General features: G+C 48.9%; 120 protein-coding genes, 2 tRNA genes and 2 riboswitches (1 of these 124 only partly in view). Of the genes, 38 read left to right on the top strand and 84 right to left on the bottom strand.

Going from position 1 to position 115343, the window contains the following annotated elements:
* The 6 genes from fabK to LX24_RS02970 form a co-directional block, all read right to left on the bottom strand.
* Nucleotides 1–143 carry the 5' end (the start) of an enoyl-[acyl-carrier-protein] reductase FabK gene (gene fabK / locus LX24_RS02995; protein WP_166510712.1) on the bottom strand. The gene continues 802 nt to the left of window position 1, outside the view, so the window shows 143 of its 945 coding nt (coding positions 1–143); it begins with the start codon at nt 141–143; its stop codon lies beyond the left edge, outside the window.
* Nucleotides 144–155: 12 nt separating this feature from the next.
* Entirely contained in the window at nt 156–1169 is a 1014-nt protein-coding gene (locus tag LX24_RS02990) for a beta-ketoacyl-ACP synthase III (RefSeq protein ID WP_279233169.1), read from the bottom strand.
* Nucleotides 1159–2181 carry a phosphate acyltransferase PlsX gene (plsX, locus tag LX24_RS02985; protein ID WP_166510649.1) on the bottom strand — a complete coding sequence of 341 codons (1023 nt, stop codon included), beginning with the start codon at nt 2179–2181 and terminating at the stop codon, nt 1159–1161. Before plsX ends, LX24_RS02990 begins: the two co-directional genes overlap by 11 nt.
* Entirely contained in the window at nt 2165–2740 is a 576-nt protein-coding gene (fapR, locus tag LX24_RS02980; RefSeq protein ID WP_243131589.1) for a transcription factor FapR, read from the bottom strand. Before fapR ends, plsX begins: the two co-directional genes overlap by 17 nt.
* A gap of 155 nt (nt 2741–2895) precedes the next feature.
* Nucleotides 2896–3072, bottom strand: a complete 177-nt coding sequence (gene rpmF, locus LX24_RS02975) for a 50S ribosomal protein L32 (protein WP_166510647.1) — start codon at nt 3070–3072, stop codon at nt 2896–2898.
* Nucleotides 3073–3093: 21 nt separating this feature from the next.
* Nucleotides 3094–3609, bottom strand: coding sequence for a YceD family protein (locus LX24_RS02970; protein WP_166510646.1), 516 nt, complete (start codon nt 3607–3609; stop codon nt 3094–3096).
* Between the two features lie 180 nt (nt 3610–3789).
* Here LX24_RS02970 and ylbJ point away from each other — a divergent pair, with 180 nt between their 5' ends.
* Nucleotides 3790–5031 carry a sporulation integral membrane protein YlbJ gene (gene ylbJ / locus LX24_RS02965; protein WP_166510645.1) on the top strand — a complete coding sequence of 414 codons (1242 nt, stop codon included), beginning with the start codon at nt 3790–3792 and terminating at the stop codon, nt 5029–5031.
* Between the two features lie 77 nt (nt 5032–5108).
* On the opposite strand, the gene LX24_RS02960 is transcribed toward ylbJ, so the two are convergent.
* Genes LX24_RS02960 through rsmD form a run of 3 tightly spaced genes read right to left on the bottom strand, consistent with a single transcriptional unit; the run spans nt 5109 to nt 6645 of the window.
* Nucleotides 5109–5561: an ATPase gene (locus LX24_RS02960; protein WP_166510644.1), complete on the bottom strand. Its 453-nt coding sequence runs from the start codon at nt 5559–5561 to the stop codon at nt 5109–5111.
* 21 nt (nt 5562–5582) lie between these two features.
* Complete coding sequence (coaD, locus tag LX24_RS02955) at nt 5583–6059, bottom strand: pantetheine-phosphate adenylyltransferase (RefSeq protein ID WP_166510643.1); 477 nt, start codon at nt 6057–6059, stop codon at nt 5583–5585.
* Between the two features lie 28 nt (nt 6060–6087).
* A complete protein-coding gene (gene rsmD / locus LX24_RS02950; RefSeq protein WP_243131588.1) occupies nt 6088–6645 on the bottom strand; it encodes a 16S rRNA (guanine(966)-N(2))-methyltransferase RsmD in 558 nt (185 codons plus the stop codon).
* Between the two features lie 186 nt (nt 6646–6831).
* Here rsmD and gpr point away from each other — a divergent pair, with 186 nt between their 5' ends.
* The gene (gene gpr / locus LX24_RS02945; protein WP_166510641.1) at nt 6832–7782 is read left to right on the top strand and encodes a GPR endopeptidase; all 951 of its coding nucleotides are present in this window, start codon (nt 6832–6834) and stop codon (nt 7780–7782) included.
* Between the two features lie 126 nt (nt 7783–7908).
* On the opposite strand, the gene LX24_RS02940 is transcribed toward gpr, so the two are convergent.
* Together LX24_RS02940 and recG are read right to left on the bottom strand one after the other, a co-directional pair.
* Nucleotides 7909–8166, bottom strand: a complete 258-nt coding sequence (locus LX24_RS02940; protein ID WP_166510640.1) for an alpha/beta-type small acid-soluble spore protein — start codon at nt 8164–8166, stop codon at nt 7909–7911.
* A gap of 104 nt (nt 8167–8270) precedes the next feature.
* Nucleotides 8271–10520 carry an ATP-dependent DNA helicase RecG gene (recG, locus tag LX24_RS02935; RefSeq protein ID WP_279233168.1) on the bottom strand — a complete coding sequence of 750 codons (2250 nt, stop codon included), beginning with the start codon at nt 10518–10520 and terminating at the stop codon, nt 8271–8273.
* On the opposite strand from recG, the gene rpmB reads away from it, so the two are divergent.
* Nucleotides 10461–10652 (top strand): 50S ribosomal protein L28, encoded by a 192-nt coding sequence (gene rpmB, locus LX24_RS02930; protein ID WP_166510639.1) that lies wholly within the window; start codon nt 10461–10463, stop codon nt 10650–10652. The two genes, recG and rpmB, sit on opposite strands and share 60 nt — an antisense overlap.
* 176 nt (nt 10653–10828) lie before the next feature.
* Here the strand turns inward: rpmB and LX24_RS02925 are convergent, their stop codons facing one another.
* From LX24_RS02925 to ribD, 5 genes are read right to left on the bottom strand one after another with little or no spacing between them, the layout of a single operon-like run.
* Nucleotides 10829–11869 (bottom strand): nicotinate phosphoribosyltransferase, encoded by a 1041-nt coding sequence (locus tag LX24_RS02925; RefSeq protein WP_166510638.1) that lies wholly within the window; start codon nt 11867–11869, stop codon nt 10829–10831.
* An 8-nt stretch (nt 11870–11877) separates the two neighbouring features.
* Nucleotides 11878–12348 carry a 6,7-dimethyl-8-ribityllumazine synthase gene (gene ribH, locus LX24_RS02920; protein WP_166510637.1) on the bottom strand — a complete coding sequence of 157 codons (471 nt, stop codon included), beginning with the start codon at nt 12346–12348 and terminating at the stop codon, nt 11878–11880.
* 39 nt (nt 12349–12387) lie between these two features.
* Nucleotides 12388–13608, bottom strand: a complete 1221-nt coding sequence (locus LX24_RS02915) for a bifunctional 3,4-dihydroxy-2-butanone-4-phosphate synthase/GTP cyclohydrolase II (RefSeq protein WP_166510636.1) — start codon at nt 13606–13608, stop codon at nt 12388–12390.
* 45 nt (nt 13609–13653) lie between these two features.
* Complete coding sequence (locus LX24_RS02910; protein ID WP_166510635.1) at nt 13654–14322, bottom strand: riboflavin synthase; 669 nt, start codon at nt 14320–14322, stop codon at nt 13654–13656.
* A 1-nt stretch (nt 14323) separates the two neighbouring features.
* Nucleotides 14324–15436 (bottom strand): bifunctional diaminohydroxyphosphoribosylaminopyrimidine deaminase/5-amino-6-(5-phosphoribosylamino)uracil reductase RibD, encoded by a 1113-nt coding sequence (gene ribD, locus LX24_RS02905; RefSeq protein WP_243131586.1) that lies wholly within the window; start codon nt 15434–15436, stop codon nt 14324–14326.
* Nucleotides 15437–15613: 177 nt separating this feature from the next.
* A riboswitch (FMN riboswitch) is annotated at nt 15614–15743 on the bottom strand.
* A gap of 324 nt (nt 15744–16067) precedes the next feature.
* Here ribD and LX24_RS02900 point away from each other — a divergent pair.
* Genes LX24_RS02900 through LX24_RS02890 form a run of 3 tightly spaced genes read left to right on the top strand, consistent with a single transcriptional unit; the run spans nt 16068 to nt 19030 of the window.
* Entirely contained in the window at nt 16068–17270 is a 1203-nt protein-coding gene (locus tag LX24_RS02900; RefSeq protein WP_207706505.1) for a quaternary amine ABC transporter ATP-binding protein, read from the top strand.
* Nucleotides 17260–18090, top strand: a complete 831-nt coding sequence (locus tag LX24_RS02895) for an ABC transporter permease (RefSeq protein WP_166510632.1) — start codon at nt 17260–17262, stop codon at nt 18088–18090. Before LX24_RS02900 ends, LX24_RS02895 begins: the two co-directional genes overlap by 11 nt.
* A 58-nt stretch (nt 18091–18148) precedes the next feature.
* Nucleotides 18149–19030, top strand: a complete 882-nt coding sequence (locus LX24_RS02890; protein WP_166510631.1) for a glycine betaine ABC transporter substrate-binding protein — start codon at nt 18149–18151, stop codon at nt 19028–19030.
* Between the two features lie 112 nt (nt 19031–19142).
* Here LX24_RS02890 and LX24_RS02885 read toward each other — a convergent pair whose 3' ends face one another.
* The 22 genes from LX24_RS02885 to cysK all read right to left on the bottom strand — a co-directional run bounded on the left by LX24_RS02885 (nt 19143) and on the right by cysK (nt 40987).
* On the bottom strand, nt 19143–19847 hold the full coding sequence (locus LX24_RS02885) for a hypothetical protein (protein ID WP_166510630.1): 705 nt from the start codon (nt 19845–19847) through the stop codon (nt 19143–19145).
* Between the two features lie 316 nt (nt 19848–20163).
* On the bottom strand, nt 20164–22110 hold the full coding sequence (locus LX24_RS02880) for an acetate--CoA ligase (RefSeq protein ID WP_166510629.1): 1947 nt from the start codon (nt 22108–22110) through the stop codon (nt 20164–20166).
* Between the two features lie 265 nt (nt 22111–22375).
* Nucleotides 22376–22498, bottom strand: coding sequence for a hypothetical protein (locus tag LX24_RS15095; RefSeq protein ID WP_279233167.1), 123 nt, complete (start codon nt 22496–22498; stop codon nt 22376–22378).
* A gap of 54 nt (nt 22499–22552) precedes the next feature.
* Entirely contained in the window at nt 22553–23242 is a 690-nt protein-coding gene (locus tag LX24_RS02875) for a GntR family transcriptional regulator (RefSeq protein ID WP_166510628.1), read from the bottom strand.
* A 77-nt stretch (nt 23243–23319) separates the two neighbouring features.
* The gene (locus tag LX24_RS02870) at nt 23320–23952 is read right to left on the bottom strand and encodes a CBS domain-containing protein (protein ID WP_166510627.1); all 633 of its coding nucleotides are present in this window, start codon (nt 23950–23952) and stop codon (nt 23320–23322) included.
* Nucleotides 23953–24013: 61 nt separating this feature from the next.
* A complete protein-coding gene (locus LX24_RS02865) occupies nt 24014–24427 on the bottom strand; it encodes a chemotaxis protein CheW (protein ID WP_166510626.1) in 414 nt (137 codons plus the stop codon).
* Nucleotides 24428–24521: 94 nt separating this feature from the next.
* Nucleotides 24522–25187 carry a ribulose-phosphate 3-epimerase gene (gene rpe / locus LX24_RS02860; protein WP_166510625.1) on the bottom strand — a complete coding sequence of 222 codons (666 nt, stop codon included), beginning with the start codon at nt 25185–25187 and terminating at the stop codon, nt 24522–24524.
* Between the two features lies 1 nt (nt 25188).
* The gene (gene rsgA / locus LX24_RS02855) at nt 25189–26058 is read right to left on the bottom strand and encodes a ribosome small subunit-dependent GTPase A (RefSeq protein ID WP_166510624.1); all 870 of its coding nucleotides are present in this window, start codon (nt 26056–26058) and stop codon (nt 25189–25191) included.
* A gap of 10 nt (nt 26059–26068) precedes the next feature.
* A complete protein-coding gene (pknB, locus tag LX24_RS02850) occupies nt 26069–27943 on the bottom strand; it encodes a Stk1 family PASTA domain-containing Ser/Thr kinase (RefSeq protein WP_166510623.1) in 1875 nt (624 codons plus the stop codon).
* A gap of 39 nt (nt 27944–27982) precedes the next feature.
* Complete coding sequence (locus LX24_RS02845) at nt 27983–29371, bottom strand: peptidoglycan D,D-transpeptidase FtsI family protein (RefSeq protein WP_166510622.1); 1389 nt, start codon at nt 29369–29371, stop codon at nt 27983–27985.
* Nucleotides 29368–30621 (bottom strand): FtsW/RodA/SpoVE family cell cycle protein, encoded by a 1254-nt coding sequence (locus LX24_RS02840; protein WP_166510621.1) that lies wholly within the window; start codon nt 30619–30621, stop codon nt 29368–29370. The genes LX24_RS02845 and LX24_RS02840 overlap by 4 nt, the downstream gene beginning before the upstream one ends.
* A gap of 1 nt (nt 30622) precedes the next feature.
* Nucleotides 30623–31339, bottom strand: a complete 717-nt coding sequence (locus LX24_RS02835; protein ID WP_166510620.1) for a Stp1/IreP family PP2C-type Ser/Thr phosphatase — start codon at nt 31337–31339, stop codon at nt 30623–30625.
* A complete protein-coding gene (locus tag LX24_RS02830) occupies nt 31290–31829 on the bottom strand; it encodes an FHA domain-containing protein (protein WP_166510619.1) in 540 nt (179 codons plus the stop codon). Before LX24_RS02830 ends, LX24_RS02835 begins: the two co-directional genes overlap by 50 nt.
* A 5-nt stretch (nt 31830–31834) precedes the next feature.
* A complete protein-coding gene (locus LX24_RS02825; protein WP_166510618.1) occupies nt 31835–32575 on the bottom strand; it encodes an FhaA domain-containing protein in 741 nt (246 codons plus the stop codon).
* A 6-nt stretch (nt 32576–32581) separates the two neighbouring features.
* Complete coding sequence (gene rlmN / locus LX24_RS02820; RefSeq protein WP_166510617.1) at nt 32582–33637, bottom strand: dual-specificity RNA methyltransferase RlmN; 1056 nt, start codon at nt 33635–33637, stop codon at nt 32582–32584.
* A gap of 56 nt (nt 33638–33693) precedes the next feature.
* On the bottom strand, nt 33694–35055 hold the full coding sequence (rsmB, locus tag LX24_RS02815) for a 16S rRNA (cytosine(967)-C(5))-methyltransferase RsmB (protein ID WP_166510616.1): 1362 nt from the start codon (nt 35053–35055) through the stop codon (nt 33694–33696).
* Nucleotides 35052–35846 carry a DUF116 domain-containing protein gene (locus LX24_RS02810; protein ID WP_166510615.1) on the bottom strand — a complete coding sequence of 265 codons (795 nt, stop codon included), beginning with the start codon at nt 35844–35846 and terminating at the stop codon, nt 35052–35054. Before LX24_RS02810 ends, rsmB begins: the two co-directional genes overlap by 4 nt.
* Nucleotides 35830–36801: a methionyl-tRNA formyltransferase gene (fmt, locus tag LX24_RS02805; RefSeq protein ID WP_166510614.1), complete on the bottom strand. Its 972-nt coding sequence runs from the start codon at nt 36799–36801 to the stop codon at nt 35830–35832. The genes LX24_RS02810 and fmt overlap by 17 nt, the downstream gene beginning before the upstream one ends.
* A gap of 33 nt (nt 36802–36834) precedes the next feature.
* Nucleotides 36835–37290, bottom strand: coding sequence for a peptide deformylase (def, locus tag LX24_RS02800; RefSeq protein ID WP_166510613.1), 456 nt, complete (start codon nt 37288–37290; stop codon nt 36835–36837).
* A gap of 39 nt (nt 37291–37329) precedes the next feature.
* Nucleotides 37330–39570 carry a primosomal protein N' gene (gene priA, locus LX24_RS02795; protein WP_166510612.1) on the bottom strand — a complete coding sequence of 747 codons (2241 nt, stop codon included), beginning with the start codon at nt 39568–39570 and terminating at the stop codon, nt 37330–37332.
* A gap of 79 nt (nt 39571–39649) precedes the next feature.
* Nucleotides 39650–39943 carry a hypothetical protein gene (locus LX24_RS02790; protein WP_166510611.1) on the bottom strand — a complete coding sequence of 98 codons (294 nt, stop codon included), beginning with the start codon at nt 39941–39943 and terminating at the stop codon, nt 39650–39652.
* Between the two features lie 126 nt (nt 39944–40069).
* Complete coding sequence (gene cysK / locus LX24_RS02785; RefSeq protein WP_207706513.1) at nt 40070–40987, bottom strand: cysteine synthase A; 918 nt, start codon at nt 40985–40987, stop codon at nt 40070–40072.
* 84 nt (nt 40988–41071) lie between these two features.
* Between cysK and LX24_RS02780 the strand changes: the two genes are divergently transcribed.
* Nucleotides 41072–41527: a MarR family winged helix-turn-helix transcriptional regulator gene (locus tag LX24_RS02780; protein WP_166510609.1), complete on the top strand. Its 456-nt coding sequence runs from the start codon at nt 41072–41074 to the stop codon at nt 41525–41527.
* Nucleotides 41528–41555: 28 nt separating this feature from the next.
* Here LX24_RS02780 and coaBC read toward each other — a convergent pair whose 3' ends face one another.
* From coaBC to LX24_RS02735, 9 genes are all read right to left on the bottom strand, one after another.
* Nucleotides 41556–42758 (bottom strand): bifunctional phosphopantothenoylcysteine decarboxylase/phosphopantothenate--cysteine ligase CoaBC, encoded by a 1203-nt coding sequence (gene coaBC / locus LX24_RS02775; RefSeq protein WP_166510608.1) that lies wholly within the window; start codon nt 42756–42758, stop codon nt 41556–41558.
* 12 nt (nt 42759–42770) lie between these two features.
* Complete coding sequence (rpoZ, locus tag LX24_RS02770; protein WP_166510709.1) at nt 42771–42989, bottom strand: DNA-directed RNA polymerase subunit omega; 219 nt, start codon at nt 42987–42989, stop codon at nt 42771–42773.
* Between the two features lie 81 nt (nt 42990–43070).
* A complete protein-coding gene (gene gmk, locus LX24_RS02765) occupies nt 43071–43676 on the bottom strand; it encodes a guanylate kinase (protein ID WP_166510607.1) in 606 nt (201 codons plus the stop codon).
* A 15-nt stretch (nt 43677–43691) separates the two neighbouring features.
* Nucleotides 43692–43961, bottom strand: a complete 270-nt coding sequence (remA, locus tag LX24_RS02760; protein ID WP_166510606.1) for an extracellular matrix/biofilm regulator RemA — start codon at nt 43959–43961, stop codon at nt 43692–43694.
* A 14-nt stretch (nt 43962–43975) separates the two neighbouring features.
* Nucleotides 43976–44854, bottom strand: coding sequence for a YicC/YloC family endoribonuclease (locus tag LX24_RS02755; RefSeq protein WP_166510605.1), 879 nt, complete (start codon nt 44852–44854; stop codon nt 43976–43978).
* A 289-nt stretch (nt 44855–45143) separates the two neighbouring features.
* Nucleotides 45144–46337 carry a pyridoxal phosphate-dependent aminotransferase gene (locus LX24_RS02750; RefSeq protein ID WP_166510604.1) on the bottom strand — a complete coding sequence of 398 codons (1194 nt, stop codon included), beginning with the start codon at nt 46335–46337 and terminating at the stop codon, nt 45144–45146.
* A 120-nt stretch (nt 46338–46457) separates the two neighbouring features.
* Entirely contained in the window at nt 46458–47636 is a 1179-nt protein-coding gene (locus tag LX24_RS02745) for an LL-diaminopimelate aminotransferase (RefSeq protein WP_166510708.1), read from the bottom strand.
* A gap of 68 nt (nt 47637–47704) precedes the next feature.
* On the bottom strand, nt 47705–48544 hold the full coding sequence (gene dapF / locus LX24_RS02740; protein ID WP_166510603.1) for a diaminopimelate epimerase: 840 nt from the start codon (nt 48542–48544) through the stop codon (nt 47705–47707).
* A 478-nt stretch (nt 48545–49022) separates the two neighbouring features.
* Nucleotides 49023–49253 (bottom strand): YkuS family protein, encoded by a 231-nt coding sequence (locus tag LX24_RS02735; RefSeq protein ID WP_166510602.1) that lies wholly within the window; start codon nt 49251–49253, stop codon nt 49023–49025.
* A gap of 508 nt (nt 49254–49761) precedes the next feature.
* Here LX24_RS02735 and LX24_RS02730 point away from each other — a divergent pair.
* Nucleotides 49762–51609: a methyl-accepting chemotaxis protein gene (locus LX24_RS02730; protein WP_166510601.1), complete on the top strand. Its 1848-nt coding sequence runs from the start codon at nt 49762–49764 to the stop codon at nt 51607–51609.
* An 81-nt stretch (nt 51610–51690) separates the two neighbouring features.
* Here the strand turns inward: LX24_RS02730 and LX24_RS02725 are convergent, their stop codons facing one another.
* The 3 genes from LX24_RS02725 to LX24_RS02715 all read right to left on the bottom strand — a co-directional run bounded on the left by LX24_RS02725 (nt 51691) and on the right by LX24_RS02715 (nt 56469).
* Nucleotides 51691–53010 carry an FMN-binding glutamate synthase family protein gene (locus tag LX24_RS02725; protein WP_243131585.1) on the bottom strand — a complete coding sequence of 440 codons (1320 nt, stop codon included), beginning with the start codon at nt 53008–53010 and terminating at the stop codon, nt 51691–51693.
* A gap of 193 nt (nt 53011–53203) precedes the next feature.
* The gene (locus LX24_RS02720) at nt 53204–54955 is read right to left on the bottom strand and encodes a sigma 54-interacting transcriptional regulator (RefSeq protein ID WP_166510599.1); all 1752 of its coding nucleotides are present in this window, start codon (nt 54953–54955) and stop codon (nt 53204–53206) included.
* 143 nt (nt 54956–55098) lie between these two features.
* Nucleotides 55099–56469, bottom strand: coding sequence for an acetyl-CoA hydrolase/transferase family protein (locus LX24_RS02715; protein ID WP_166510598.1), 1371 nt, complete (start codon nt 56467–56469; stop codon nt 55099–55101).
* Nucleotides 56470–56856: 387 nt separating this feature from the next.
* Between LX24_RS02715 and LX24_RS02710 the strand changes: the two genes are divergently transcribed.
* The 3 genes from LX24_RS02710 (at nt 56857) to LX24_RS02700 (ending at nt 58645) form a co-directional block, all read left to right on the top strand.
* Nucleotides 56857–57729: a Rossmann-like and DUF2520 domain-containing protein gene (locus LX24_RS02710; protein ID WP_166510597.1), complete on the top strand. Its 873-nt coding sequence runs from the start codon at nt 56857–56859 to the stop codon at nt 57727–57729.
* A 197-nt stretch (nt 57730–57926) separates the two neighbouring features.
* A complete protein-coding gene (locus LX24_RS02705) occupies nt 57927–58259 on the top strand; it encodes a carboxymuconolactone decarboxylase family protein (protein ID WP_243131584.1) in 333 nt (110 codons plus the stop codon).
* A gap of 17 nt (nt 58260–58276) precedes the next feature.
* On the top strand, nt 58277–58645 hold the full coding sequence (locus LX24_RS02700) for a hypothetical protein (protein ID WP_166510596.1): 369 nt from the start codon (nt 58277–58279) through the stop codon (nt 58643–58645).
* 297 nt (nt 58646–58942) lie between these two features.
* Here LX24_RS02700 and LX24_RS02695 read toward each other — a convergent pair whose 3' ends face one another.
* Nucleotides 58943–59110 (bottom strand): DUF362 domain-containing protein, encoded by a 168-nt coding sequence (locus LX24_RS02695; protein WP_166510595.1) that lies wholly within the window; start codon nt 59108–59110, stop codon nt 58943–58945.
* Between the two features lie 179 nt (nt 59111–59289).
* On the opposite strand from LX24_RS02695, the gene LX24_RS02690 reads away from it, so the two are divergent.
* Nucleotides 59290–59472, top strand: coding sequence for a hypothetical protein (locus tag LX24_RS02690; protein WP_166510594.1), 183 nt, complete (start codon nt 59290–59292; stop codon nt 59470–59472).
* A 1-nt stretch (nt 59473) separates the two neighbouring features.
* Nucleotides 59474–60952, top strand: a complete 1479-nt coding sequence (locus LX24_RS02685) for a sodium:solute symporter family protein (RefSeq protein ID WP_166510593.1) — start codon at nt 59474–59476, stop codon at nt 60950–60952.
* A 280-nt stretch (nt 60953–61232) separates the two neighbouring features.
* On the opposite strand, the gene LX24_RS02680 is transcribed toward LX24_RS02685, so the two are convergent.
* From LX24_RS02680 to LX24_RS02670, 3 genes are all read right to left on the bottom strand, one after another.
* Nucleotides 61233–63155 carry an aconitate hydratase gene (locus LX24_RS02680; protein WP_166510592.1) on the bottom strand — a complete coding sequence of 641 codons (1923 nt, stop codon included), beginning with the start codon at nt 63153–63155 and terminating at the stop codon, nt 61233–61235.
* Nucleotides 63156–63595: 440 nt separating this feature from the next.
* Nucleotides 63596–64129, bottom strand: coding sequence for a stage V sporulation protein T (spoVT, locus tag LX24_RS02675; RefSeq protein ID WP_166510591.1), 534 nt, complete (start codon nt 64127–64129; stop codon nt 63596–63598).
* A 145-nt stretch (nt 64130–64274) separates the two neighbouring features.
* Nucleotides 64275–65933, bottom strand: coding sequence for a diguanylate cyclase domain-containing protein (locus tag LX24_RS02670; RefSeq protein WP_243131597.1), 1659 nt, complete (start codon nt 65931–65933; stop codon nt 64275–64277).
* Between the two features lie 353 nt (nt 65934–66286).
* Here LX24_RS02670 and LX24_RS02665 point away from each other — a divergent pair, with 353 nt between their 5' ends.
* The 8 genes from LX24_RS02665 to LX24_RS02630 all read left to right on the top strand — a co-directional run bounded on the left by LX24_RS02665 (nt 66287) and on the right by LX24_RS02630 (nt 73910).
* Entirely contained in the window at nt 66287–66901 is a 615-nt protein-coding gene (locus LX24_RS02665; protein WP_166510589.1) for a DUF47 domain-containing protein, read from the top strand.
* An 11-nt stretch (nt 66902–66912) separates the two neighbouring features.
* A complete protein-coding gene (locus LX24_RS02660; RefSeq protein WP_166510588.1) occupies nt 66913–67917 on the top strand; it encodes an inorganic phosphate transporter in 1005 nt (334 codons plus the stop codon).
* 220 nt (nt 67918–68137) lie between these two features.
* On the top strand, nt 68138–68836 hold the full coding sequence (locus tag LX24_RS02655; protein WP_166510587.1) for a hypothetical protein: 699 nt from the start codon (nt 68138–68140) through the stop codon (nt 68834–68836).
* Between the two features lie 491 nt (nt 68837–69327).
* The gene (locus LX24_RS02650; RefSeq protein ID WP_166510586.1) at nt 69328–70491 is read left to right on the top strand and encodes an ABC transporter substrate-binding protein; all 1164 of its coding nucleotides are present in this window, start codon (nt 69328–69330) and stop codon (nt 70489–70491) included.
* Nucleotides 70492–70550: 59 nt separating this feature from the next.
* The gene (locus LX24_RS02645) at nt 70551–71435 is read left to right on the top strand and encodes a branched-chain amino acid ABC transporter permease (RefSeq protein WP_166510585.1); all 885 of its coding nucleotides are present in this window, start codon (nt 70551–70553) and stop codon (nt 71433–71435) included.
* Between the two features lie 15 nt (nt 71436–71450).
* Nucleotides 71451–72455: a branched-chain amino acid ABC transporter permease gene (locus LX24_RS02640; protein WP_166510584.1), complete on the top strand. Its 1005-nt coding sequence runs from the start codon at nt 71451–71453 to the stop codon at nt 72453–72455.
* Nucleotides 72436–73206, top strand: a complete 771-nt coding sequence (locus LX24_RS02635; protein WP_166510583.1) for an ABC transporter ATP-binding protein — start codon at nt 72436–72438, stop codon at nt 73204–73206. The genes LX24_RS02640 and LX24_RS02635 overlap by 20 nt, the downstream gene beginning before the upstream one ends.
* Nucleotides 73206–73910 (top strand): ABC transporter ATP-binding protein, encoded by a 705-nt coding sequence (locus tag LX24_RS02630; protein WP_166510582.1) that lies wholly within the window; start codon nt 73206–73208, stop codon nt 73908–73910. Before LX24_RS02635 ends, LX24_RS02630 begins: the two co-directional genes overlap by 1 nt.
* A gap of 599 nt (nt 73911–74509) precedes the next feature.
* Here LX24_RS02630 and LX24_RS02625 read toward each other — a convergent pair.
* Nucleotides 74510–74598, bottom strand: a tRNA-Leu gene (locus LX24_RS02625).
* A gap of 166 nt (nt 74599–74764) precedes the next feature.
* Between LX24_RS02625 and LX24_RS02620 the strand changes: the two genes are divergently transcribed.
* Complete coding sequence (locus LX24_RS02620; protein ID WP_166510581.1) at nt 74765–74947, top strand: hypothetical protein; 183 nt, start codon at nt 74765–74767, stop codon at nt 74945–74947.
* 81 nt (nt 74948–75028) lie between these two features.
* Nucleotides 75029–75826, top strand: a complete 798-nt coding sequence (murI, locus tag LX24_RS02615) for a glutamate racemase (RefSeq protein WP_166510580.1) — start codon at nt 75029–75031, stop codon at nt 75824–75826.
* 37 nt (nt 75827–75863) lie between these two features.
* Here murI and LX24_RS02610 read toward each other — a convergent pair whose 3' ends face one another.
* On the bottom strand, nt 75864–76490 hold the full coding sequence (locus LX24_RS02610) for an EcsC family protein (protein WP_166510579.1): 627 nt from the start codon (nt 76488–76490) through the stop codon (nt 75864–75866).
* 139 nt (nt 76491–76629) lie between these two features.
* Between LX24_RS02610 and LX24_RS02605 the strand changes: the two genes are divergently transcribed.
* The 3 genes from LX24_RS02605 to LX24_RS02595 all read left to right on the top strand — a co-directional run bounded on the left by LX24_RS02605 (nt 76630) and on the right by LX24_RS02595 (nt 78541).
* A complete protein-coding gene (locus LX24_RS02605) occupies nt 76630–77487 on the top strand; it encodes a serine hydrolase (protein ID WP_166510578.1) in 858 nt (285 codons plus the stop codon).
* Between the two features lie 86 nt (nt 77488–77573).
* Nucleotides 77574–77648 (top strand) — tRNA-Ala (locus tag LX24_RS02600).
* A gap of 347 nt (nt 77649–77995) precedes the next feature.
* Entirely contained in the window at nt 77996–78541 is a 546-nt protein-coding gene (locus LX24_RS02595; RefSeq protein WP_166510577.1) for a pyruvate kinase alpha/beta domain-containing protein, read from the top strand.
* Between the two features lie 3 nt (nt 78542–78544).
* Here LX24_RS02595 and cobT read toward each other — a convergent pair whose 3' ends face one another.
* The 8 genes from cobT to LX24_RS02555 all read right to left on the bottom strand — a co-directional run bounded on the left by cobT (nt 78545) and on the right by LX24_RS02555 (nt 85138).
* Nucleotides 78545–79621: a nicotinate-nucleotide--dimethylbenzimidazole phosphoribosyltransferase gene (gene cobT, locus LX24_RS02590; RefSeq protein ID WP_166510576.1), complete on the bottom strand. Its 1077-nt coding sequence runs from the start codon at nt 79619–79621 to the stop codon at nt 78545–78547.
* Between the two features lie 114 nt (nt 79622–79735).
* Nucleotides 79736–79926, bottom strand: a riboswitch (cobalamin riboswitch).
* Between the two features lie 104 nt (nt 79927–80030).
* The gene (gene fni / locus LX24_RS02585) at nt 80031–81080 is read right to left on the bottom strand and encodes a type 2 isopentenyl-diphosphate Delta-isomerase (RefSeq protein WP_166510706.1); all 1050 of its coding nucleotides are present in this window, start codon (nt 81078–81080) and stop codon (nt 80031–80033) included.
* Between the two features lie 18 nt (nt 81081–81098).
* Nucleotides 81099–81623 (bottom strand): ferredoxin domain-containing protein, encoded by a 525-nt coding sequence (locus LX24_RS02580; protein ID WP_243131581.1) that lies wholly within the window; start codon nt 81621–81623, stop codon nt 81099–81101.
* A gap of 132 nt (nt 81624–81755) precedes the next feature.
* Nucleotides 81756–82001 carry a hypothetical protein gene (locus LX24_RS02575; protein ID WP_166510575.1) on the bottom strand — a complete coding sequence of 82 codons (246 nt, stop codon included), beginning with the start codon at nt 81999–82001 and terminating at the stop codon, nt 81756–81758.
* A 172-nt stretch (nt 82002–82173) separates the two neighbouring features.
* Complete coding sequence (locus tag LX24_RS02570) at nt 82174–82716, bottom strand: CBS domain-containing protein (protein ID WP_166510574.1); 543 nt, start codon at nt 82714–82716, stop codon at nt 82174–82176.
* A 135-nt stretch (nt 82717–82851) separates the two neighbouring features.
* A complete protein-coding gene (locus LX24_RS02565) occupies nt 82852–83526 on the bottom strand; it encodes a hypothetical protein (protein WP_166510573.1) in 675 nt (224 codons plus the stop codon).
* A gap of 174 nt (nt 83527–83700) precedes the next feature.
* Complete coding sequence (locus LX24_RS02560; RefSeq protein ID WP_166510572.1) at nt 83701–84183, bottom strand: DUF1634 domain-containing protein; 483 nt, start codon at nt 84181–84183, stop codon at nt 83701–83703.
* Nucleotides 84184–84199: 16 nt separating this feature from the next.
* Nucleotides 84200–85138, bottom strand: coding sequence for a sulfite exporter TauE/SafE family protein (locus tag LX24_RS02555; RefSeq protein WP_243131580.1), 939 nt, complete (start codon nt 85136–85138; stop codon nt 84200–84202).
* A gap of 511 nt (nt 85139–85649) precedes the next feature.
* On the opposite strand from LX24_RS02555, the gene LX24_RS02550 reads away from it, so the two are divergent.
* The 3 genes from LX24_RS02550 (at nt 85650) to LX24_RS02540 (ending at nt 89382) form a co-directional block, all read left to right on the top strand.
* A complete protein-coding gene (locus LX24_RS02550) occupies nt 85650–87206 on the top strand; it encodes an ATP-binding protein (protein ID WP_166510571.1) in 1557 nt (518 codons plus the stop codon).
* Nucleotides 87207–87231: 25 nt separating this feature from the next.
* The gene (locus tag LX24_RS02545) at nt 87232–88578 is read left to right on the top strand and encodes a sigma-54-dependent transcriptional regulator (protein ID WP_166510570.1); all 1347 of its coding nucleotides are present in this window, start codon (nt 87232–87234) and stop codon (nt 88576–88578) included.
* Nucleotides 88579–88776: 198 nt separating this feature from the next.
* Nucleotides 88777–89382 carry a GNAT family N-acetyltransferase gene (locus LX24_RS02540; RefSeq protein ID WP_166510569.1) on the top strand — a complete coding sequence of 202 codons (606 nt, stop codon included), beginning with the start codon at nt 88777–88779 and terminating at the stop codon, nt 89380–89382.
* A 51-nt stretch (nt 89383–89433) separates the two neighbouring features.
* Here the strand turns inward: LX24_RS02540 and LX24_RS02535 are convergent, their stop codons facing one another.
* Complete coding sequence (locus tag LX24_RS02535) at nt 89434–91425, bottom strand: oxidoreductase (RefSeq protein WP_166510703.1); 1992 nt, start codon at nt 91423–91425, stop codon at nt 89434–89436.
* 144 nt (nt 91426–91569) lie between these two features.
* Nucleotides 91570–92193, bottom strand: coding sequence for an AAA family ATPase (locus LX24_RS02530; protein WP_166510568.1), 624 nt, complete (start codon nt 92191–92193; stop codon nt 91570–91572).
* 272 nt (nt 92194–92465) lie between these two features.
* Between LX24_RS02530 and LX24_RS02525 the strand changes: the two genes are divergently transcribed.
* The 3 genes from LX24_RS02525 to LX24_RS02515 all read left to right on the top strand — a co-directional run bounded on the left by LX24_RS02525 (nt 92466) and on the right by LX24_RS02515 (nt 94802).
* Nucleotides 92466–93626 carry a (Fe-S)-binding protein gene (locus tag LX24_RS02525; RefSeq protein WP_166510567.1) on the top strand — a complete coding sequence of 387 codons (1161 nt, stop codon included), beginning with the start codon at nt 92466–92468 and terminating at the stop codon, nt 93624–93626.
* A 127-nt stretch (nt 93627–93753) separates the two neighbouring features.
* A complete protein-coding gene (locus tag LX24_RS02520; RefSeq protein WP_166510566.1) occupies nt 93754–94029 on the top strand; it encodes a transcriptional regulator in 276 nt (91 codons plus the stop codon).
* Nucleotides 94030–94121: 92 nt separating this feature from the next.
* Nucleotides 94122–94802 (top strand): Crp/Fnr family transcriptional regulator, encoded by a 681-nt coding sequence (locus LX24_RS02515; RefSeq protein WP_166510565.1) that lies wholly within the window; start codon nt 94122–94124, stop codon nt 94800–94802.
* On the opposite strand, the gene LX24_RS02510 is transcribed toward LX24_RS02515, so the two are convergent.
* The 5 genes from LX24_RS02510 to LX24_RS02490 form a co-directional block, all read right to left on the bottom strand.
* Entirely contained in the window at nt 94799–95425 is a 627-nt protein-coding gene (locus LX24_RS02510; protein ID WP_166510564.1) for an NUDIX hydrolase, read from the bottom strand. The genes LX24_RS02515 and LX24_RS02510 overlap by 4 nt on opposite strands.
* Before the next feature lie 115 nt (nt 95426–95540).
* Complete coding sequence (locus tag LX24_RS02505; RefSeq protein WP_166510563.1) at nt 95541–96572, bottom strand: uroporphyrinogen decarboxylase/cobalamine-independent methonine synthase family protein; 1032 nt, start codon at nt 96570–96572, stop codon at nt 95541–95543.
* A gap of 132 nt (nt 96573–96704) precedes the next feature.
* Nucleotides 96705–97592, bottom strand: coding sequence for an MBL fold metallo-hydrolase (locus tag LX24_RS02500; protein ID WP_166510562.1), 888 nt, complete (start codon nt 97590–97592; stop codon nt 96705–96707).
* 98 nt (nt 97593–97690) lie between these two features.
* Nucleotides 97691–98842: a Nif3-like dinuclear metal center hexameric protein gene (locus LX24_RS02495; protein ID WP_166510561.1), complete on the bottom strand. Its 1152-nt coding sequence runs from the start codon at nt 98840–98842 to the stop codon at nt 97691–97693.
* Complete coding sequence (locus tag LX24_RS02490; RefSeq protein WP_166510560.1) at nt 98836–99525, bottom strand: tRNA (adenine(22)-N(1))-methyltransferase; 690 nt, start codon at nt 99523–99525, stop codon at nt 98836–98838. The genes LX24_RS02495 and LX24_RS02490 overlap by 7 nt, the downstream gene beginning before the upstream one ends.
* Before the next feature lie 406 nt (nt 99526–99931).
* Here LX24_RS02490 and LX24_RS02485 point away from each other — a divergent pair, with 406 nt between their 5' ends.
* Entirely contained in the window at nt 99932–100372 is a 441-nt protein-coding gene (locus LX24_RS02485; protein ID WP_166510559.1) for a universal stress protein, read from the top strand.
* Between the two features lie 47 nt (nt 100373–100419).
* Here the strand turns inward: LX24_RS02485 and LX24_RS02480 are convergent, their stop codons facing one another.
* The 5 genes from LX24_RS02480 to LX24_RS02455 form a co-directional block, all read right to left on the bottom strand.
* The gene (locus LX24_RS02480; protein ID WP_166510558.1) at nt 100420–100902 is read right to left on the bottom strand and encodes a hydrogenase maturation protease; all 483 of its coding nucleotides are present in this window, start codon (nt 100900–100902) and stop codon (nt 100420–100422) included.
* A gap of 122 nt (nt 100903–101024) precedes the next feature.
* A complete protein-coding gene (locus tag LX24_RS02470) occupies nt 101025–101645 on the bottom strand; it encodes a cytochrome b/b6 domain-containing protein (RefSeq protein WP_166510556.1) in 621 nt (206 codons plus the stop codon).
* Between the two features lie 56 nt (nt 101646–101701).
* Nucleotides 101702–102145, bottom strand: a complete 444-nt coding sequence (locus LX24_RS02465) for a demethoxyubiquinone hydroxylase family protein (protein WP_166510702.1) — start codon at nt 102143–102145, stop codon at nt 101702–101704.
* A 223-nt stretch (nt 102146–102368) separates the two neighbouring features.
* A complete protein-coding gene (locus LX24_RS02460) occupies nt 102369–103817 on the bottom strand; it encodes a nickel-dependent hydrogenase large subunit (protein WP_166510555.1) in 1449 nt (482 codons plus the stop codon).
* Nucleotides 103818–103905: 88 nt separating this feature from the next.
* Nucleotides 103906–105036, bottom strand: a complete 1131-nt coding sequence (locus LX24_RS02455) for a hydrogenase small subunit (protein WP_166510701.1) — start codon at nt 105034–105036, stop codon at nt 103906–103908.
* 253 nt (nt 105037–105289) lie between these two features.
* On the opposite strand from LX24_RS02455, the gene LX24_RS02450 reads away from it, so the two are divergent.
* The 5 genes from LX24_RS02450 (at nt 105290) to LX24_RS02430 (ending at nt 110383) form a co-directional block, all read left to right on the top strand.
* Nucleotides 105290–106921, top strand: coding sequence for a spore germination protein (locus tag LX24_RS02450; RefSeq protein WP_166510554.1), 1632 nt, complete (start codon nt 105290–105292; stop codon nt 106919–106921).
* 12 nt (nt 106922–106933) lie between these two features.
* A complete protein-coding gene (locus LX24_RS02445) occupies nt 106934–108031 on the top strand; it encodes a GerAB/ArcD/ProY family transporter (RefSeq protein ID WP_166510553.1) in 1098 nt (365 codons plus the stop codon).
* Nucleotides 108028–109257 (top strand): Ger(x)C family spore germination protein, encoded by a 1230-nt coding sequence (locus tag LX24_RS02440; RefSeq protein WP_166510552.1) that lies wholly within the window; start codon nt 108028–108030, stop codon nt 109255–109257. The genes LX24_RS02445 and LX24_RS02440 overlap by 4 nt, the downstream gene beginning before the upstream one ends.
* 22 nt (nt 109258–109279) lie before the next feature.
* A complete protein-coding gene (locus LX24_RS02435; RefSeq protein WP_166510551.1) occupies nt 109280–109498 on the top strand; it encodes a hypothetical protein in 219 nt (72 codons plus the stop codon).
* A 258-nt stretch (nt 109499–109756) separates the two neighbouring features.
* The gene (locus LX24_RS02430) at nt 109757–110383 is read left to right on the top strand and encodes a flavodoxin family protein (RefSeq protein ID WP_166510550.1); all 627 of its coding nucleotides are present in this window, start codon (nt 109757–109759) and stop codon (nt 110381–110383) included.
* A gap of 60 nt (nt 110384–110443) precedes the next feature.
* Here the strand turns inward: LX24_RS02430 and LX24_RS02425 are convergent, their stop codons facing one another.
* From LX24_RS02425 to LX24_RS02390, 8 genes are all read right to left on the bottom strand, one after another.
* Complete coding sequence (locus LX24_RS02425) at nt 110444–110914, bottom strand: YhcN/YlaJ family sporulation lipoprotein (protein WP_166510549.1); 471 nt, start codon at nt 110912–110914, stop codon at nt 110444–110446.
* Between the two features lie 99 nt (nt 110915–111013).
* Nucleotides 111014–111367: a stage V sporulation protein AE gene (spoVAE, locus tag LX24_RS02420; protein ID WP_166510548.1), complete on the bottom strand. Its 354-nt coding sequence runs from the start codon at nt 111365–111367 to the stop codon at nt 111014–111016.
* 15 nt (nt 111368–111382) lie between these two features.
* Nucleotides 111383–112396 (bottom strand): stage V sporulation protein AD, encoded by a 1014-nt coding sequence (spoVAD, locus tag LX24_RS02415; RefSeq protein WP_166510547.1) that lies wholly within the window; start codon nt 112394–112396, stop codon nt 111383–111385.
* Between the two features lie 4 nt (nt 112397–112400).
* A complete protein-coding gene (gene spoVAC / locus LX24_RS02410) occupies nt 112401–112880 on the bottom strand; it encodes a stage V sporulation protein AC (RefSeq protein ID WP_166510546.1) in 480 nt (159 codons plus the stop codon).
* Nucleotides 112881–112907: 27 nt separating this feature from the next.
* Nucleotides 112908–113768 (bottom strand): DUF421 domain-containing protein, encoded by an 861-nt coding sequence (locus tag LX24_RS02405; protein WP_166510545.1) that lies wholly within the window; start codon nt 113766–113768, stop codon nt 112908–112910.
* 48 nt (nt 113769–113816) lie between these two features.
* Nucleotides 113817–114023, bottom strand: coding sequence for a DUF1657 domain-containing protein (locus tag LX24_RS02400; RefSeq protein ID WP_166510544.1), 207 nt, complete (start codon nt 114021–114023; stop codon nt 113817–113819).
* A 110-nt stretch (nt 114024–114133) separates the two neighbouring features.
* Entirely contained in the window at nt 114134–114340 is a 207-nt protein-coding gene (locus LX24_RS02395; protein ID WP_166510543.1) for a DUF1657 domain-containing protein, read from the bottom strand.
* A gap of 103 nt (nt 114341–114443) precedes the next feature.
* Nucleotides 114444–115157, bottom strand: coding sequence for a YetF domain-containing protein (locus tag LX24_RS02390; RefSeq protein ID WP_166510542.1), 714 nt, complete (start codon nt 115155–115157; stop codon nt 114444–114446).
* Between the last annotated feature and the right edge of the window lie 186 nt (nt 115158–115343).

Raw genomic sequence — 115343 nt, 5'->3', positions numbered from 1 at the left:
GGCGGGGCCTGGCCCGAGCCAATGATACCCAACCCACCGGCCTCGCTCACAGCAGCAACCAGCTCAGCGGTGGACACCCAAGCCATTCCCCCCTGCAGCACCGGATAATCTATACCCAGCAAATCGCATATGCGTGTTCTAATGCCTTTTCCCTCCTACCCCTGCTTTTTATAATCGTACCACTTAATCATCAGGCCGGCCCAGGTCAATCCGGCACCAAAACCAATCATAATTACATTATCCCCGTCTTTTATCTTACCGCTTGTTAATGATTCTTCCAAGGCCAGCGGCACCGATGCTGTGGAAGTATTGCCATAACGATCCACGTTAACGGCCACCCTTTCCATGGGCAGCTTCATTCTTTTGGCGGCGTGTTCTATGATACGAATATTGGCCTGGTGAGGTATTAAAAAATCCACCTCGTCACCGGTCATCCCGGCCCGGCGCAGCACCTCTTGAGCACCTTCCTCCATGGCCCGCACCGCAAATTTAAAAACTTCCCGGCCATTCATATGCAAATAATGTAAATTTTGTGCCACAGTCTCGGCACTGGCCGGGTTGCGGGATCCGCCCGCGGGCTGATAAAGAAAGCGACCCCCGCTGCCGTCGGAGCCCAGTACCGTGGATATAATACCCCGGTCGTCCGGCACCCGGCGCAGCACCACAGCCCCGGCACCATCGCCAAAAAGCACACAAGTATTGCGATCTTCCCAGTCAAGCACCCGTGATAGTGTTTCCGCACCGGTTACCAAAACGGTATTGGCCGTACCGGCCGAAATAAACTGCGCCCCCACGATGACACCATATATAAACCCGGTACAGCCCGCCAGCAAATCAAAAGCTCCGGCCCGGGACGCACCCAGCCGGTCCTGCAGCAGGCAGCCCGTAGCAGGGAAAATCATATCCGGGGTATTGGTGGCCGTTATGATAAGATCCAGCTCCTCCGGATGCACACCGGCGTCCTCCAATGCCCTGCGGGAAGCAATCAGTGCCTGGTCTGAAGTAGCCTCACCCTCGGCCACCACCCGCCTTTCGCGGATACCTGTCCGGGAAAATATCCATTCATCACTTGTGTCCAGTGTTTGTTCCAATTCCTTATTGGTTATTACCCGCTCGGGCGCATAAGTACCTACACCTACAATACCAGCGCGGATTTTTTCAATTGCCATCGGCACATCCCACCTTGTGCAGAGAAGTATTTTTAAGGCTGTCGCTGATGGCGCTGATCAGCCCGTTTTCCACGGATTCCCGGGCACGATAAACCGCATTTTTAATAGCCAGCGCTTTGGAACTACCATGGCAAACAATGGCCACCCCGTTAATACCAAGCAACGGCGCACCACCGTATTCGGAGTAATTTAATTTTTTACCTAACTTTTTTAACGCGGGTAAAGTCAAGGTAGCCCCAATTTTAGCCAGACTACTTTGTTGTATGGCCTGGCCAATCATGTTCATTAAAACGTCAGCCAGTCCCTCGCCGGTTTTTAAAACCACATTGCCTGTAAATCCATCGCATACTACCACATCAACGGTACCTTTAAAAATATCCCGTCCTTCTACATTACCGTAAAAATGCACCGGCGCCTTTTGCAGTAGTGGATAAGTTTCCTGGGTCAACTCATTACCCTTGGTACTTTCCTCGCCCACGTTCAACAAACCCACCCGGGGGCACTGGATACCTAAAATCTTATTGGCATATAAGGATCCCATAATGGCGAATTGCACCAAATGCCTGGGTTTGCAATCCACATTAGCCCCTACGTCCAACAATATGGTAACACCGCGCTCCGTGGGCAACACTCCAGCCACAGCCGGCCGGGCAATGCCGGGTATGCGCCCCCACCGCAGCAGTGCAGCAGCCATGGTGGCACCGGTACTGCCGGCGGCAACCAGGGCACCTGCATGGCCATCCCGAACCAACTCTGCGGCCAGTACCAGCGAGGAGTTTTTTTTGCGCCGCACGGCCACGGCCGGTGCCTCATCCATGGCAATAACCTCTTCAGCGTGCGCTATTTCCAAACCGGCATGGTTTCCACCCAGTTGATCCAGTTCGTTTTCCAGAATGTTGCGGTTGCCCACCAGAATAACCTGCTGCCCTGTTTCCCGGCAAGCTTCCCAGGCACCCCGCACTATCTCCTTTGGCGCGTAATCGCCACCCATAGCATCAATAGCTATTTTCAAGCCGGTTTACCTCCTCGGATAGGTCAAACACTAGAAATTTCCCCTGAAATACCAATTCATCCTGAACATGGGAACTAACCCTTACCATATATTTATTGCCTTTTTTTCGTGTGATAACCGCCCGGGCCACCACTTTTTCACCCCGGAAAACCGGCCTTTTAAAACTGACTTTAGAGGTGCCGGTAAGGGCCACTTCGGTATCAATAAGGGCTAATGCCAGTGAATTAGCCTGGGCGAATAGATATTGTCCGTCCAGCACTCTGGTTTTGCGCAGTGTCATTTCCTCATTAACCAGTAATATTGACAAACCCTGATGCCCTATATCCAAATTGACCAGTTCACCAACTACCTCATGGTCTTCAATAGCCCTCAGGTTCTGGTAGGCTCCCCGGGCCATTTTTTTTACGCGTTCCCTCATTTCGGGAATAGCAAGTTCCGCCCTGTCCAGCCTGACGGTTTGAATGCTTACCCCCAGCAACTGCGCTAAATCATCATCTGTTAAAAAGGGGTTACCGTTTATATATCTTGTCAGTAATTCGTGCCTGTCTGACTTTACCATATTGTTTCTGCCCATCATCGACACCTTTTTAATAAATACCTGACGAATTTAGTACCAGGTACTAAATCTGAGTATATCCCAATTGGGAAAAAAAAGCAACCATTATCACATAAAAAAATAAGCCCTGATTAGAGCTTATTTTTGGTAATGCCCCATTATTTTACCGCCACCGCTTCTCTTCCCTTGTAATAGCCACAGTCGGGACAAACCCGGTGCGGTACAACCAGCTCGTGGCATTGCGGGCATTTGATCAGCTCGGGGGCTTCAATTTTCCAGTTTGCCCTGCGCTGCCGCTTTCTTTGCTTGGAACTTTTCCTCTTAGGTACACCCATGCTTCATCCACCCCCTTTAATTTATGACTTCAAGAATTCTTTCAGTTTAGCCAGGCGCGGGTCAACATCATCCTGCACGCAGTCGCATTGCTGCGCATTCAAATCCATACCGCATACAGGACATAAACCACGGCACTGTTCATGACAAATAAAACGCATCGGCAGGTTTATTAAAACCGAACCCAAAACTTCAGGTGTGATATCTATGCAATCACCTGAATAGGCGATCCATTCCTCATTTTTATCGCCCGGTTGGGGCTGGTTTTTTTCATAATAGGTTTCATTAAAATCTGAGTTTAACTTAAGAACAAAATCATGCAAACAACGACTGCATGGAACTTTCAGAGCGGTTTGTATTTGTCCCTCTATATTTATAGTGCTGTTACCCACATTGGTCAGCATAAGATCAAAATGCGCGGGTTCCACGAATACAAAGGTACTTTCTTCCACCTGCAGTGCCGGCAACGTGCCGGTAAAAACGGTTCTCCGGCGTTCACCGTTAACCTTTTTTAATTGTTCTACATCCAAAAAGGGCATAGGCACCCCTCCATAGTTCAACAGGTAAAATTATATAAAATATGGCGGTAATTTGTCAAGGGCAAACACTATGTCATTGTTTTGTCCAGCTACGGTAAAAAAATCCCCATCACTAATATTGCGTTATTGCCGTTATATTTTTACATCATTTGTAATATGGTACCATAGGAGTGATATCTTTTGCCAACCCGTTATTACCCCAAAATACCAATCAAAAGGAGCGAACTGCCCGGCCTTTTCTGGACGGTACTGGCAATTTGCTTTGTGCTGGCCATGGTCACCCAGCCCAAAATAACCTTTCAAGGTGCCACCATGGGACTGAAGACCTGGTGGGAGATAGTATTCCCCTCTTTATTGCCTTTTTTTATCGCCTCGGAAATTTTAATGAAGCTGGGGCTGGTACGATTTATCGGTGTTTTGCTGGAACCGGTGATGCGGCCACTTTTCAACGTGCCCGGCGCCGGAGGGTTTGTGATGGTAATAGGCTTCACTTCCGGTTATCCCATTGGCAGCATGGTCACCGCCCAGTTGAGACGCCAGGGACTGTGCACCCGGCTGGAGGCAGAGCGGTTAATGTGCTTTACCAACAACTCATCCCCTTTGTTTATGCTGACTGCCGTGGCGGTGGGCATGTTTGGCAAGCCCGAGCTGGGTGTGGTTATTGCAGGTTCGCACTACCTGGCCAGTATTATGCTGGGGTTGGGGTTACGTTTCTATAGTCGTGGTGAACAAGCTCGTACCCTCTCAACAAGTATCCAACCCTGGTCAGTACGCGGCGCTTTCAGAGCAATGCTACAGCACCAGCGCAATGAGCGTGAGCCCCTGGGCAAGCTATTGGGAGAAGCGGTGACTTCCTCCATCACCAAGCTCATCAATATTGGCGGCTTCATCATATTGTTTGCCGTAATTATTCGTATATTGAACGAGGCCGGTGTAATCAACAAGATTGCTGCGATCATGGGCGTATTGCTGGTTCCTCTGGGATTTGCCCCGGACATACTAAACGCACTGGCCAGTGGTTTTTTTGAAATGACCATTGGCACTAAAATGGCATCCGAGGCAGCGGCAACAGAACTGCAACAGTTAATGGCCGTAGGCATGATTCTAGGCTGGAGCGGTCTCTCCATCCATGCCCAAGTAGCCAGTATGATCGCCCAAACTGACCTTCGTATGGGACTTTTTTTAACCGTCCGCATAGCCCATGCTTTTCTGGCGGCATGTTTTACCTGGTTGCTTTATAAACCCGTAAGCACAGCAAACCCTCTAACCATGCCCGTAACAGCACATCTTTCCAGTTGTTCCTATCCGGCACTGACTGTTACGGTTTATTCAATATTATCCATGGTGGTCATGCTGATGCTTTTAATTTTACTGGCTGTTTTTTATCGCATTGTTTTATTTATATTCATAAATAAAAGGTAAAACTTTATAAAATAAAAGCGCCGAAACCAGATACAGTTGGTTCGGCGTTTTAATCAATATTATATGTAGCTAATCGATCAGTCTTTTTTCATACCTTTTAATTCGGCCCTGTTTTCTTGTACTTGTTCCAATATGCTGTTTAGCTTTTCTTCCAACTGGCCCAACATTTCATCGGCATAATCCATGGCACCTTGTTTGATTTGCCTGGCGATTTCCTCGCTGCGCAAACGAATTTCCTCGCTCATCTCGTGGGCTTTGCGGGTAATTTCCGAATCTATGGCTTTCTTCTCCAGCTGCTTTTCTGCATCTTCAATTATACGTACAGCTTCGCGCTTTGAATCGGTGATTACTTTATCCCTTTCCTGAAGTATCCACTTGGCCTGGCGAAGTTCTTCAGGCAATGTTGCTCTGATACGATCTAAATAATCAAGCAACTTGTCTTCATCCACCAAAACCCGTTTGGTCATGGGAACTTTGGGGCTGCTTTCTATTAGTTCCTCCATTTCATTGATAACATTAAACAACTCCAAAACAGGCACCTCCCCCACCCGTTATTTGAATTTGCTCCGCAGCCGCTCCTGGATCACCGGCGGCACCAAATCCTTTACGCAACCACCAAATGATGCCACTTCCTTAACAGCACTGGAACTGATAAATGAAAACTCGGCCCTGGTCATTAAAAAAACAGTTTCCACCGCAGTCTGCAGCTTCTTATTGGTCAGCGCCATCATAAATTCATTTTCAAAATCAGATATGGCCCTTAAGCCCCTGATAATAACCTGAGCATCCTTTTCCTTGGCATAATTAACGGTTAGGCCGTCAAAGGTGTCTACCACCACATTATAAAAAGGTTGGGTCACTATTTTAAGCATGTCCAATCTTTCTTCGATTGAAAAAAGTGGCTTTTTACCCGGATTTAATGACACTGCTACAATTAATCTATCAAACAAAATGGCCGCGCGTTCTATTATATCCAGATGTCCGTTGGTTACTGGATCAAAACTTCCCGGGTAAACTGCTATTCGCAAAAACATTTCCTCCTCACGTAGGTTTGTATTATTTTGATTGTAATTGATAAAAAACCAACGCTGTATCGCCATATTTTACCCGGCGCCACAGCCGGTACATACCGGCCTGGTCCGGCATCTCCTCATCCGCCCCAACTTCCAAAACAACAATACCATTTACATGCAAAACGGGACATTTATTTAAAATATTCAACACGCCCGCCGCCAGTCCCTGCCTGTATGGCGGATCAGCAAATATAATATTAAAGGTCTTTTGTTTATGCATTGCCATCGCCAGCGCCCTTTCCGCATCACCCAGAAAAACTTCGGCACCGGCACCAAGTCCGGTAATAGCTATATTATCCTGTAATATACGCATTACCCTGGCGTCCTTTTCCACAAATAAAACCCGGGCGGCTCCGCGACTGAGTGCCTCTATACCAACCCCGCCGGTGCCGGCATATAGATCAGCAAAATAACTGTCCGGCAACAGGCCGCCGATGATATTAAACAAAGATTCTTTCACCCGGTCCGCCGTAGGCCTGACCGGAAGTTTACCGGGGGATTTCAGTCGCCTTTTTTTGGCCTTTCCGGCAATTACCCGCAAAACTATCCTACCTTTCGTTGCAATCTTTTTAATTATACCACAAAAAGACTTTAGCATGTAACAATTGCGGCTGTATACAAAAAAATACGCATATAATTAATGAAACCGGTAAATATATTTTCCAAGAGCCCGGTTATATACTATATACGCAATAATAGTCAAGCTGGTAAAGGTGAGTGAAATTATATGGACAGTAAATTTTTACAATCAATGAATATATCACTGGATCTGGCCCTGGAAGCCAGGGAAATCATCCGGGGGGAAACCGGCCAGGAGGTACCCGGAGTACGGGTTGATAAAGAAACCTATGATTACGCCACGGTGACCACAGTTCATATAGAAGACAACAACGCCCAGGTAATCATGGGTAAACCAGTGGGTAAATACATAACCATTGAAGCACCGGTGATCAAGGAAAACAACCAGCAGGCCCACCGGGAAATAGCTCAAATTCTGGCTGAGCAACTTAAAAAGCTGTTTAACTTACCCATGGAGTTAAATGTTCTGGTGGTTGGGCTGGGGAACTGGAACGCCACACCGGATGCTTTGGGACCCAGGGTAGTGGAACAATGTTTGGTGACAAGGCACTTATATAACTATGCCCCCCAGGAATTACAAGGAGGCATGCGACCGGTAAGTGCCTTGGCTCCGGGTGTATTGGGGATCACCGGTATAGAAACAGCCGAAATAATCCGGGGTGTAGTGGAGAAAACACGTCCTTCGTTAATCATCGCCATTGACTCTTTAGCTGCACGCAGCGCCGATCGTATTGCCACCACCATACAACTAGCTGATACCGGCATCAACCCGGGGTCAGGTATCGGTAACAAAAGGGCCGGCATTAACCAGGAAACCATGGGGGTAAGGGTCATTGCCATTGGAGTACCCACCGTCACCCATGCCGCCATCATAGCCCAGGATGCCATTGAAAAATATATTCAAAGCACCGGCGGCGAGCCCAAGGATACCAGCACCATCATCAAAAACCTGCTGGAACCGTTGGGCGGTAACCTTACCGTCACACCCAAAGAGATTGACACTTTAATTGATGACACGGCTCAGATTATTGCCGGTGCCATCAACATGGTCATGCATCCCGGCATCAGTCCGGAAGATTATGCTTATTACCTGCACTAGACCAATAAATACAAAACAAGCAGGTTACCGCTTGTTGCAAAGCCCTCTGTCAAGTGGCCTTACCATGATTAAGCTTTGACCAACCACCTGACAGAGGCTTTATTAAGATCTATAATCCATTAACCATTAGGGAGTAGGATTCTGGTTGGTAACCTGCGGAGTAGCAGGCTGCTGACCCTGGGCCAAACTTTGTTCGTAAGCAGCGATCATCTTCTTGACCATGTTACCACCAATGGCCCCGTTTACCCGTGAAGGAAGATCCCCCATATACCCGCCCTGGGGAATCTGGACACCCAGTTCACCGGCAGTTTCCCACTTAAATTGTTCCATGGCCTGGGCAGCTTGCGGTATTAACTTGCGGTTTGTTTTTTGGCCTTGTGCCATTTTACTGTCACCTCCTTCGCTGTTGTTAAATCTAGTATGTGACTTTTTAAATCATTTATAAGCGGTACATTTTGCCCGCTTTGGTTTGGATATATTTAATAATTTCAACCTATATGGTAATAGCCGCCTCCCCTTTGGCTATAGCGTTCCAGGGCAAGCCTCAGATAATGGTACTCCCCTGCTCGCAGTTCCGGGTCGGCATTGACCAAGGCCATGGCCTGGCGGCGGGCGGCCTGAAGCAGATCCCGGTCTCTAATTAAATTGGCCAGTCTGAACTCGGGCATACCGGATTGCCTGACACCTGCAATATCCCCCGGTCCGCGAATTTGCAAGTCCTTTTCCGCCAGGTAAAAACCGTCCTGGCTAAACTTCATGGCTTTGATACGTTCCGCCGCTTCACGGGAACGCAACCGGGCCGATAAAATACAGTGGGCCTGGTCACCGCCCCGGCCTACCCGTCCCCTTAATTGATGCAATTGGGCTAAACCGAAACGGTCGGCATCGACAATCACCATCACACTGGCATTGGGTACATCCACTCCCACTTCAATAACTGTGGTACTGACCAGCACATCCACCTGCCCGGACCGGAATTGCTGCATCACCTGCTCCTTATCCGCCCTTTTCATACGCCCGTGCAGCAAAGCTACCCGGTAGCCGCGCAATTCATTTTCAATTAATTTTTGATACAAATTCTCCGCCGCCTGCAGGTCCAAATGTTCCGACTCCTCCACCAGCGGGCAAACTACATATGCCTGGCGGCCTTCAGCAACCTGCCGGGCTACGAATGAAAACACCCGGGGCAATTCCCCGGGAGCAACATAATAGGTACGCACGGGTTGTCGACCTGGGGGCAGGGCATCAATTACGGACATATCCAGATCACCGTAAGCTGTCATGGACAAGGTGCGCGGTATGGGGGTGGCAGTCATGATCAGTAAATCGGGGCAAACACCTTTTTTTTGCAAACTACCCCGCTGTCTTACCCCAAAACGATGCTGCTCGTCAATTACCACCACCGCCAACTTATTAAATACCACGTCATCCTGAAGCAAGGCCTGGGTGCCTACAACAATAGACAGCTCACCCATGGCTATTTTCTCCAACATTGACCGGCGGTCTTTCACCGGCATGCCACCGCTTAACAGGGCCACCCGCACGCCCAGAGGGGCCAATGAACGGTTAAGGGACAGGTAATGCTGCTCAGCCAACACCTCGGTGGGTGCCATAAGTGCCCCCTGCAACCCGCTTTCCACCGCCTTCAGCAACGTCAATATCGCCACCACCGTTTTGCCCGAACCTACATCACCCTGAAGCAGCCTGTGCATCGGGTGGGGACTTTCCATATCCTCCATAATCTCTCGTACCACACGACGCTGGGCGCTAGTTAGGTTAAAACCAAGACCGGCAATATATTTTTTGATTAATTCATTTGACGGCCTGTAACGATAAGGCTTTTCTACCCGCACTATATTACGCCGCAGGAGGGCTAATTGCAATTGAAATAAAAAGAGCTCCTCAAAAACAAAGCGTCGCCTGGCCCGCTCGGCCAGGGCGTGGCTGTCCGGAAAATGCACTTGTTTCAGCGCCTCGGACAGTATCATCAAGTCTTCTCCATCCAACACCCGGCGGGGTAAAAACTCCCGGTAGTTTTGAAGCCATTCTTCCAATGCCCCGTGGATAAAGGTTCGCAGCATACGCTGGGTAACACCGCCGGTGGCCGGATACACCGGCACGATCCGCCCGGCATGTAAAGAATCACCGCCGGTGGTGATTATTTCAAAATCATGCACCTGCACCTCAAGATTACCAAAACCCTTGACCAGTTTTCCACTTATATACATACGGGTACCGGGTTTTAACATCTTTTTAATATGTACTCGATTAAACCATACTGCATAAAATAATCCCCGGTCACCTTCCATGGCCGCTTTGGTGACCGTTAATTTGGGACGGGGACGGTTTTCCTGGCAGCTTATCACCCGGCCTACCACCGTTACCATATCACCGGGTTTTCTTTCGTAAAGGGAAATCAACCGGCTGCGATCAATATATTCTCTGGGAAAATGGTATAGCAAGTCATGCACGGTATACACGTTGAGCCGGGCCAGTTGCTCGGCCCGGCGGGGGCCAATCATTTTCACATGTTTTACCTGAGTTACATAGGGATCTCCGTTAATCATATCATTCACCACATTCTTTTCAGCATGATGAGCTGCCGTGTAAGCTTTTCTTGCACAGCTAGCCGATATCTGATAAAATGAAAAGGTGTTGTAAAGGAGGAGGTGTTGACTATGGCCAGGAAATGCGCAATTTGTGGTAAAGGTGTTGTTGTAGGCATGAAAATAAGCCACTCCCACATCCGCACCAAAAAAACCTGGGCACCCAATCTACAAAGGGTTAAAGCCATTGTTAATGGCTCACCACGTAGAATAATGGTATGTACCAGGTGCCTCCGCAGCGGAAAGGTTCAACGGGCCATATAACTTTAAGCAACTCAATATAGTTTAAACAATAAAACGGCGCAAGCCGTTTTTTACTTTTTATAGTGACTGGTTAAAAGTATATTGACCCGATACTTGTGCGGTGCCTGCTATAAAGCAGGCACCGCATTATTTTTAAACGGTTTTATTTATCTCCCCGGATCGTTGCTTTAATAAAATTACAACACCCTGTGCATACGGGTCGTACCTGTCAGTCCCGGAATACGACCCCGCTTGGCCACCGGTCGACCGTTTATTTCCTTGATGTCCATGGTCATATCAATGGCCGGGGCGCGGGATATATAGCTGCCCACGCCAAAAGAATCGGCACCGGCTGCGATTAATTGGATTATCCGCTCGGGGGTGATACCGCCGGACACAAATATTTTCACCTGGGGATATCCCGCCTGCCGCAAGCGGGCTTTTACTTCCTGCACCAGCGCCGGAGTAACACCACCGCGTTCGCTGGGGGTATCCAGTCTAATACCCTGCAAATCATTTCCCAGCGCCTCCGCCAGCCGGAGCGCTTCCTCCGCCTCATCCTTAAATGTATCCACCAGCATAATCACCGGTGCATCCGGGGGCATTGCCTCACGGTAAGCCCGGGCCACTTCCACGGTATCACCCACGATCAACATCACGGCGTGGGGCACCGTACCCCGGGGTTCTTGCCCGGCCAGCTTGGCCCCCAGTATACAGCTCGCTCCATCGGCACCACCAATGATGGCCGCCCGTTCCATTACGGGCGCCACCGCCGGGTGCACATGGCGGGCACCAAAGCTAATCATAGGATAGTCGCCTGCCGCCTCCCGGCATTTGCGGGCTGCAGTGGCCCAACCGCTGGAACTGGCCAGCATTCCCAGCAAAGCTGTTTCGTAGATGCCAAAGTCATCATACGCGCCAACAATGCGCATGACCACTTCCTTTTCTTTAATGTCGGACCCTTCGGGTACGGCCCATACTTCCACAGGCAGTCCGGTTAACAGGTTTTTAACTTCCTCCACACCGGCCAGGATACCTGGCCGGCTGGCAAAAACTTCTGCTGTTACCATAGTCCGGTCCAGGCCCAGGTGTCTTAGTAGTTGCCTGGTACGGATAAAGTAAATATCAGTGGTCAGGCCCCGGATGATTTCATCGTGGTTGGCAGAAAACAGTCGCCGGGCCGGTGGCACCTTATACGCCGCCACCTCGTCCATGTTTTGTAGTGTTCGTTCATTCATCGTTTTGGTCACACCCCAAGCGCTTTGTTTAGATTGGCCATTTCAATGGCCGTTACTGCAGCATCCCAACCTTTATTGCCTGCTTTGGTCCCGGCTCGCTCAACGGCCTGCTCAATGGTATCCGTGGTAACAACACCGAATATGGTGGGAACACCGGTATCAAGGCCTACCTTGGCTACCCCTTTGGACACTTCGGCAGCCACATAATCAAAATGCGGGGTAGCTCCGCGGATAACTGCACCCAGGCAAATTACCGCGTCATATTTGGCCATATCTACCATACGCCGGGCTACCATAGGTATTTCAAAGGCACCGGGTACCCAGGCCACTTCCACATCCTGCTCGGCCACGCCGTGGCGGTATAAAGCATCCAGTGCCCCGGTCAACAGCTTATTGGTAATGAATTCATTGAAACGTCCCACTACAATACCGAACTTCAGGCCTTGTCCCACCAGGTGGCCTTCGTAAAACTTAGGCAACTAGAATCCTCTCCTCACGTTTTTAAAAGTTGTGTATGTTTAGGAAGATTTTTTATTCACATCTTCAATGGATAGCAGGTGCCCCAGCTTGCGCTTTTTGGTACTGAGATAGAATTTGTTTTCCCGTCCGGGGCAAATCTCTATCGGTACCCGGCCCACCACCTGCAGGCCGTGCCCTTCCAGGCCGGCAATTTTCCTGGGGTTATTGGTCATCAGTCTGATTTTTTTCAAGCCCAGGTCCGCCAGTATCTGTGCGCCAATGCCATAGTCCCGCAAATCGGCCGGGAACCCCAGTGCCTCGTTGGCTTCCACTGTATCCTTACCCTGATCTTGTAGTTTATATGCCCTGATTTTATTAACCAGACCGATACCCCGGCCTTCCTGGCGCATATACAGCAGCACACCGACACCTTCATCTTCAATCATCTCCAGCGCCCGGGCCAGCTGGTCACCGCAATCACAGCGGGAAGATCCAAAGACATCACCAGTCAAACATTCGGAGTGTACCCTGACCAGCGGTGCCGTCACACCGGCCAGGTCTCCCTTGACCAGGGCAATATGCTCTTTTTTATCCAGCAGGCTTTCATAAGCCACCGCCATGAATTTACCGTATTTGGTGGGCAGTTTGGCTGAATCCACCCGGCGAACCAGCTTTTCATGCCGGCGCCGGTATTCAATTAAATCGGCAATGGTCACCAGTCGCAAGCCGTGGGTTTTACAAAACTCAATCAATTCCGGAACCCTGGCCATGGTACCGTCTTCTTTCATAACTTCGCAGATAACCCCGGCCGGGTAAAAACCGGCCAGGCGCATTAAATCCACAGCTGCCTCGGTATGACCGGCCCGCCGCAGTACACCGCCCTCCTTGGCCCGTAACGGGAATATGTGTCCCGGACGCCTGAGATCTTCGGGCTTGGTATTGGGGTCAATTAACGCCTGCACGGTGGCCGCCCGCTCATGGGCAGATATTCCTGTTGTGGTGTCTTTGTGATCCACGGATACGGTAAAGGCAGTACCATGGGCATCGGTATTATGGGTAACCATAGCCGGTAAATCAAGTTCATCCAACCTGGCCCCGGACATGGGTACGCAGATTAAGCCCCTGCCATAGGTAGCCATGAAATTGATGACCTCGGGGGTAGCCTTTTCGGCGGCTATAATAATATCCCCTTCATTTTCCCGGTCTTCATCATCAACCACCACGATCATTTTACCTTGTCTGATGTCCTCGATGGCCTCTTCAATGGTGCTGAATATCATTTTTTTCATCCTTCCGTTGATTAATTACAGGCAGCCACAAATTATTTAAAAATACCCGTATTCCGCCAGAAACTCTGCAGTTATACCGCGCTGTGTTTTTTCCACGCCGTCATTTTCCTTTCGCCCGGCAATACCCATCCAGCGTTCCACGTATTTACCAATGAGATCCCCTTCCAGGTTAACCCGGTCCCCCGGTTTCTTTTGACCCAAAACAGTAGCCCGGGCGGTATGGGGTATTAAGGAAACTATAAACGATTCTTCATCATGGTCCACCACCGTAAGGCTTGTTCCATCTACAGCCACAGAACCCTTTTTAACAATGTAATGCATTACTGCCGGTGGCGCGGCAATAGTTATCAAAGTGGCAATATCATGTTTTTCCATGCGGGTAATTGTCCCCACACCATCAATATGACCACTGACCAAATGCCCACCCAACCTGTCTCCGAGCCGCAGTGCCCGTTCCAGGTTAACCGGGTCACCCGATTGCAATGCCCCCAGGTTGGTTTTGGCCAGTGTTTCGGCCATTACATCGGCGGTAAATGCCCCCATATCATATGAAGTCACCGTAAGGCATACACCATTCACGGCAATACTGTCGCCCAACTGTATACCATCCATGACCAGGCCGGCCTTGATTTTAAGCCGGGCTGAATCCGCACCCCGGCGCAGGGAAATGATTCGTCCTTTTTCTTCTACCAATCCGGTGAACATTTTAATCACTCCGTTTTAACACGTAACCTTCTATACAAATATCTTCTCCATAACGATTTAACTTGATGTCTTTTAAGGATATTGCATCCCGCAAGGCGGCTATACCGGGACCACCCACCGGGCCCGGTGCGCCGGCACCGCCAATTAATTTAGGAGCCACAAACCAGTAAACTTTGTCCACCAGGTTGCCCGCAATAAAGGACCCGTTAACTCCGGCGCCCCCCTCCACCAGCAGGCTGGTGATTTCACGACGCCCCAGTTCTTTTAACAATGCCGCCAAATCAATACCGCCTTCACCACCGGGTATCTCAATCACCCGGGCACCGGCTTCCTTTAACCGGAACAGGTTTTCCACCGGCGCATTGGGTGCGGTAACTATAATGGTGGGGGCCGGGGAAGCCTGGGTAATTACCCGGGCCGTCACCGGCGTACGGGCTTTGGAATCCAGTACTATCCTGACCGGGTCTTTGCCGCCCCCTTCCGGCAACCTAGTGGTAAGGGAGGGGTCATCGGCCATTACGGTGCCCACACCCACCAGTATGGCGTCATAAATATTTCTCAGCCGGTGAACATATTCCCTGGCCGGTTGGCCGGTAATCCACTGGGACTCCCCACTGGTGGTGGCTATTTTACCGTCCAGGCTCATGGCGGTCTTTAAAGCCACAAAGGGCAAACGGGTAGTGATGTACTTTATAAATACCTCGTTTAAGCGGCGGGCATCCTCCTCCAGCACACCACAGGTCACCTGTATGCCGGCTTCCTGCAATCTTTGAGCACCACGGCCTGCCACCAGCGGATTGGGGTCGGTCATAGCCAGCACCACCCGGCCAACCCGGGCCTTAATTATCGCGTCAGTGCATGGCCCGGTGCGGCCATGGTGGCAACACGGCTCCAGCGTAACATATAATACAGACCCGGCGGCCAATTCCCCGGCCTCTCTTAAAGCATGTATTTCAGCATGGGGCGTGCCGGCTCTGGCATGATAACCCCGCCCCACTACCCGGCCATCTTTAACCACCACGGCACCCACCATAGGATTGGGATTGGTGCGCCCCATGGCCCTGGCCGCCAGCTCCAAAGCCAATTGCATGTAATGTTGGTCCCCAGCGTTCAACCACTCACCCTCTCCCGCTTTAGAATAAAAAAACTGATCATAAAAGCCGACTTCAAAATACCGGCTCATTAAAACTAAAAACCCTGAAGAAATAAAAAAATCTTCAGGGCAATAAAAACAAACTTAAGCAAGTATATATTACCCTACTGCCGGGGCAATATAAACCCGCTGGACATAAACAACCTTCTCCCATCCAGACTTTACTGTCGGCCCCGGAATTGCACCGGATCTGCCCCGTGGGGCTCGCGGGCTTGGATAGTATATCCTCACCGCCGGTACGGAATTTCACCAGTCCCTGAAGGTTTATATTATTTACTTTTAATTATAGTAACATGCATTATGCATGTCAATATTCATGATAAATTATAAGCAGCCGCTTAAATTGTATATTCTGGAGACAACCGATGATAACACCTTTGTTTATTATTGGTGAATTAAAATGATAACTGCTATTTTCTAGACAATTAATAAAGTATTTGATAGAATTAAAAGAGCTGTGACAACTTAGTTGAACCAACCGGTTTGCTGCCACACCCGTTATTATCAATTGGATGGCACAGATTTAATTTTTATGCACCGGTATTAGTGAAGTTAAATCAAAACATCTACTTATTTGAAAGGCTGAATGCTAATGGCTAAAGTAACAGTTAAGAACCTGGTTAAAATTTTCGGCGACCATCCGGGCCGCGCCCTTAAGATGTTACAAGAGGGAAAAAGTAAAGAGGAAATACTGGAGTCCACTAAAAACACCGTTGGCATCTATAATGTTTCTTTTGAAGTCGAAGAGGGTGAAACCTTCGTGTTAATGGGCTTGTCCGGCAGCGGCAAATCCACCCTGTTGCGCTGCATCAACCGGCTCATTGAACCCACCAGCGGCCAGGTACTCATTGACGGAGAGGAAATAACGGGTGTTGATGAAAACATGCTCAGGGAAATACGACGCCAAAAGCTGGGCATGGTTTTTCAGCGCTTCGCCCTGTTTCCACACCGTACAGTGGTGGATAATGTCGCCTTTGGACTGGAGATCCAGGGGCTTAGTAAAGAAGAACGCCTGGCTAAGGCCACCAAGGTTTTAGAAGTGGTAGGATTGAAAGAATGGGAAAACAGCATGCCCGATCAGCTTAGCGGAGGTATGCAACAAAGGGTGGGACTGGCCCGGGCGCTGGCCAGCGACCCCGATGTGTTGTTAATGGACGAAGCCTTCAGCGCCCTGGACCCGCTGATTAGAAAAGGTATGCAGGATGAATTGCTTTCATTACAAGCAACATTGAATAAAACTATCATTTTTGTTACCCATGATTTGGACGAGGCCCTGAAAATAGGAGACCGCATCGCGCTGATGAAAGACGGAGCCATTATTCAAATCGGCACCCCGGAGGAAATTCTTACCAGCCCGGCCAATGACTATGTAGAAAGGTTTGTCGAAGATGTGGACATGTCCAAAGTACTTACGGCCGAAGGGGTTATGAAAAAGCCCGATACAGTAATAACCTCCAAGGATGGGCCCCGCACCGCCATGCGCAGAATGCGGGAAAACGGTATCTCCAGCATATTCGTGGTGGGCAAGGACAGGCGACTTATTGGACTGGTTATGGCGGATGACGCCCTCAGGGCAGCTGAAGAGCACAAGGAAAACCTGGACGATATTATTTTGAAAGATACCCCCCGGGTATCCCCCGACACCCCGCTGGCGGATCTAATCCCGCTGGTGGCACAAGCCAAGTACCCCATCGCAGTGGTTAACGAGCAAAACTACCTGCAGGGTATTATTGTACGGGGGTCCGTACTGTCTGGCATGATCCGAAAGGGGGAAAAGGGAACAGATGCTGCCTAAATTTCATATCGGGCAATGGGTTGATTCACTGGTGGTGTGGGCCACCGACAACTTAACGCCGCTGTTTGACGCCATTGTTGTGGTTATACAATTAATTGTAGGTAACCTGGCCTGGGCGTTAACTGCCACTCCTCCCTGGGTGATCATCATCTTATCAATACCCCTGGTATGGTTTTTGACCAACTGGAAAACCGCCGCCGGTACATCCCTTGGCCTGCTGCTCATCTATGATTTACAAATTTGGGGACCATCCATGAATACCCTGGCCATGGTTATCTCGGCCACCATTGTGGCGCTAATAATAGGCATTCCGCTGGGTATCTTGTCGGCACGCAGTGACAATGTCCATAAAATTATTATGCCTGTGCTGGACTTCATGCAAACCATGCCTCCCTTTGTCTATCTGATTCCCGCTGTACTGTTTTTTGGCACAGGTGCGGTGCCGGGGCTGATCGCCACGGTGGTCTTTGCCATGCCGCCCGCCATCCGGCTTACCGGTTTGGGTATCCGGCAAGTCCCTGTGGAGCTGGTGGAAGCCGCAGAAGCATTTGGTGCCACCCCGTTTCAAAAATTAGTCAAAGTACAGCTACCCGTGGCCATGCCCACCATCATGGCCGGCATCAACCAATGCATTATGCTGGCCCTTTCCATGGTGGTCATCGCCGCCATGATCGGTGCCGGTGGTTTGGGTTCAGAAGTGCTGCGCGGTATTCAGCGTTTGGACATACCTGTGGGCTTTGAGGGCGGCCTGGCCATTGTAATTATTGCCATTATACTGGACAGGATCACCCAGGGCTTTGGCAAGAAGCGCAGCCGTTAAATATACCAGGCAATTTATTAAATAAAAGGGATTAATAAAAAAGGAGGAGATATAAAAAATGCGCAGGTTTTTCAAAGTTATGCCACTGGCAGTGGTGCTGGTACTGCTGACAAGCGTGCTGTTTGGCTGTGGTGGCGGAGGTGGCGATGCAAAAGGTAAAATCGTCGGTATTGAGCCCGGTGCCGGGATTATGAGTGCCACTGAAGCAGCTATTGAACAGTATGGACTGGACTTTCAGCTACAGGACAGCAGCAGTGCGGCCATGGCGGCATCCCTCAAAAGGGCTATTGATAATGAAGAATGGATCGTAGTAACCGGATGGACGCCACACTGGAAATTTGCCCAGTGGGATCTAAAATACCTGGACGACCCCAAGGGGGTTTACGGCGGTGAAGAAGAGATTGCCACCATTGCCCGCACAGGTTTGAAGGATGACATGCCGGAAGTCTATGAAATTTTGGACAAATTTTACTGGGCACCCGCAGACATGGAAGCGGTTATGCTGGATATCCAGGGCGGCATGACCCCGGATGAAGCTGCCGAAAAATGGATTGAAAATAACCAGGACAAAGTTAATGCATGGTTGCCGGAACAAGAGGCCGCCGAAAAGGGTAAAGTAACCCTGGGCTACGTTGAATGGGATTCCGAAATAGCCAGCACCCACCTGGTTAAAAATGTTCTGGAGAAGGCAGGCTACCAGGTTGAACCGGTGGCCGTGGACGCAGGGGTTATGTGGACAGGGATTGCCAACGGTGATTTTGACGCTATCGTTTCCGCCTGGTTACCCTTAACCCACGGTGATTATTACGCTAAAGTTAAAGATAATGTAGATAACCTGGGTCCCAACCTGGAAGGTGCCAAAATAGGCCTGGTGGTACCCACCTATGTGACCATTGATTCCATAGAAGAACTAAACGATGTAAAGGACAAATTCCAATAAACTGTCCTAATGTGCACTTAAAAGGCGGCTTACAGGCCGCCTTTTTTATACCGGGATACACCTGAGCTGTATATCCGGTGTTCAATTCTGAACTGGTCCTTTGACCAAATTCCTAAGATATTTCGGGCTTGCTCAAGCTGCCTCTATACTTATGTAAGTCCGAAATCATGCCGTTTATCCGGTCAATGGCGGCTTTGCTTTTCCAGTAACCCTGTACGTCGGTACACCGGTTGAGACAGCCATACAGCACACTGAGGCGCAAATGAAGCCGCCTTGGTAGCAGGGCAACATCACCACCCAGCTTGTGCCATGCTTCAGTGAAAAAAATGGTTTTCCCGGTTTCATTATGCAGGTGATCATATTTTTCGCCATTACCCGCTGCCAGGTCATTGACGATGGACTGGTTTTTTTTCAGTTCCTCCAGCAGTTCATCAATGACAAACAACCTTTTTTCAGTGACCTCCTGTACCCTGATCACCTGGTAATACCAAACCGTAACAATTACACCGAACAGTGTTAACAACCCACCCAGCGCGGCCTCATTAAACCCCCTGGCAAATTCCGGCGTATTGACGTGCTCCCCCAGGGTATCAAATAGGCTAGGCAGTGCACTGGAAAGCCACTCCCAATTAGCCATAATCACAATCAATTCTCTGTTTAGAGACAGTATCACCCAAATAATTACGGGACTGAATATCATGAGCAGGCAAATAAAAAGCTTTTTAATAAACCTGAGCATTTTACGCAACATGCGATTCGCCATGGTAGTTAAAACTTTTCTAAATTGTTGTGCATTAGAGAGATTACATTCGTTCATATAAAACCTCCCCAAAAAACTATGCCTGGCTAAACTTTTCGCAAAAAAAAACCACCTTTTGTCATCCGGCGGCTTTTTTATCTTATCCAGATTTATTAAAATTATCCCTTTTGTCAGGCCATAACCCGGTTTCGAAAGCACGGATACGCCAGGGTCTCTGCCTAAGCTTGAAATACATACTCAGCTGGCTATACTTTCAGTTTCCGTAATGAGTACTTTGCTGGCATCACAAAAGCCGCCGTAACAACAGCGGCTTTTGGCCTAATCAACTATTAATATGTTTCGCCCTTTAACCGGCGACCAGTTGTGACGGTTCTTAACCTTTCATCTTAGAAATGGCATCTTTAATTTCCGCAATAGAGGCTTCTTCCTCAATGGTGGACAAGTCACCAAGTTCCTTACCAATCCAGAGGGTCTTCATCACCCGGCGCATGATTTTACCGCTGCGGGTTTTGGGCAGCGAACCCACAAACTGGATATCCCGCATAACCACGATGGCCCCCATAGTATTGCGCACGTGGGCAATGAGTTCTTTTCTCATTTCCTCGGTAGGTTCGTAACCCTGTTTGAGCACCACAAAGGCGCAGGCCACCTCACCTCGCAGTTCGTCAGGCACGCCGGATACACCGGCTTCCACCACCGCCGGGTGAGATATCAGCGCGCTTTCCACCTCTACGGTGCCGATACGGTGCGCAGCTATTTTGATTACCTCGTCGGAGCGGCCGGCAAAGAAAATGTACCCGTCCTCATCCATATAGGCGGCGTCACCGCAAAGATATTTTCCGGAGGTAGCGGGCAAGCGCTCCCAGTAATTCATCTTGTATCCCTCGGGATCGTTCCATAACGTGGAAACCAATCCCGGGAAAGGCTTCTTAATGACCACAACGCCCTTTTCTCCGGGTGGCAGAGGCTTGCCGTCTTTCTCATCAAGCACTTCGGCCACCACGCCGGGTACCGGTACATGCGCTGAACCCGGCTTGATGGGCAGTATACCCAACCCGTACGGGTTGGCGAAAATGGGACCGGAAGTCTCGGTCTGCCACATGTGATCCATCACGGGAATCCTGTTCTCAAATACTTGCTCCTGCAGCCAGGACCAGGCCGGCGGGTTCAATGTTTCACCGGCGCAGAATATCCTCTGCACAGAGCTAAGATCATGTTTGCGAGCTTCATCGATACCCAGGCGCATTAATCCCCGCACACCGGTGGGAGACAGCCACAACGCAGTGGCTTTATTTCGTGAGGCCACGGACCACCACATATCCTTATTGGGATAATCCGGGGTTCCTTCATAGAGAACTGTGGTACAGCCCGTCAACAGTGGACCGTAAACATTGTAACTATGCCCAACGATCCAGCCGATATCAGAGGTACAAAACCAAACATCGCTCTCTTTAAGACCATAGACCCACTGGCCCATACTGTATACATAAATCTGGTAGCCGCCATGTTTTTGCACCGTTACTTTGGGTTTGGCGGTTGTACCCGAAGTGGGAAGTAAGAACAGCGGATCGTTGGAGTCCATTATTTCGCAGGCATCACTCTGCCCCTCCCCAAAGGCCAGAAATTCTTCCCAGAAAATATCCCGTCCGGCCACCATGGGATAATCCCGCTGGGTGCTCTTTTTCAGCACCACCACTTTTTTGATTAATTCAGGCGGGCATTTGGCAATACCCTCGTCGACAATCGGTTTTAACGGTACCGGTTTGCCCCGCCGGGAACCCTCATCCTGAGCCAAAATAAAGTTAGCCCCGGATATTTGCAGGCGATCAGCCACGGCATTGGAGGAAAAGCCCGCAAAGATAACCACATGAATGGCACCTACCCGGGCACAGGCCAGCATTGAGGCCACCGATTCAATTCCGGTGGGCATGTATATGGCCACCCGGTCACCCTTTTTAACCCCCATACCACGCAGCGCCCTGGTATATTGTTTAACCAATTCAAACAGCTGCGCGTAAGTAACGGTTCTTACCTCTCCCGTTTCCCCGGATTCAGCCACGATGGCCGCACGGCCTGCCCGGCCCTTCTCAATATTATAATCAAGACAGTTGTAGCTTATATTTGTTTGTCCACCCACAAACCACTGGAAAGTTGGATACTCCCAATTAAATGCTTTATCCCATTTTTTAAACCACTTGATTTCACTCATGGCCTCTTCGGCAGCATGCCCCCAAAAGCCTTCAGTATCTTCGGCTGCCCAGTTCATGAAGTTTTGAACCTTTGGCGGAATTAGGCCGGTGCCGACTCTTTTTTGTTGCATTATTAAACATTCCTCCCTAAGCATTTATTTATTTAATCTATTATCAATCATTTGAGGGACATTAATCGGGGCACATTTAAAGATAAGAGTATTTACACCCCCTTGGGCCGAATTTTCTAAATATAATTTATTTTCATTATATTATAGCAATATTGATGACATAAATATATTGCCGCCGGAATGTAATAATTCATCTCCCAATGGTTGATAACATTATTAAAAGAACTCCCTTAACCTGATTAAGCTAAGGGAGTTCTTTAATAATTTATTGGTTTTTGTTTTCCTGCTCTTCCACCGCGGTTAGTTGCGGCTCCTCCAGCTCTTTGCGGCCGGCGTTGGCCGGCTTTTCATAATCCCGGGCTTTTTTTTCGAGGTCTTTAAACCCCATGATATACATACCCCCTTGGTTATTTGGGAGTATTATTTGCCATTATGAAAAAAATTATACATCGCTGTTTTGATACAGATTGACTCCTTGCAAATCCTGCGTCTCTGCCGGTGTGTCTTCACCGGTGACCATCTGATAGACCATTCTGGCCGAGTCATGGGTCCCCACTATTAACAGGACATCTCCAGCCTGCAGGGTGGTTTTTGCTTCCGGGGAAACCATTTCATGACCGTTGCGGTAAATGGACAGTATGGTGGCCCCGGTACGGGCCCTAAAATCCGCCTCGGCCATGGATTTACCCAGCAGCGGCGATTGTGGGGGAACGGTGACTTCCTCCAGCTTTTGAAGCCGCCCGGCCATTTTAAAAGTATAATCCAAAAGCTGGTTGGTAAGGTGATCTATTTCAGTGTTTAACTTTTCCCTTTCCTTAAGCAGTTCTGTTAAGCGTTCTTGAATGTCCAGCAGTACCTTTTTTTGATTATAATCCGCCAGGTATTCACGGGCGGCTGCATCTGATTTAACCACCACACCCACCCCGGGCATGACATCAACGATACCCCGTTCCTGTAGTAACGTTAAGGCCCGCCTGATGGTTTCGGGGGATACGTTGTATTTACCGGCCAGTGTGGACCGGCCAAAAATCTTTTGACCCAAACGGTATTCGCCCCGTACAATACGGGTGGCAATGTCCACCGCTATGGTAATATATCTGGCCAGGTAGACGTGCGAACGATGTTCCTGCATCAGTTTTCTTCCCCTTTTTTTAATATACTGCTGCATATAGAAATATTTAATGCGGCATAATTTAGTTTATATACATGCTAATTATTATAAATAACCTTGATACCACGCCCGTTCAAGTCATTTAACAGCTCATCGGCATTTGCGGCATTTAATCTGAGCATAACATGCACCTTACCATCGTCCTTCTCCCGGCAAGCCACACCCAGAACATTTAATCCATGTTCTTTAACTACCATAAGCACATCGGCCAAGGCACCCACTTTGTTATCCATTTCCAGAACCAGCCTGACTCCGGCCCGGTGTAAACCAAACGTCCGGATAAGGGCATCAAAAACGTCCGTCTGGGTGATAATGCCCACCAACTCACCAGCATCCACCACCAGCAGACAGCGGATGCGATGCTGGCGCATTTGCAGCGCCGCCTCCTCAATGGTACATGATGATGGCACGTGTATTGGGTCTTTTACCAGCACATCCTTAACAGTCATCTTGGCCAACAGATAGTTCATTTCGTAAATACTCAGCGTAGAAGCGGGAGAAGGGGATACCGTCAACAACTCACGTTCACTAATAATGCCAACTAGTTTACCGCGGTCCACCACCGGCAACTGCCGTATTTTCTTGTTGCGCATAATGTTAAGTGCTTCCAGTACAGGTGTGTTTACCGGTATGGTGATTGGTGAGGTGCTCATATAGTCCCTTACAAACATATAAAAATCCCCCCTTTTATATAATAAAGCCGGCTTTCCATGAGCGGATCACCGGCTATGACTACATTACCTTGGCCAAATTCAATAACAGCCAGAGGTTTTCCCCCTTCTTAACCACACCGCTAATATAGTCTACATTGTCACCATCAACCACCGGGGGTTCCACCTCATCCGCAGTATATCTACCCACTTCCCGCACATTATCCACAATCATACCCACTTTTTGCCCGTTATACTCCACTACGATAATCCGGGTGGAATCGTCATAATCCTTTATTGGCAGCCCTAACCGGCGATTCAAATTTATGACGGGCACAATACTGCCTCGCAGGTTGATAATCCCCTCAACGTAACTACTGGTGTTGGGAACCCTGGTTATTACCGCCATGCGAATAATCTCCTGCGTTTCCTGTATCGGCAAGGCATATAGCTGTTCTGCCAGCTCAAAGATCACCAGTTGTCCTTCATTTTGCATTTATATACACCTACTCCCGGTAATTGTTTAACATTAATTATATGACAATTTGTTTAATTATCCTTTAAGTTAAGATGGAAAATAAAAATTTTTATTACTCCTTGCCACCACGGGCCGCTTCCCTTAATGCCCGCACCGCCGCTGCCGGGTCAACAGCTCCGAATACCGCCGACCCGGCCACCAGTACACCAGCGCCCGCCCTGGCCACATCGGAGGCGGTATCCGTATTTACACCACCATCCACCTCTAGCCATGTACCCGGTTTATTTTCCTTTAAATAGTGGCTTATTTGCTGTATTTTGGGTAGCATTTGCGGTATAAACTTTTGTCCACCGAACCCCGGGTTCACTGTCATCACCAGTACCAGATCTATAAGGGGCAAAACATAATCCAGATTATTGACGGGTGTGGCCGGGTTAAAGGCCACACCCGCCATTTTGCCCGCCTGTTTAATCATTTGCATGGTGCGGTGCAAGTGGGGGCAGGCCTCGACATGTACAGTAATAATATCGGCACCGGCAGCGGCAAAATCATTAATATAGCGATCGGGATTGTCAATCATCAAATGCACATCAAAAACAAGACCGGACAGTGGCCTTAATGCCTTAACCACCAGGGAACCGATGGTTATGTTGGGCACAAAATGACCGTCCATCACGTCGATATGTAAAAATTCGGCGCCGGCTTGCTCCACAGCCCGCACCTGCTCCCCCAGAACAGCAAAATCAGCCGACAAAATTGACGGGGCAATTTTAATCAAACTAATATCTCCTTTCCGCATCCATAACTTCCGCTAAAAATTCAAGGTAATGCCCGTAACGCAGCGCTGATATTTTTCCCTGCTCCAAAGCCTCTTTCACCGCACAGCCCGGTTCCCGGTGATGCAGGCAACCCGTAAACCTGCAACGTCCTTCATAAACAGCAAACTCATTAAAATACCCGGCCAAATCTTCCCGGCGCATGGCTGGCAAATGCATACTGGAAAATCCCGGAGTGTCCGCAACCAGACCACCATCATGCAGAGGAATTAACTCTACGTGTCTGGTGGTATGCTTGCCCCGTTTCAATTTAGTGCTGATATCACCGGTTTTCAGCTCCAACCCGGGCTGCAGAGCATTCAGCAAACTGGACTTACCCACCCCGGATGGCCCGGCAAAAACGGTAATACGGTTTTTTAAAATATCACGCAAACCGTCCATATGGGCACCCGTCCTGGCACTGACCCAAAGAACGGTGTGGCCTGTTTTTTGATACTGTTTTAATATTTCCGGCTCCATGCCACCGGCCAGGTCTTTTTTATTAAAGCAAATCACCGGTGTAATGCCCGCCACCAGGGATTGCACCAGAAACCGGTCTAAAAGCGCCGGGTTTGGCTCGGGGTTTTTGATGGCAAATACAATCACCGACTGGTTCACATTGGCCACGGGAGGTCTTGTCAACCGGGTGCTGCGGGGCAAAATCTCCTCCACAACACCCTCCGCATCTGTTAACAATTTTACATTCACCCGATCGCCAACCAACGCCTGCCCGCACTGCCGGCGGATCTTCCCCCGAATGGCGCATTTTATAACCCGGTCCTCAATCTGTACGAAATAAAAACCACCATAGGCCTTTATTATAACTCCGTTCATAAAGGCCCCCCTATGATAATTCGTCTTCCCAGATTAACTCTTTGTCGATATATACCTGCACCACCCCACTACCCACGTAAGTTATTTTCTCGTTTATGCGTTCGCCGGCCTTATGGGAATCAGCATATTGCAATTGTCGCCCCCTGGCATCCTCCACCACTATTTCAACCAGGTGCTCCTGGTCGTCACCGGGTATTTCGTCCGATATTTTAACCCTGGCCGTACGCTCCACCGGTCCGGGACCGTTGTGCAATACAACACTGACCAGTGTCCCTTCTTCAACTTCGGTACCGGGCGCAGGGTTTTGTCTAATGATCTGCCCCGGGTAAAAACCTGCTTTAAACTCTTGTTGAATATCATCTTCATTTAACACTAAATTTATTTCAGCTAAAATAGCCCTGGCCTCATCCAGTGTATGACGGGTTAAATCGGGCACCTGTTGTTTTTTGGGTTCCGGACCCTTGCTGATGGTGATTTTAACCTCGGAACCCTTGGGTACCAACTCCCCGGCTGCAGGAGACTGCACCACTACATTTCCCTTGGCCACTTGGTCGTGAAAAATTTCATCGTAGGGACGGGCCAGCTTTAAACCTGCTTCGTTTAATCGATATTCCGCCTCGTAATCCGTTACATTAAACAGGTCGGGCACTTCACACATTTCCGGGCCCTTACTTATCGTAAGCACAACTTCACGGGGCGGTTTTACCGCGGCATCTTCCGGTCCAATGCTCTGGGCTATAACTTTGCCCTTCTCTTCATCATCGTAAACTTCATTGAAACTGACCGTTAGCCCCAGCGCCGTTAGTTCCTCATAGGCCTGTTCTTTAGTCATGCCGATGACACTGGGCACCTTAATGGGAGTAACATTCATAATGTTATAAAAATAATATATACCGCCGGCTACTATCCCCGCCATCAATACCGCCACCGTTGCCAAAATCCAAACCCGCGTAGTCAAACCACCGGCTTTCCGGGTTGTTTTTCCGGGGGTGGTTTTATTCTTTGCCGCGCCGTACGCCGCCTTGGCCACCAGTTCATCAGCGGGAATAACCACCGTGGCCTGCCCGGTGTCCTCGAGGGCCAGTTCCAAATAGCGAGCTAGCTCCGCCGCGCTTTTATACCTGTCTTCGGGCTGTTTTTCCATGGCCCGCATAACCACTTCGGCCAGTTCCGCGGGCACGCCGGGGTTTACTTCATCAACGGGCTGCGGAGTTTCCTGGATATGTTTTATGGCCACGGCAATGGGGCTGTCCCCGCTATAGGGTTGTTTACCGGTTAACATTTCATACAATAAAATGCCTACAGCGTAAATATCTGATTTGGTGGTGGCGGTCTCACCCCGGGCCTGCTCCGGGCTTAAATAATGTACCGACCCCATAATAGTATCAGTGCGGGTAATGGTGGCCGAAGTGGCTTCCATGGCAATACCAAAATCAGTAAGTTTGGCCCGCCCGTCATCTGTAATCAATATATTATGGGGTTTGACGTCCCGGTGCACGATATGATTTTCATGGGCATGCTCCAAAGCTTCGCAAACCTGTATGGCGATGCGTACCGCATGCTCTGGTCTTAGTTGCCCGTTCTTCCGGATAATAGCCTTCAGATTATCTCCCTGGATATACTCCATTACCAGATAGTGAATACCATCTTCCTGACCTACATCATGAATGTTTACAATGTTGGGATGGGACAAACTGGCCACGGCCTGGGCTTCGCGCCTGAATCGCCTGATAAAATCCTCGTCCGAGGTAAACTCCGGGCGCAACACCTTGATGGTTACAAAGCGGTTTAAAAATGTATCCCGGCTTTTATAAACAATGGCCATGCCGCCGCCACCCAGTTTTTCCAGTATCTCATATCTGTTTCCCAGCATCTTGCCGATCATAATTAATTCTCCTCAAAAATCATCTGGCTCACTGCGCACTTAGCTATCCAGTAAATCCAGCGCCCGCCTGAAAACCTCCCGGGCTATTGGTGCAGCCACGGCTCCTCCCGATCCGGCGTTTTCCAGCAGCACCGCCACCGCCACCCGGGGCTGGTGGGCCGGGGCAAAGCCCACAAACCAGGCATGACTTCTACCATGCGGGTTTTCGGCCGAGCCAGTTTTACCGGCCACGGTTATGCCTGGCAGCGCCGCTGCTTTTCCGGTACCTTCCCTCACCACAGCAATCATCTCCTCGGTTAAAGCGGCGGCCACCTCCGGCTCCATAGCTTTAAGCCACTGGCGGGGCTGCATGTTAATTTGGCCGCCCTTTGCATTACTATAACTGGAAATTAAATACGGCTTCATAATAATACCGTCGTTGGCCACTGCTGCGGCCAGTAAGACAGCCTGCAGCGGGCTGATCAATAGTTCGCCCTGACCGATGGCGCTGGAGGCCAGGTTCGGGCCATCCATTTTACCGGCCGGTGTTATATGCCCATTATATACCGGCAGCGGGAATTCAAATTGTTTACCTATCCCAAAGGCCCCGGCCTGCCGGACAAACCGCTCGTTACCCACAGCCAGGCCATACCGTCCAAAGGCTACATTACAGGATTGGGCAAAGGCCTTTCTAAAATCCACTGTACCGTGCACCGCGTTATCCCTTAATGTAAAACCGGTTACTTTTAATTGCCCGGTACAATCTATGTTATCTCTGGCCATTTTAGGTAATTCGGAGAGCAAAGCCGCCGCGGTAACCACCTTGAATACGGAACCGGGAGGATATGCCCCCTGGGCAGCCCGGTTTAACATGGGTGAATCGGGCTGGTTCATGTAACCCGCCACCTGAGCGGGGTCATAATTTGGATAACTGGCCATGGCCAGTACTTCCCCCGTGGTGGGGTCCAACACCACTATGGCCCCTTTTTGCCCGCCCAGTAGATCACTGGCACTTTTTTGCAATTCGGCATCGATGGTCAAGGTAACATCATTGCCCATACCGGGGTGTCCCAAAATACGGTTACGCAGTGCGGAAATATCATTGCCGCCCTCAAGTCCCAGTAAAACTTTGGCCATGTTCTTTTCAATACCCGCAGCACCGTATTTGCTCGAATTATAACCGACAACATGCGCGGCCGCACTGCCCAGCGGGTATTCCCTGGTGTAGCCGTTTTCCACCGGCACGCTGCAAGCCAATATATTGCCCCGCCTGTCCAGGATATCTCCCCTTTTAATTTGACTTTCCCGGGCGGCAATACGCGGGTCGGCCGGTACGGTATTATTTCCGGCTACATAATCAATATAGAGCGGTATCAAGGCCAGATACACGCAAATTACCCCGAGGCCCGCCAGTATTAAATAGGCAAGCCTGCGCACATTGTTTTTCATGGCAAATCGGCCTCGCCGGAAATATTAAGCAGCATCCCGGCCAAAATAAAATTGGCCACCATTGAACTACCTCCGTAACTGATAAATGGTAAAGTAATACCTGTCATGGGCAATAATTTGGTCACACCGGCAACGATAATAAATATTTGCAATCCCAAAATGGTAGTAAAACCCGCAGCCATCAACCCGGCATATTCATCCCGGGCCACCAGGGCAATTTTAAAACCACGGTATACCAGCAGCATAAATAACACCATAATACCGATGCCGCCCAGTAAACCGGCTTCCTCACAAATGGCGGCAAAGATGAAGTCGGTGTGCACCGCCGGAATAAACCCGGGAAATCCGGCTCCCAGTCCGGTGCCTAAAATGCCACCGTCGTTAATGGCATAAAGGGATTGGATGATTTGGTAGCCCGAAGTCTGGGCTGTGGCCCAGGGATCCAGCCAAATGGCCACCCGTGTATGCACATGGCTCACCACCGTGTAAGCCACCGCCGCGCCGGAAAAAAACATCAACGCGCCCAGTAGAATATACAACCACCGGGCCGTGGCCATATATACCATGGCCAGAAAGGTACCAAAATAAATTAGCGCAGTACCCAGATCCTTTTGAAATACCAACACCAGCAGCGCTGTCAGCCACATACCCAAAAGGGGACCCCATTGCTGAACACCGGGTAAAAAGTAGATTTTCTGTTCACCCGCCTGCCACAGCATGCGACTCTCCATTAAATAACTACCCAGGAAAAATACCAATAACAGCTTAACAAATTCAGAAGGTTGAAAGTGGAACAGGCCCAAATCCAGCCAACTTTTGGCCCCGCCCAATTCAATGCCGAAAAATACAGGCAGCAAGAGCGCCAAAATGCCGGTCAGGGCCACCAGGTACTTGTATTCGGCCAAATCCCGGTAACAGCGCAGTAGAGTAGTGGTAAGAAATAACGCAACCATACCGATAATCACCCAGGATAATTGCCTGTACCCGTATCCGGGGTTCAGCCGGAAAAGGAACACCACCCCGGTACCGGCCAGAAAACTGATGATGGGTGTGATATACTGGTCAAATGTAATCTTCCGGTGCTGCCACAACACACTGAGCAGCATAAAACCGGCAAATATTACAAGTGCGGCAGCCATGGCCCATAACCCGTCCGGTCCGGGTTCCTTTAGATAAAGAACCGCTCCCCCGGTGAACGTGTAAAGGAAAGCCACAGCCAGTAATTTTCGTTCTCTACCTCGCCCGTACAATTTAATCCACCGCCAGCAGAATGATTGTAATATTGTCGTTACTACCCGCTGCTATGGCTTCTTTGAGGAGCAAATGTAAAGCTTCCTGTGGGTCCGGAGACACTAGCAACAGGTCGCCAATCCGCTGTTCCGGCACAAAACCGGTTAATCCATCTGTGCAGATAAGGATCCGGTCGCCCCGGGCAAGGCTATACTCATAAATATCCACATTTACCCGTGGACCGACACCCAGCGCTCTGGTTAAAACATTGCGCCGCGGGTGTTGCAGTGCTTCCTTTTCAGATATGCCGCCACCGTCAATCAACTCCTGTACCAGCGAGTGATCAACGGTTAATTTATTGATATTACCCTCCCGGAGCAGCAGCGCCCTGCTATCCCCCACGTTGGCCACTGTGGCATGATAGCCTTGCACCAGGCAGGCGGTAATTGTTGTACCCATACCCCGTCGCTGCACATCTTTGCTGGCAGCCAGATAAACCACTTCATTCGCTTTTTGTATACCTGTTGCCAATTTGTCCGGGTAAGGTGCATTATCATGCCGGTGGTCCCTCAGGTAATCCTCCAATACCCCCAGGGCCAGCCTGCTGGCAACATCCCCGGCCAAATGTCCCCCCATACCGTCCGCTACGGCAAATAAACCCAAATCAGGGCACACGCAAAGCCAATCTTCATTTCTTCGGCGTACCGGACCGCACTCGGTGATCTGACTCCACCTCATAACCCCACCTCACAAACTTGAATATTATCTCTCCTATTCTTATTTGATCACCATTGGCCAGCACAGCGGGTCCGGCAAGGGGTTTACCGTTTAAATAAGTGCCGTTTTTGCTTCCCAAATCCTCAAGCCAGAACTGCCCGTCCCGGCTGAACAACCTGGCATGGTTGTTTGAAGCAAACCGGTCAGGTAGAATCACTTCATTATTCGGACCCCGGCCCAGTCTCAACTCCCGGGACAGGGCAAACTCCACACCTTCCATGTCATATTCAGCAGGTGCGGATTCAACCACCAACACTCCCGGGCCGCTTCTTTCCATACCTGCCGGAGCGGCCACCCGGTAAGCCCCGCCTTCTCTCATTGCCGCAGTATTGCCAGCCCGGGGCTCTGCCGTATTATGTAGATCTTTAATTAAATGAATTAAAACTATAAATATAAATACGTAGATCAGCACGATAAAAGCAGTGCGTAATACAAATAAAACAATATCCAAAAAAATCATTCCACCTTAAATATCAGTACCGTATTACCCATTTTTACAACATCGCCATGGCTTAGCTCTATTTGGGCCACCTTCACCCCGTTGACATATGTGCCGTTGGTGCTGGACCGGTCCCTTATGACAAAATGCCGGCCTGTACGGTTTATGACGGCATGACGCCTGGAAATACTGTTGTCCGGTAAGCATATATCGCAAATTTCGCCGCGACCGATGGTAACCTGGTTACCTTCCAATACAAACTTTTTACCAGCCAGGGCACCCTCCACCACTTCCAGCAGCACAGTTACATTACGTTCCGGTTCGGGCACACCCCGCACCGGGGTAAAGCGCATGGTATCTTCCACCGTTTCCGGCTTTTCCTCTACACACTCATCAAAAAAACTGTTTATTTCCACTTGCCCCCGGGGCAATTGCTCCCGTTCCATGAAGGACACCGCCACTGCCCCCAGCAGGGTATACTTTTTCTCCACCGCTTTATTCTTCACATAGTCCACCATCTCCGCCGACAACCGGTCCATAAGCGGGCTGACCGCAGCGTAATCCTTTGGTCCCAGAATAACTTCAAACCGGTTGGGTACATAAATATCCTTCAGGCCGACCCGGCGCCGGTCACGCATTTCCCTGGCCAGTTTTTTGGCAATATCCACCGGCTGCAAGCCTCCACCACCGAATTTATCTTTAAAAAAACCTTCAATATATTTTTCCAGGTTCCCTTCCAGCTCCGAAAAAAACCCCACCGTCGATCACCTCGTTACGGTTTTTTCACCGGCCGCAAACCGCCGGCGCAGTTGCCCGCACGCGGCATCAATGTCCAACCCCATTTCCCGGCGTACAGTTACCCGGTATCCTTTTTTCTCCAAGACTGCCTTGAAAGCATGCACATCTCCGGTAGTGCTTCTGCTAATACCCCGTTCTGGTACCGGATTGGCCGGAATTAAATTAATATGACAGTGAATTCCGCGCAGTATACCGGCTAGTTCCCTGGCATGGGTCAAAGTATCATTCACACCGCCCAGCAGAGCATATTCAAATGACACCCGCCGCCCCGTGTATTCGGCATAGTCACCACAGGCCGGCAGTAACTTTTCCAGCGGGTAGACTTTGTTAATGGGCACCAGTTGATTGCGCAATGCATTATTGGGGGCATGCAAGGAAACCGCCAGGGTTATGGCCAGGCGCAGATGCATTAGTTCATAAATACGCGGTACGATACCGCAGGTTGATAGAGTAACGTGCCGCTGGCTGATATTCAACCCGTAAGAAGCGGTAACCAGCTCAATAAACTTTACCGTGGCTTCATAATTATCCAGCGGCTCCCCCGAGCCCATTAACACAATACGGCTGATGCGCCGGCCGGATGCCTTTTGTATGGCCCAAATCTGGTCGATCAGTTCCCCCGGTGTAAGGTTGCGGGTGAGCCCCTCCAGGCCCGAGGCGCACAACCGGCAGCCCATACGGCAGCCCACCTGGGTGGAAAGACAGGCGGTGTAGCCATAGTGATATTTCATTAATACACTCTCTACAACTTGACCGTCCTGTAATTCCAGCAGGAATTTGACGGTTTCCTGCTTCCGGGAATTTTTTTTATCCAGCACCGTCACCCCGCCGGGACTAAATTTACCAGCCAGCCTCTCCCGCACTTCCCCGGGCACATTGGTCATATCCGCAAAGGAATTCGCCCCTTTGCGTTGCATCCAGTCAATTACCTGGGCAGCCCTGAATTTGGGCATGCCAAGGGCTGTTATTTCACGTTCCAACTCCTCCAAAGTCAAATCTTTAATATTGGGCAAGACCGGCATAAAATATCCCCCGTCAACATGTTTTGCTATTTCTACACTCTCTTAAACAAATCCTGCTATGCACCGCTTTTACGCAGCCTGGCCATAAAAAAACCATCCAGGCCATGTACGTGCGGCAATATCTGCAAATAACCCCGGCTCATAGTTTTTCCATGATCAAGACTGGCGGGTAAAAACTCAACCAGGGACTCCGGGCGATAACCGGGATGCTTAAGTAAGAACCGTTCCACCTGCTCCAGGTTTTCCTCCCGGGTTATGGTGCAGGTACTGTATACCAGCACGCCGCCGGGTTTTAAGGCCGCTGCAGCGGATTCCAAAATCTGCGCCTGCAGTTCCGTTAAACTATTAATTTGCTCTTCATCCTTACGCCATCTGGCGTCCGGTCGCCGGCGCAACACGCCCAAACCGGAACAGGGTGCGTCCACCAGCACATAATCGGCCCACCCTCTGTATTCCTCCGGTATTTGCCGGGCATCGGCCAAAACCGGCTGTACTATTTGCACCCCCAAGCGACGGCAGTTTTCTTCAATAAGTTTTATTTTATGCCTGTGTACATCCAGGGCTTTTATTTCACCCCGGTTCTGCATTAATTGAGCCAGGTGCGTTGCTTTACCACCGGGAGCACTGGCTACATCCAACACCCGGGCACCGGGCAACGGGCGCAGGGCCTGGCCTACCAGTATGGAACTTTCATCCTGGGCCTGGAGTTGACCTTCCTGAAAGGGTGCCAGGGAACCAAGGGATACGAAACCATGCAGGTGCAAGCAATCAGCAGCGTACCGGCCCCTTTGGGCCTCCACGCCCAGGGTTTTAAGCCTCTCCATCAACTCCGTAGCACTTGTTTTTAACGTATTTACCCGCACGGTGTTGGGTGCGGGTTGGTTGTTGGCCACACAAAGGGCCTCTGTTTCTTCAAAACCAAAATCATCCAGCCACTTGCGCACCAGCCAGGCCGGGTGGGAATGGCGCAAAGCTATATATTGCACCGGGTCTTTACCGGGGTCGGGGTAGTTTAACCGCTCCTTGCCCCGCACTAAATTACGCAGCACCCCGTTGATAAATTTAACAATACCCTCATGGCCGTATCGACGAGCCAGGATAACCGACTCGTTAACAGCGGCGGAATCGGGCACCCGGTCCATAAACATCACCTGGTAGGCACCTAAACGTAATATATTCCGCACCACCGTGGAAAGGCCGGCCAGCGGTCGGCGCAGGAAGTGACCCAGCGCCCAGTCCAGGGTGTTTTGAGTGCGCAGCGTACCGTAAACCAGCTCTGTAATAAAAGCCCGGTCCAGTTTACCAGGGCTTGTTTTATCCAGTACCGACCCCAGGGCCAGATTGGCGTAGGCTTCCCGTTCATCCACCGCCAACAGCACTTTCAGGGCGGCTTCCCGGGTGTTCGCTTTATGCTTCAAGTACCATCACTTCCATTATGCAAAAAGTATTGGATGGCTTCATCTACCTGTTGAAAAGAAAACTGCGTATCATGGCACGGCCCGTGGGGCCTTAAATTGGTGACGCCCAGCACCGGCACCGGGTTGGCATCCAAAATACCGCTGGTTAAATCTCGCTCACAGGCTATGGCCACAATGGCCTTGGGACGGTAATCCCGTACGTATTTGCGGGCCAGGGTGCCCCCGGTGGCCATCCCCACCCGGATACCGTAACGATCCCGCAGTTGCAATAAATCGCCGACCATGCACTGGCCGCAACGGCGGCAATTATCCACATTGCCCGTAACTTTATGTACACAGGTGCTGCTTTGCAGGCAGTGCGGGGCCAACAGCAGCAGTTGCTCCGGTGAGGCACTGGTATTAAGTGCCCGAACCAAATTATTATTCACTTCAATAAAAGACCGTTTAATCCGATCCATATCCACCCTGAACAACCTGCCCAGTATCAACACCAGGGGGAAAAAAGTATTAATAGCCACCCGGGTGGGACCCCGTAATAATGCAAAGGGCTTGGCGCGGATAATTGTTAAAACTATGCCGGCCAGGCCGAAGCCGGCCAGCAAAATAACAATTACCAGCACCACGGCCACGGCCAATAACACCAGTTTATAAATCGTCGAACGCTCCGGATTAAAAATCAGGTACCAAATGGCCAGGGCCAGAAAACCCACCACCAGTAAACTGACCAGCAGCAACCCGATAAAAAGACGTTTGCGTTCGTGAATCTGTACCATTTTATGCTCGGCCCTCATCCCCGTTCGCCTGCCCTTCACCCAGCTTGCTGGAAACATCCAGCGGGTGTCCTCGCAAAAAATCGGCCGCACTCATCCTTTTTTTACCCTGCAGCTGCAACTCATCAATACTCAACACTCCGCCACCGGTTTGCACTAAAATCCCCCGGTTACCGCCAGCCGCCAGTAACCGACCCGGTTCGACATCACCCGCCGGGTAATCCCGGACCACGGATACCCGCCATATTTTAATTAGCTTGTCCCCCAGGGAGGTGCATGCCCCCGGCCAGGGATTGAGGCCCCTGACCTGGTTTTTTATGGCTACCGCGTCCTTTTCCCAATGAATTATTTCATCAGACCGGGTCAGCATGGATGCATAGCTGGAACGGCTGTCATCCTGGGGCACGTGCTGCGCCCGGCCGCTTTCAATTAGCTCCAAAGCCTCAATTACCAGTTTAGCGCCCAGTTCGGCCAACCGGTCATGCACCAACCCCACGGTATCATCAGGCCCAATGGGCACCCGGTCCTGCAGCAGCATGGCACCGGTATCCAGTCCCGTATCCATTTGCATAATGGTTACACCGGTTTGCTGTTCACCGTTGATCACGGCCCTGTGAATGGGGGCGGCTCCCCGGTAAGCAGGTAGCAGCGAGGCATGTACATTAATACAACCGTGCGGGGGCAAGTACAAAATTTCAGCAGGCAGTATTTGCCCGAAAGCGGCTACCACGATGATATCCGGAATTAAATCTTGCAGCACTTTAACAAAGGCGGGCTCGCGCACTTTTAGAGGTTGATATACTGTCAGCCCCGCCGCCAGGGCTGCGTTTTTAACCGGCGACGGGCGCAGTTTTTTCCCCCGCCCGCCTGGTTTGTCGGGCTGGGTAACCACAGCGACAACCTCATGGTTGTACTGCACCAGTGCCTGCAGCGACGGTACGGCAAAATCGGGCGTACCCATAAATACAATACGCATATTACTAAAACTCCTTCATCCCCACAGCATTAATCACTGTACCTTCTTTAAATTCTTTGCCTTGTCAATAAATAAAATTCCGTCCAAATGATCTATTTCATGCTGCAGGGCCCGGGCCAGGTAACCCCGGGCCGGTAGCTCAATTTCTTTGCCATACCGGTTTTGACCCTTAACTTTGATCCGTTCGGCCCGGGCAACCTCACCCACCATACCGGGAATACTCAGGCAGCCTTCGCTGTCAATTTGGGTGCCCTCGTACTCCACAATTACCGGGTTGACAAACTCTACCAAACCATCGCCAATATCAACCACAATTACCCGTTTGGAAACCCCGATCTGCGGAGCGGCCAGTCCCACACCCTGATTGGCATACATGGTATCTCGCATGTTATCCAATAATTTTTCCAGGTGGGGGCCAAACTTGGTTACTCGAACGGATTTTTCCCTTAACACATCGTCCCCGACCTCCACTATCTTGTAGACTGCCAACTTTAACTGCCTCCTTTTTACAAACCCTGTTAAATTTCTTTATATAATATGCATGGGATCCACATCTATGCTCAGGCGCAAGTCTTTGCCCGGCGCAACACCACCGGTTACCTGCCAGAATTGTTCCATAACCAGGCGTAACTGACGGTAATCCGCACTCCAAAGAATGATATGCCACCTGTAGTCTTCCTTCAGCCGGGCCAAAGGCGCCGGTGCCGGTCCTACTATCTGTATTTTTTCCCCGTTCAGCCTGGTCACAAACCCATCCAAATGTTGACGTATTTTATCCGCCGCTTGCTGCACAGCAGTGTCATCTTTACCCAGTACCAACAATCTGACCATTTTGGCAAAAGGGGGATACCCCATGTCCTTGCGTACGGTAACTTCCCGCTGAAAAAAAGCACTGTAATCATGCCTGGAGGCAGCCTGTACAGCATAATGCTCCGGCGTAAATGTTTGAATCAACACCTCGCCCGGCTTGTCTCCCCGCCCCGCCCGCCCGGCCACCTGGGCCAGCAGCTGAAAAGTACGCTCACCGGCCCGAAAGTCCGGCATGTGCAGTGTACTGTCGGCATTAATTACCCCCACCAGAGTCACTCCGGGTAAATCCAGCCCTTTGGCCACCATTTGTGTTCCCACCAATATATCCGCTTCACCCCTGGCAAAAGCAGATAATATCTGTTCATGGGAGCCCTTGCGGGTGGTGGTATCGGCGTCCATGCGCAAAATACGGGCCTCTGGCAAGGCGGCCGCAAGTTCCATTTCTACCCGCTGGGTGCCCGTGCCAAAATAGCCCAACTGATTACCCCCGCAATCAGGACACCGTTTGGGTGCCTGTACACGGTAATTACAATAGTGACAGCGCAGTCGCCCGTCGGCGTGATAGGTAAGGGAAATATCACAGCGGGGACATTTGAGCACCATCCCGCACTCCCGGCATACCACCAGAGTTTTAAAACCCCGCCGGTTTAAAAAAATAATGGTTTGTTCATTATTATGCAGCTTCTCTCGCATTTTTTGCAATAGCGCCAGGCTAAATATACCACTATTACCTGACTGCACTTCCCGCCGCATATCCACCAGTTGTACCCGGGGCATGTTTTTGCCGTTAATTCTCGTGGTCATATTAATTAACTTGTAACTGCCGCCGGGTAAAGCACGGCAATATGATTCCAGAGAGGGGGTGGCGCTACCCAGCATTAATACTCCCCTGCTCTTTCGCGCCCGGTAGAGGGCCACCGCCCGGGCATGGTACCGCGGCGCTTCATCCTGCTTGTAAGAGGGTTCGTGCTCCTCGTCAATAATGATTAGTCCTGGATCGGGGACCGGTGCCAGTATGGCCGAACGTACCCCCAGTACCACCGGCGCGCTACCGTTCTCTATACGGGACCATTCATCGTATCTCTCGCCGTCGGACATGCGACTGTGTAGCACCGCCACATCCCGGCCGAAACGGGCCTTATACAGCCGAACCATTTGCGGGGTTAGGGATATCTCGGGCACCAGGGTAATGGCCTGCCGGCCGGTGCGTAATACCTGCTCGATACAACGCAGGTAAACCTCGGTTTTACCACTGCCCGTAACACCGTGCAGCAAAAATACCTGGTGCCCGCCCTGCTGTATGGCCCTGGTAACATCTCGTACGGCCCGGCTCTGCTCACCGGTTAAGCTTACCGGGTTCTGTTCTACAATTTTATAGTGTGCATAGGGGTCCCGCATGGATGAATCTGTTTTTACCTTTAGCAACCCCATTGCACACAACTGGTTGATCACAGATAATGATACACCGGCCACCGCCGCCAGTTCCCGCTTGTTCAGCCCGGGGCACTCCAGCGCAGCTTCAATGGCCGCCTTTTTTTTAGGCGCCCGGGATAATTGCTCCCGAACTGCAGGCAATTGGACCGGATCCACGGCGCTATAAAGCCTGGCCACGGCCCGTGGGGTAGTTTTTTTAAGCACCGGTGCAACCACTGTTTGCAGGGCCTTTACAGTGCCACAAAAGTAATAACCCGCCAGCCATTGGGCCAGGGACAGTTGATCTTCCCGAAATATTAAGCTTTCATCCACCAGGTCGATAATTTCCTTTACCCGGGCCACGGCTTTGCGTGCACTTAATCCCACCACAAAACCCGTCACCTTTTGTTTACCAAAAGGAACCCTCACCCGGGTGCCAAATTGAACCAAGCCCTCCAGTTTTTCAGGTACCCGGTATTGATAGGTGCGGTCATTTTTAAAAACAGGCACCTCAACCAGTACATCGGCAAATAATTGATTACTCATTGCATATATCCCTCTAGTCGTTTAGCCGCTGCTAGTTATAACCGCTTACTTTAATTATAGACCATAGTAATGCAGCCCCTCAATCCATTTTTTGGCACGGCCCAAACAGGCGCCCGCTTTCCGCCGGTGGATGCTGGGGGGCATGAACAATGGTCAGGCTGTTTAAAATCATTTCCTTTTCATATTTCAGTTGATTATCCTGATAATACCGCTGCCTGATTTCCACCCGGGGAACATATACGGAAAATTCATGGGGCACTGAATTGGATACTTGACGGGCCATGGATAACACCACATCACCAATTTTAATGGTGGCCGTATCTGTTTGTGAAAAAGGGCGCCTTAATATTTTCTTTATTTTATTAATCGGCATATTTATCACCCGGCAGCTTTATAAACATATTATGACACTATAGTTAAATTGTGTATAAAAACATAAAAATGCGCTCGGATTATAATTAAGCGCATTAATATATGTATAAATGATTATTTTATTTCATCAACCCTCGAATACCGGGGTACTCAAGTACCGTTCGCCGGTATCCGGCAAAATGGTGAGCACGGTTTTACCGGGCCCCAGTTCACGGCCTACGGTCACCGCGGCATGCACAGCAGCGCCACCGGATAACCCCGCCAGTATACCTTCTTCCCTGGCCAAGCGTTTGGTCATGTTAAACGCTTCCTCATCGGATACGGTAAAGGGGGAATCCACCAGTGCCAGATCTAGATTGGCGGGCACAAAACCATCCCCGATGCCTTGAATACCGTGTCTCCCCGGTTTGCCCCCGGACAGCACAGCCGACTTTTTAGGTTCCACAGCATATACTCTAATATGGGGATACTTTCTCTTTAACACCCGGGCCACTCCGGTCAGCGTACCGCCCGTACCCACACCGGCCACATAAGCATCAATTTCACCATCCACCTGCTCCAATATTTCCGTAGCCGTGGTATGCTCGTGAAAAGCCGGGTTATCAGGATTGGCAAACTGGTCGGGCATCCAGGCTCCGGGTATTTGAGCCACCATTTCTCTGGCCTTTTGCACGGCTCCATCCACATCCTGGGCAGCAGGTGTCAGCACCACTTCAGCCCCGTAGGCACGGGCCAGTTGTCTTCTTTCTATACTCATTGAATCGGGCATCACCACAATCACCCGGTATCCCTTAACTGCGCCTACCATGGCCAGTGCAATGCCCTGGTTGCCACTGGTGGGCTCTATAATAACCGTACCCGGCCGAATTAGGCCCGCTTTTTCGGCGGCGGTAATCATACCCAATGCCGCTCTGGCCTTGGCACTGCCGCTGGGATTGACCATTTCCAGTTTGGCCAGGATTCGGGCGTCGCAGCCGTCGGTCACTTTATTCAGCCTGACCACCGGGGTATGACCCACCAGCTCCAGAACATTGTTATAAATCATGCTCACTTTTTATTCTTCCCTTCCATATTATTTGTTGACAGAAGCTCATATGGCTATTTACAATTTATGTGGAGGTAATTTACATTGTCCAACAAAAAGCCCAACGACGCCTATTTGGCTATCCGAACCATTATTGAACTTACCAGAACATATGACACACTGGAAGATATAATGGGCAGGCATTTTGCCCGTTTCGGGCTGTCACAGCCCAAATTCAATGCCATGATGCAGGTACGCCAGGCGGGCGACCGGGGACTGGCCCTGTCCGAGCTGGGCGAGCGCATGCTGGTAACAAGGGCCAACATCACCGGCCTGATCGACCGCATGGAAAGGGACGGCCTGGTGGTGCGGGAAGCCGACCCCAAAGACCGTCGCGTGTACAGGGTTAAGCTTACCAACAAAGCATCAAACCTGTTGGACGACATTCTTCCCATACATGCAGATTTTTCCCGCCGGCTGGTGTCTGTTTTAGACGTTACAGAAAAAAATCAGCTGATCGAATTATTACAAAAATTACGCCTGGAAATGGAAAAAATATAATACGACGCAGCAATTTAATCTGCTGCGCCTATTTTTTACCTTCTTTTAATCGAATCACCTTATCCCAAATAACTTCACTTAGGGCCAGCTTATCCATAAGCGGCAGTTTCTCCACCTTACCGTCCGGATACAATATGTGAACCAAATTGGTGTCACTACCGAAACCGGCCCCTGGCCGGGTAACATCGTTGGCCACCAGCAGATCCAAGTTCTTTTTGCTTATCTTTTCCCTGGCGTTTTTTATTAAATCCTCGGTTTCGGCGGCAAATCCCACCAGCAGTTGGTGTTTTTTTCGCTTGCCCAGTTCCATTAAAATGTCCGTATTCTTTTCCAGCTCCAGCACCATACCCGCATCATTTTTTTTAATCTTTTGCGCTGCAGTGACCCGGGGACGGTAGTCGGCCACAGCGGCCGCTTTTACCACCACATCCACCCCGGGATAAAGCTCCATCACCGCCCGGTACATTTGTTCTGCCGTTTCCACGTTAATTACATGCACCCCGGCGGGCACCGCCAGGCTGGTGGGAGCGGAGACCAGGTACACTTTCGCCCCCCTCTTGGCAGCTGTTTCGGCCAGTGCATAGCCCATTTTTCCGGAACTGCGGTTACTGATATACCTCACCGGATCTATTGGCTCCCGGGTACCCCCTGCGGTAACCAATACCGTATTTTGGGCCAGGTCTTTTTTCCCGGTCAGCATGACTTTAACCCGTTCAAAAATAACCGCTACATCGGCCAACCGCCCCGGTCCTTCATCTCCACAGGCCTGACGCCCCACAGCCGGATCCACCACCACAACGCCCATATGACGCAGGCGACTTAAATTATCCTGCACCGCCCGGTTACGGTACATGTTAACATTCATGGCCGGGCAAACCAGTACGGGACAATCCATGGCCAGCACCGTAGTGGTAAGTAAATCATCAGCCATCCCACAAGCTAGTTTAGCTAAAATATTTGCGGTGGCAGGCACGATCACTGCCATATCGGCCCGGCGGGCCAGCTCTAGATGCGGGTAACGCCAGCCCGGTGGTGTTTCAAAGGTGTCAACATGCACGCGATGGCCCGATATGGCTTCAAAGGTCAAGGGTTTTACAAACTGCTGCGCTCCGGCGGTCATAATTACGTGCACTTCGGCACCAACCTTAACCAGGTTGCTCACCAGGTCCAGAGCACGATAAGCGGCAATACCACCGGTAACTCCGATAACAATAAACTTTCCTGCAAGCATGGGGCACCCCCGCTATTTAATACCTTGCTTGGTTCTCCGGTAAGTTATATTACCCTGGACAACTTCATGCAGTGCCGCCGACACAGGCTTAGCGAACACATCAGGTTCCTCATTTTGTTCTTGTTGCAAAGCCATTTCCATTATTTGACGAGCCCGTTTAGCCGATATCACCACCAGAGTGTACCGGCTGTCCACCTTTTCCATCAAATCATCCAGAGAAGGTTTATTCATGGCCATAGGCGTGTAAACCTCCGAAATATATTATTTATTTAATACTATGCTGTCTCTTTTATAAACCGTTTATCAGGCATTTTAGTATTTTTGCAGAAGCAAGTCAATATCAAAGAGCCCGGGACGGCACCTTTCCGCAATTATGATAGCCGACACCTTGCGGGTAGCGGCGGCCAGATCATCATTGATCACCAGATAGTCATACTCACGCACTTTTTTTATTTCACTTTCCGCCCACTGCAACCGGTGCTCAATGGCATCATTGCTGTCCGTACCCCTGTTTTTTAAACGATTGGCCAGTTCAGCCCGGGACGGAGGGATTAAAAAGATAAGTACGCAATTGGGGTACTTACTTTTAACGTGCAGTGCGCCCTGGACGTCAATTTCCAAAATAACATCCAAACCACCATCAATGGCCTCCAGCACAGGTTGCCTGGGTGTCCCGTAATAATTCCCGTATACATTGGCCCACTCCAGTAGTTGATCCCCGGCAATGAGCGACTCAAATTGCTCCCGGTTTAAAAAATAATAGTCTTTGCCGTGCTGTTCGTTGCCGCGAGGCTTTCTGGTCGTTGCCGAAATGGAGAGATGTAAATTATCCAGTTCTTTAAATAGACCCTGGCATACTGTTCCCTTGCCGGAACCGGAAGGGCCGGATATCACTATTAAATTACCTTTGCTTTTCATGCATCTTGTTCCCCGTCAATCCTCATCATTACCCGCGGTACTGTCCTTATTGACCAGGCGGTGAGCTACCGTTTCAGGCTGCACCGCTGAGAGAATAATGTGATCGCTATCTGTGATGATAACCGCCCTGGTACGGCGACCGTAAGTGGCATCCACCAGCATACCCCTGTCCCTGGCCTCGGTAATAATTCTTTTTATCGGTGCCGATTCGGGGCTGACGATAGCAATAATCCGGTTCGCCGAAACAATATTGCCAAATCCAATATTAATTAGTTTTATTTCCATTTATGATCCCCCTGTCATTCGATATTCTGTACTTGCTCCCTTATTTTTTCCAGTTCACTTTTAACTTCCACAGCAATACTGTTGATAGCCAGGTCAGATGATTTAGAGGCGATGGTATTAATTTCCCGGTTTAGCTCCTGCAATATAAAATCTAATTTCCTGCCCACCGGTGTAGCAAGTTCAAGACAATCCCTCAACTGCTTCAGATGACTTTTCAAACGCACGATTTCTTCAGTGATACTGGATCGCTCGGCAAGCAGCACAACCTCGGCATCAAGCCGGGATGGATCCATTGTCCCCGGCTCCAGTAAATCATGCAGTCGCTGGCTAAGCCGCGCGCGATATTCATCTACAACCACCGGAGAACGCTGCTCAATTTCATTGACCAACCCGGCTATGCGCCCGATCCTTTCTTTGATATCAGAAGCCAGTAACTGTCCCTCTTTAACACGCATATCCATCAAACCCGCCAGCGCCTGCTGAAGGGTTGCTTCAAGCTCAGGCCACCACTGCTCGGTATCTTCTTCGGACTCTTCCAATAAAAAGACACCGGGCAACTGCAGCAATTCTTTAACAGTCACTTCCCCGGCCAACGTCATTTTGTCTTTAAGTTCCTTTACCGCCAGGAGGTAAGATGCGGCCAGATGCTCATCGACCGTTACCGTTACCCTGTCTGCACCGTATTTGGCCACATTTATATATAAATCCACCCTGCCGCGGGCAATTTTTTTCTGTATCACCCGCTTGATACGGTCTTCAAATACATTCATGGACCGGGGCATGTGCGGAACAATTTCACAATAGCGATGATTTACTGATTTCATTTCAATATTAATTTTTAATGTTTCTGAAATCGTTTCTCCACGCCCGAACCCGGTCATGCTTTTTATCAATATTTCACCACCCAGCTTTGTTTAGTTGTATATAGTATTGACTGTTGAACACTAAAAATAAATTTTCTACCTAAAAAAAGAAATTCCTTTAAATAAAAAGAAAACCAGTGATAATCTTTGCCCGGGGTGGAATAACTCAACTATCTACTTATATTTGTTGGATCACTCGCACCGCAAATCCACCATTTAAAAAACGCGCCGCATTAAATGTAATTGCAACGCGTTTTTTAAATTTCTGTCTTGAGCTTGGCGTCCACCAAAACTATGTACCTGAACACAGGTTTATTTTTTAGTGTAATCCCGTTAACACCTTTTCTATGAGATCCAACCCCTCACGAATATTATCCATCGAGGTGGCATAGGAAAGGCGGAAACAAGTGTCATCACCAAAGGCTATCCCGGGTACAATGGCTACGTGCTCCTTTTCCAAAAGCACCCTGGCCAGATCGGTGGCGCAGTTTATGACCGTACCGGCATAACTTTTACCCAGAAGCGGCTTTATTTCAGGAAATACATAAAATGCACCGCCCGGGCGGTTACATTTGACGCCGGGTATGGCCAGCAATCTTTCCATAATATAATCCCGCCGTTTGGCAAACTCTACCACCATATGCCGTACAGGTTCCTGGGTGCCTGTAAGCGCTTCCAAACTGGCCGCCTGGGCAATGGATGTGGGATTGGAGGTGGAGTGGCTTTGCAAGTCAGCCATAGCCTTAGCCACCGGTTGAGGTGCAGCGGCATAACCAATACGCCACCCGGTCATGGCATAGGATTTGGAAACCCCGTTGATAACCACGGTCAAATCCTTCAAAGCAGGGTTCAAAGCAGCAATACTGACATGTTCTCTCTCGTCGTAAATCAATTTCTCATATATTTCATCGGAGATTATGATAATGTTATTTTTCACCAAAATCTCGCCCAGAGCTGCCAGTTCTTCTCTGGTATACACCGAACCCGTAGGGTTACTGGGACTGTTTAAGATAATCACCCGGCTATTGGGTGTAATGGCATTTTGCAATTGGGCGGGCGTCAGCTTGAAATCATTTTCCACAGTAGTGGGAACAATTACAGGTTTTGCTCCCGCCAGTTTTATTTGTTCCAGATAGCTTACCCAATACGGGGCGGGCAAAATTACTTCGTCCCCTGCCTGGCACAGCACTTGAAAAGCATTATAAAGCGAATGTTTGGCCCCGGCGGAAACCACTATCTGTCCGGGTTCATACTGCAGGTTGTTGTCTTCAGCCAGTTTTTTGACAATGGCCCGGCGTAACGAATCGGTGCCCGCCACCGGGGTATATTTGGTCATGCCGTCGGCAATGGCCTTTACCGCGGCCTGTTTGATATGCTCAGGCGTATCGAAGTCAGGCTCACCAACACCAAAGTTGATTACTTTAATCCCCCCGGCTATCATTTTTTTGGCCTGGGCATCAATGGACAGGGTGGGGGAAGGACTGATATTTTGAGCCCGTTCAGCTAATTTCATACTTTTACCCCGGTTTTAAACCGGGTGTTCACTCCTCTCGCTAATAGATATAGTTAGATTGTGCCCGCAGCTCTTAATTAACTTTAGCATTGTGCAAACTAAAAAATTGTATTGCAACGGTTAGAATTTCACCGTACCGATATTTTTCTTCATCCGGTCCAGTGCTTCGAGCATCCGCTCTTTTTCCACTGTCAGTGCAATGCGGAAGAAGCCTTCGCCGTTGCTGCCATATCCGTTCCCGGGGGTAATCACTACACCGGCCTTATCCAGAACCAGCTCGGCAAAGGAATCCGATGTGTGCCCAGCAGGCACCGGCGCCCACACGTAAAAGGTTGCCTTGGGCTTTTCGAGTTGCCAGCCCATGCTGTTCAGGGCATCCACCAGTATATCCCGCCGCTGCTGGTAAACCTTTTGCATTTGCAGCACGGCTTCCTGAGATCCGGTGAGACCTTTAATAGCTGCATATTGAACCGCCTGGAACTGGCCCGAATCAATATTGGACTTAAGCCTGCCCAGCGCTTCCACTACCTGGGGATGCCCGGCAGCCCAACCGATACGCCAGCCGGTCATGTTATAAGTTTTAGATACCGAGTGAAACTCAATGCCGACTTCCTTGGCGCCGGGGAACTGTAGAAAACTGGGCGGCTTATAGCCGTCATAGGCCATTTCGGAATAAGCAGCATCATGGCAAATTAAAATATTATACTCCCGGGCAAAGGATATAACATCCCGGTAAAAATCTTCGCCGGCCACAGCACCGGTGGGATTATTGGGATAATTGATAAACATCATTTTAGCCCGGCGGGCCACATCAGCGGGAATTGCGTTTAAATCAGGCAAAAAGCGGTTTTGCGCCGTCAGTGGCATATAGTAGGGCTCGGCACCGGCTAAAATAGCTCCGCCGGCATATACCGGGTACCCTGGATCAGGTACTAATACAATATCGCCGGGGTTCAGATAACAAAAGGATATATGGGCAATGCCTTCTTTGGAACCGATCAGGGAAACCACTTCACTGGCGGCGTCCAGTTCCACATCAAACCGGTCTTTATACCACCGGGCCACGGCTTGCCTGTATGAGAGCATGCCCGCAGACGATGGATACTGGTGATTAGCCGGGTTTTCCGCCTGTTTTTTCAATTCCTCGATTATATAACCCGGCGTGGGCATGTCCGGATCACCTATACCAAGGCTGATTACATCCACTCCGGCTGCCCGCTTTTCATCAATTAATTTTTCGATCCGGGCAAACAAATAAGGTGGCAAATTTTTGATCCTTTGTGCCTGTTCAAATTGCAAGCTCAAAACTAAACCCTCCCATTTCATTATAACGTTTAATAAATCTTACTATCGCCTTTGCCCATGGCTTACTTGATCAGGTAATCGCCGGTAAAAACCTCTTCGGCGGGACCGGTCATATACAAGTGATTATCCTCTGCCCACTCTATATCAAGTGCTCCGGCATACAAGTGTACCTTGACGTTTTTACCGGTATGCCCGTTTAGCACCGAAGCCACCGCCGTGGCACAGGCACCTGTGCCGCAGGCCATGGTAGGCCCAGCCCCCCTTTCCCAAACTCGCATACGCACCTCTTTGTCATTCAGTACCTGGACAAACTCCACATTGGTTTTACGGGGAAAGACGGGATGCGTTTCCACGAGCCTGCCCCAATTCTCAAGGGGTACCGCCGCCACATCGGGCACAAAAATTACACAGTGGGGATTGCCCATGGAGACCGTGGTAATGTGAAAAACATGATCCCCTGCCGCAAGGGGTTCATTTATCACCCTGCCCGCCGGCCCGGTCATGGGAATCTGCTCCCTCTCCAGGCCGGGCATACCCATATCCACCCGTACGGCAATAACTTTACCGTTCTCTATAATCAACTCGGGCACCATAATGCCCGCTCCCGTTTCTACCGTCATCTTAGTTTTATCCACCAGTTTATGCTCGTAGGCATATTTTGCCACACAGCGGATGGCATTGCCGCACATTTCTGCCACACTGCCGTCGGAATTAATTATTTGCATCGCCAGATCCGCCTCTTTGCCCGGTCCAATCAGCACCAATCCGTCCGCGCCCACCCCGAAATTACGGTGGCACACTTTTTCGGCCAACCCGGCCAGGTCAACGGACAAACTTTTTTCCTCGTTTAAGTTAACCAGAACGAAATCATTGCCCAATCCATGTACTTTAGCAAAAAGCAAAGCTATTTTTCCTCCCCGACATTTTTCTCCCGTATATTCTATACTATACTTCCCTACCAGTCTAATCTTTCCTGCCAGTTCCTTTTCATGTATACAGGATATCTACCAAAGCCACCGGCACACCGGTATGTCAATGGCACAGCTGAATACCGAGGAAACTAAGATAACGCCCTGAAGTTTATCAAAACTCCCAGGGCACCAAACAGCAAACCAATTAATTGGTTACAAAACCATTCAACTACAGTCTTCGCATTCTTTCCCGCTGGTTCGAGCCCAAACGTAATGCTCCAGGTATACTAGCTATGGTTTTAAACTGGCAAGACACTGGAACAATCCCGCGAGTTTCTAATCACAACGACACTACAAAGAAATCGTCAACGGGAGTCAAACTTGCCATTAGGCAAGTTTAACTCCTTGGCTTCGGGCGATCCCATGAAGTGCAAATAATTTATGCTCCCAGTCAAAGCTACGTGTGGACTTACATAAATCCACGAAGTTCGTCGGCAATTTCCCGGACACTTTTTCCACGAGCATCGATAACCTTTTTTTCCGTTCTGATATCCTGCATATTCATAAAATTATTTTCCATGCCGGAAACAATAAGTGCATCCGCGTGATCAACCATTGTTTTATCCACCACTTTGAATCCTTCCTTTACCAGGTCGTCACGTAATCTGCTCAAATCATCATCCAAAGCTATAGTTATCAAATTCAACACCTCCCGATATTATACTTTTAATTTTTACCCCCTTTTATGCAAAAACCTTGGTTATTTTAGAAGTTCTTTTTTACTAAAAAACGCCCAAGTCATTGCTTAGCCATCGATGTATCGATATGTGCTCAGATATGCGTAGAATTTTATACACAGCTCCCTTATCGAATATTATCAGAATTTATTTGCAGGAATTTTTCTGTTTTGATTGAAAACTTTATCTAAAAATCACTTTTTATAAGCGAGGGTGTAACTACATGGAATTTGCGCGAAATCATGATCATTTCTTAGAAAATAGCAACCAAGGTACAAATCCATTTTTTGCAGACATTCCTTTGGGAACTCATATTTGCGGGTTTCATTACATTAGAAGAATTAACCAATATGTTGGTGCCGTTTTTTAAAGCGGTTTGAATAACAATGAATATTGTATGTGGATAACCTCAGAACCCAAAAGCAAAAGATTATTTTATTAATCATTACACATTAAAGGAGGGTAACCTTTTTGAGAAGTCTCAAATTAAAGATAATTCTAATAATTAGCCTGACTACTATGATGATATTGTCCGTAGTATCTGTTATCAATTATAATAGGGTTTCTATTATATTAACGGAGCAAATTACCAACGCCGCCGCAGAGAGCGCGGATTTTAACGCCAAAATTGTCAATCAATGGCTGGATGGTATCGTTAAGGATATAAACAACCGGGCTAAGGATGCGGCTATTCAGACATTAGATCCCGGTATATGCCTGCCGGTATTGAAGCGAGTTCAGGAAGCCAACGAAGAATATGAATATTTATATATTGCTGACGCAACCGGTAAAGGTATCGGTACCAACGATGTGCCCGTTGACGTCTCTGATAGAGATTATTTCCCCCGGGTAATGAGCGGCGAGACAGTGATTACAGATCCCATAATCAGCAAAGCCACCGGAAACCAGGTGATTGCAGTGGTTGCGCCCGTCTATAATGATGAGGACGGTTTACTGGTCGGTTTGGTGGGCGTAACTGTGGAACTGGATTATTTGCAAAAGATTATTCAAGATATGCGCCTGAGTGGTACAGGTTATGGTTTAATACAAGCAGCGGATAATACAACCATTGCCCACCCCGACTCCCAACTTGTAGGCAATAAAAATATACTGGAGTTGGCCGATGGTAAACTAAAACAGTTGCTTGAAAACATGAATAACGGCGAAAAAGGGTTTGGCTATTACATATACCAGGGCACAGATAAAATACTTGCCTATGCCCCGGTTGAATTAACCAGTTGGTCAGTGGCCCAAACAGCCAACGTTGATGATATAATGGCTCCTTTGGACGGCATTAGAAACATGAGCATTGCCGTGACAGCAATTGCCGTTATCATCATGGTGCTTATTGCCACTGCCATTGCCAGTATAATATCAAAACCAATTGTCAGTTTAAGCCGGGCGGCGGAATCCATTGCCACGGGAGACCTGACCCAAAAAATCGAACAATCCCGCAGTCAGGATGAAATCGGTGTTTTAATCAAAGCCTTTAACAAAATGGTGGATAATTTAAAAGAGATGATATACAACATCCAAAACAGTTCCGACCAATTGGCATCCCACAGTGAAGAGTTAGCCGCTACCAGCGAGGAAATAAGTGCCACAGTTGAAGAAGTGGCCAGTACAACCAACGAGGTGGCGGCAACCTCCGCCCAGGGTGCCGAAAATGCCGAGTATGCAATCAGGGAATCCGAGGCGGTGCAGCTTGTCGCCGGACAAGGTAACCAGGCAGTTGAGGAAATAGTAGTCAAAATAGGTGCCATTGCCTCCAAAACCAGTGATGCCTCCGAGGCGGTTCAAAGACTGGGGCAGCAATCAAGCCAAATAGGAGAGATTATTAACACCATTACCGGCATAGCCGAGCAGACCAATCTATTAGCCTTAAATGCTGCCATAGAGGCAGCCCGGGCCGGTGAACACGGGCGCGGTTTTGCAGTTGTGGCGGAAGAAGTACGCAAACTTGCCGAACAGTCCGCCGGTGCCGCGCGTAAAATAACCGGTTTAATAAAAGATATCCAAAGTGGCGTGAACAATGCTGTGGCTGCTATGGAACAAGGGGTGCACGAGGTTGACGAAGGGGTTGCATTATCCCAAACCGCGGGAGCTTCATTGGAGCAGATCATAAAAGCCGTAGAAAAAAATACCCGGGTCATTAACGAGGTGGCGGAGGCTGCAAAACAAGCCAATAACGACACACAGCAGCTTTCTGCGGCCAACGAGCAAATTGCTTCTTCTATACAACAAGTGTCCAGTGCCACCCAGGAACTGGCCAATATCGCCGGCGTATTAAAGCAAACAGTGGACAGGTTTAAAGTATAACTGGAAAATGCAACGGCAATGGAATTCAAAATGGTAGCAACTATTTAAGCCGAATGTGTAAATTAATCACATTCGGCTTTTTCAATAATCATCAAGGCCTGTTTTATTGAATCCCAGCGGTATACCGGCAACCTCTGCTGTAAAGTGATCCAGGGCAAACAAATCACTTTTATCTATTTCACGAATATCTTTTTTACCCAGAGCCCTTACAGCTTCTTTTATTTCTTCATTGCAAGATAAAAGATATTTGGCCAGTGCCTCGGCCCCTTTATCCACATCAAAGCTCCGCCGGTATTTGCCCTTGTACCAAACCAGCTCCGGGGGAGGTTCCCAGGGAAAGGGCTTCAACACCTGGGTATGGCTCATGGCAAACAAAGCAATACTGCCAATATATATGGCATCCGCCCCCAGGGCTATGGCCTTTAAATAATCTCCCGGAGTTACCAGGCCGCCTGATACGATCAGGCTTACTTTATTTTTTAATTGATGCTCTTTAATGAAATTTGCTCCCCTGACCACAGCAAACAAAGTTGGTAAACCAAAATCATCCTGCAGAATAGGTGTTGAACCCTTTGTACCACCATTGCAACCGTCAAGGGTGATAAAATCAACACCGGCTGAACACGCTATCAGCATATCTTCTTCCAGGTATTTACCCGCTGCCAGTTTTACCCCAATGGGTACACCCCGGGTAACTTCCCTCAGGTGCGCCACCAGATGCTTTAATCCATTTCGCTCCCTTATACCGGGGATACTGGCATGCACTACTCCCTTTTCCCCCCAACCAGGGTCCAGCATATTTCTAATCTTCCGGTCAATTTCTTTATTTTCAATGTAATATCCAACTCCGCCGGATGCGCCCTGGCCAATGTGGATTTCAATCATATCCGCCTGTTTTAAAAACCTTTCGGACTTGTTCCACCTGCCCCTGTTATATTGAATAATTAGCTTTTCGGCCGCCTTTCTTTCCTCCGCAAGGAAGGGTCCATCGCCGGTATTAGTTGCTGTCCCGGCCATTGCACTGCCTTTGGCCAGTGCTATTTTAGCTTTGGCGGACAATGCCAGAGCATAGGCCATCCCGGCAATCATGATAGGCATTTCTATTTGTAGAGGTTTTTGGGCGCAAGGCCCTATGGTAACCCTGGTATTTACGGAAGCCCCTTCGCCTGTTGGTAGCCTGTGCAGTTGGGCAAAGTTAAACATAATACCATCGAAGTCGGGTATTTTCTTCGGGCTGCCTAAAGGCCGCTTAATTACCTTCCCTTCCTGGGCCCTCAGGTTGGTCTCCACTATTTTCTGCAGTCCGGTTTTGCGGGAAGCTGAAACAAATTCCCATAAATTTTCCCCGTAGGGATCCACCATTAATCTACGCAGCAGGCCATCGGCTGCCTTATCAATCATTTTTCTGCCTAGCCAAACAGCACCTTTATAGCCTGCAAACCCTAAAGCGGCCGTAAATAACATATTTTTGTGCAAAGGGTTACCTCTGTACATATCCTGGTTCCTTTTAGCTATGGTTGTTAATTATATCTTTTCGAAAAACAAATTATCTATACTGATAGCCGGGAAATTAAACTGGTTAAAGCATGATGATCTATATTTTATACCGGCTTAACTTTTTATAAAGTCCTGCCCGGGAGATCCCCAGCATGGCAGCTGCCCGGTTTTTATTACCACCACAGGCTTCCAGCGCATCCACGATAGCTTCCCGCTCAATATCTTCCACCAGTTTGGCCAGCCCGCCTTCGCGGCTGATGACCTTGTACTTTTGACTGTTATGCAGGTACATGGGCAGATGTTCCTTGCGAATCATATTCCCGTCTATAACATTAAAGGCCCTCTCTATAACATTTTCCAATTCCCGCACATTACCCGGCCAGCGGTGGTTCTTGAAAATCTGAATGACCTCGTTATCGGCCCCCGCCACCTCAAGGCCAAAGATTTCATTAAACCGTTTAATAAAATAATGCATCAGCAAATCGATATCTTCACCCCGCCTGCGCAGGGGCGGAATATTCAGGGTGACGACATTAACCCTGTAATAAAGATCTTCGCGAAACTCCCCGTTAATAATCATCTCTTCAAGATCACGATTGGTGGCGGCAATTACGCGCACATCAACCTTGCGCGGTTTGGTATCTCCGAGACGTTCAATTTCTTTTTCCTGCAACACCCGCAGCAGTTTGGCCTGCATCATCAGGGGCATATCCCCGATTTCATCCAGGAATATTACCCCCTTGTCCGCCAGCTCAAATTTCCCCACATGACCGCCTCGTTTGGCTCCGGTGAATGCCCCTTCCTTGTATCCAAACAACTCCGATTCAAGGAGATTTTCGGGAATAGCGGCACAGTTTACCCGCACAAAAGGTCCGCGGTGGCGACTACTCTCAGCATGGATAGCCCGGGCAAACAGTTCTTTGCCCGTACCGCTTTCCCCTCTGATAAGCACTGTGGAATGGCTTTTGGCTACTTTCTTGACAGTCTCTTTCAGGGCGCTGAAAGCAGGGCTCTGCCCGATAATTTGCTCGCAGGTGAAACGAGTCCGCTGGGCGCGGTCCAGTTCATTCCTGTAATAGTCACGCTGGGTGCGTAATTTTTGTATCTTTTGAGACAGGTCATATAAATCCGATATGGTTTTAAAAGCCACCGTACCCAGCGCACCAACAATTTGGCCATCCTTTTTTATGGGCTTTCTGTTGGCTATGATCTCTTTGCCATTCAAAGTTGTGACATATCCATACTCGGTTTCACCGGTCTCCATCGAGCGAGCGAAAACAGGTTTACAGTGGTAAAGTTCTCTAACATCCATGCCAATTAAATCCTGGGGCTTTTTATTAAAAAAAGATGCATAGGGCTGGTTGACCATGGTAATTTTGTAGTCCCGGTCAATGGCAATAATACCATCATTGGATAGTTCCAACACATTGGCAAGGGTTTCCTGCAGTTCGCAAACAATTTCATTTTTGGTAGTCAGCGTATCAATAATATTTTGAATTTCCGTAACATCCTGAAAAACAGCCACCGCACCTACGATTTTACCATCAATGATGATGGGGTTACGATTGGAAAGGTAAGTGTCGCCATTAAGCACAAACTTGCAACCCAACTGCGGTTTTCCCTCGGACATCACTTCCAACAGCCCGGTACCGGGGAAAAACTTTTCCACATGCCGCCCTATGATTAACCGGGTCGGTAAACCAAGGGTTTTTTCCACCTGACTGTTGCAATAAACAATTATTCCAGCACAGTTAACGGCCACCACAGCATTACTGGAGGAATCAACGATGTCTTCCAGGCTGACAACAACATTCTCCATTTTTAATTTTTTAAGTTTTAATATCGCCATATTTGCACCAGACCTTCTAGTGTCAAGTTATTTTATACTTTCAATATCTCAAGTCCAAAAACCTGCCGCCCTGAACTGAATTAATCACCGGTAACTCTCCCAATACCAATTGCCTGGTATAAACCAGGCAACCATTGATGGGGCTAAATAAGATCCATTTTTCGCGCCGCCGCCCGCAATTCAGAGCGAAAATCGGGATGTGCTATCGATATCAGCGCCAGTGCCCTTTCCCTGGCTGTTTTACCGCGCAGTTTAGCCACCCCGTATTCGGTGACCACATGATCCACATCATTTTTGGAACAGCTGACCACAGCTCCGTGATGCAACATGGGCACTATTTTGGAGATTTGACCTTTTTTAGCAGTACTATGCAGTGCTATAAATCCCTTACCACCGGGAGAACGCAGGCAACCCCGGGCAAAATCAGTCTGGCCACCGGTGGCACTATACTGCCTGGGGCCAATGGTCTCCGAAGCGCACTGGCCCAGCAGGTCTACTTGCAGGGTGGCGTTTATTGAAACCATTTTATAGTTTTGCCCGATAATATAGGGGTCGTTCACATAAGATACCGGGTACATCTCCACCAGGGGGTTATCGTTCATAAAGTCGTACAGTCTTTTGGTCCCGGCGGCAAAACTGCCTATGATTTTCCCCGGGTGTAACGTCTTTTTGCTTCCTGTTACCGCTCCACTTTCAACCAAATCCACCATGCCGTCTGTTACCATTTCGGTGTGTATGCCCAGGTTCTTTTTACTTTGTAAAGCCTCGGCCACTGCATTGGGCATAGCGCCTATACCAAGCTGGATGGTGGAGCCGTCTTCAACCAGTTCCGCTATGAAGCCCCCGATAATCCGGTCATTTTCCGTTAATGCAGGTATGGGTAACTCGGGTATGGGATTATTATTTTCAACTATATAATCCACTTCGGAGATGTGGATAAGGCTTTCACCCCGGGTCCTGGGCATATTGGGGTTAACCTCCAGTATGATTACCCTGGCCTGCGATGCCGCAGTGGTGGTATAATCCACTGAAACTCCAAAACTGAAATAACCCCTTTCATCCATTGGCGAAACCGTACCCATAAAAACATCGACATCGATATATTTCTGAAAGAAATACGGGTACTCATGAAAGTGCCCCGGCATAAAGTCAGCCCGTCCTTCATTAACGGCCTGCCGGTTGGAACCGCTGGTAAACCAGGACACGTGGCGGAAACTCCTGTTCATTTCCGGTTTTAAGTAACTCGCTTCCCTGATGGGCAACATCTGGTGCACCTTTACATCTTCCAGCTCATGATGCCGCCTGGCCATGGCCTCCAGCAAAGCCGGCGGTTCCCCGCACCCCAGGGGCAGCACAACGTTATCCCCGGATTTTATCACTTGCACTGCTTCCTCCACGGCAACCAACTTGCGCTTATAAAGATCCCAAAGATTTTTTCGCACCTTGGGATAAAAAATCAATTTTTTGTTCTCCGGATATGCAAAAGCAATATCCCGGGATAGATCTATAGACATTTCCTCTCCCCCTTTGTTACAAAAATCTAAATTTTAGAATTATTCATTTGGTTGAGACATTATTAAAGCAATTACCATACCATTTTAGCCCGCAGCTGTAAAATCCACTTCAAACCCTGCACAAGCAGGCAGCCGACAGGACCAATAAAGACTACTTATGGTCTACTTTATAGACGGGAAAGCCCAATAGTTCTGCAAGACTGCATTTGACGCCTACCCGACAAAATCGTCTACCAAGTTGACATCGACAACAAAGTATACTTTATTTTTGAGCAATAAACGGAATTATTCAACAACGCCCCAGCCCGGCTAAAGCAGGCAAATATTGCCCCGGGGTTGGTTATGTGTTAAAATTTCCCCATTATCACGATAAAGGAGCAGCCTTAAATGCATAAACCATCCATTGCCATTATCGGGGCCGGTAAAGTGGGTTCGGCCCTGGGCATTTTGTTACAACAAAAAGGATACGCTGTGGCCGCGGTGGCCAGCCGAACCAGGCAGTCAGCGGAACAACTGGCTCACCGGTTGAACTGTCCTGTACTCACCAACAGGGAAGCCGCCGTTGGAGCGGAGCTGGTATTTATCACCACCCCCGACCGCAGTATCGCACCGGTAGCTGCCGAAATAGCCCAAACGGGCGGTTTTCGCCCGGGGCAGGTAGTGGCACACACCAGTGGCGCTCACGCCGCCAGCGAACTGCAGGGTGTCCGGGAGACAGGTGCCCTGGCGGTTAGTATTCACCCGCTGCAGTCCTTTGCCGAGGTACAGGCCGCCATGACCAACCTGCCTGGGTCATATTTTGCGCTGGAAGGTGACGAAGCTGCCCTGCCCCTGGCCCGGCAAGTAGTGGAAGATTTGAATGGCAAGTGGTTCACTATTTCCGCTGCTGATAAACCGGTTTACCATGCAGCAGCCTGTATCGCTTCCAATTATCTAGTATCACTGATGCACTTTGCCACCGGTTTATACGCCAAATTCGGATTGGGTCCTCAAGAGGCCTTTGAAGCCTTGTATCCCCTGGTGAAGGGTACAGTGGCCAATATAACCAAAGTCGGCCCTGCCGGGGCGCTCACAGGACCGGTAGCCCGGGGAGATGCCACCACCATTGCCGGCCACATGAAAGCTTTTGAGGAACTGGATCCCCGGTTGCGTAATTTATATAGCCTGCTGGGTCAATACACGGTTCAGGTGGCTCTTGAAAAAGGCAGTATAAACCCGGAACAAGGTCGTGAGCTGATGGAAATATTCGCGCCCGAATAAATAATGCCGGTTTGCAAAATAAATTCCATAACCTGATTAACGTACGTATTATTGGCCTTTGGTTCACCTACCGAAGGCCAAATCCAATATAACATGCGAATGGCGAAAATATTTAAACATATTAGTTAATATGTTGACAATATAGTTGTAAAGCAATTATAATAATCACAAATTAACAACGCCGGGGGGCGGGGCATTTGGAAAAAGGTAACAGCATGTTATTACAAATTGAGCAAGGTAAAAGTTTTCTCCAGGAAACCAGACCCGAATTAATTGAAAAATTCAATGCTTTCCATGACACGGTTTTTCAAGACGGAATTCTTTCCACCAAAGAGAAAAGGCTCATCGGCTTGGGCATGGCTCTGGCTTTAAAATGCGATTTCTGTATTGGGATGCACCTGAAAGCTTTAAAGGGACTGAATGCAAGCCTTGAGGAAATACTGGAAGTGTGCAGTGTAGGCATGCTTATGCACGGGGGGCCGGGCATGGCTTACAGCACCCTGATTATAAAGCTTTGGAACGAAATTTAAATTTGGAGGTATTTAAAATGATATGTGCGAAATGCCAGGAAGAAATACCGGCCGGCGAAGAAATGCAATTGCACGGGCAAACCCTGTGTGAAGACTGTTTTATTATTGCTGTCCAGCCGCCCAAAACCTGCGACGTGGCTGCAGTACACAGCGCAGTCACCCACCGCAAACAACTCGGCCAAACCGGAACTGAAGGGTTAACGGAGCTGCAGAAAAAAATATATGAATTCGTAAAAGAAAAGGGCAAGGTTACCCGGCCGGAAATCGCCAGGCATTTTGATTTAAAAGATTGGGAGCTGGAAAGGAATTTTACCGTACTGCGGCATTGTGAACTATTAAAAGGTACCAAAGTGGACAACACCATTTATATCACAACCATGAATTAATGTGTAGTCAGTAGATTAGATATTACAATTAAATGCTTAAAAATCCGCGATAAGTGCACCGCGGATTTTTTGTTTCTCGGTATAGTATAAGAATTATTAAAAAACAATAAAGACATGCTGCTGGGTTCTTTTTTTGTATAAAACGCTTGACATTTATCACATTCAACTAACTTAACCCTTTATTTTTAAGGGAAAAGTGCTTATAATATCAAATATTGACTTGAAAGTGTCATACTTTGGCAAAGCAGATAAGCAATAGCACCAAATGGGTATGAACATGATTAGATATGACGGGCCTTAAATATGAATCACAGCCCCGAAACTGCAATACTCCTGGCATGTACCACATTCAATACAAAGGCTCTTGTTAATGCGATATATGGGGTAGGTTTTTTCTATGGCCTCTACCGGGCATACTGTTATACAGGTATTGCAAAACCGGCAATCCTCTGTAATTTTATACATGCAAACAAAACTCCTATCATTTATTTAACTAAACTAAATTGATATATATAAATAATATATTAACCGTTTACCCCGGTCAATAGAACTTTATTTACCTGAAAACAGTAACGTCCAAAAAATTATTGGGAATGCCGGGTTGGCCAAGCCCGGTAAAATATAATGTTACGGGAGATGGTTTGATGCAAAAAGCACTGAAGTGGTGGGTGCTCTGGTTTGTTTTCCTGGTCCTTTCAGCTTTTTGGGTGCCCTTTAATTTGCTGTCTCATGTCCCCAGAGTAACCGGTGCCTTTTTATTTTGGGGCGTTTTTGCCATTACAGCCATTGTCAGCGTAAGTATAATTGCCGGCAAGTGGAGGGATTAGTTTGAATTCTGTACATATATACTGGTCCATAGCTATATATTTTGCCCTGGGCACTGCAGTGGCCCTTTATGCCCGCAAAGGAATGGGACAAGGTATCGCGGATTTCTTCCTGGCCAACCGTTCCATAGGCGGTATAGTTGCCGCCCTTACCTACAGCGCAACCACCTACAGCGCTTTTATGATGGTGGGCCTGGCCGGGCTTGCCTATGTCGGGGGTGTTGGGGCATGGGGTTTTGAGTTGATATACCTGTCCGGCCTGGTGCTGGTGGCTTTCTTCGGACCCCGGTTCTGGCTGGCGGGTAAACGGTATAACTATATCACCCCCGCCGAACTGCTGGGGGACCGCTATCAAAGCAAAATATTACAAATTGTGGCAGCACTGGCTTCAATAGTTTTTTTAATCCCCTATAGCGCGGTACAATTAATTGGCATAGGCACTTTGCTTGAAGGCATGTCCGGAGGAACAATTCCCTTTATAACGGGACTACTAATTGCCACCGTTATTGCCACCACCTGGGCCTACACGGGCGGGTTCAGGGCAGTGGCGTGGACGGATTCGGTACAGGCATTACTTATGATTACCGTGGCCACCCTTTCGGTGCTGTTCGTGGTATACCGTGCCTTTGACGGTTTTAGCGGCATGATCAGCACTCTGGAGACCGACTATCCCCAGTGGCTGACTGTACCCGGACCGGGATATTTTAATTTCCAAACCTTTATCGGGCTCAGCCTGCCCTGGTTTTTCTTCTCCCTTTCCAACCCGCAGGTCAGCCAGCGACTGTTTGTTCCCCGCTCCCTGACCCATATGCGTACAATGGTGACGGGCTTTATGGTGTTCGGTTTTATTTATACATTAATATCTATTTTATGGGGCTTTTCCGCCCGTATATTAATACCCGACCTGCCCCGGGGCGATATGGCCACGCCCGGGTTACTGGCCTTGCACATAGTTCCCAACGGCATTGCCCTGCTGGTAATGCTGGGAATTACGGCCGCCGCCATATCAACCGTAAACTCCATTATATTAACCCTATCATCAATGGTCTCCCGGGATATTATCGGGCGTCTCAGGCCGGACATCGAGGAAAGCAAGTTGCTGGCGGCGGGTAAATTTTTCATACTGCTGTTTTCCACGGCAGTCTTCCTTTTCGCCACCCTGCGCCTGGGATTGATTGCCGTTCTTTCGGTGGCCTCTTCGGCCGGGTTGCTGGTTACCGTACCGGCAATAGTGGGTGCCTTTTTCTGGCGGAGAGGTACGGCACAGGCTGCGGTGACCAGTATACTGGCGGGCGGCGTTGTCGCCTTTTGGTTCCAGTTCGGCAATATCATGCCCCTGGGCTGGTGGCCGGGTATCTGGAGCGGCATCGTTGCAACGGTGTTATTTGTTACAGTAAGCTTGCTAACCACACCTCCTACAGCCAAAGCCGATGAGTTTATCAGCTTTGTCAACGGAGCATTGAAAGAGAAGAACGCCCTGTAGCGTAAAGCACGGGGACGGCTCTCCTGCTTTCGCTGTCCGCGCTACTCGGTTTTCGACATTTGTAAAAAAATTGCCTGCAGAGAAAAATGGTTATTGACATTGTTTCATAAACGGCTTATTATTTATATATCAAGACAGGCGTCACAAATTAATTCCTGGCAACGCCCAGTTAGGGCGTTTATTTTTTTGAATTATGTTTAAAAGGCCCCTGTTAGCCAAAAGGCTAACAGGGGCCTTTTCAGTCAACCAGTTAGTTGATACAATTGGTATATTTTTTAACTCAAACTTTATCTTTAACGTATTTAAGCAGTCCCCCGGCCAGCAATATTTCTATCTGCCTGCCTGAAAGGCTGTGTTTGACGGGATAAACCTTGCCCCGGGTGACATTGCGCACTTCCATGTTGTTAGCGGCCATTCTTTCCCGGGCATCTTCAATCAGCAGCACATCACCGGGCTTTATATCATCATAATCTTCCTCATTGGCAAATGTAAGGGGCAGCAACCCGAAGTTTACCAGGTTTTGCATATGAATCCGGGCAAATGATTTGGCAATTACTGCCTTGATGCCCAAATACAGCGGTGCTAGCGCGGCATGCTCCCGGCTGGAGCCCTGCCCGTAATTCAAGCCGCCCACGATAATACCGCCCCCGGCATCCAGCGCCCGCCGGGCAAAGGTGGGGTCCACCCGTTCAAAGGCGTGCATGGATATGGCTGGAATGTTGGACCTGAGGGCCAGGATTTTAGCGCCCGCCGGCATTATATGATCTGTGGTGATATTATCCTCTACCTTTAGCAACACCTCACCTTTTATTTCCCCAGGCAAAGGACTGGCCACGGGCAGCGGTTTGATGTTGGGTCCCATCGCCAACTCCAACCCCTCCCGGTTATTAGGCGGGTCGATAATCATCCGGTCATCCACCGGAAATTTTTCTGGCATGGGTATATCAATGGGTTCGCCCAGATCGCGGGGGTCGGTGATCTTACCGGTCAGCGCCGCCGCCGCGGCCGCCTCGCAGCTCACCAAGCATATTTTGGCGTCCACGGTACCGCTGCGTCCTTCAAAGTTGCGGTTGGATGTACGTAATGAAAGCCCTGCAGAACAAGGGGACTGCCCTACCCCCACGCACGGGCCACAGGCACATTCCAATATTCTGGCCCCGGCAGTCACCAGATCGGTTAGCGCACCGTTTGCCGCCAGGCTGCTCAGCACCTGGCGTGATCCGGGCGCTATAACCAGGCTTACCTGGGGATGAACGATTTTCCCTTTTAAAATAGCAGCCACCCGCATCAAGTCTGTGTAGGAAGAGTTGGTACAGCTCCCAATAAACACCTGGTCCACCTTTTGACCGGCCACATCCGCTATTTTAACCACATTATCTGGCATATGCGGCAGGGCAATGAGCGGCTCCAGCTCGTCCAGCCTGATGTCGATAACCTCATCGTATTCGGCGTCCGGATCAGGTAGCAGCTCAACAAAATCAGCGGCTCTATCCTGGGCGGCCAGGAACCTGGCGGTAACTGCATCGCTGGGGAAAATAGACGATGTGGCCCCCAGTTCCGCCCCCATGTTGGTGATGGTGGCCCTTTCGGGAACACTCAAATAGGCTACTCCCGGACCGGTGTATTCCATTACCTTACCAACCCCGCCTTTAACAGTGAGCCGCCGCAATACTTCCAATATAATGTCCTTGGCCGCCACCCAGGGTGCTGGCTTACCGTGCAAGCGAATATTAACCACCCGGGGCATCTTTACGTAAAAGGGATAGCCCGCCATTGCAGTAGCCACATCCAAACCGCCGGCCCCGATGGCCAGCATGCCCAGGCCGCCACCGGTAGGGGTATGACTGTCCGACCCCAGCAGTGTCTTACCCGGCACGCCAAAGCGCTCCAGGTGTACTTGATGGCATATGCCGTTACCCATACGGGAAAACTTTACACCGAATTTGGCGGCGGCACTTTGCAAAAATTTATGGTCATCAGCGTTTTCAAAACCCACCTGCAGGGTATTATGGTCTACATAGCTCACAGAAAGTTCCGTCCGCACGGAAGGAATACCGATAGCTTCAAACTCCAGGTAAGCCATTGTCCCCGTGGCATCCTGGGTGAGGGTCTGATCTATCCTCAACGCAATTTCTTCGCCCGGTGTCATTTCACCTTCCACCAGGTGAGCTGCAATAATTTTTCTAGTCAAATTCTGGCCCATTTTGCCCACTCCCTTTCTAATATCGCCCGGTTTTTTCTACACAGCACGCAATATCGCACGGCGTGCCAATCACGTTGGCCATTATTATATCACCTCAACCCAGTCACTGCACAAAAACGATTATATACCGGACCTGTAAAATTAAATTAATTATGTATTTATGTGCAATGATATAATTATACTGGTTGGTGTGCAAATCACCCATTTTAGTGTTCCACACGGGTCATTAAAATCCTTTCGCAGGCACCACTTACTTGTCGAAATAAAGCATACCCCCGCCCCGGCTCATCCGAAAAACTTCGAGGACAACACAATGCTCCGGCGTTTCTGAATTCCTTTCCAAGCCTTTTCATCCGAAATAGCATTAGATAATTTTCATCTTCCGCTGGTGCCTGACCCCACAAAAAAAAACCGGGCACAACCCGGCTCAACAGTTTTCCCTAATCCTTCATTTGCTTGGCCAGAAAAGCTGCCGCGGTTTCGGCCAGTTTATTTTCCAGATTGCCCATTGGGGCTTCTTCACTGGAAGTAATAATCACGGCTCCAATGGGATTTCCATTGGTTACAATGGGGGCGACAACACTGTTCTTAAATGTTACCCTTTCATCTTCAGTTAAACTATGTTCTTCATCCAGAATTTTAGTTTGGCCGCTGCCTATAACATCCTCCAGCAAGGTACCTATCGATTTCTTTAACAGGTCCTTTTTGAACCCTCCCGAGACAGCAATGATTTCATCACGGTCGGCTATACAGACGATATAGCCTATAGCCTCATGAAGTGAATCTGCATATTCCTTGGCGTATTGTCCCAAGTCCGTAATAGGGGAGTATTTCTTTAATATTACTTCCCCCTCCCTATCCACATATATCTCCAGCGGTTCACCGTCCCGTATCCTCATTGTGCGCCTGATTTCTTTGGGAATTACCACCCGGCCCAAATCATCTATTCTTCTGACAATACCCGTAGCTTTCATATGATCCCCCTCTTGAATGGAATATTATATTTCGCATATTAGTAGTTTAGTTTTTTCCCGATTAAACTTATCATTAGTAGAAAAATATGAAAGTATGTGAGTAAAAAGAATCCATTCCTTAAAATTCCAGACAACAACGCCCCGTTCACAGTTGGGGCAGTGGTTGTGTATTCTTTTTGATTTGCAGGTTCTTTTTTGCTCCAGCTTCCAAGAATTCGATAAAACAGGTCACCAGTTGGGGGTCAAACTGGATCCCGGCATATTTTTCAAGCTCCGCGCAAGCCTGCTCATGGGACAATGTTTTTCGGTAAGGGCGGTAACTTACCATGGCGTTATATGCGCAGGCAATTGATAGAATGCGACACTCCACAGGTATTTCTTTCCCCTTCAAACCAAGGGGATAACCTGTGCCGTCCCACCATTCATGATGCTTTAATATCCAGTCGGCTATGGGCATAAGGTCGGGTGTGGACAGTGCCAGGCGGTGACCGATTTCACAGTGCCGCCGCATTTGAGCCATCTCATCTGGATTTAGCGGGCCCGGCTTAAAGATTATATCTTCCGGTAAACCCACCTTGCCGATGTCACAAAACTGAGCCAGCATTTTTAGCCCGGCCACACTGGATTCAGGTAAACCGACACTGACAGCAAATAAGCTTACCAATTCTTTAAACCGAGTCATCTGTTCCGTGGTGGCAAAATCCTTTGCTTTCATTGTTGCCAGCAGTGTTTGAACAATGGTACCACGGGCGTGCTGGCTATGATGTAATTTCTCCCGGTACATATTATTATCGGCCTCTTTATACAAGTCGATCATTTTTTTAGAGGCCCCGCGCCGTGCGGCAAAACCAATGGATATGCTCAAAGGGAGGTCAGGGTTGGCTGTGTTATGTTTGGCGACAGCCGCTTTAATTCTACGACTGGCCCTTTCCACCACTTCAATGTCACCATTCGGAAGCAATATGGCGAATTCATCACCCCCGATTCTAGCCACCATATCGTCCCCCCTGAAACAATTTTTTAGTATATCAGCGGCAACTATTATTAATGTATCCCCTTGATCGTGTCCTAAAGTGTCATTAATTAGTTTTAAACCATCCAAATCACACAGTATGATACCGGCCGATACATTACGCCCGGCCTCCATACGGCGCATTTCCTGCTCGAAATAGGTACGGTTGTATAAGCCGGTAACCGGGTCATGCAGGCTTAGAGAACGCAATTGCTCCAACTGATTTTTGTAGTGGGTGATTTCTTGTCCGAAAACATAATAAACATTCTTTTCGGTTAACTTGACCGGTATAATATTCAGCAGCATTGTTTTAACTTTACCACCCGCCGGATAATCGATCTCCACTGGTTCTAAATCGGCAAGGTTTTCTTGTTGCAGCATGTACAGTTTAAAACCGGCTGGTAATAAAAGATCATTATAACTACCGGCCAGCAGTTCTTGTTTTTCACACCCCAAAAACTCCAAGGCCGCCCGGTTGGCATCAACACAGCGGCCATCATGTTCAAACACGAATACAGGACTTAAAGCATTGTTGAATAACGTGTTCAATAATAACTGTTCTCCCTGTAACTCCCCTTGCACTGGTTTTAATTTCTGACGCCGGTTCGCAGCATTTCCCCATTGATAACCCAAAAATAATCCGGACAAACACGACATTATCAGTAAGACAGTTACCCACCAATTATTTTGCAACCAGTGATAAATATTGTTAACCAGAGCAATATCATGTTTAGCTAATACTAAACAGCTAAATACGGCAATGGTTACTCCCGCGTAACCCAAACCTTTCATATTAACCAATGGTCTGTCTCGCCCCCAAAAAACAACCCAAACAAATAAACCTCTTATTCCCCGGCAATTTCTTAGCTGATTAGCTGTTTTGTAATTCCACATGTATTACTAAAAACCTTCCATCTCTGGTGACCTTTTTCCTATATTTATGCCCTTGAGAACTAATCAGATCTTTCAAGTGCAATATAAGATTATTTATTATTTTATGAAAATTCGTTTATAAAAGGAATGTTAACAACCGGGATACTATTTACTTGTTATATCAGTTGATATATCATTGTTATGAAAGCAAGTATATAATTAAAAGCCTGACATCGTTAGACCGCAGGCCATCCTGCAGGAGGTAAAATTAAATGTTTTTTAAAAAAAGGGATATTTTTTTGGAAACTCTGATTTTAAGCGCCAACAATTTAAAAGCAGCAAGCAGTTTATTTCGGGAGGAGATTAATGATTTACAAGATGTTGAATCGTATGCGGAAAGAATAAAAGTTCTCGAGGATAAAGGGGACGAGCTAACCCATAAGATTATCCACGCCTTAAATAAAACTTTTATTACACCCCTTGAAAGAGAAGATATCCTTGGCCTTGCCTTAAAACTGGATGACGTTGTAGATGGTATTGAGGCATGCGCAGACCGGATGGAACTGTACAAAGTAACCGAGGCTGACGATTATATAAAATTGTTTGTTCAAATGATTGTAAATTGCGCGGAAGAAATTGAGATTGCCCTTAGACTGCTGGAACAAAAAAAAGTAAAGCAAATGTTACGGCACATATACAGAATTAATGAACTGGAAAATGAGGCCGATCAACTTTTGAGGGAATCTATTCAGGATTTATTTATCGAATATAACGATCCCATTATAATTATCAAGAAAAAAGATATATATGAAATGCTCGAGGGTATAACCGACGCTTGCGAAGATGTAGCCGATATACTGGAAGCACTGCTAATGCGCAATTCATAAGGAGAAAGGTTATGGATCTAACCATTTTGTTAGTTTGTGTTGTTGTTATGGCCCTTTCCTTTGACTTTATAAACGGCTTTCATGATACCGCCAATGCTATTGCCACTTCGGTATCTACAAAGGCCTTAACTCCAAGGACTGCTATAGTTTTAGCTTCCATAATGAATTTAATTGGTGCACTTACCTTTACCGGCGTGGCCAAAACCATTGGCGGTCAAATTGCCGATCCCTTTAAACTGGAAAACGGTTTGGCCATTGTTATAGCAGCTTTAATTGCAGCCATTGCTTGGAACCTTATAACATGGTATTACGGTATACCAAGCAGTTCTTCCCATGCCCTGATCGGCTCTTTGGCGGGTTCAGCCTTTGCTGCCGCAGGTTTAGCCGGGGTTAATTTAAAAGGTTTTATAACAATTATCCAAGCCCTTATATTATCTCCCTTTTTGGCCTTTGCCGTTGGCTATGTCATTATGTCGGTACTCAGGTTTATTTTTAAAAATGCCAACCCCCACATTGTCAATCGCGGTTTTAGAACAATGCAAGTGATCACCGCAGCATTTCAGGCATTTAGCCACGGCACCAATGATGCCCAAAAATCCATGGGCATTATCACCTTTGCTTTAATTGCCGGTGGATTACACCAAACACTGGATATACCCTTTTGGGTCAAACTGTCATGCGCCGTGGCCATGGCGCTGGGAACATCAGTGGGCGGTTGGAGAATCATCAAAACCGTAGGCACCAAAATCATCAAATTGCAGCCAATCAGTGGTTTTGCCTCTGATTTTACATCAGCATCGGTAATTATCACCGCCACCGCCTTGGGTCAACCAGTAAGCACCACCCATGTAATATCCTCTGCCATTATGGGCGTTGGTTCGGCAAAAAGTGTCCATTCAGTTAAATGGGGGACGGCACAAAGAATGGTCACTGCCTGGCTTATCACATTGCCTATTACCGCTATACTGGCGGGACTAATATACTTGATTGTTTCTTTTATTACTCGCACCATTTGACTTTTATACCACAAAAAATATTATTTTTATAAAAAGCAATGCCTCCGGGAATTAAAACCTTGGAGGCATTTTTTTGGTTATGTATTCTCTTTTTTTGCGTTACCGGGCTATTAATTCAAACTGCCGCTTAATTTTGACCATTCACGAGCGATTTGTGGCGAATTTTTATCCCAAGAATACACATATTAAAATTTACAATAATTAAAAGGATGTGCAAAATATGTACAATAAACCTCAAATTAATGTATTTTCCCCTTATACAAGCGGGGATAAGGTTCAAAAAATTGCCCAAATATGCAACGAAGAGAATATGGATTGGCGTCATTTGCTGGACATCGGCACTTCTAAATTGTTGAGGTCCCTGTTAGATGAAAATGATTTGGAGGATCACATCAGGTACTCCAAGTGCCGTAATTATGCTGATGAGGCTGTACAGTATTTGAACGATAAAATAGGAAACGACAGGCTTCGTTTTCGGGGGATCGCATACCTGTTAAAGTCGATGTGCGGCACCATGTTTCAGGTAGGATATAACACTCCCTGTTTTATGGAACCTGAGTTGCAAACCAATTTCTTTACGCCTGTGTCGTCTTCGATAAGCCTGGAATCCTTTTCCCGATACTGCCTGGAAAACGAGATAACTGCCCTTGAACTGCTGGATGTTGGACTGTCTCTTTATGGTGTAGAAGAGGTCACCGCCGATTATTCTCCCCTGCGGGAAATTGCCATGCTTGATGCTGACAGGATCGGCAGTGGGGCTCAAGCCGGAAAGATGTTAAACGGCTATTTAAAATATATTGGGGCCTCTGTACTGGATAGAGTGATAGTCATTTTAATGATGACTAAAGCCGGTACGGTAAACTTATTAGGTGTTTGCGGAAAAGAGTATAGTGGGGATTGTCATTGCGAAGGTCATTAAAGTATAAAGCCAAAATTGTCGAACGGATCAAAATAAGCAGTGACCCCATATTATTTAATTTGAACCATGGTGAATTTTTACAGTCTGTTCAAAAAAAGCATGCATAATAAACATCCCCGGTGATGCCAGGTATTAAAAGGTTTTATTAAAATCTTTTTTAATACCTGGCATCAAAGCTTGTTTTTCGATAAATTTTCTAAATCTTTTCCAAGAGCATCTTGGGTAACCTATCAGATATTTCGCATTTCTCCTGGTTGCTTAAACGATATTTGGTCAACATATGGCATAGACTCGCCTCAACATAAGTCTACAAAAATAACAAAAAATTATGAAGGTTGGCCTATTACAGGAAGGAAAATAACCTTGTAAACAGAATATTTTTTATAATTGATTAACCTTGAATAATTAATTATAAAGGAGTGATGAGATAACATATCAAAACATTGACTAACCATTAGGTATTTATGTATTAATTTAGGAGGGGAAGAATATTGCGTCAATCAAAATGGTTTTTGTTTTTATTAGTGGCTGTAATGGGTTTGGCCCTTTTAGTAAGCGGTTGTGGGGGCACAAACGAACAGGCCGGAGGTGCCGGTGACGATAAAGTAGTTAAAATCGGTCTAATGACACCCCTGCAAGGTGATGTGAAAACTTATGGTGAATCAGTACAAAAGGGCTTTGAGCTGGCCCTGGAAGAAGCAAACTACAAAGCCGGAGATTACACCATTGAAAAAGTAGTGGCTGATGACCGCAATGATGCCACCGAAGCCACCAACGTGGCCACCAAGCTCATCGACCAGGATCAGGTGGATGCCATTGTAGGGTCAGTCACCTCCAAGTGCACCATTCCGGCCTCATCCATGGCCCAGGCCAAGGGGGTAGTGATGATTTCCCCCACGGGTACAGCCGCCAAAGTAACCATGGATCCGGAACGTAAAGATTACGTTTTTCGGGCCTGTTTCATCGACCCATTCCAGGGTACCGTGGCAGCCAAGTTTGCAGTGGATGAGTTACAAGCTAAAACCGCCGCCATCATGTTCGACCAGGGTAATGATTACACTGTAGGCCTGTCCCAGGCTTTCAAGGAAGAGTTTGAAAAAGCAGGCGGCCAAATTGTTGCCGAAGAGGCTTATGCCAAAGAAGATGTTGACTTCTCCGCAGTATTGACAAATATTTCTAAACAAAAGCCGGACATTTTGTACCTTCCCGACTACTACCAAAAAGTCAGCTTGATCGGCAAGCAAGCTCGGGATAAAGGCATTACCGCCGTTTTCCTGGGCGGTGACGGCTGGGATTCCAGCGATCTGGACTTTGCCACCATGGATGGCGGTTATTTCACCGCCCATTATTCCTCTGACGACCCGCGCCCGGAAGTAGCAAACTGGGTCACCAAGTACAAAGAAAAATACAACACCGAACCGGATTCCTTCGCCACTCTGGCTTATGACGCCACCAAGTTGTTGTTAAAGGCCATTGAAGATGCAAATTCCAATGACCCGGCCAAAATTAAAGATGCCATGCAGGCCATTAAAGATTTCCCGGTGGTCTCCGGCAACATTACCTTCGATGCTGACGGCAACCCTGTAAAATCCGCCGCTATCCTCCAAGTTCAAAAGGATGGTAGCTATAAGTTCGTTACCAACGTTCAACCTTAATTAATTCATAAACCGGGGGTCACTCCCCCGGTATGTCGTTTTTTGGGAGGATAGAGGATATGGAGTTTTTTCTAGAACAGGTGATCAACGGTATCCAGCTGGGTTTGGTTTATGCTCTAATCGCCCTTGGCTATACCATGGTGTACGGTATTGTAAAGTTAATAAATTTCGCCCACGGCGATGTGTTCATGGTGGGCGCGTTCGTGGGCTATTTCGGATTCACTTACTGGGGACTGCCATGGCCCTTGGCCATTATAGTGGCCATGGTGTTCTGCGCAATTTTGGGAATGGTGATTGAACGTATCGCTTACCGTCCACTGCGCTATGCACCCCGTATGATTGCCTTGATCAGCGCCATCGGCGTATCCTTTTTCCTGGAGTACTTTTGTTCCCTTAAATTTATGTTCGGACCCAACTACCGGGTAGTACAACGCCCGCTGCCCGAAATAAGCTGGCAAATTGGCGGTGTTACCATTACCAATATTCAATTACTAATCCTGGTGACCGTAATATGTATGCTAATCTTATTACTCTGGATTGTACACCGCACTAAAATTGGCGCGGCCATGCGTACTGTATCCTTTGACCACGACGCCGCACGACTGATGGGCGTCAACGTGGACCGCACCATTTCATTCACCTTTGCCCTTGGCTCGGCTATGGCGGCAATGGGCGGCGTGTTGTATGCTATAGCTTACCCGCAGATCCAGCCATTTATGGGTATTATGCCCGGTTTAAAAGCTTTTACCGCTGCGGTGCTGGGTGGTATCGGCCTTATCCCCGGTGCCGTGTTAGGAGCATTAATCATGGGCCAGGTGGAAACAATGACGGTTGCATTCATTTCCTCCCAGTTGCGCGATGCCATTGCCTTCGCTATTCTTATTATTGTGCTGTTATTTAAGCCGACGGGCATCCTCGGACGAACTGAAACAGAAAAGGTTTAAAAGGCGGTATTGTATATGGGAAGTAAAAATAAGCATTTAATTAGTTCAATTGCCGGTGTAATAATTTTCTATGTTTTAGTTAAAGCCGCCATTGTGACGGGTTTGTTAAACCCTTACTGGCAACGAGTTTTAGACCAGAGTATGATTTACGTCATCGGCGCCCTGGGTTTGAGCCTGATTTTTGGTTTTACAGGACAGTTTTCCATCGGCCACGCGGCATTTTACGGTTTGGGAGCATACAGCGCCGGCTTAACCGGTAAGATGCTGGGCACGGGTGGCATCCCCTCCTTTTTGCTGGCGCTGCTGGTGGGTACGCTGTTTACCGCCCTGGTGGCATATTTAATCGGCAAACCCGTACTAAGGCTGCAATCGGACTACCTGGGTATCGCCACCCTGGGCTTCGGTGTGATCGTCAAGGTTGCTCTGGATAACGGCAACCGCCTGATTCCGGAGTTGGGCGGTGCCACCGGTATGACCGGCGTGCCCCAGGTGGCCACCTTTGAATGGGTGTTATTGTTTACCCTGCTGGCGATTATTATTTCCCGTAATTTTTTACATTCCACCTATGGACGGGTCTGTACTTCCATCAGGGAAGACGAAATTGCCACCAAGGCAGTGGGCATCAACCCGGCCAAATATAAAATGCTGGTATTTGTATTCGGTTGTGCCCTGGCCGGGCTGGCCGGTGCCATCTATGCCCACCGGTACCCGTTTTTACACCCCAGCAGCTTTGATTTTTTACAATCCTTCAACTTCCTAATTATTGTAGTGGCCGGGGGCATGGGTAGCCTCACGGGCACAGTGGTCACCGCCGTTGGCTGGGTGTTCCTGCAGGAAGGGTTGCGATTCATGCTGGGCGAGGCGTTCATGGACTGGCGCGGAGTTATTTACGCGTTGCTACTGATTATTCTTGTTCTGGTGCGCCGGCAAGGGCTGTTCGGTAATAAGGAAATTGGCTTTTTAACACCGCAGGCCGTGCTGACAAAGGGGGGTAAGCAAAATGTCACTTCTCAAAGTTAGTAACCTGTGCAAGTCCTTCGGCGGGCTACAAGCCGTCAACCATTTCGATCTGACCCTTGAGCCGGGTGAAGTGGTCGGCCTGATCGGTCCCAACGGGGCTGGTAAAACCACGGTATTTAATTTAATTACCGGTCATTTTCCCCCCACCTCAGGAGAGATAATCTTTGAAGGACACAGTTTGGTAAACAAAGCCCCCTACGATATTTGCAACACCGGCATTGCCAGGACATTCCAGAATATCCGGCTTTTTAAGAATAATACTGTGCTGGATAATGTGCGAGCCGCCTTTCACTCCACAACGAACTATGGACTCCTGGGGGCAGTTTTCCGTACTCCCAGGTTCCGGTCCGAGGAGAAAAGAATTACCGGTGCGGCCATGAACCTGCTGGAAATTTTAAATTTAGCCGACCGGGCCAATGATACTGCAGCCAGCCTGCCTTACGGGGATCAGCGTCGGCTGGAAATAGCCAGGGCTCTGGCCAGCAACCCCAAGCTTTTGCTGCTGGATGAACCCGCCGCCGGCATGAACCCTTCCGAGGTGGTAAACCTGGTACAGCTGATCAAAAACGTTAAAGCTCAATTCAACCTTACAGTGCTGGTCATCGAACACCAGATGGGACTGGTGAGGAACCTCTGTGAGCGGGTGGTGGTCATGGACTTCGGCCAGGTGATTGCCGCCGGGCTACCGGAAGATATAAGAAAAGATCCAAAGGTATTGGAAGCATACCTGGGCAAGGGGGCGTCGGCCTGATGCTGGAAGTTAAAGATCTGGAAGTTTACTACGGTTTGATCAAAGCCCTGCACGGGGTATCTTTTGAAGTAAAACAAGGTGAAATTGTGACCCTGATTGGGGCCAACGGAGCGGGCAAAAGCACTACATTGCGTACCATCTCGTCGCTGATAAAACCCAAAACAGGCACCATCACCTTCCAGGGACAGGATATTACCGGCAAGGCTCCACATACAATAGTAGCTCAGGGGCTTTCCCACGTACCCGAAGGGCGCAAAGTAATCGGCGACATGACGGTGCTGGAGAATTTGCGTATGGGTGCCTTTACAAGGGGGGACAAGGGAGAAATTGCCGCCTCACTGGATGAAGTATTTGCCCGGTTCCCCCGTCTAAAGGAGCGTGCCAACCAGCTTGCCGGCACCCTCTCGGGCGGTGAACAGCAAATGCTGGCCATTGGCCGGGGCATTATGTCCAAGCCCAAACTGCTGCTGCTGGATGAACCATCCATGGGCCTTTCCCCCAAGCTGGTGGAAGAGATATTCTCCATCATTTCCACCATCAACAGCCAGGGTACCACCATATTACTGGTGGAACAAAACGCATTTATGGCCCTTCAGGTGGCTCACCGGGCCTATGTACTGGAAACAGGCCGGGTGGTACTGTCCGGGGACGCCAAGAAACTACAGAAGGATGAAAAGGTTCGCTCGGCCTATTTGGGTGAATAATCTGTTCTACAATAATAAAGATTTACGAACCAGGGGAACCGTCCCCCTGGTTCACTTATTTGTTTTACTGCTTCTTGCAGCTACTTCCTCAACCACCGGGCATGTCGGCCAGGCACCGTAGAGTCAAACATACCTTCACTTTTTACACGGCCAGTAATACATGGCCGGCCGGCTTACGTTTGGACAGGTTGCTTCTATATCCTGTATGGAGAATGTTCAAGCACTCGTGCCTTCCTTAGCCTCATCCATACGGTGCCCCTGGTAGCTCAAACGGGTAGCAGCGATGTAACAGCTTGTTCAAACCTGAATAGGGGCGCAAAAAAAGCGCAGGGGATAGGGTTCACCTGCGCTTTTTTGCCGCTGTTCTTGCCGGGACGTGACGAGACGATCGTTATGCGATGATTATGTTCGATTAATGAGATATTGTAGATTTATTATTATACTTAACTGGTTATTAATAAAGGTGAAATTCAAGATATAGCCAGAAGGATGTTGACCAATCAACTTTCTTGCAAGACCTAAGTGGGGGCAGCCAGCCTATAAAAATAAAAAAGTTAACGCACCCACCGAAAACGGGGTGCATTAACTGGCATATCAAGTGGTGCCGGAGACCGGAATCGAACCGGTACGATCATTGCTGATCGAGGGATTTTAAGTCCCTTGCGTCTGCCAGTTCCGCCACTCCGGCAACTTTCGTGAAACAAGTATAATTATATTTTAAATCCGGCCGTATGTCAATTGGAATATTACACCGTAATATATATTTTACTCGCAAAATTATTAAAAGGAAAGTCTTTGCCACGTGTTAAATATACATATCGATAAAGGAAGTGTGCGAAAGGGAGTGAATGCCCATGTTAAAACTACTGGCCGCCCTTACGGCTATAATCACCATCATTACCGCCGTGTTGGGGTTGGCCGCTTACGCGGGGATTGCGGGTGCAGATAGATATCATTTAATAGCAGGCCTCTTAACCCTGGCCACGGTACTGGCCGCCGCGCACCAGCTGTATCACGGCAGAACAAGCGGGAGATAACCGCACCGCTTGTATATTGCATGCTACAGGTTAAAATGATATTCTAATATGGAATATTACAGGAATTGAGGTGAGGCGCCCTTGCCCAACCCGAATCCCATAGGGATTTTTGATTCGGGTGTGGGAGGTATATCGGTATTGAAGGAAATCCGCCGCCTGCTGCCCGGTGAAGACTTTCTTTATTTTGCCGATTCCGCCCATTGTCCATATGGAGTAAAACCACCGGAAAACATACGTCGCCGAATAACTAAAATCACCGAATTCTTAATAGGCTCCGGAGCAAAAGTTATAGTCGCCGCGTGCAATACCGCCTCTATAGCAGGTTTGGATTATTTACGCCGGCATTTTTCAATACCCATTGTGGGCATGGAACCCGCCATCAAACCTGCCGCCGAGATAACCCGCAACGGCAAAGTAGGTGTCCTGGCCACAGGTGTCACCATTAACGGAGAACGGTTTAATTCCCTTTTAACCCGTTTTGCAGGCGACATAGAGGTCATTAATGTACCCTGCCCCGGTCTGGTGGAGCAGGTGGAGATGGGACTCTTAAACGCCCCGGAAACAGCCGAATTACTGCACAAGTTTCTTAACCCGCTCATTAAAAGCGCCGTGGATACCGTGGTATTGGGCTGCACCCATTATCCCTTCTTGCGCCCCCTGGTGGAGTCCATAATGGGACCCGAGGTAAAGGTAATCGATACCGGCTGCGCTGTGGCCAAAAGAGTACACCAGGTTTTACAATCGGAAGACTTGCTGGCAGAGTCTGCCGCCATAGGTACGGGTATCTTTTATACCAGCGGCAACCCGAAGGAGGTTGGCCAGATAATCAGGCGTTTATGGGACCAACCCGATATAACAGTGGAATACATAGATATATAAACCTGAGCCCGGTTTGTCATAACCAGGGCTTATTTTTTTATTCGATAACCTTCCCTTCAATGTCTATGGTTTCTCCCACCCAGGTTTCATCGTGATGCTTTTCATAATAGTTTGCAGCAATACCCCCGATCTTTCGACAGACAAAGTAGTTAACTGAACCCGAGATGATGGCCCCTAAAAAGGGAATCACTTTCAGCACCGATCGCTGGGAGGCCCTGATACCCAGAGATACAAGCACCTCCCGTACCAATCGTGTAAAGAATTGATTATTCATTTGCTGCACCGCTGATTTGCCGATGGTTTTACCGGCTGCATCCGCACCAACCGCTGAAGCCATTACCCATAACGCTTCCCTGGACACCCTGGACAGGTTTAAATCGCGCCCGTATACAGCGGACATTTCCAAAATCATCTCTGCAGTAAAGTATCCCACCGCCGCCATATCCAGTGCCGTGCCGCCCACCAGGGTTACAAGCGTGCCAACAACCGGCACGGCGGCGGGTAAAGCGGTAATCGCACCACTGGCCGCACACAACCTGCTCTTACGGGCAATAATTAGTTCGCATAACTCCCGGTTGGTCAGGTCCGGGTGTTGCCTGCGTAATTTTTCCACACTACGACGTACATCTTCTTTATTTATCATAGCAAAGGGATTAAATAGCATATTTTAGCTCCATACTTAAACTGACATTTTTTTTCGCAATTTGTGATTCCGCTTGAGTAAAAAACCGTGTACTGGACTATATTTACTTATTATGGTAATATTGTAATAATTAAACAAAATAAATACGGGAGGCTTACCCTTGCGCTTTAATAAAACTGCTTTATATGCGTTGTTAACGGTGTTGCTGCTAACCGGCGCCGCAGGTATCAGTGAACCGCTTAAAAAAAACTCCTCCGCGGTACCTGATTACTCACCGCTGCAAGAACAAATCGCCGGTTACCTGGATAAACAACCCGGTGTTTACGGGCTTTACTTCATTGATATAAATTCGGGCCGGGGGTTTGGGTATAACTCCCGTACAGTCTTTCATGCCGCCAGCACCTTTAAGGTACCTATGAATCTATACCTTTACCGCGCGGCGGACCAGGGGCAGTTAAATTTGTCCGAGCGGCTGTTTTTCAGGGACAAGCACCTTGAAGGTGGCACCGGAATACTGCAAAACCAACCGCCCGGAGAAAGTTATACCATAGCCCAACTGGCCGATTACTCCATACTCTACAGCGATAACGTGGCCACTAATATTTTATTGGATCGCCTGGGCAAGGAAAATGTAAAAGAATTTATGCGCTCCCTGGGTGGACAGGTGGTGGACAATGAACAAAACATCACCTGCCCCCGTGATTTAGCGCTGTACATGCAGGAGGTACTGCGCTTGGCCCGGCAACCGGCAGGGGAAAAGCTGTTGGAAAACCTGTTTGACAATAAGCTCAAAGACCGCATCCCCGCGCCTCTGCCTCCGGATATAAAGGTGGCCAATAAAATAGGTACCTGGCCTCCATCTGAAACGTATAATGATGTCGCCTACGTTGCCCATCCTAAACAGCCCTATATACTAGTGGTTACCAGCAAAGAAACACCCGGTTATAGGGAAGCTGTGGCGGTCATCCGTCATCTTTCTGAATTAGTATACCGGTATCAAACCAGTGCAGCAATCTGACTGGCTTATATTGTTTAATCCACACTTAGCCCTTGATTATCAGTGAATTTTATGCTATTATAGTTTCTGTTCATTAAATTGTACAGGGGCGTGTAGCTCAGCGGGAGAGCATTGCGTTCGCAACGCAGGGGTCGGGGGTTCGAATCCCCTCTCGTCCACCAAAAAGGCCGTCAGGCCTTTTATTTTTTATTCATCATAACACATTTTTTAATTTAGTTCACCAGCCCCGTCCTGCCAGTTACTGCACAGGCTAACAACATAATAATCAAATAGTTTTCTATGTAAATACCGGTCATCTGTCGGATAAAATACCTGCCTTTGTCACTTGTTTGACAGATAAAACCCTGTTTTTACATATATAATAGCAGTGACAAGATACTCCCAAGTTTTTAAATGATACTCCTCTTCCAACGCTCCTTCTAGGGGGCGTTATTTTTTTAGCCCAGTGCTTGTCAAATTGTAAGCACTGGGCTAAAATGGGGGTTAAAAACATACCGGGAGGTTTTTTATGTACTGGGAAAAAAAAGGCCCCGAAAATACCGATGCGACCATAAAGGCCGCACTGGAAAGGGCTAACCAAAGAAATATCAATTACCTCGTCGTAGCGTCCAGCAGCGGGGATACCGCCCGCAAATTAATTGATTGCGGCCGCCGGGTGGTATGTGTCAGCTACCATGTGGGCTTTGACAACCCGGGCAGCAGGCGCATGAGTGACGAAGTTCTGGCCGAGCTCAATCAAAAGGGCATCCAGGTATTATTTACCACCCACCTGTTGGCCGGAGTGGACCGGGCCATCCGCAATAAATTCGGTGGTGTTTACCCCTCCGAAATTATGGCCCAAACCCTGCGCATGCTGGGCCAGGGGGTTAAAGTATGTGTGGAGATTAGTGGCATGGCACTGGATGCCGGGCTAATTCCATATGGGGAAGAAATCATTGCCATCGGCGGAACGGGCAAAGGCGCCGATACCGCTGCGGTCATTGCGCCCGCCCATTCCAACCACTTCTTTGATACCAAGGTAAAGGAGATTATCTGCAAACCCAGGGAGTTCTAAATACTACCTATGCTCCTGGAGCAGCTTTTCTTCGTCCATATCCATAACGCCGGCTTCCTGGAAAGTAACCATTTCATCCAATACCCGGCAGGCAGCGTCAATAATATGCATAGCCAGGGCTGCTCCGGTTCCTTCTCCCAAACGCATCCCCATGTGTAGCAAGGGGGTCAGCCCTAAGAGTTCAAGCATTAACCCGTGACCGGGCTCACCGGACAAGTGAGAAGCCAGCATATAATTTTTGGACTCGGGCTTTATGGCAGCGGCAATTAGAGCAGCCGCCCCGGTAATAAACCCGTCAACCACTACCGGCACTCGATTAGCTGCACAACCCAGCACTACTCCGGCCAGGCCGGCTATTTCCAAGCCACCCACTTTGGCCAGAACATCCACGCCGTCAGCCGGATCAGGACGATTTATTTCCAAGGCCCGGGTTATAGCCCGGCGCTTCTTATCCAGCACCTCGTCATTGATCATGGTTCCCCGGCCGGTTACATCATTGACGGAATACCCACCCAGCACAGCTAAAATGGCACTGCTGGGTGTAGTATTGCCTATACCCATATCACCCAGAGCCAGCAGTGTGGCACCCCGTTCTATTTCGGCCCGGGCCACTTCAATACCCACTTCCAGCGCCGCCACAGCCTCATCCCGGGTCATGGCCGGCCCGGCGGCAATGTTACCGGTGCCCGCCTTGACCCGGCGCTTTAATACCCCGGGTATATCTACATCGGCCGCAACACCCACGTCCACCACCGTAATGGAAGCTCCGGCATGCCGGGCCAGCACTCCGATACCGGCCACCCCATTGATAAAAGCGGGCAACATTTGCCAGGTCACATCCCGGGGCGCTGCGCTTACCCCTTCATCCGTCACACCGTGATCACCGGCCATTACTATAACAGCCCGTTTACCAATACGCGGGCGCGGCTGGCCCAATATACCGGCCAGTTTCAGGGCTATCTGCTCCAATTGACCCAGGCTGCCCGGGGGCTTGATTAAGCTATCCATCCGCTCCTTTGCTTGGGCCATGGCCACATCATCCAGCATCCCAATCTTGTTGACGGTTTCAGTCAGCAGCATAAAAAAACCTCCTGTAAATAAATTTTTACTATGCCCGGTAGAGATAAAAAAGTTCACAGCCATACAAGGCCGTGAACTTTACCATCATCCACCGATATACCCTTTCATTAATAAGAGTCTACCGCACAGCAGGCAGGTCTCCTGGCTTCCGGATCGACACCTAAAGCGCCGCCTTCCCGGCGATACATCACCAGTGGCTATAAATGGCGCGGGCTACCCGGTTACAGTGGCGGGACCGCCCGGGAATTGCACCCGGTTCCCTATTCTCCCTTTTCCCAAAGGGCACCTGCTGTGGTATTCAATTGTATGAAATATATCCTAATTCACCTGGGCCCTATTATAGGGTCAATCATAACCCATATAGTTATTCCACACCACCTTGGCAATTCCTGCTTGCCCGCAAAAAAAATCAACGCCTGGCATAACAATCAATATCAATACCACGCCGCTTAAGCCATGCTGCGGTTAACCCGGTAATCACCAGAGGGCGTCTGGCCAGAGCCGCCATGTGCGAAGCCCCGGTAAGCATCATCACCCGCTTGAGGCCGGAGATTAATTCACCGATATAATGAACCAGCCCCTCGGGTCCCCTTTTCTTTAAGACCCGTAAAAAAGGCCCGGCCAGCGCCACCAGGGAAGCCCCGGCGGTCAGAGCCTTGGCAGCGTCCTCCGCTGTGCGCACTCCCCCCGAGGCCACCACGGATATTGTTTTACCGGCATTAAGGGCCTCTAGTAAACTAATGGCCGTGGGTATACCCCAACGCTCCAGGGCAATACCCCCCTTGCCGCCACGCCTTCCCTCAATGGCTGCAAAATTGGTACCGCCCCAACCGCTGACATCTATGTAGCGCACTCCGGCATCAGCCAAAGCAGCTACCGTCTCCCGGGCCATGCCGCAACCGACTTCTTTAACCAGTACCGGTACGGGTAAATTCGCCGCCAGGTTCCTGATATTTTCCAGAACACCGCTAAAATTCATTTCCCCCTCGGGCATAGCCAGCTCCTGGTTCACATTAAGATAAAGCTGGATACCATCGGCATTAATCATTTCCACGGCTTCCAGCGCCTGTTCCAGGGTGCAAAGGGCGCTCAGATTGGCCAGCAGCAGGCCTTCGGGATTAAACTCCCTGGCCACGGAAAAAGTATCCCGCACCGCCGGATCATCCAGCGCTGCCCGCTGGGACCCCACCGCCATGGCAATTCCCGTAAAAGCAGCCGCCCTGGCTAACTCCCGGTTAATTCCCAGTACACCGGAATGCCCCCCGGTAATGGCGTTAATCATCAGTGGTGCCTTCAGTTTTTTACCCATGAAACTGCATGAAGTGTCCAGCTTGTCCCAATCCAGCTCAGGCAGCGCATTATGCACCAGTAGAAGATCGGCAAAACCGGAATGATGTAGCACCTCGGGCAATTCCATGGCGTATCGGATGTGCTCAAGCTTTCTCTTTTTCCTGGTTATAGCCCGCGCCCCCCACAGCTATTTTACCGGCCGGTCAAAATATATATTTTTGCTGGTGGCCGAGATGGGGATGGCACAAACAATGGCCCCCTTGACCAAACCCATTTTTTTAGCCACCACAGCCGGCCGGTACATAACCCGGTTATCGACATTCAGGATACCCGCAGTTTTAGCCGCCGAACCAAGGGCAATCCCCAAGTCCATCACCCGCCAGGCGCATAGCGGTCCTAAAAAATCCGGCCCCTGGCGGCTCTCCAATTGAGCACATTGCTCATGTCCACAGGCACCACAATCAAGACCCAGGGGGACATTTTCGCGTAACGACACGAATAATACGGCTTCCGAATGCCGGATGTTTTCCGCGTCACGGTCAAAATTAACTTTACCGGTTTCCCGGCCGAATTTATCCATTTCATCGGCCAGTCTTTGAAGGTCGTCACCCGACAACACTTGAATGTCCAAATAATCCTGCCCCAAGCATTTGGGTGCAGTTCTGGCGGACACCGCCATAAGCTCGGCAACCGTATGCATGATACCGGACAATTGATAACGCCTCCCACTGCCAATTGGCATTTTTTATATCATACCACATGCCGGCAGGGGAGCCAAAAACAAAAACGTTCAGCCGGGGATCGCCTGCTAAACGTTTATGCTTGCACCATAGTTCACACTTAATTACATAACATATTTCACAAACCAGAACGCGCTACATCCCAATAAGCACATGGCGCCGGCAAATAAATAATTAATAACTCCTTCACTTACCTGACTCGGGTGGTCGGCACGGCACATTTCCACCCTGGCAAGTTCCGCCCGCAGGAAAGGTTCTTCCAGCCAGCGCTCGGCCAAATTTTTCCGTTCATTCTCCTCATTAGCCGGCACACCGGCCCGCAAGTCACCCATATTAATAACCACAGCCACTGCCCACCCTCTCCCCTCGTACATAAGTAATATTTATATTATTATATTTTGCAGTTAGATAAAAATCAATTACATTTGTGAAATATTTTATTAATTATGCCGTTTTTTTTAACACGACAAAAAGCCCTTGCGGGCTTTGTCATATCGTTTATTTAACTATTGGTACAGGTGTTTAAATATCTATTTTGTAGCCATTACTAACTTCCATGCTCCGGGCACCGGCCACCAGATCATATACTTCGGCAAACAATTCGTTCACCCTGACCATACCAACCAGGCGGTTGTTTTTCTTTACCGGCAGCGTGCCCAATTTATGTTTAATCATCGCGTGCACTGCCTTAATTAAGGTATCGTTGGCGTCCAGGGCGATAACATTAATGGGATGCATAATATCTTTTATGCTTTTTTGGGCCTCGTGTTTACACCTTTCCGTAAACAATCCCTCCCAAAAGGTGGGCACGGAAAGACGATCGGCCCTGGCAAAAAAGGGCTCAAGGGCTTGCAGCACAGACCGGAAAGTAACCATACCCTGCGGGTTGCCGTAATCATCGCTGACAATTACCGACCTGTGTCCCTGCCCTCCTGCATTGCGTTGGTAAAAACCCCTGTGCAATACTTTAATGGCATCTGCAACGGTGCAGTTGTGCGATACTACTTTATAATTACGCACCGGGATCATAATATCAATAACTCTTTTTTCAGACTGTTCAGACACTTTATTTACCTCCTGCCTGCCCCAAAGGGATTCTCATCCCGGCAGCCAACAAAGCGCCCGGTATTCGAAAAGTACCATCGATGTGCTGCTACGATATAACCCTGTCTATCGCAACAGCACATCCCCGCGCCCTTTTCACACCACACCCAGCTCATTGAGATATGGCTTGGTTGCCTCGACAAAATCCGCAAGTTTTTTGGCCGCCAGGCGTTTATTTCTTTCCCTTACCACCTCATAGGGCAACAACAGTTTCAACCGGTATTTACCGGTAGCCTCAACCTTGGGCAGTTCCCTCTCCAGAGAAGTCCCCAGCCGGTGCTCTATAACATCCTTTTTTTGCAGCAGCGGTACAAATACTTGTTTCTTATTGCCGTCCATAACCAGGTCTATCACCAGGTACTCCCGGCCTTTATTGGGGCCTTTGCGGGGACGGGTTTTTCCTATCCTGTAATATATGTTACTACTGCCAAATACCCTGATACATTTCCAGGATTCAGTAATGCCAAATTTATTGCTCAGCGAGGTATAGGCAATTTTAATGCCCCGCTCACTCAATATTTTTTTAGCCCGGGATAAAACATCATCCAGAAATACATCAAAGGACTGGGTATCATCCCGGGTAGTTTGAGACAGTTGTAATTGCTCCTGCTCATTCTTTCTCAACAGCCACTGTTCAAACAATTCCAGTATCATCTTTTTACTGTCCGCAGGGCTATCGCTTTTAAAATTGATCTCCACATTGCCCCTGGTCATTTCTTTGAGAAACTCATTTTTGTGCCTGGTAAACTGTTCCACAAAATTACTATCCATAAGATGACCCTCCAAAAAATAACTTTATCAGGCCCCGGGTTTAGCAACCTTTCAGACATAACGGTCAACTGTAATATAGAACCTGGCGGGTACGGACCGGGCGCATTTTAATCACCCGACCCGTACCCGCAAGTTTTATTTAATTAATCAACAACCTGATACAAGAATTTGATTTTAATGCGCACCAACTTTAAGAATCCCGGAGGCAGCCAGAGTTAATACAGTAATCTCAAGCATAACAATGGTTGCATACGGAATATCCTTTTTGCGCAGGTAGGCCGGTAATAAAAGGGCTACATAACCCACCACGGTAAGGGTGGCCAGCAGGGCAATGCCAATTAAATTCAGGTAGTCGCTGTTGCCCAGCATGCCCAGCCAACCCCAACCATGCGGGGCTCCCGTGGCCACCAGGTAATCATGCACACTCATACCCCAGTATTGTGATATTTCAGCCGGAGGAATGTACGAACCCATTATACCACTCATGTAAAGCAGAAATGTTACCATCAAAATGCCAATTCCGGCCCAGGAGCAGTACAGCAACAAATTAGCGTACTTAATCTGCTCGGGAGGCACTTCTATTTGGGCTGCCACTGCTTTTTGCCTTTCCGGCGCAGTTTGCTGCCGCACATTCTCAGCTCTCACTTGACTACTCATTTACTTCTACCCCCATCTAGTATCCTAATCCTTTAAGCAATGACCTGATGCCGGCAAACAGCAGCATGACAATAACCATATTGCGCACTATTTTGGGCTTTGCTCCGGCCAGCAGTTTGACACCCACCAGTGAACCCAGCATAATACCCAACACCGACGGCACCGCAATGATGGGCAGCACCGCCCCCTGGTTTAAATACACCCAGGCTGCCGACGTGTCAGTAATGGATAACAGAAATTTACTTGATCCCACAGCGATTTTCAGCGGTGCGCCCATGAGCAGGTTCAACACCGGTACATTGGCCCAACCGGCACCCAGGCCGAACATACCGGCCACCATACCGATGGCTACGAAGAGCAAAAACCCCTGGGGTGTACGCCAAACCGTCCACTTAACCGGTCTACCGGCCGAAGGCTCGTAATAAGTACCGGTTATATTTAGAGAACGGGACAGGGTATCCGGTTGACCCACATTGGGGAATTCGCTGTTCTTGGAAAAAATGAATAGTATGGCAATCAAACTAATGGTTATACCCAAGCAAATTTGCAATATATCCGCCGGTAACGCCAGGCCGATAAACGCTCCCACAATACTAAAGGTAGAGGCAATTAGCGCCACCGGCAAAGCAAGGCGCAAATTAGCCAGGTTGGCTTTCAGCAAACCCGGGCCGGCTGCCAGAGCCCCGGCCAGGGCCACAATCAGTCCTGCACCCCGTACAAAATCCAGGTGGAACGGAAAGAAACTACCCACGATGGGTACAAAGAGCACACCGCCGCCCACACCCGCCATTACAGCAACTATACCCATGATAAAGCATGTAACCAGTAATATAAGGGGCCACGCCCACCAGGGCATCCCCGGCGTTCCTGAAGCCTGGGTCACAGCCTGGGCAACCTGGGAGTTGTTTGCCAGTTCCATAAGCAAACCGGCCTTGGCTAAAATTCCATCCAACATATCTTTTCCCCCGATACTATAGTCTTGTTTTTTTTAATTCGTAATAATACTTATAAATAATGATAACCAAACCCGAAAACCTCTTATGTTTCCCCCCTTCCTTCTATTCTTTTTTGTAGTTCAAGAATGTGATATAATGAATTTGTGTGTTTTAACTTGCACCAAAGCATGTGAAAAATATTATAATTACTTAAACCCTGTTGCACAGACCGTGCCAGAACTCGAATCGCTTTTATTGCGGGTTTTTACACACCCATTAATAATAAATTGTTTGATAACAGACAGTTAGTTAGATTATTTTATGCTTGCGCAGGCTAAAACCAAAAAATTATTCCCTTCAAGGCCTATCTTGGTGTATAATAACAGACAATAGATTGTGCGTTATCAGACAATGTTGATTGCTCGCATATCCTATCTTGCATATATCTTTTAATTAATTAAAATTGTTCAAAAAGGCACAAAGACAGGCTCGGCGGCTACTTCACCCCGTTAATCTTGAAAGGTGAAACCTATGAAAAGTACTGATAATAATATCTTTGTCGGCTTCTTTGGTGGCAGTCTGCGCATACAATTTCTGGTAATCATCACCATACTGCTGATAATTCCCGTGCTGGTGATTTTGTATGACTTATTTTTTGCCAGTCGCAGCGATGAAGCAATGTTTATAGAACGCAAGGAAAAACTGGGCACCATTATTGACTCGGTGATCATACCGGATATCAAAAAAAATATTGCTCTTACCAGTGGCAACACAAACATAAATACCCTAGATACCACCCAAAGAGTTGAAAAGCTGAGAGCAGCCTTTGACCAGGCGGCCAAACCGCTGGTACCCAGTAACCCCGGGGTTCGTTTCGGTTTGTATATCCCCGAGACCGGCCAGATATTTGTTCATGGTTTTTTACATCAATACCGTGACTTGAGCCCGGAAGAACAAAGGCAGAGGGAGCGAAGGATTCTGGATGAAGCCAACAGCGGCTTAATCAACGTGGCCGCCGGCGGTCAACCACTGGCCAGGCTGGCCAGCAGCTTAAACGACCAAACTTTCGAGTACCTTTCACCGGTATACATTGACAGCCAGCTGGTTGCGGTGGCCTGGGCAGACCAGGGGGTGCATCCCATCTTCGCCCAGAGCCGCAATTTTCGTACTTTGACCCGTTCTTTTACGCTGCTGGCACTGATGCTTAGCCCCATCGGGGCACTGATTATCGTACACAATTTATCCAGTGGAGTTACTGTAATTAAAAACGGCCTGCGCATCATGGAAAGGGATCTCAGTCATCTTATACCTGATTTGCCCGGCGAAGCCGGAGAAATAGCCCGGGCAGTGAACAAGATGGCCGCGTCCCTGGCTGAAAAGGAGAAGTTGGAGGAGGAACTGCGCCGTTCGGAACGACTGGCGGCTCTGGGCAGGCTGGTTACCGGTGTAGCCCACGAGTTACGCAACCCCATTGGCGTAATCAAGACAACCGTTCAATTAATGGAGAAGGATTTCGCACACATCGACGAAACAAAAGAATATGTAACCATAATTAACGAACAAATAACCCGCTCCAACCGGGTAATTCAGGAACTGCTTGATTTCGGCAAACCCGGCAAGAATACTTTGCAGGATGCATACATTAACGCGCTGCTGGAAAGGGTGCTCACCTTTACCTCCCCCATGCTACGCCAGCAGAACATCCAACTCCACCTGGAACTGGATGAAAGCGTCCCGGCCACTGAGGTGGACGCGGAAAGAATAAAACAGGTTTTTGTGAATTTAATATTAAATGCCACTCAGGCCATGCCCGATGGCGGCACTTTGACCATCAAGACATATCATGATGATAAATGGGTCTATACTGAATTCACCGACACCGGTCCGGGCATTGAACAAGCAGATTTGGGAAGGATTTTTGACCCGTTTTATACCACCAAGGAAAGTGGCGCCGGCCTGGGATTGTCCATCAGTCACCAGATAGTGCGCATGCACGGCGGTCATATCACTGTTGACAGTCATATTAAGGAAGGGACTACTTTCACAGTACAGCTACCCCTGCCGGAAATATGCGATCTTTATAAATAAACGCAGTTGAATTGGGGGGATTAAGATGGCCCACAAAATATTAATTATTGATGACGAGGAGCATATGTGCTGGGCATTGGACAGGGCTATGCGCCAGGAGGGATATCAGACCGCAGTGGCTTACCGGGGTCAGCAAGGCCTTCAACTGATCCGGGAGGAATCCCCCTCGCTGGTGATTTTGGACCTGCGCATGCCGGACATGGATGGCATGGAAGTGCTCAAGGAAGCCAAAGCCATTAACCCCAAGCTGCCTGTTATTATGCTCACGGCCCACGGCACCATTGAAACAGCCATCGAAGCCATGAAAATGGGGGCCGCCGATTATATCACCAAGCCTTTTGATTTGGATGAGTTAAAACTGGTTATTAAGCAAAACCTGTTATTAAGCCAGCTGGAAACAGAGGTAACCTTTTTGCGTTCCGAATTAACCAGTAAATATGACAACATGGTAGGCCAGAGCAAAATAATGCAGGAAATCATTGCCCTTATTGAAAAAGTGGCCAACAGCAATGCCAGCGTACTGATCACGGGTGAAAGCGGCACCGGCAAGGAAGTGGCCGCCGTAACCATTCACAACAACAGCCAGCGTCATAACGCACCCTTTATCGCGGTAAACTGTGCGGCACTGCCGGAGCAATTACTGGAAAGCGAGCTGTTCGGCCACGAGCGGGGTGCTTTTACCGGTGCAATGGCACGCAAATTAGGTCGTTTTGAATTGGCGGACAAGGGGACTATATTTTTAGATGAAATCGCTGAAATGTCATTGAATATGCAGGCCAAACTGCTCAGGGTGCTGCAGGAAAAAACATTTGAGCGGGTAGGCGGCACCGAAACACTATCGGTTGATGTACGGATTATCGCCGCCACCAACCGCCAGCTAAACGATGCAATTACCAAAGGGGACTTCAGAGAAGATTTATTTTACCGGCTAAATGTCATTCACATTCACATGCCGCCTCTGAGAGAACGCAAAGAAGATATACCCTTACTGGCCAAACACTTTTTAAAAAAATTCGGCACCACCTACCAGGTGGAAAGTATTTCTCCCAGGGCTATGGAGCTTTTATGCAACTATCACTGGCCCGGCAACATCCGGGAACTGCAAAATGTAATCGAGAGGGCGGCCATCATCTGTCAGGGTTCAATTATCAACCCGGAACATCTACCCCGGGAGCTTTACGCTTCCACCAAACCCAGTTCAGGATTGGTGTTGGAACTCCCGGAACAGGGCATATCCCTGGAAGAAGTGGAAAAGGAATTGATTATCAAAGCACTGGAAAAAAGCGGCGGCAACCAAACCAAAGCGGCCCAATTGCTGGGCATAACCCGCTCGGCATTGCTATACCGTATACAAAAATACGAAATTACTTAGTATCCCGAGCCCCTTAAATAAAAAAATTATAAAAATAGCAGGAGTTTCCGAATTTATTCAGAATATTTTACACAGTTACTTGACAACAAACGTTATAATTAAATAATATACATTAGTTATCATTTACAGCAAGAGGCCATGACCCGTCGGTCAGGGCATGTTTCATAAATAAAGAGAAAAAATGGTGGTGGCGTGGCTATGGCTAAGGAAATAATGACCGATAGAGGACCGGTGGTGATTGAGGGACCGGTTTCAAAAGAATACCTGGAATCACTGGAAATCAACCAGGCAATGAACAACTTCAGAAACCCCAAGAGACAAAAAGAGGCCATGGGTCTAATAGCTAATCTTCCTGAAGGAATGGTCTATATAGCCCGTTTTGGGCAGGAAATAATCGGCTATGTACTTTTTCATTACCCCAACCAGTACAGCCGTTGGGCAAGACATCCACGCATTCTGGAATTGGGTGCCATTGAGGTAAGCCGGGAGTGGCAGAAAATGGGATTGGCCAAGGCAATTTTAAAAGAGGCCTTCAAAAACCCCGTCATGGAAGAGTATGTGTTGATTACCACAGAATTCTGCTGGCACTGGGATTTAAAGAACACCGGCCTGGGAGTATGGGAATACCAGAACATGCTAAAACGCGTCTTTGGCTCGGTAAATTTCAAACGGCGGCACACTGACGACCCTGAGATACTGGAACATTCCGCCAACATGCTAATGGTGCGCATTGGTAAAAATGTCAGCAGGAGCCATATAGAAATGTTTGATGACCTTACATACCAAAATTCCATTATTATGTAGATTGAGTCCCCGGTGGCTTACCCCGGGGACTCGATTTTTCAGTTTTACTTATCACAACACCGATCCGGCCAAATAACCCTGGTAAATAGCGTCCAGTGCCTTACGGGGAGCAACGGCATCACCAACCATATACACTTCGGGCAGTTGTTCCTTGATCTTTTCGCATAAATCACTCAGCGAGCGTGAGCCCACCGCCAACACCACCGTATCAGCCTCCAGTACCTTTTCTTGCCCCTGCACATCCAGCACCACGCCGCCTTCATTAATCTCCCTGGCGGTGGCCCCGGTGATAGTCTTTACACCAAAGCGCCGCATTTCTTGCAAGATTACCCAACGGGAGGATACACCGATATCAGCACCCGCCGCCCTTTGCATTTCCACCACGGTAACATCTTTAACTCCCCGGGTGGCCAATTCCTTCAATGTATCCCAATTCTCAGCATTGTTAAGGGCTAAAAAATGCAGAGCTTCAGCATTAAGGGTACCTTTACGGGCCAAATACAGCGCGGTTTCACAACCCACGGCGCCACCGCCGATAATAACCACTTTCTTGCCGGTACTGGCCTTACCCGCCAGTACATCCCAGGCCTGCACTACATGGTCTTGCCCCACACCAGCTATGGGGGGTTCTATGGGGGCGGCCCCGGTGGCCATGACCACTGCATCAGCACCAAAGGATTTGATATTATCCTCATCGGCTTCTTTCCCCAATTCTATCTGTACGCCCAGCCTGGCCAGTTCATGGTTATAATATTCAACGACAGTACCAAACTCCTCCCGGCCCGGAGGGACCGCCGCCAGGTTCAACTGGCCGCCCAACCGCGGTCCTTTTTCCCACAGGGTAACCCGGTGGCCACGCCGGGCAGCCACCCGGGCCGCTTCCATGCCGCCGGGGCCGCCGCCCACCACCAGCACCTGCTTAACCGGCTGCGCCGGCTGTGGCTCCTTCTCCAACTCCCGCCCGGCCCGGGCATTTACCAAACAACTTACAGGTTTCATGGTAAACACTGCATCCAGGCAGCCCTGGTTGCAGCCAATGCATTTTCTTATGGCACCGCTTTGGCCGGTCGCCGTCTTGGTTACCAGATCGGGGTCGGCGATCATGGCCCGGGCCATGCCCACCAAATCAGCCAAACCACTGGCCAAAATTTCTTCGGCAAGCTCGGGGTCATTGATCCGGTTACAGGCAATGACGGGTACATTAACCGCTTCCCGGATACCCCTGGCCAGGTAGACAAATGCTCCCCGGGGAGCGGCCATGGTAATTTGCGGCACCCTGGTCTCGTGCCAGCCGCCGGTGACATTAAATGCATCCACACCTGCTTCTTCCAGGCGCTTGCAGAACATAGCCATCTCCCGGTTGGTATTACCGCCGGGCATAAAATCATTGCCGCCCACCCGGAACAATACCGGGTAATCCGGTCCCACCGCCGCCCTGATGCTGCGGGCCACCTCCAAGCCGAACCGCATGCGCCGCTCAAAATCACCGCCGTATTCATCATCCCGCTGGTTGGTTACCGGAGATAGAAACTGGGAAATCAGGTAACCGGCGCTGCCGATAGCTTCCACAGCATCAAATCCCGCAGCTTTGGCCCGGGCAGCCCCCTGGGCAAAGGCTTCTACAATCTCCTGTATTTCATCCACTGTAAGGGCTCTGGGCATCTGCCCGGTCAGTTTGGAGGGAACCGGTGATGGAGCCACGGGCTGGGTCCCAGAAAGGAATGAATAAGAATAACGGCCCGGCTGAAATAGCTGGGCTGCTATTTTCCCACCCTCACTGTGGACACCTTTGACCAGTTCCGTAAGCCCGGGTATATACCTGTCATCATCTATTCTGATCATATTACCATGCCCGTACTTATCAATAGCACAGCCACCTACCATAATGAGACCCACCCCGCCCCGGGCGCGCACGCGGTAAAACTCAACCAATTGTTCACTGACAAATCCGTCCCGGCAATAACCCAGGTGCATGGCCGGCATAACCACCCGGTTTTTTAATTCTACCCGGCCTATTTTAATTGGCGATAATAATATCACTATGCGTTTTCCCCCTTTGTTACAAACATAAAGTTAGTAGAACCAAATTCATTTGCAGTTAACAGAAATTTCTCCCTTGAGCTCCCATTTCCTGCTCCTAAAAAAATAACCGGATTTATTCCGGTTGATTGATTATAAATTAGTGATTTAATCTTGTTCCAGTACCTTTTGGGCATCAATGTCACAGAATGATACCGGTTTTCTTTTTTGCTCAAAGCCTATCAACTGCTTCATTTTATCCACCCTGGTAGGCAAATCACCGGTTATTTCCATATAGGGCACATTCATAATATCCAGGAAGTTTTTAATTTTCTGATCCACCACCACTGCATAATCGTCATCCTGGTAGCGTATACCGTCTTTTTCACAGGCAAACTCTCTGGGGATATAAAATACTTCATAACCGGGTAAATCCTTCATAGCCCATTCATAGAGTTTCATTAAGGCATACATTTCCTTGTCGCTTTTAAAATCACAGCTCATTAAACCATAAACATAGTTAAGGATGGTGGCATTATCGCAAAAAATAATATCACAATGTTTTAATTCATTTTCCCTGCGCTTTTGGCCTTCATATAACAAAAACTGTTCAAAGATAGACACAGGCACACCGTAACGGGCAATGTAGGTACGGGCATATTCCAGGCATACGTCGCTGATATAACCGGCTAGACTGTATTCCACGTCAAGCTGCTTGCACAGCGTGGTTTTACCTGTGCCGGGGCCTCCCAGGATGGCAATTTTTTTGGTTTTTTCTCTCTTGTGCCGCATGATTTAACACCCCCTGACTAATATATTTCGGCGCTTGTGCACTTTTTCCTTTATTCAAGCAAATAATTAGCAAGCAATAATATTTTGGTCAACGGACACCTGCTGTCCTAAAACGGTGAACCGCTTCCCCCTTGCCTTTAAGACAGAAATATATGTAACTTTTTAATTTTGAAGCAGGATTTTATATCAGAACTGACGAAGCTTTAGAATAAATATAAATGGCCACACTCGTGTCCTAATTTAAAAGCTGGCAAGGGAAGAGGGGGAGAATCATGTCAGAACCAGTTAACTATTTTGATGAGGTCAGAGAAGTTGTCGTGGAAATGGGCGGCGAAGATATTACCCTTTGTAAACAATGTGGTTTATGCAGCGGCTCCTGCCCCTGGGGCAGGATGGAAAAGGAAAGCCCGTTCAGCATACGCCAGATGATTTACATGGGCAGACTGGGCCTGGACGGCTATGAAAGCGACGACATTCTTTTTGCCTGCACTACCTGCGGTCAGTGCGTAGTACGCTGCCCCCGCGGCGTTAACATTATTAATGTAGTACGGGCTATGCGCGCCGTACTTTGTGAAACAGGCGGCATTCCTAAGAACCTGAAAGCTGTACTGGGCAGTATTAACAGCAACAGCAACCCCTGGTCCCAGGACAGTGAAAAGCGCACATCCTGGACCCAGGGACTGGATATTCCCACCTTTAACGGTGAACAGGAATATTTGCTGTTTGTTTGCTGCACTTCCGCCTTTGACGGCCGCAGCCAAAAAATAGCCCGCGCCATTGCCACCACCCTGCAAAAAGCAGGTATCAGTTTCGGCATTATCGGTAATGAAGAAAAATGCTGCGGTGAAGCTGTACGTAAAATTGGTGCCGAAGAGGAATTTACCAACCTGGCCGAAGCCAATATTGAGCTGTTTAAAGACAAGGGAGTCAAGAAAATCATCACCACTTCACCTCACTGCTACTGGACATTTAAAAATGAATACCCCGAATTTGGCGGTGATTTTGAAGTGATTCACTACACCGAATTATATGACAGCCTGCTTAAAGAAGGTAAAATCAAACCCGCCAAGGGACTGGACAAAAAGGTCATTTACCACGAACCCTGCTACCTGGGCAGGCACAGTAAAGTATTTGATGCACCGCGCAATTTAATAACTTCCATTCCCGATCTGGAATTCATAGAGTTTGACAAGACCAAAGACGACAGCATGTGCTGCAGCGGCGGCGGGGCCCGTATCTGGATGGAAACCGAAGCCGGTATGCGCTTTTCGGATGTCAAGGCCAAAGAAGCCATGGACAAGGAAGCTGATTACCTGGTCACTGCCTGCCCCTATTGTGTTGTCATGCTGGAAGACAGCCTGAAAAATATTGACAAAGATGAAAAAATGGCGGTCAAGGATATCAGCGAATTAATCGCAGACAGTATAGAATAGGCTGTTTGGGTTATTAAAAAGCCCGGTCGAAAAATTTTTCGACTGGGCTTTTTTGACTTATTAATCAAGCAAAAAGTGCACATACTATATCTAAATAAAACTAGTTAAACAGGAGGTTAGGTATAAAATGCTAGCTACGACAAGCCTTGCCGATTTTCTGCGTAAAGCCAACGAGAGACTGCCCGAGGAAGCGGAAAGGGTGCTGCAGGCACTGCTGGAGCAGGGCAACATGAATAAAGAGGATCTTTCACTTACGGCCCGGGTTAAAAGGGCAGTGCTGGATCATATCATTATGCAGTTATACGCCCTCGGCCTGGTGGAGATATCCACCGAGGGCAAAAGCAAGATTTGCAGCGCCACCAAGCTGGGTGATGAATTTTTCAGCCTGGTCAAGGCCGGATAATTTTCCGGCCTTATTTTTTATACTTGCCACATTGCTTTATATGGTATATTATTACTTAACCATTTTCAGTTCCCAATAAGGAGTATGTTTCGATGGCAGGTAATATAGAAATACTAAAAAAAATTCCGTTATTCTCACTGCTGGGGCAGCAACAGTTGGAAGAGCTGGCAAAATTCGTCCTGGAACGAAATTATCAAAAGGGCCGTATTATTTTCATGGAAGGTGAACCGGGCGAGGCGGTTTTCTTTGTCAAGTCCGGCCGGGTCAAGGTAACCAAACAAACCAAAGACGGGCGGGAGCATATATTACATTTTATCAACCCCGGTGAAGTGTTTGCGGAGGTGGTATTATTTGACGACGGCACCTATCCGGCCACTGCCGAGGTTATCGAGGATTGCACTGTGGGTCTCATCAGAAATGCGGACATGGAGAAAATTATCGGCAGTCACCCCGATATTGCCCTTGGCTTGCTAAGAATCATGGCCCGGCGCTTGCGCATATCCCAAAACCAGTTGACTGAGCTGGCCTTAATGGACACCACCCGCCGCGCCGCCAGCATGCTGCTTTTCCTGGCCGGTGAGCAGGGGATCAAAACCGACCGGGGCATAGTCATTGACATATCGCTAACCAACCAGGATCTGGCCAACCTGATCGGTACCTCCCGGGAAACTGCCAATCGCATACTTAATGACTTTAAACGGCAAAAAGCTGTTGACGTTAAGAAAGGCCAATTAACCATATTGGATAAATACAAGTTACGATCATGGATTTAAGGTTCTTTAATGGTGTCTAAAAAATGATGTAATATACTGGCCGTCAGACCCCAAATAAAATAGTTTTCATACTCGTAAATATAAGTTGGATAAGACCAGCGCTTGGTCCAGCCTCCCCGGTATATTTTTGGTACCCGGTGCAGGGGGAAATCATCACTATACCGGGTAGCCACCTCCAGGTCACTGACCTGCGGGGTAGCCGCTTGCAAGTAGGATAGGGGCACTGTAAAGACCCTATCCACCTCCTCCCGGTTGGGGACTATACTTGCCGGGGACAATATCCGCCCTACATATGGATACACCAGCGCCCCCATAGGGGTGACCAGTACATCCAAAGCACCGATGGACATAATGTCGCCAGGGGACAACCCCAGTTCCTCGGTGGCCTCGCGCAGTGCGGCGGTGCCCGGCCGGCTGAACTCGTCTTCCTCCACCCGCCCCCCGGGGAAACAAATTTCCCCGGGTTGCCTGTTCAAATGTTGCGAACGCACCTCAAACAATATCTCCAGACCGCCTGCGCCTTCCACCAACGGCAACAGTACCTCCGAAACCAGGTAGTTGGTTTTACCCATCAAATCCCGTTTACCCCGGTTTAGTTTTTGGCTGATATCATACAGGTTCATAAGCATCTCCGAAGTGTTTTATATCAAAACCTTATTTTAACTGTATAGATAGTGTTTTTCATTGTCAATATTTTCTCAGCCAGTCGTCAAATCGCCTGTTTAACAGTTACCTTTGTTATGTCAAACCGTATTTTTGCCTCAACTGCCGGGATATCCGGTTAACGGATTGAAAAGCTCTTTCCACTGTGACGGCACCATCGGAATTAACCAGGCAGCAGCGGGCCGGCGCCAGCCAGGCCCGGTCCAAAATGAGCTCCAGTGGTATGCCCCGGCTCGACAGGTACTTCCAGTAGTCCTCCAACCTGCCTGCCAGCATATCCACACTTTCGCCATCCAACTCTTCGGTGAGGGTGGGCACTATGCCCCAGGAAATTATGGCCCCACGCTCCAAAAAGGATTTTATTTCATCAACATAACGGGTAAAGATGTGCCCGTTGCCGTATATATCCACGGATAATATATCCAAATCAAGTCCGCTCAGTAAAAACGACCAGTCGGGATTACCGCACAAGTGTACACCCCGGGGACCCTCCAGGGTATCCAGAAAGGCCGCAAAATCTCTTTTAGCCAGGTCGCTGGCATAACCGGTGAAGGACCCGAATAGTATTTCCAGTCCCGGTTCATCCACCCACACAAAGGGCACCGGGTGCACATCAAGCAACTGGCGGTATTGAACATTTATTTTCCGGGCGATAAAATCAAACATAAATGAACGTATTTCGTCATTATAAATAATGGGTTTCATATTTTCATCGGTGATTTTAAGCCCGAAACTGATGGGGCCGATATTTTGCCCGCGCACCACCGCATACCCGCTCAAATCCTGTGTTAAAAACGCTCTAAAGGCGGCGGAATAGGCATCGGAGAGCATAAAAGTGCTCTCATCATCGCTATTTACAGCATATATGCCTAATTCCTCATAAAAAGAGTTTGTATCCAGCCATAATTTTCTCTTTTGTTCATCCAGCCTGATCCCGGGAAAATTTTCGCTTACCTGCACATACATATCTTCATAAAAACTATACCGGGGGAGTTGCGGCCAGAAAGGGATATCTACAGTTAAGGCAACTTGCATGGCAGCGGTTATCTCTTTATGGGGTAATATGCCCATGGCTGTGGTCATACAATTACCCGGCAGTTTTATCATAATATGCCACCTCCTGTGATTTTCCCAGTCCCCTTACAGGAAACCACTGTTTTGCCACATTATATTTAATTCAGATGCCCTGAACCATAACCTGGCTAACTGTTTAACCGTGATTTTGATCACAGCGGTTGTTCATTCCACACCAAAGGTTTCCTTCACCCGCCGGACCAGCAAGTTGCAACAAAGCCGAATATTTTGCACCGAGTATATGCGCAAGTTACCGGTATAATAATGATTAAACAATTGACCAGCCACCGCCTGCTCATCCAATCCCCTTTGCAGCAGAACGATAATCTTTTCCCGCACCCTTTCCGCCTCGGTGCGGGCCAGAGCCCAGAATTCCCGCACCTGTTTCGGTCCCTGGATAATTTGCTCATGTGCACCGGCCAGTATCCGTACCGGTAGATCAGCAAGGCGATTAATAGTATTAATATATTTTTCGTAACTTTCAAAAAATATAGGAAACAGGTGTTTATCATCAATGGGGAAACCCGCGCAATCAGAGCTGAACAGCACTTCCCCTTCGGGTTGATAGGCCACTATACTACAAGGGCTGTGTCCCGGGGCGTGGTAAAATTGCAAGTTCACCACGGGGGCAATTTCCCAGCACGCCCCGTCTTCGATAACCTCGTCCACATCAATGGATGATGCGGCAGTAGCAGGTGCTCCCGTTAAAAATCCCTCATTGTGCAACACCCGGGTCATGGCAGCGTCCTCGGCAAAGAAGTGGTTCACCACTCTGGAGCGCTGCAGCACCTCCCGGGCTGTGGCCGATGCTGCCACCCGCGCGCCGGGGAACAACCGTCGCAATCCGGGGATACCGCACACATGATCAAAATGGGCATGCATGATTACCAGATGACTGACTGTCCCTTTTGCAACACCGCTTTGCACCTGGCCGGCCACGGTCGGCACTACGGCGCTGACCGCGCCCTCCAGCCATACCGCCGGGCCGGCACCCACAGCGTAAATATGAAAGTGCCGGTTGCCCAGCACGGTTACCTGTTCTGTTAGACGCACTCCGCCCCCACCTTTCCAGTTCACTTACCGGTACCGGTAAATACCTTGAAATTTAACCTTTAACTTTAAAGCATTGGCGTTGAGCTTTTAATAAAAACTCAACAACCGGCACCAGAGCCCAATTGGCACCAGGGTTCAGCTTCACAAGCGGCTATACTTATATCCACCGCCAGGCCGGCACCGGCCAGGCCCGTGGTCAAGTGATTGTGCAGCACAGGTAATATTACCCGTTCGGTGGCAAAGTGGCCAGCATCGATAAAACACATACCAGCCGCCAGCATATCCCGGGCGGCGTGGTAACGCACGTCGCCGGTGACCAGCACATCGGCCCCCTTTTGCCGGGCCAGGGGCCAAAAATCGCCACCGGATCCCCCGCACACGGCCACATATTGTACAGCTCTGTTTGAAGCCCCACCGTAACGCAAACAGCCCGCCTGCAGCACCTTCTGCACTTTAGCGGCAAAATCCGCCAGCGCAACCGGTTCGGCCAGGCGCCCTATCCGGCCCAAACCCCGGGCCGCACCCTTGTTTTCCAGGGGGTACAAATCATAGGCCACCTCTTCATAAGGATGCGCCTTAAGCATGGCCTGAACCACCCCACTGATATCCTCCTGTTTAACAATAGTTTCTATTCGCACTTCTTCCACTTGCTCCAGTCTACCGGTGGTGCCGATAAACGGGTTGGTCCCTTCGCCGGGGCAAAATGTACCGGTGCCCGCAATATTAAAAGTGCAGTGGCTATAATTGCCGATATACCCCGCCCCTGCCTGGCCCAATGCCTCCCGCACCACACCGGCATGGGTAACGGGCACAAACACCACCAGCTTGGTTAGTCGCTGGTATTGTACCGGGTGCAACACTTCGGTTTGCTTCAGTTCCAATGCCCGGGCCAGCACATCGTTAACCCCGCCGCGGGCGCTGTCCAGGTTGGTGTGAGCAGCATAAACCCCGATACCGGCCCGGATAAGCCGGAATACCAGGTCACCCGCCGGGCTGTCCCGGCGTACGTTCTTAATACCCTTGAGAAACATGGGATGGTGGCTGATGATTAATTGGACCCCCTGCCGTTCGGCCTCCTCCACCACCTCCGGGGTCACATCCAACGCCAGCAGCACCCTTTGTACCACTGCATCAGGGTCACCCACCTGCCAGCCACTGTTATCCCATTCCTCCGCCAACTGCGGCGGGGCCAGTCGTTCCATCACCCGCACCAGATCCCCGGCCGTTACCACTTTAGCCCGGTCTACCAACTTTCCAGCACCTCCCTGATTTTACGGGCCTCTTGTCTTAACACTTTAGCACGGTTATTTGCCCCCACGCTTCGGGCCCGTTTTATTTCTTGCAGAATCGTATTGATTTCTATTATCCTTCTTTTTAAAAATTCCTTTAGCACTGGATCCTTTTTCTCCAACAAACGCGGCCCCACTTCCAGCACAAAGCTGTCCGCAGGCCTTTCCATGCCCGGCTCAGCAACAATGATCACATAGTAATGCCCGTCCTCGGTAACCATATCCTCGTCCACCAACCGCCAGCCATTGCCCGTCAACCACCGGCGCACCTCAGGTATATCCCGCATGGGTTGAATAATCAAGCGCCGCACCTGCTGTAAAACTGATCGGCCTTGCTCAAAAATGTCACAAACTGTTTTGCCACCCATACCCGCCACCACCAGCACATTAACTTCACCGGGTTTTAATATTTGAAGGCCGTCCCCCATGCGCAGGTCAATATACTTTTCCAAACCACTGTCCCGAACGGTTAGCAAGGCCCCTTCAAATGGCCCATAATTAATGTCACCGGCCACTACCCGGGCTGATATACCCTGCCGGACCAAATAAACGGGTAAATAAGCATGGTCAGTGCCAATATCCGCCACCGCCGCGCCCACCGGCACATGCCGGGCCACTGCGGCCAGCCGTTTTGATAATTCCATTGCGCTAACTCCTTCCGTAACTTGCCTGTATTATTATTATAGCCCATTATGCCCACGAGGAAAGTGAGCCCAAATTAGTTTCACCCACCATTCAACTTGTTTACCCGCCGGCCGGTACTTATTTTGGTTTTAACAGTGCACTAATGAATGATTACTATTTCACAAGCCCTAAATTGAAGAAAATCCATGTAATAACCGTAACAAAGCAATTAAACGGTCATTATCAAGTTTTACCCGCTACCCCGGCGATAAATGACCAAGTGAAACTTTCGACATACTCCATATGCCGGATAAACTGCAAAAAAGTCAAAACAGCCGCAATTCGTTGAACAACGGCGTCTGAGAGCGTATCATGTGACTATAAGAAAGACCCCATTAAATAATAAATTATAAGGAGGTTATAAATATGACCCGTATGTTGCTGGCTATTAACGGTGCTCAATACTCGACCCAGGCGGTAAATAAAGCGATATGGTTATCAAAAATGGAAGGTGCACAGCTGGATGTTCTTTATGTAAATCCTACGTGCAATCAAATGTACCCCGATGTCCCCGGGCTTTGTTTCTGGATGCCGGATTACGAGTACAAAATGGTTGCCGAAAGATTGAGGAACAAAGTTCTTGACAATGATATCATCCCCCTCTTCAGGGAAGCGGGTCTTGAACCCAAGATTATTGTTTCCAGCCGGGACCAGGATGAAAAGATTAAAGAAATGAGCACTGAACACCAGTACGATAAAATATTCATTGCCAGCCCGTCAAAGTATTGCCGCAAGCAAGGCCAGGGATGGCTGTGGTTTAAAAACAAGCTGCAGGAAATCCCCTCCGGAACCGTCTGCTTAATTTAATAACCCCCTTCTATCATAAGGAAGGGGGTTATCATTCCAATAGGGGTTCAGCTTGAGCACGAATACCGCATGCACAGTTCCTTTATAATTTTTAACACCAAAGGTACCCTGGCCTCTATCTCAGGAGATAATTCAAGGGCAAAGGAGATCTCTTTGGGTTCCACGCCAATAATGGTAACTTCCGGTTTAATTCCATAGTGGGCGGCCAGCTTCAGCGCATCCAGAAAGTGTAACTCGTGGTCTATTTGAATACCGGGTTTAGCTTCGACTTCATTTGTCCCTGTGCTTAGTTGGTCCGGGACCACCATATAAACAGCCCCCGGCGGCCCGCCCCCTTGCATGCTGTCCACGGCAATCACATGCCGGCATTCCTTTAACAAATACCAGTAATTCCATAACCCGCCCCCCGCATCAACGGCCTGTACTCCCGGTGGCAAACCTTTTTTACTTAACTCCTGTACCACCCTGGGTCCGATACCGTCATCCTTTAATAAGACATTACCCAGCCCTATCACGGCAATATGCTTCACTTACATTTTTCACCACCGCAACAAACATCCACAAATATAGTTTTGCTTGATCAAGCATGTTGGCTACCGCCATCAAATCCCGTGCAGTAATACCGGTGGCAAACCTAACCATCACCTGCCCCCTACTTGGGTCTAAAATAACCGGTGACAATTGATTTCAGTTTTTCCAGGCTATCGGTAAAGGCAAAATATAAATGTCCCACCACTATGCCCGATAAGGCTATTGCAGCCAAATAATGCACCAGGCGGGTATTTTGCAGCCCACCGAACAAGCGACTCAAGGCCTGAAGCTTGCCTGTGGAATAAAGGGCCGCTCCGGTTAACAACTGTGTTGCAAATAATATGGCCATCTGGGAAAACAACAATTTTTGCCCCGGGTTATACTTGGGAAAGTAGGGCTTCTTCTTTTTTAAAAACATCTCATAAGCAAAGAACCCCGGACTGGCAGCTATATCCCGGGTGCCGGGAAACAGTTTGCGATAATCCCGATTGGCCACAGCGTAATACAGCCGGGATAAAAAATAAAAACCGAAAAAGTACTGAGCCGTAAAATGCACTTTCCTTGCTTTATCCATACTGCGAAAGCCATATGCACCGGCAGGTTTATGGATATAAAAACCGCTGGCCGCCAGTAAAAAGAAAGACGGCGCCAGGACCCAGTGCAATAGCCTAGCGGTTCGGTTATGCCGGGGGGTTTTAATGCCCTTCAATCGCAAACCCAGTAAATTATTAGTAAATTTCATACTTACCGCTCCAGTAGTGAATTATGTGAACCAGGTTCTCCGGCAAAATTAAAACTTTAGCGTTCAAGTTCTTTTAACTTATTCGCAAACCAGGCGGCATGAAGGTCCTCGTCTATCAGATTGTCCCATAAAACATCAAACAGCCGCTTATCGTTTCCCACCTGCATGATCATATTTTTATAATCCTGCATGGCTTTTTCTTCCAGGGTGATATCCATTTTAAGCATCATGCGCGGTCCCAACAGACCACTAAATGTACCGGCGGCTTTCCCCAGGAGAGGCGAAACAACGTCACCCAAACTGGTAGGCTTCCCCCCCCGCCTTTTAATCTCCTCGGCCAAGTTATCCACGTGTTGTTGTTCGATCATGGCTATCCTGGCAAAGGATTTAGCCAGGTAAATATCTTTCACCGCATGGGCCTGGGCTGTGTATAAATCCACCTGGTTCAGTTCCAGGCTGTAAAACCAGTTTAATTTAGAAATAATTGTCTCCTCGTCCATTTGCCCCCGGCCATAAAACCCGGTGAGTCCTTTTTGTTCCAAACATGAAGTTTGTTGCTCTTGCTCACCCGCCGGTTCCCATTGACCGGGCTTGCACTCCTTTCGGTTTACGCTTATATACCGGTCATGCTGTTAACATACCTGGCTTACCATATATAATTACCTGATTTACACCGTAGTATTTATCTCAACCGGCTATTACGGGTAATGTTTTGGCGAAGGCTTATACAGGAATAATAAACTCCCGCAATGATTTACCCGGCGCGATCACATGGGTGGCACAGGCTGAGCAGGGGTCAAAAGCGCGCACCACCCGGCTTATTTCGATGGGTTCGTTTTCATCCGCCACCGGGGTGTTTAAAAGGGCCTGTTCCATCGGCCCGGGCTGCCCCCCGGCATCCCGGGGGGACATGTTCCACGCTGTGGGAGTAATAATTTGATAACCGGCAATGCGCCCCTTTTCAATACGCAGCCAGTGCCCCAGGGGACCGCGCATAGCACCGGTCAAACCCACCCCGGTTGCTTTTTGGGGGATTTTAAACGGTTTATACACCGGTTCTCCGGGACGTAATTCCTCCAGCCAACCCTCCATTAATTGACCCACCTTTTGGGTTTCCAGCACCCGGGCCATGATCCGGTCCATTGTGGAAACGCCGTGGCGGTAATCACCCCTCACCCAGAGCCGGGCCAGGGAACCCCCCTCCACTGCTCTGCCCTTATACCGGGGTGCTTTCACCCAAGTATAGGCCCCTTGTTTTTCCCGGTCGGGCAATGCCTGCTTATTTTGCATACCTTTACCATACAGGTTCCCGGCGACACCGTAATCCCCGCCGGGCTGTCCCACCCCACCAATGTACCAGGCATGGCTTACATCTTCCCTGATCGCCTGCAAGTCCACCTGGTACAACTGCCCGTCCAGCACAGCCCCGAAGGGGAAATATCTTTCCCGGTCATATTGGTCCCGGGGAAATATACCAAATACAAGCATATCGGCATTTCGCCCGCCGATGGAATAGTAATCGTCATAAACCCCGGCCAGGGTATGGGCATCGGGTATCATGCGGTTGGCAATAAAATCATTTATTTTTTGCAACTTGGAACGAAAATTCATAACCACGTCAGCCGCAGGTGCCACAGTACTGCCCCCGGCCAAAATGCTGTGCGGGAAAGGTGCTTTGGCACCGAACAGGGCAACCATTTCATGGGCCAGCCGGGCGATTTCCAGTGCTTCATAATAGTTATTTAACATAGCTTCGTTAACCCGGCTGGGAAGCCTGAAGTCCTTTTTGTAACCGGGTACAAAGGGTGGCAGGTTGGGGCCTCGCACGTAATCGGGCAAACTCAAAAGATAAAAATGCCGGATATGGTTTTGCAGTAGATCGGCACCCAGAATTAAATTGCGTAATATATTGCCGTTGTGGGGCGGGCGCACCCCGGCAGCATCTTCAAGGGCAAAAGCCGCCGCCGTGCCATGGGCGGAGGAGCAAATGCCGCACACCCGTTCAGTAAGATAACTGGCATCCCGGGGATCCCTGCCCCGCAGGATTAACTCAAAGCCCCGAAAAAACTGTACGCTACATTTAGCCTCCACCACTTTTCCACCATCCACCGTAACTTCAACCACAAAGGGGCTATTAGCTCTGGTTACTGGATTGATAGTAATTTTTTTCATAGATGACTGTTGCCCCCTTTTTTATTTAATACACAGCTTGTAATTTACATCTTACGGAAAGCGGCAGAATCAATCTTCTCCGGTTAAATCAATTCTTTTTCTTTAACTTGAATTTAATGCCGTCCACCAGCTTTTGGGCCGGCGTGGTCTGCAACACCTGCAGGCCAAGTTTTGGGGGCGCCAGGCCTTTCTTGATGGTTTTGGCCAGCCGGCCCTTTTTAATTCTGACCGCCAGGTGACTACCAATGCCCAGGGCTGCCAAAGTACCGGTTATTGCTCCGATGCGGTCGGCGTTGACAGTAATTTGGGGCAGGTGGATATCCGGTAGATGCTCGAAAAAGGGCATGGTGTGCTCCGGAAACTCGGGGTTTACACAACCTATACAGGGAGTGTTGGCCTTAACAGGCCAGTTAACGTGTTCCCCGTTCCACTGGCGGTACGGGCAATCCGCAAAGGTGACCGGACCCTTACAACCGACTTTGTACATGCACCAGGGCTCCCCCAGTTGAGCGGCAAATATACCGCTGTCGAAATAGTGCCGGCGCTGGCACAGATTATGAATTGTTTCCCCGTAAAACAGTGTAGGGCGATTATATTCGTCCAGTTCGGGTTCACCATACCATACCAGGTGGGCCAGGGTGCCCACAATCCAGCCCGGGTTAACCGGGCAGCCCGGTACATTGATCACCCGCCGGTCCAGTATCCCCTGCACACTTTTACCCCGGGAGGGATTGGGATGAGCGGCATAAGGCCCCCCAAAGGCGGCGCAGGTACCCACCGCCACCACATGACCTGCCGCCGCGCCCAGTTCCCGCACCGCCTCCAGAGCCGTGTACGGCTTCCCGTTACGGTGACCCACTACACAGTAAAGGCCGCCGGAACGGGTCGGCACCGTGCCTTCCACAATCAATAAATACTCACCGGCATGTTTGGCCAGGGTGTCCTCCAGCACGCCCGTGCTCATATCCCCTTCGGCAGTCATGACAAAGTGGTTGTAGCGGAAGTCTATCAAATTCGTGATCATAGCCCGGTAACCGGGATCCAAAGAGTTTAAAAAGGATATACTGTCCCCGGCACAGGTATTTGTGCCCAGCCAGAGTACCGGAGGACGCTTTTTTTTATCCCCGGCCAGTAAACCACCCACCAGCTGGTTAGTGGTTTTTTTTACGTCCATGCCGCTTTTACCGATAATTTTTATAAAGTCTTTTATTTTCATCATCAGCACCTAAGACAATCTTTCCCAAAACATTCATAAATATAAGTTCTGTTTTATTTTGCTGTGTTAGCCATCCATCTATGATATGCCGGCTGTGATATAACGGTGGCAATCTTTGAAAAAAATTCATAGTTAAGCCAATAACTGCACACAATAAGGTTACCGGTTCTATTCAACAACCACCGGCAGATAGGCATGCTAAAACCATAAATCCCCGCTGGGAAGTGGTTAAACAATGTATACAAGGAGTTTTACTATGGCGGCTTTTTTTAGCAAAATCCGGCGACCCCGCCGTTTGAACGCGGCCAAAAAACCGGGCCAGCCAGGCCATCAGAATAGCCGGCCCGGCAATTCCGGCCAGGGTTACCCGGGTCTGACTTTAAGTACCGGTATAGAAGATAATCTGCGCAATTTAAAAGAGATTTTCAGCAACTGCGACGACATAGTTATGCGTGAGTTTTTATTTGCCCAGCGGGAGCAAATAAAGCTTGCATTAATTTATATTGACGGCTTGACCGATAAAAATCTGGTCAGCGATCAAATTATGCGGGCGCTATCCCTGGAGGTACCTGTGGCCACCAATAAAACGGCCATTACCAAAGAAAATGCCTGGCACTATATTAAAATGCGCGGCCTTTGCGCGCACCAGATACAGGAAACACAGCAGCCTGAAGAATTAATTAATGCGATTTTATCCGGAGACTGTGTGTTACTGGTGGACGGCCACGCCAGGGCACTGATCATAGGCAGCAGGGCATGGGCGGCCCGTTCCATTGGGGAATCCAAAACTGAAACAGTGATACGGGGACCCCGGGAGTCATTTGTGGAGACACTGCGCACCAATACGTCTATGCTGAGGCGTAAAATTAAAAACCCCAATTTAAAAATTGAAACATTGCAGTTGGGGGAAGTAACCAAAACCGATATCGCCGTTATATATCTCAAGGGAATCGCAAAACAAGAATTGGTACAGGAGGTAAAAAAGCGACTGGCGGGCATTAAAATCGACGCGGTACTGGAATCAGGTTATATAGAAGAACTGATCCAGGATCACCCCTACTCGGTATTTCCCACCCTGGCCCACACCGACCGCCCTGACCGGGTTGCCGCCCATTTATTGGAGGGCCGGGTGGCCATTATGGTGGACGGCACGCCGGTGGTGCTGGTGGCACCTTACTTATTTATTGAAACCATCCAAACGCCGGAGGACTATTATGAACGTTCATTTTTCATGTCCGGTGTGCGGATGCTGCGCATATTTTGCCTGCTGATCGCTTTGACCCTGCCCTCCTTTTATATTGCCATTGTTTCATTTCACCATGAAATGCTGCCCACGCCGCTGCTATTAAGTATCGCAGCCCAGCGGGAAGCGGTACCCTTCCCGGTATTCGCGGAGGCGTTAATAATGGAATTAGCCTTTGAAATTATCCGGGAAGCCGGCATCCGCCTGCCCCGGGACGTGGGACAAGCAGTAAGTCTCGTCGCCGCGCTGATTATCGGCCAAGCCGCGGTACAGGCGGGTTTGGTGGCCGGGGCCACCATTATTGTTGTGGCATTGACGGCCATGGCCTCGTTCACAGTATATTACAGCAGTAGTATCACTTTCAGGCTGTTAAGGTTTCCTCTGATGTTTCTGGGCGCCTCCTTTGGATTGTTCGGCTTAGTAGCAGGTATCATTGTCATAGTGGTACACATGGCCAGTTTGCGTTCTTTCGGGGTTCCCTACCTGGCACCGCTGGGTCCCATCATCGCAGAAAATTTAAAAGACACGGCAATACGGGTACCCTGGTGGGCCATGAATAAACGCCCGTATTTCACCGGGCAAAACAACCCGCGGCGGGAGGCACCGGGTATGAAATCACCCTCTCCGCAGCCTAACAATGAATAGGTGGTGAAACAGTTGCTGGAGAGAGACCGAATCAGCGGCGGACAGGCTGTGTTGCTGAATATCACCATGATCATCGCCACGGCCATGCTCGGTGCCCCGGCCATTGCCGCCACCCATGCCCGGCAGGACGCCTGGCTGTCCATGCTGCTGGCTACACTGCTGGCATTGCCCATTGCCCTGGTTACTGTCAAACTGGGCACTTTATTCCCCCAAAAAACGCTGGTGGAATACACCGGTGACATACTGGGTAAATGGCCCGGTAAGCTTATTGGCCTGTTATACTTGTTGTGGTTTATCCAAATCTGCGCGGTGATGATCAGGGAATATGGCAACTTTCTGGTTGATGTATTCCTACCCGAAACCCCTTTGATCGCTATTAACATCATTGGGGCAGCCCTGGCTGCTTACACCGTTAAGAAAGGCCTCGAAGTTCTGGTCCGGGTAAATCAAATTTTTTTACCGCTGATATTAATTTCAGTCGTATTAATATTTTTACTAGCCCTGCCGGAAATGCGCATCGAAAGGTTCCTGCCGGCATTTGAAACGGGTGCGGTGGATATTTTCCGGGGTGCCGTCGCTCCCTTGGCCTGGATGGGGGAGATCAGCACCTTTGCCATGTTGATTCCTTTTTTGACCCGAACCGGACAAGCACCGCGCATCGCTATAATTACCATACCCCTGGTGGGGCTGTTTTTTACCCTGCTGACGGTGGCCAGCATAGCCGTGTTTGGACCCAACATCGCCAATATGAACTTCCCCGTGTTAAATACCGCCCGGGTAATTAACATAGCCAACTTTATTGACCGCCCGGAACCACTGGTTATGACCATCTGGGTAACCGGGGGACTGCTCAAAATATCAATTTTTTATTATGTTATCGTGCTGGGGTCCGCGCAGTGGCTGGCCCTTAAAGATTACCGCCCCCTGGTGCTGCCCGTGGGGGTGATACTGGCGGCCCTTTCCATGGCAATGGCCGATAATATACTGGAGATAAGTCATTTCATTGCCTACATCTGGCCACCATATGCACTGATAACATTTGAATTGGGTATACCGGTGCTCCTGCTGACCATCGCACTGCTTAGAAAACAGGGAGGAAACAAAAGTTGATTAAAAAAGCTCTCTGCCTGCTGTTGACAATAAGCCTCATTCTTCCCCTGGTGGGCTGCTGGAACCGCAAAGAATTAAGTGAACTGGCCATAGTACTGGCCGCGGGTTTGGACAGTACTCCCCAGGGTAATATCGTGCTTACGATACAAATAGCCAGACCCAACGCCTTTGGCAGCGCCCAGGGCGGCCAACAGCCCGGTGGGGGAGGGCAACAAAACAATGTCTGGGTGCTTTCCCAGGAGGGTGAAACAGTCATGGATGCCATCAGGTACCTGGAAACCAAGGTTTCCCGTCATATTTACTGGGGCCATACCGTGATACTTGTTATAGGAGAGCAGTTGGCTAAAGAAGGTATACGCAAAGCCATAAACTTCTTTTCCCGCTCCCCATTCAGCCGGGAAACCATCTGGGTCATGGTGGCCAGAGGGCAGGCCCGGGATGTTTTAAACAGCCATTCACAACTGGAAAACACCTCGGCTCAATCCGCCGGGCGCATGATCCGGGCAGGTGCGGGTATGTCGGTTATGTTGAAGGACTTAAGCATGATGCTGGCCAGCAAAGGCACAAACCCGGTACTTCCCCGTATAGAACTAACCCCGTCCGGTACACCCCAGGGACCCGAGATGGCCGAAAATATCCCGGAGGCCGAAATCAACGGGCAAGAAAGATATAAAATTCATGCCGAAGCCACCCTTACCGGCACGGCGGTATTTGATGATGATCGGCTGGTGGGCTGGCTGAATGTTCATGAAACCAGAGGTCTGCTGTGGCTTTTGGACCAAATAACCGTCGGGGAAATTACCGTGCCATCACCCGTCGAACCGGATAAAAAAATATCTATTGATATTACCCGGGGTAACACCCGGGTGGAGCCCTTTTATGACGGTCAAGACATTTGGTTTGACGTGCACATGGACCTGAACGGAGCTCTTTGGGAACAGCAATCCACGGAGGAATTGACCGATGAGCAAATTTTTGCCGCCATAGAAAAAAGCACGGCTCGCATTATTGAAGCCTGCGCCCGGTCCGTCATAGAAAAGGCCAAGTACGATTACGGAGTAGACATATTTGGCTTCGGGGAGGCCTTTCATAGAAAATATAAAGATGCCTGGCCGGCGCTGGAAGGCAATTGGAATGAGGCATTTGTCAATGCTGGCATCAATATTAAAGCAGAGGCAACTATCCGGCGCACCGGCCTGGTCACCAACAGAATTTCTAAAGAATAAAAGGAAAAACCGGAGGAAGAAAATGGTCTTCTTATTGATGCTAGCTTTCTTTATTATCACAGGTCTGGAAGTGCCGGGCCTGGTGCGCAAAAAAATGTGGCGCGAGTTAACTGCCTTTTCTGTGCTTTTGGTATTCGGCATGGCCCTTAGCATACCACAAGCGCTGGGCATGACCATCCCCAACCCCAATGCATATATCGAAATAATCTTTAAACCGTTGGTCCAGTGGTTGCAAAAATAGTTGTTTAATTTCCGACCGATAAAGGCATCATATTAGATTTTTATGCAAAATTGTCAGGTATTTGACTGAAATTGTTTATATTTTGGGTAAAATATAAACATAAGTGTTAACAATCCCTTCTCCTAATTACCCTTTTTAATACTCCCTAATCAGCGCCCCGGTCACGGGGCGTTTTTGCTTTTCCCGACCCCAGGTGCTTATTAATATGATATAATAATTTTGAAAAGTCGCAATAAACACACAAGGGGGAATTGATCTATGAACATTATTGGCATTAACGGAAGTCACCGCAAAGGGAAAAACACCGCCGCCCTATTAAATGCCGTGCTGGGCGAGGCGGCCGCCCTGGGCGCCACCACTGAACTGCTGGAGCTATCGGATTATAATATCAAGCTTTGTCTATCCTGCAATAAGTGCCTGGGCCGGGCCCAGTGTTCCATCACCGATGACGACATGGCCATTATCGGAGAAAAAATGCTGGCCGCAGACGGTATTGTCCTGGGCTCGCCGGTATACTGGTCCAACGTAACTACACTGATGAAAAATCTGATGGATCGCTCCCGCTATATGCATATGACCCAAAATATGTTGGCCGGAAAGGTGGGCGCCGCCGTTACCAACGCGGGACTGCGCAATGGCGGCCAGGAAGCGGCACTGCGTATTATGGAATATTTTCTTACCGCCCAGGGATTACTGGTGGTGGATGCCCGGGCCCAAAACGCCCCCATTGTATCAGCCGGTGTAGCCGGATCTTTGCTGGCAGACTTTAAAGATGGGAAAGTGGTCTGGCGTAAAAGCGTGGAAGAAGACGAAGCCACCATGCTGGCTGCACGGCAGCTGGGCCGAAATATGGTGGAATTAATTAAATCCTTGTCTAGTAAATAAGGGTCCTGCTTGATTGCCAGCGGCTTTGCATTGATAAATGGGACCGCCGGCCGTGTTTTATTAGCCATTCATGTCTTCAATAATAACATTGAATTTATCTTTAACCTGCGCCGGCAAGTTACCTTGCGGCGTGTTTTTTATTTCCCCGGCCAATTTCTGTAGCTGGGCAAAAAGCTTTTTATCAGTGGTTACATGTACATCATACTCCGGGGCTATGCCCTTGACCCGGCTGTGTAAATCCTGCCTGATACCCTTTAAATGCAAGCGATCAAAACCGGTAACCTTTACAGCTACGGCTATCTGGTCATTCATCACCAGGGCCGTGCTCTCTTTCACACCCTGCACCGTACCGGCGGTCTTTTCCACTTGCTCCTTTAACTCATTATTAATATAGGCCTGTCCTTCAACCTGACCTGTTTGCGGTTGCGGCTTTCTCTGGGGGGTTTCAACTGTGACACAACCAGTTACCAAGCATATAGCTATGATCCATATCATTGAAAATAAAGTAGCAGCTTTTGTCAGCTTATTCATTTGGTCACCCTTCTTATCACCTTGTCAGTCTTATGCCATCCCTTTCTACTATCCACCTGCGTTATTCAAGTAATTATATCCCCGGCCCTTTTATGTTTATCACCCCTTGGGTCTCACCAGCAATGCCGCCATGAAGCCGAAAATAATGGCCGCCGATATACCCGCGCTGGTTACTTCAAAAATACCTGTAATAATACCCACCAGCCCCGTCTGTTCAGCTTCGGCCAGCGCCCCGCTAACCAGTGAGTTGCCAAAACTGGTAATGGGTACGGTAGCCCCGGCACCGGCAAAATCAATCAGCGGCTGGTAGAGATCCAAACCTGCCAGAACAGCACCAGCCACCACCATACTGCTGATGGTATGGGCCGGAGTAAGTCTACCAACATCCATTAACAACTGCCCCACCACACAAATAAGGCCACCCACAACAAAAGCCCAAAAATATGTTTCCAAAAAACCCACCTCCCCTTAATGGCCGGATACAATGGAAACGGCATGTGCTATACAGGGAATGCTTTCCTTCTGCTGGTAGGATAACGGAGACAAAAGGGCACCGGTGGCTACAATCAATACCTTGCCCAGTTCTCCTCTTTTCATCCGGTTCAATATATGCCCGTAAGTAACGGCGGCGGAACAGCCACATCCACTGCCACCGGCCAAAACCTCGGGTTGCTGCTCGGGGCCGTAAATTAACAGACCGCAGTCTGTAAATATATCGGCGGGTATATCAATGTTATGTTTTTTTAGTAAATCACCGGCAATTTCATATCCCACCCGCCCCAGGTCGCCGGTGGCAATAAGATCATATTCCCGGGGGTCAATGCGCAAATCCCTGATGTGGGCGGTAATGGTATCTACTGCCGCCGGGGCCATGGCAGCACCCATGTTATACGGATCGCTGATCCCCATATCCACTATTCTACCGATGGTTGCACAATCAACCCTGGGACCTTCCCCTTCGGCCGCCAGTAGTGCAACCCCGGCTGCCGTGGCTGTCCACTGGGCTGTGGGAGGTTTCTGGGCACCGTATTCATTGGGATAGCGGAATTGTTTTTCCACCGCCGCATTGTGACTTACTGTACCGCATAGCACATTATTACCTGCCTTGCTGTTAACAATCAATGCACCCAAAGCCAGGCTCTCCATAGAGGTTGAACAGGCGCCGTATAGCCCGATAAAAGGCATCGCCATTGTCCGGGCGGCAAAACTACTGGAGATAATTTGATTCAGCAAATCCCCGGCCAGAAAAAACTGAATATCCTGTTTTTGCAATCCAGCCTTTTCAATAGCTTTTTCACAAGCTTCTTCCAGCATTTTCTTTTGTGCCTTTTCGTAACTATCCTGCCCCAGCCACAGGTCGCCGTGCAAAATATCAAAATCACCGGCCAAAGGCCCCCTGGCCTCAAAAGGCCCCACCACGGTAGCCGTAGACAGGATAGCAGGCTGGTTCTCAAACACCCAGGTCTGGTGACCGCGCTGCATATATTCAGGCTCCTCCCAACATGGACAATATTGTTCTGACCAGGGCAATAACGAAGGCGGCAAAAACACCAAAAACAATTACTGAACCGGCCAGCTTGAACATTTTTCCCCCTACTCCCAGTACAAATCCTTCGCTACGGTGTTCAATGGCCGCCGAAGCCATGGAATTGGCAAAACCCGTCACAGGTACCGCCGTCCCGGCCCCCGCCCACTGGGCGATATGATCATATATACCCAGTGATGTCAATATTACCGATAGTAATATCATCACTGCTACAGTGGGGTTACCCACTGTTTTTTCGGTAAAATCAAAGTTCCACAGGAAAAAGTCCGAAACCCCCTGGGCAATGATACATATTATACCGCCCGCTATAAATGCCCTTACCATATTTTTTAAAACCGGTCTCCCGGGTTCCCTGGCTTTGGCCAAAGACTGGTATTCCTGCTGTACTGAGGTCATTTTCTTTTTCTGCTTGTTGGACATAGCCATGCACCCCCAATGCAACCAATACTATCTTTTTAGCAAAGGTTCCAACTCATGTACGACATCAGCCAGTACTGCCGCTGAATTGGTATACATCTCTTTAGCCGGCTTGTCTTTGGTGCCTAAAGCATATAACTCACAATCCGCCTGGCATTTTTTCAGGGTGGCCCAGGCAAGCTCTTTGGTTTTCGGCTTGGGCAGTTGGATAGCATCGTCAAACAAATCCAGGTAAAGCTGGCCGGTGGAGTCCACCTGTCCGATAAATACATTTTCCGGGGCCACGCCCGCCTTCTCCAACTCGGTGTGCAGCCAATTTCTGTTCAGTCCCGCAGCGGTGAGGGGCTCATCCATGATAACACCATCCATGATAACGGTTTGCGGTACACTTTCCATGCCCACAGCAAGACCGGCGGTTTTGGGGGTAACGGGCTGTTGATCTTTTCTAAGCAGCACGCTGACTTCACCGGTGGGTTCCAGCACGGCAAATTCCACATCGGCCACTTTAAAGGCATTCTTTTTCCTCAGCTGGCTCAATAAATCCTCGGGAGTAAACCGGGCTTCCATTAATTTATCTTCCAATACTTTACCGTGGTTAATAAGTACCGTTTCTTTACCCTGAACAATATCCCTCACCGTTTTATATTTTATTGCCAGCAAGTATATCAAGGCCGGCAGTACAGTCCATACCAGCAGGGCCAACACACCGTGCACCGGGTTCGGTACCAGGTTTAGAGACGTGGCGGCAACAATTCCACCAATGACAATGGCGGTGATTAAATCAAAAAAAGTCAGCCGGGACGTTTGTCTTTTGCCGATTAAACGAGTTAAAAACAAAGTTATTATGAATAAGCCGGCGGAGCGCAGTAAAACCTCCCACCAAACGACCATGCTGTTAACTCCTTATGATAATTTTTTATAAATACACCCTTAAAATCTTTAAAAGCCTTTGTACTGTGGTTCCTCAAATTCCAAAACACCCAACCTGTTTTCCAGATCCTTAATAACCCCTTCCAGTCGTACTATATTTTTTTGCAGTACTTGTTTAGCCTGCTGGTTTGATTCAATGGAGGCGAAACTTTCCAAAGTGGCCCTGGTGCCCTTCAGGCTGGCAATTGTTTGCTTAACCTGACTGCTTACGGTCATAAATATCACCCCCTGTATGCTTATTTTGCATAATAGTGGCGTTTTTATACCCGGGCTAAATATAGATGACAGACAGATGGAAAAACCGGATCAAATGATCCGGCTTCACTCTAAAATCCTTTATATTGGGGCTCCTGCTGCTCAATTTCGTTTATTCTGGGTTCCAGGCTATCCACAATGGCCTGGGTCTGTTGGGCCGCTTTGGTATAAAGATCCTTAGCCTGCTGGTTCTGGGTCTGCATGGCAAACATCTCCAGACTGGCCTGGGCGCTTTTCAGGCTGGCCAGGGTTTGTTTGACCTGGGTGCCAACTGTCATCCGGGGTACCTCCCTTTAATAATTTGTTTTTCACAATTTAATGTTGCCCATAAACTGACATTTATATCCGGAAAACATTTGAAAACCAATATAATACGGCTTATTAGTGCGGTTTGTTTTCAGGATTAGCGTTTATTAAATCAACGTACAAATTACCGCTGGTGTCCAGTTGGGCAATGCTAACCTGGCTAATGTCCGTTACACCATGCTCCCCCTGTAGTTTTTTTACAATCCAGTCTTTACTGAGGCTAATTTCTTTCAACCTGTTTTCAATTAATACCCCATCCTGAACCACAGTGGTGGGCAGTCCCTGGTACGAAGTGCCGATGTTTAAATCTGCCGGAGTAACCGGGTTCAACTGGCTTTTTCTTTGTACTGTAAGGTCACCGTTAGTTTCAAATACGGCATTTTCGACATCACCGATATTGAAAATGTCTTTTTCCCGGAGCATTAACATCAGATCATCCAAGTTAAGCCTCTGCCTGGCCAAAGCTTCTTCATCAATTTTACCGTTTTGAATTACAACCACCGGCTCACCCTCGATGATTTTACGTGCGGGTACCGATTTTAACACCAAAATGCCCGTTAGATAGGGTAAGATCGCCCAAACAGCCATCCCCAGCAATCCAGGCAAAAATGGATCCATGGGCGTGGTGGTTAAAGTGGCAGCTATGGACCCGATGGTAATACCCACCACATATTCAAAATAGGTAAGTTGGGAAATTTGCTCCCGACCATTCATCCGGGCAAATACTAAAAGGAAGATAAAGGAAAAAAGCGCCCGCAGCGGTATTTCAATATACGGATTAATAACCACCCCTCCTAATATTGATTTGGGTTACCCAACCGGGGGAAGCTTTAAGAGATTGTTCGAAAAGCAAGCGCAAAATCTATTTATAATCTTTACTATAGCTGGTCCTTGCAATGTTAACGCAGGTGCCTTTCAACACCTGGCACCAAAGCCCACTTTTTGAATAAACTTTTTAATAATTTATTATATCCA

It is taken from the genome of Desulfallas thermosapovorans DSM 6562, from assembly GCF_008124625.1.
Lineage (GTDB): Bacteria > Bacillota > Desulfotomaculia > Desulfotomaculales > Desulfallaceae > Sporotomaculum > Sporotomaculum thermosapovorans.
This window is presented reverse-complemented; position numbering and strand designations above follow the sequence as displayed.

Coding starts and splice junctions, on each gene's coding strand:
- LX24_RS02470 (WP_166510556.1), bottom strand. CDS start 101,645: ATGAAATTTACTAATAATTTACTGGGTTTGCGATTGAAGGGCATTAAA.
- LX24_RS02395 (WP_166510543.1), bottom strand. CDS start 114,340: ATGACAGTTGGCACCCAGGTCAAACAAACCCTGGCCAGCCTGAAAAGC.
- LX24_RS02925 (WP_166510638.1), bottom strand. CDS start 11,869: ATGAATGAACGAACACTACAAAACATGGACGAGGTGGCGGCGTATAAG.
- LX24_RS02550 (WP_166510571.1), top strand. CDS start 85,650: ATGAAAAGTACTGATAATAATATCTTTGTCGGCTTCTTTGGTGGCAGT.
- spoVAC (WP_166510546.1), bottom strand. CDS start 112,880: ATGTCCAACAAGCAGAAAAAGAAAATGACCTCAGTACAGCAGGAATAC.
- LX24_RS02490 (WP_166510560.1), bottom strand. CDS start 99,525: ATGGAATTATCAAAACGGCTGGCCGCAGTGGCCCGGCATGTGCCGGTG.
- LX24_RS02665 (WP_166510589.1), top strand. CDS start 66,287: ATGTTTTTTAAAAAAAGGGATATTTTTTTGGAAACTCTGATTTTAAGC.
- LX24_RS02505 (WP_166510563.1), bottom strand. CDS start 96,572: ATGATAAAACTGCCGGGTAATTGTATGACCACAGCCATGGGCATATTA.
- LX24_RS02460 (WP_166510555.1), bottom strand. CDS start 103,817: ATGAAAAAAATTACTATCAATCCAGTAACCAGAGCTAATAGCCCCTTT.
- fapR (WP_243131589.1), bottom strand. CDS start 2,740: ATGGTAAAGTCAGACAGGCACGAATTACTGACAAGATATATAAACGGT.
- pknB (WP_166510623.1), bottom strand. CDS start 27,943: ATGATCGGCAAGATGCTGGGAAACAGATATGAGATACTGGAAAAACTG.
- LX24_RS02520 (WP_166510566.1), top strand. CDS start 93,754: ATGCTAGCTACGACAAGCCTTGCCGATTTTCTGCGTAAAGCCAACGAG.
- LX24_RS02455 (WP_166510701.1), bottom strand. CDS start 105,036: ATGATGAAAATAAAAGACTTTATAAAAATTATCGGTAAAAGCGGCATG.
- LX24_RS02530 (WP_166510568.1), bottom strand. CDS start 92,193: ATGCGGCACAAGAGAGAAAAAACCAAAAAAATTGCCATCCTGGGAGGC.
- rpoZ (WP_166510709.1), bottom strand. CDS start 42,989: ATGAATAAACCTTCTCTGGATGATTTGATGGAAAAGGTGGACAGCCGG.
- LX24_RS02890 (WP_166510631.1), top strand. CDS start 18,149: ATGCGCAGGTTTTTCAAAGTTATGCCACTGGCAGTGGTGCTGGTACTG.
- LX24_RS02865 (WP_166510626.1), bottom strand. CDS start 24,427: ATGCAAAATGAAGGACAACTGGTGATCTTTGAGCTGGCAGAACAGCTA.
- LX24_RS02845 (WP_166510622.1), bottom strand. CDS start 29,371: ATGAAAAACAATGTGCGCAGGCTTGCCTATTTAATACTGGCGGGCCTC.
- LX24_RS02400 (WP_166510544.1), bottom strand. CDS start 114,023: ATGACCGTAAGCAGTCAGGTTAAGCAAACAATTGCCAGCCTGAAGGGC.
- LX24_RS02515 (WP_166510565.1), top strand. CDS start 94,122: ATGGCAGGTAATATAGAAATACTAAAAAAAATTCCGTTATTCTCACTG.
- LX24_RS02720 (WP_166510599.1), bottom strand. CDS start 54,955: ATGGCGATATTAAAACTTAAAAAATTAAAAATGGAGAATGTTGTTGTC.
- LX24_RS02915 (WP_166510636.1), bottom strand. CDS start 13,608: ATGATATTCAGCACCATTGAAGAGGCCATCGAGGACATCAGACAAGGT.
- gpr (WP_166510641.1), top strand. CDS start 6,832: ATGGACAGTAAATTTTTACAATCAATGAATATATCACTGGATCTGGCC.
- LX24_RS02670 (WP_243131597.1), bottom strand. CDS start 65,933: ATGAAAGGTTTGGGTTACGCGGGAGTAACCATTGCCGTATTTAGCTGT.
- fmt (WP_166510614.1), bottom strand. CDS start 36,801: ATGCGTATTGTATTTATGGGTACGCCCGATTTTGCCGTACCGTCGCTG.
- LX24_RS02540 (WP_166510569.1), top strand. CDS start 88,777: ATGGCTAAGGAAATAATGACCGATAGAGGACCGGTGGTGATTGAGGGA.
- rsgA (WP_166510624.1), bottom strand. CDS start 26,058: ATGAACGGAGTTATAATAAAGGCCTATGGTGGTTTTTATTTCGTACAG.
- gmk (WP_166510607.1), bottom strand. CDS start 43,676: ATGAAAAGCAAAGGTAATTTAATAGTGATATCCGGCCCTTCCGGTTCC.
- coaBC (WP_166510608.1), bottom strand. CDS start 42,758: ATGCTTGCAGGAAAGTTTATTGTTATCGGAGTTACCGGTGGTATTGCC.
- LX24_RS02645 (WP_166510585.1), top strand. CDS start 70,551: ATGGAGTTTTTTCTAGAACAGGTGATCAACGGTATCCAGCTGGGTTTG.
- LX24_RS02635 (WP_166510583.1), top strand. CDS start 72,436: ATGTCACTTCTCAAAGTTAGTAACCTGTGCAAGTCCTTCGGCGGGCTA.
- LX24_RS02725 (WP_243131585.1), bottom strand. CDS start 53,010: ATGATTGATAAGGCAGCCGATGGCCTGCTGCGTAGATTAATGGTGGAT.
- LX24_RS02880 (WP_166510629.1), bottom strand. CDS start 22,110: ATGCAACAAAAAAGAGTCGGCACCGGCCTAATTCCGCCAAAGGTTCAA.
- remA (WP_166510606.1), bottom strand. CDS start 43,961: ATGGAAATAAAACTAATTAATATTGGATTTGGCAATATTGTTTCGGCG.
- LX24_RS02710 (WP_166510597.1), top strand. CDS start 56,857: ATGCATAAACCATCCATTGCCATTATCGGGGCCGGTAAAGTGGGTTCG.
- LX24_RS02560 (WP_166510572.1), bottom strand. CDS start 84,183: ATGAGTAGTCAAGTGAGAGCTGAGAATGTGCGGCAGCAAACTGCGCCG.
- LX24_RS02900 (WP_207706505.1), top strand. CDS start 16,068: ATGGCTAAAGTAACAGTTAAGAACCTGGTTAAAATTTTCGGCGACCAT.
- LX24_RS02620 (WP_166510581.1), top strand. CDS start 74,765: ATGTTAAAACTACTGGCCGCCCTTACGGCTATAATCACCATCATTACC.
- LX24_RS02910 (WP_166510635.1), bottom strand. CDS start 14,322: ATGTTCACCGGATTGGTAGAAGAAAAAGGACGAATCATTTCCCTGCGC.
- LX24_RS02405 (WP_166510545.1), bottom strand. CDS start 113,768: ATGGTCGTTTGGTGGGAGGTTTTACTGCGCTCCGCCGGCTTATTCATA.
- LX24_RS02525 (WP_166510567.1), top strand. CDS start 92,466: ATGTCAGAACCAGTTAACTATTTTGATGAGGTCAGAGAAGTTGTCGTG.
- LX24_RS02870 (WP_166510627.1), bottom strand. CDS start 23,952: ATGTTTGTAAGGGACTATATGAGCACCTCACCAATCACCATACCGGTA.
- cysK (WP_207706513.1), bottom strand. CDS start 40,987: ATGATTTATAACAATGTTCTGGAGCTGGTGGGTCATACCCCGGTGGTC.
- LX24_RS02690 (WP_166510594.1), top strand. CDS start 59,290: ATGCAAAAAGCACTGAAGTGGTGGGTGCTCTGGTTTGTTTTCCTGGTC.
- LX24_RS02450 (WP_166510554.1), top strand. CDS start 105,290: ATGGCGGCTTTTTTTAGCAAAATCCGGCGACCCCGCCGTTTGAACGCG.
- LX24_RS02425 (WP_166510549.1), bottom strand. CDS start 110,914: ATGAATAAGCTGACAAAAGCTGCTACTTTATTTTCAATGATATGGATC.
- rpmF (WP_166510647.1), bottom strand. CDS start 3,072: ATGGGTGTACCTAAGAGGAAAAGTTCCAAGCAAAGAAAGCGGCAGCGC.
- rpmB (WP_166510639.1), top strand. CDS start 10,461: ATGGCCAGGAAATGCGCAATTTGTGGTAAAGGTGTTGTTGTAGGCATG.
- LX24_RS02970 (WP_166510646.1), bottom strand. CDS start 3,609: ATGCCCTTTTTGGATGTAGAACAATTAAAAAAGGTTAACGGTGAACGC.
- spoVT (WP_166510591.1), bottom strand. CDS start 64,129: ATGAAAGCTACGGGTATTGTCAGAAGAATAGATGATTTGGGCCGGGTG.
- LX24_RS02790 (WP_166510611.1), bottom strand. CDS start 39,943: ATGCCGATTAATAAAATAAAGAAAATATTAAGGCGCCCTTTTTCACAA.
- LX24_RS02630 (WP_166510582.1), top strand. CDS start 73,206: ATGCTGGAAGTTAAAGATCTGGAAGTTTACTACGGTTTGATCAAAGCC.
- LX24_RS02485 (WP_166510559.1), top strand. CDS start 99,932: ATGACCCGTATGTTGCTGGCTATTAACGGTGCTCAATACTCGACCCAG.
- priA (WP_166510612.1), bottom strand. CDS start 39,570: ATGAGTAATCAATTATTTGCCGATGTACTGGTTGAGGTGCCTGTTTTT.
- LX24_RS02885 (WP_166510630.1), bottom strand. CDS start 19,847: ATGAACGAATGTAATCTCTCTAATGCACAACAATTTAGAAAAGTTTTA.
- LX24_RS02660 (WP_166510588.1), top strand. CDS start 66,913: ATGGATCTAACCATTTTGTTAGTTTGTGTTGTTGTTATGGCCCTTTCC.
- LX24_RS02990 (WP_279233169.1), bottom strand. CDS start 1,169: ATGGCAATTGAAAAAATCCGCGCTGGTATTGTAGGTGTAGGTACTTAT.
- LX24_RS02940 (WP_166510640.1), bottom strand. CDS start 8,166: ATGGCACAAGGCCAAAAAACAAACCGCAAGTTAATACCGCAAGCTGCC.
- LX24_RS02545 (WP_166510570.1), top strand. CDS start 87,232: ATGGCCCACAAAATATTAATTATTGATGACGAGGAGCATATGTGCTGG.
- LX24_RS02655 (WP_166510587.1), top strand. CDS start 68,138: ATGTACAATAAACCTCAAATTAATGTATTTTCCCCTTATACAAGCGGG.
- LX24_RS02750 (WP_166510604.1), bottom strand. CDS start 46,337: ATGAAATTAGCTGAACGGGCTCAAAATATCAGTCCTTCCCCCACCCTG.
- LX24_RS02810 (WP_166510615.1), bottom strand. CDS start 35,846: ATGAGGGCCGAGCATAAAATGGTACAGATTCACGAACGCAAACGTCTT.
- LX24_RS02565 (WP_166510573.1), bottom strand. CDS start 83,526: ATGGATAGTAATTTTGTGGAACAGTTTACCAGGCACAAAAATGAGTTT.
- LX24_RS02700 (WP_166510596.1), top strand. CDS start 58,277: ATGATATGTGCGAAATGCCAGGAAGAAATACCGGCCGGCGAAGAAATG.
- LX24_RS02435 (WP_166510551.1), top strand. CDS start 109,280: ATGGTCTTCTTATTGATGCTAGCTTTCTTTATTATCACAGGTCTGGAA.
- LX24_RS02510 (WP_166510564.1), bottom strand. CDS start 95,425: ATGAACCTGTATGATATCAGCCAAAAACTAAACCGGGGTAAACGGGAT.
- LX24_RS02695 (WP_166510595.1), bottom strand. CDS start 59,110: ATGTATAAAATTACAGAGGATTGCCGGTTTTGCAATACCTGTATAACA.
- LX24_RS02595 (WP_166510577.1), top strand. CDS start 77,996: ATGTACTGGGAAAAAAAAGGCCCCGAAAATACCGATGCGACCATAAAG.
- LX24_RS02430 (WP_166510550.1), top strand. CDS start 109,757: ATGAACATTATTGGCATTAACGGAAGTCACCGCAAAGGGAAAAACACC.
- LX24_RS02680 (WP_166510592.1), bottom strand. CDS start 63,155: ATGGGCCAGAATTTGACTAGAAAAATTATTGCAGCTCACCTGGTGGAA.
- LX24_RS02610 (WP_166510579.1), bottom strand. CDS start 76,490: ATGCTATTTAATCCCTTTGCTATGATAAATAAAGAAGATGTACGTCGT.
- rlmN (WP_166510617.1), bottom strand. CDS start 33,637: ATGCCGGTCTTGCCCAATATTAAAGATTTGACTTTGGAGGAGTTGGAA.
- LX24_RS02875 (WP_166510628.1), bottom strand. CDS start 23,242: ATGCAGGAACATCGTTCGCACGTCTACCTGGCCAGATATATTACCATA.
- LX24_RS02555 (WP_243131580.1), bottom strand. CDS start 85,138: ATGTTGGATGGAATTTTAGCCAAGGCCGGTTTGCTTATGGAACTGGCA.
- LX24_RS15095 (WP_279233167.1), bottom strand. CDS start 22,498: ATGGGGTTTAAAGACCTCGAAAAAAAAGCCCGGGATTATGAAAAGCCG.
- LX24_RS02835 (WP_166510620.1), bottom strand. CDS start 31,339: ATGAGGTGGAGTCAGATCACCGAGTGCGGTCCGGTACGCCGAAGAAAT.
- LX24_RS02715 (WP_166510598.1), bottom strand. CDS start 56,469: ATGTCTATAGATCTATCCCGGGATATTGCTTTTGCATATCCGGAGAAC.
- LX24_RS02465 (WP_166510702.1), bottom strand. CDS start 102,145: ATGGACGAGGAGACAATTATTTCTAAATTAAACTGGTTTTACAGCCTG.
- spoVAD (WP_166510547.1), bottom strand. CDS start 112,396: ATGCAGCGCGGTCACCAGACCTGGGTGTTTGAGAACCAGCCTGCTATC.
- LX24_RS02895 (WP_166510632.1), top strand. CDS start 17,260: ATGCTGCCTAAATTTCATATCGGGCAATGGGTTGATTCACTGGTGGTG.
- cobT (WP_166510576.1), bottom strand. CDS start 79,621: ATGCTGCTGACTGAAACCGTCAACAAGATTGGGATGCTGGATGATGTG.
- LX24_RS02640 (WP_166510584.1), top strand. CDS start 71,451: ATGGGAAGTAAAAATAAGCATTTAATTAGTTCAATTGCCGGTGTAATA.